This is a genomic window from Lentisphaera marina (genome assembly GCF_028745505.1).
In the GTDB taxonomy this organism is placed as follows: domain Bacteria; phylum Verrucomicrobiota; class Lentisphaeria; order Lentisphaerales; family Lentisphaeraceae; genus Lentisphaera; species Lentisphaera marina.
Map to the genome: position 1 here is coordinate 1,730,146 of NZ_JAQZZL010000001.1, position 115,343 is coordinate 1,845,488.

Sequence of the window (115,343 nt, forward strand, 5' to 3'; positions counted from 1 at the left end):
TGGTTCCATTTAGTTCATTTCTTTTTGGTGAACAAAAAAGGGAACTGATAGAATCATACAAGATCCCCGAATGGCTAGACGGTTGTGATCAAAGGTATGCCCAAGAGATTACACATTATCTCTATTCGGGGGGGCTCCGCAAGAGACTTAATGCCTTATACAAATGCTCGTGCATCCTCAGTCAAATTCATGGTCGTGGAATTGTCTATGGAGATATAAATCCAAATAATGAATTTGTTTTAAAAGATATTGATATGTCTGAGGTCTGGCTAATCGATGCTGATAATCTTCGCTTTGAAACATCCAATGGTGGCTTGAGGATATATTTTCCTCGATTTGGAGCTCCTGAAATCGCTCAAGGAAAAGCAGGTGCATCGACACAGGGGGATTGCCATGCGTTTGCAGTTCTTGCATATATCATTTTAACAAACCTCCACCCATTTATTGGCGATATAGTTCTCAATGGTGATGATTGGGCTGTAAGCGTAGATGAAAATGAAAACCTTGAAAGCCAGGCATATTTAGGGAGATTACCATGGATTGAAGATCAAAAAGATGATTCAAATCATAGAGAAAATGGTGGTCTCCGAGGCGCTCTAACTCTCACATCGCAATTAGATAAACTTTTTCAAGCTACATTTGGTCCGGGAAGAACATCACCATGGTTACGGCCGACTATCTATCATTGGCCTGAAGCTCTCGCCCAGGCAGCAGATATGACCGTCAAGTGCCCAGGTTGTGAGATGAGCTATTACTTTGATTTCATTCACCCGGAAACAGAGGATCACAATTGCCCTTACTGTAAAACGCAGAGACCGCAGGTGCTCATCCTTGAGTCTTACCGATGGAATGGGGCTGACAAGCCCTTACAATCGTCATCCTGGCGGTATGTACGCGAGATAACTCAGGACTCCGAACTCACTATACCCAGGCGAGTTTTTGATGAGTTTGCAATACTTGATTCGGATACAGCAGAAGTGCTTATCTCTTCGAGTAAGGATGATATTCTGATTAAAAAATCAGAACATGGCAAAGCTGATTTGTCAATTGGGGCTGACTGTCAGCTGCAAAGTGGTTTTCAGAAGCTTTATTCACAAATGAAAATAGACCGGGCAACTACAGATGTTCAGTTCTGGGTATTTGCAGATTTGAATAGTCCGCGCTTGGTTAAATGCATGATCAGCGGAGGTGACAAATGAGACTGAAAGATATAAATGCTGAAATCACCTTTGAACTATGGATGAAACCGGAGCTATCCGAGGAGAGTTTAAACATAGGTATAGGGTATATCACACCCCACAGTATTGGACAAGCATATAGGTTAAGAATCGATGGCCAGCAATGGAATATACTACTTCGTAGCCCCTCGGCCGGTAAGGATCTAAATTTTCATCTTAAAAGAGGTTGTGCTCATCTTGCCGAGGTAATTCAGGTTGCCAAGGACGGCAGTGCGCTTGTAAAGGTCACCTTTTTCAATGGTGGAATCGTCGAGATTGGCGAGGTGGAAGTTGGTATTGATGAGCGCATAGAATCAACGGCTAAAAGAAATGGCATTCGATTCAATGGAACTGAAGAGCTAGGGAGCGTATTAAACGATAAATGTAAAATCAGCGTTGGCGGTGAAGATTTCTTTCTTCTTATGAGTGGCCCATCCGCCAAGGCTGACTTTGAAGCGGATAGTTCCGAGGGTGAAGACTCGCCTGAGTCGGGGGCCGTTGTGCAGGAGAAATACCAGGAATTCTCTATCTATGGTGAGAGGGTTCGTATTCCTGTTGAAAGGCGTAATGTCGATAAATTTAAGGACATCTATTTTGCGACCAAAGCGGTTTTTAAGGATAGCCAGAAGAGTGAAGGATCATTGCGTCTGGCAAGGGGTGCTGTCCAGTTTTCTGACTATACCAAGACAGGTCGCATTCGTGCTTTAGCTGCAGGAGCGATGAGTCAGCTTACAAAGGAGGCCGGGAGTTACCTGAAACAGTGGGACGAGTACGGTGCAATTGAAGGTGAAATGCTACTGGCAAGGGCCAAAGCTGTTGGTCGAATAGATTTTCATGGCACAGAGCAGACATCAAAAGGAGTGAAGTTCTTTGTGCCGTCAATCCCGGATCAGCTTACCGAAGGTGATGAGATAGAGATCACCTCCGAGGAGCCTTTATATCTCCAGAACCCTGATCTTACATGGGAAACCTACAGCAAAGCTCTGGAAGAAGAGTTTACATCCAAAAAGGATCAGAAGAAGAACGAAGCTGAAATGCCAGCTTCTGTTTATGCCCCGATCCTTAAACTTTCAAAAACCAGCATCGAATTGGATCTGCCGTCAATCCCATCTGGTCCAATGTTTTTGATTCTGTCCATAAATGGAGACAAAATTCAGATTGAAAGACGAATGCGGGCACGGTCAGCCATTCTGGAAGGACGCTGCGCTAACCCGCTTCTCGGCCTGCTGATTGAGGAAGGCGGAACGCTTCCGGACATACAGCGCGTCACCAAACTAAAGCCTTTGACGTCTTTTGTGAGAAAGAAAATTTTCAATCATGATCCAACTCCTAAACAGATAGAGGCTATCGATGTCGCCTTAAACACTCCGGATATAGCTCTTATTCAAGGGCCACCGGGAACAGGGAAAACAACTGTTGTTACAGCTATTCTTGAAAGGTTAAATAAGGAATATGACAAAACCAAGTCGGTAAAAGGTCAGATACTTGTTTCCGGTTTTCAGCATGATGCCGTTGAGAATATTGTTGCGAGGTTGAGTGTTAATGCACTTCCAGCAATTAAGTTCGGTAGAAGGTCTGCTGATTCGGAATTTACGGAAGATGCCGTCACTGAAAAAATAAAAAAATGGTGTTCCAGTGTCGCTGAGAATATTAGAAACAAAAATCCTCAAATTGCTCAGACTGAAGATCAGGTAAGACTGGCAGAGATGTTTATCACATATTCATTGTGTCCCTCGCAAAATAACACAGTCAGTTTAATGAAGCGTATTTTGGATTTACCAAGAGACGTGATTTCTGAGGATATTATTAGTGAGTCTGAAGAAATTATTAATTCTCTGCAAACGGAACTGAAGTCGACTGATCCTTCAACCTTACGCCTTGTTAGAGCTCTGCGTGTCAGTGAAGTCGCCTTTGCTGATGATGGTACTGCAAGAGCTAGAGATTTACTGGATAAAATTGAAGACGAATCTGCAACTCTTGATTTAAGTTTTCTTGAAAAGGCGGCCCGTTGGCGCAGTGGTAAGCCACTGAATTTTCTTTCAGAACTCAGAAAGCTGAAAGAATTGCTACTCTATAAATATCTGCCGGCACCTGATTTCAGGACAGAAAAACCAAGAGAGGATGTTTTGAGATTAGTTGCAACGGTATCTCAGCTTCTGGAGGAAAAACTCAATTTAACTAATAAACGGGATGCAACTTTGGCTGAGTTTTTACATGAGCTTGATGACAACCGTGATGGTGTTCGTGAAGCCATAGAGGACTACAACTTTGTTTATGCTGCAACCACTCAACAGGCAGTTGGGAAAGACATCATCCGCTCAAAGAATAAAAATGTTCGATATGATCAGCGAACGGAATTGATTAAGTACGATACGGTGATCATAGATGAGGCTGCTAGAACCAGCCCGAGAGATCTGCTTATCCCAATGTCTCAGGCAGAAAAAAGAATAATTCTTGTCGGAGATCACCGGCAGTTACCTCATATAGTCAATGAAGATATAGTGAGAACTGTTGAAGAGAAACTTGGAGATAAGGGCAAAATAGAGTCAGACTATGTTCGGGAGAGCATGTTTTCCTATTTGAAATCTCGTCTTTTGAAACTTGACCAGGAACAAGGATATACGCGTGGTAGGGTTGTAACTCTGGATGCTCAATACCGAACACACCAGCTGTTGGGAGATTTTGCCAGTGATAATTTCTATGACAAGTATGGCGAAAGCTACATCTCTCCCCTTGATGAGGAATACTTCAATCAGAAATTAACAGGGATTGAAAATAAAGCTGCAGTTTGGATAGATATTCAGAATAACAAGGGTAGAGAGCACCGTCTCGAAAGTGGAAGTCGAAAACGAGATGTAGAGGCTCAGGTTATAGCAGAGCACGTGAACAAATGGATTGGCTCTGAAGAAGGTAAAGTCCTTAGCTTTGGTGTAATAAGTTTTTATAAGGCCCAGGTGTATGCTGTTTATGAAGCTCTACAAACGTTTGGTGTCACGGAACGGGCTCAGGATGGGACATGGCAGATATGTCAAGAATACCGCTTCCTTGAAAATGGCGAAGAGAGACTTCGTATTGGTACGGTTGATGCCTTCCAGGGCATGGAATTCGATATTGTCTTTCTGTCCATGGTGAGGTCTCAAGATAATGAACGACTAGAGAATTGGATTAAGCAAGAGGAAGATTATGAGAAAGTAAAGCGTGGCGTTTTTGGTCACCTCATGTCAGAAAACCGTCTATGTGTGAGTATGAGTCGCCAGAAGAAGGTCTTAGCCATTGTGGGAGATGGCGCCCTTGCAAATAGTCAGATCGCTGTGGATTCAGTTCCGGCTCTAAAAAAATTCTATGAGTTGTGCGATGAACAGGGGGTGATTTTATGAAAGAGAAACCAAGAGATCATCGTCCTAAAGTAATCAGTTTCCGCACAGCATTAGATGGATTGAACATCGCCGCCAAACAAAGTGTCCTTTGGCCATGTCACGCCTTCAATATCTCTATTCCGCAAAAGAAAAAAAGCGGTCTCAATGTGTTTGAAGAAACTATCTTAAAGATAACGGAGATTGAATCCGGTGATACTTACAAAATTGCCGATATTGCTTGCCTCTTTGATCGGGACAAAGAAGGTAAAGTTATTACTGATGAAGATGGAAAGAAGCAGACTGCTTTAGTGGCCTTCATTCAAAATCGTCTCAAGCAACTCGCTCTTTTGAATGACCGCTATGAGTTATCTGAGTACGGTCAAGAGCTCTTGAACGAGTGGCAGAATAAATCAGACGGAAATCTGGAATACACCGTGGCCACAGTGTTTGTAGATCTGCTGTCCGGCAAGCTTCTACCCTATGTCAGCACGGAGCAGCTGAGCTATAAAAAAATCTCAAGGATTGGTGACAACGGATTTATTGATTTTCTAATTAACCCAACCAATGAGAAGTCGAGAGTCAGTGCAAGACAGATACGCCCTTCAAAAGACTCTTTCTGGAAAGCAGTCCCTGACTCCAACGATATCATCAGAGCTATCAGAGAGTTTAAGAAAAAATATAAACGGTATGCCCTGTTAAACCAAGTGGCCGATAAGTACTCTCCTCCAGTGCCAATGGCTGAAGCCATATCTTTACATGATAATTCGGAGCTGGTTTACTTGCATTGCAATGTCCTTATCCAGGTAGGGAATTCTGATCTATTGGTGTCGGATGGTTTTGGTTTTGGTTTTTCTGAAAGCTTTGCCCATTATCTTACGTCTCAGGACTGGAAGTGGGTCATAGACATCAAGAAGAAAGGAGTTGTGAACAGAATTTCCACTGAGAAAAAAGACGCTACTTATTCGAAGGATTATTCGTGGAGGTACCCCACTATCACTAAGTTGTTTATGGATCCTGAATATGGTATCAATTCCGCATTGAAAAAAATAAATAAATCTCCAGAAACCGAGCATGAAGAAAGAGAATACATCTATAACAGACATCAGATCGGTTCGAAACTCTACTCTTCAGTTGAGTACGCATTAGCTATTATGGTTGCTGAATTTCCTGTTTCGGAATGGGAACAAATATTCTCCGGTCAGAATTATGAAAACAATGAAAGGTTGCTTCATGGTTTTGCTACAAAGATCGGCCTCTCTTTGTCCCCCAAAAACAAACAACTGCTCCAAGTAAAGGCAGGGGCAATACGGCACATCCAATATGGAAAAGTTAAGCTTCAACCTTTATTGGCTATTGCTATTGCCGGAGCTGCAACAAAATATCCAATTCATCCGGTCCATGATTTAGTGAAGAATTATAGTGACTTTTTGGGTTTTGCTCAGTCCCTTAAAAAACTGCGCGACCCCGTTTCCCACGGTGACATTTCTGACTACAAGAAGGATACAGAGGAACTCAAGGACGACGTTAACCGTACCCTAGGGATTATCATGACGCTTTTGCCCGCCATCTCTTCGGAGCTGTCAGACAGTAATCAAAGTTATGATGTTGAAAGAGATATTAACCAGGAGCGCCTTAAAGCAGAAACCCAACTGGATGATTTTTTTGGGCTCACTTTTGTTTGCGAAATGGAAAAGGTGCTTAAGGAACAACTCATTCGCATAGAATGTATGTTTGCTCAGCCTTCAGATGATCAGATGACTATTGAAATCCTCAAGGCTCTTGCAGCAGCGGTGCAAACCAGTATTCAACAAAAATTACGGGATCGAAGGACTATAGGAATCAATAATAGTGAAGACGTGAAAGAAATAGCTCTAAGTAAAATCATTGAGACCGGTTTCTACGAAAGTCGCAACGAAATTCCTGCATCCCTTTCAACGGTAAGAAGTGGCTTTATCAAAAAATCTATAGGTGGATATGGGGCTTCACTTGGAGCTGATTTACTAGGTCTAATATTTGTTGCTTCAGATTATGAGGTTCAATGTCTTTATCAGACAGACCCACACATTATTAGATTTACAGCAGATTTATTGATCAAGCGTGGTGATGGAAACACGCTTTCCGCAGTTCTTTCACGGAACGACATGGAGTCCTTGAAAAACAATGTATTCAAAACAATCAAGATAATAAAGGAGGTCTTCTAATGGGAAGAAATAGACGAAATAATAATCGAGAGCATAAGCTCACGACAGAAGTCCAAGAGGCTACAGACCATCAACAAGTACAAAAGACTGGTGAAACAGTTATCAACGCAGAGGAAGGCCTCTTGAATAATCAGCAGGAACTGAAAGAGTTGGAAGACTCTCTGACTCAAAACGAAATGGTTATTGCCCAAAAGGAACAGGCATTAAAGGCCGCTAAAGACGCGATAGCCAAAAAAGAAGCGGAACTGAATGACAAACGTGTTGAGCTTGAAGAGATGGAGCTTCAGGCAAAAAATGGCTTTCCGCAACTCTTTGAGGAAAAGTTCGCAACATTCAAAAAACAATTAAAACAGCGAGAAGCTCAGTGCGTAAGTGAGCTGGAATCTCTAGAAGGCGAAAAGGAAAAATTGCGACAGAGAGAGCTGGCGATTCAAAAGGCTGAAATCCAAAGGGACAAGGGCTATGCAGATGAACGGGCAAAATTTAATGACGAGCTCACAAACCTTCGGAAAGAGCAGGAAAAGGAATTGGAGTCAAAACGAGCCCAGGCTTTAACCTTTATTGAAAAAGAACTTTCGGAAGAGAGGAAGTCTAGAATATCAAGTTTGGAAAAAGATATAGCTGATAGACGGGAAGCTCATGATGCAGTAATTAAACAGCAAAAGGATGAGCTTGAACAAAAAAGAAAGACTTTTCTGAAGGATCAGGCAGAGCTTGATGAACTCAAGGAGGAAATTGAGTATCAAAAGCAGCGGCTCCAATCCCGTAAAAAATCTCTTGAAGAAAGAGAGGTCGATTTAAGTCTTGAGGTGGATCGTTTACTTGAGTCAGAGCGTGTTCAGCTCCACAAGAGTATTGAACAAAAAGATCAAGAAATTAAAAGACACATTGAAGATTCAATCACACTACAAAACTTACTTAACACATATAAAAAACTTGCACACGACCTTGGAGAAGATCCACAAAGAGTGAAAAGTGAATTAACAAAGCAAGTCGAGACCATCAAAAGCCTTCAGGACGACCTTGCGAACCGACCTTTGGTGAAACAAGAAGAGTTCGATCGCATCAAATCTGAAAGAGATGCCATTGAACAAGAACGTGACCGTTATAGGGAGGATTGGGAAAATCTATATAAAACTCGTATTAAAAGAGGTGAACTGGAATCAGAAAATGACACTTTAAAACGGAAAAAACAGGATTCTTACTGATGAACGAGACAATTTTGAAGCCCACTGCAATCAACTACAGGTAGACAATAAGCGCTTGCAGACTGATTACGAAAAAGCGGCCGATCGTGAGAAACGCCTTGCAAAGATTGAAGTTCCATACATACAAAAGGAACTGCCACGTGCTAAGGATATAGTAGGTGAGCTTCAATGGCTAAATGGAATCAGTAAATCTTGTTTTGATCATGGGATGAAATTTCCACGAAGAATATTACACGCCTTTCATACTGCGCTAAAAACCTCTGAACTATCTCCTATAACTGTTCTAGCTGGTGTGAGCGGAACAGGTAAGTCAGCATTACCCAATCTATATTCTCATTTTGGTGGTATCAATTTTTTGAACCTGTCAGTTCAACCGAACTGGGATAGCCAGGAGTCAATGCTAGGATTCTTCAATTCCATTGTTAATGAGTTTGATGCCCAACCAGTTCTGCGCTTATTGGCACAAAGTCAAAAGAACCAAACTGAAGACTGCCCTCATGGTCTTAAAGATGCCATGAGTTTAATCTTAATGGATGAGATGAACCTCGCACACGTCGAACTCTATTTCGCAGAATTTTTGAGTAAACTTGAGCAGCGTCGAGAAATGAAAGATGAACTGCCTTTCCTCGACATTAAATTAGGTGCGGGAATCGATGATTATCAATTACCAATCGACCGTAATGTTCTTTGGGTAGGTACTATGAACCAGGATGAAACGACAAAATCTCTTTCTGATAAAGTACTAGACCGTGGAATTATGATTAATTTTCCTCGCCCACGCACTTTGGAAAGACGCCAGAAGTTGAAAAAATTAGGTGCGGCCGTACCACTTTTATCTCGTCAATTATGGGAGAGTTGGTGTTGCCAGGAAAGTAAATTCACTGATGATCAAATTTTCCCCTATAAATCATTTGTAGAAGAATTGAACAAATCGTTATCCAAAGTCGGCAGAGCTTTGGGGCACAGGGTATGGCAATCCATCGAATACTATATGGCAAATTATCCGGATGTATTGGAAGCTCAAAGATTAATGGAGGAAGAAAAAAGCAACGATGATAAACGTCTTAAAAAAGCAATGAAAGTTGCCTTTGAAGATCAGCTTGTTCAGAAGGTTATGCCTAAACTACGTGGAATTGAAACTAGAGGTAAATCAAAATCTGATTGCCTTGATAAGATTCGCACCCAGTTGGTAAATAATGACTATACAATAATCGATGATTTTGATTTAGCTTGTGAGTTTGGTTACGGCCAGTTCATTTGGAATAGTGCTAATTACTTAAAAGATGATGCAGTAAACGGTCAGGAAAATGCGGAGAACTGATAGATGGCGGAACCGCAGAAATATAAGCTAACCGCCAAACAGAAACGCATGTTGTCTGATTACCATCAATGTCAGCAAGCTACTGTCCAGACTGTTGTGCCATCCATCGGAGCTATTGATTCTATCGAGTCTATTTACAAGGCGTTAAACGGTCAGGGTGAAATAAAGGATCAAGCTCTTTTGGTGCTGATAATGCGCAACTGGTTAACGAATGTCTCAAATTTTGATCCTGTATCAGCACATGCATTGCATACGGGGATCATTGATTTTTTGGGTACAGTAGGGAAGTTAGTGCAGAATGAATCACCTGAGGATGAGGTAAAGGATCGTGTCTATAGAATTGTGACGCACACGAAGGATGCTATTCTAGCGATTATGAAACAGACTCGGAATAAGATATTACGAGAATATGCCATGCTACCAATACATGCGGCAAGAGAAATTGATATTAAGAGTATTCAATGGATCAGCCGTCAACCAGGAAGAACACTTCGAGAGAAACTTTCCAGTAAACCTTATATTAAGGCTGTTAGGAGGAGATCTAGTGTTGATACATCAGAAAATCAACTTTTAAGAGCTTTTCTCTTCCGCTTGGAACAAATTCTGATTGAAAGACAGAATGTTTTATCCGTAGAGACAGAAAAAACATGCGAGGAATTGCTTATTTCCCTTCAGCGTTGGTTTAGAACTGAGGAAGCTACCGAAATTGGCGTTTGGGAAAATCTACCTCCTAACAACACACTTCTTCAGGATAAGCGTTATCGAAAAGTTTGGGATGCTTGGCTCTGGCTCCAAACCATAGACGAGCATATCAAAGGGGATTGTGAAAGGGTCGATAGAGATATTCTCAGCGTTCTTTATTGGAGTACTCTTTCTTTGCTTAACGCTAGTGATCGCTTTAGAGTGGTTCAGCAACCACTCAAACTCGATTATGATAACTTTGCTATCTCTCCTGAATTACCCATTCGGTGCTATTTGTTTTCTCCAGTAGACTCGAAAACTAAAGGCAGGATTAAAAATATAAATTATGAGAAAAAATTCGGCTTCTTGACTTCCGAAAAAGGTGCCGATCTGTTTTTTCATAAAAGTAATTTGTCCCGAGAATTAGACATCAATGCACTATCCGCTGGAGATGAAGTTTCTTTTCTTATCGGCAGCAACCGACAGGGCGAATGCGCAGACAATATAAGCCTTCCAGCAGGTATTATCCCAGTAAACTTTAGTTTGTCGGGCGATACATGGGAGATACAAATTGAAGCGGATAAGTATGTACTACAGATGGTTTCCGGGAATCTTGTTATTGAGCAAAAACAGGGAGCAAAAAAGAAATTAAAAATAGAGGCAGCAACTCTCAAAGAGATACCGAAGTCGATACTGTCATTAGTAATGGAAGCTCGGTTTGAATACTTTGCGCCGACAAATAATAAAAGTGGTCCTATACGGATGGATAGTTCTGTAGTGGACCTGTGTTCTATCCGTCCTGCTTTCACTAATAATACAGGCTCTCAGGCGCTTCTACCGTTCAGGTTGCTTCAGCAAATATGGACTTCAAAAGATGGTTCAAAGCAACTGGTTGATTGTGGAGAAACAAGAGCCATGGTTTTAAGTAATGATATTGAAACGGTCAGCATGAAGAGTCTGTTTTTACATAGCTCAACACTGACCGATGCCACAAAAAGCAGTGCATCGATGTTCTTTATTAAAAAGTTGAGTGACTATATCAAGGCAGACAAGCTGACCTATCTTGTCCCTGATTGGGGCAATGACTTCGATCTGGAGGGAATAAGAAAAAGTGTCAATTTTTATTTTGATGAGTCGACACCGCTTCCCAAAAGCATCGCCGCTATCTTTGCATGGCAGTCATCGAAAAAATTTGTACAGGAAAGAGTCCGAGAAAATGATTTTGTACTGGTGGTTGATTCATTTGACGGAGGTATTTCAATAACTCCAGTTCAGGCAATATACCAAAAAGAGCTCGACGAAATACTACCTGAGACACAAGGCATGAGCTGGGAAAGACATCCGACGGTTATTGTGCCAAACAGAGGCATTCATACTGCCATGTCCCTAAATCTTGAGTGTAATGGCTGCAAGACTTCTGAAGAACTGCTCCATTTGTTCGGCTTCGATGGTCTGGTCAGTGATTCTGGGGAAGTATCTTTTGTTAAAGATAGTCACTGGTATCACTTACCGGGTTCTATTCGGGAGACTATGACTCAGAATTTAGATCTTAATATATTATCAAAGAAAATTATCGATAATTACCTGGGATCAATCAGCTGGCCGCGTCAGAATTTCAATATATTTATGCTGCCACTCAAGGATACAATTAGGAAGGGTGATTTGCACAAAGAATATAAATGGCTGGGCTCGTCATGGACAGCGATAAAAGGTTCCCAGACTTTAAATAGGTGGCAGGAGGAAGCTGATGAAATTCCCCTTTGGCGTGATCATCTTCCTAAACTTTCGATGAAAGTACAGAGTGACAAAGGATATAATAAAGATATATATCTTGTAAAAGATGCTAGAGTAACACCGCAACGTGGCAGAACTGTGAATATACCAGTTGAAGAGTCTTTTACTCTTCCCGCTGGACAAACATATTACAGTTTTCCTCTACAGCAGGGAGAAGGAAATAAAGAGTTGCAATTTGTTGCATATCTGGAGTCCCCAGCACTCCCTTTAAAGAAGGCCACGCCCTGCAAGCTGAAGATGACCTATACATACGGAGCAAACAATCCATACGAACTTCAATTCATTCCTTTAGATTCTGCTGAAGCAAGTTTTAACTCTATTCTAGTTGAGTGGCGTTCCGCATCAAAGAGTACAAGTCCACACCTTGAAAGCTTGCCGGTCCCAGATTTTCCAGCCCGTAAAAGCTGGGCTGATTTTCAGGACTTTCTTAAAGAAGATGGTAAGGGTTCCTCTAATCTTCTAGACTGGGTTGAAAGCAAGTTGATCCTTCTTGATTCAACTAGACTAAGAGATGAGGTTATCAGTAATATTGTAAATAAACGGCTTAATAGATTAAAGAAGGAGCGAGTTGCTGGTACCTTTAAGTGGGGCACAAGTAATGATAGAGGAGGTTACTATTGCTTCGTTGATGTTGATGGTGAGGATATTTACTGTTCTGCTTCTGCTTTTAAGGAAAATATTCATTGCGACTCATTGCAGGAGGGCCAAGTAGTTTATTTGAATATTATAAAAAAACAGGACAGAACTTTTGGGAGTAATATCTCATTTTATGATGAATTTCCCAATGAGATAGCCGCAGAGCTCCATGATTATGAAATGGGCAAAAAAAATATTAATCATGATGAAATTATTCAGAGGAATGCGGGATACTTGGAAAAATCTTTGAATAGTTTGCGGTTTCCGGTGTTAACAATCTGGAATCATGACAACTCACTTTCAGAATCTGATGTCCCTAATCGTTTTAGAAATGCGATTTTCGAAGCTACACAAAAGATTAGTTCAATAATAGAGTCAGAAAATATACCTAAAAGCCTCAAAGATGAGCTTTTCTTTTTTCTGTGCTGTCTACATAAAGATGCACCGAAGTATGTTTCAAGTCGCCTTCTGGGAATAGCGGATAATCTGAGTAGTAAGGTTGGCTGTCATAGAAATATAGCCTTTTCTATTGGGAGAGCAGAATTAGCTTGGCAGGAAAAGCTTTTGGCTAAATTACTTGACTATTCAAATTTAAACAATTTGGCTGGTTCATTAGCTGTTGAAGCATTAGCAATCGCTTTGTGGAGATCGGAAAAACTGGTTCATAAAATTTCAAAACAGCAACTAGTTAAATTGACTAAGAATTTGTCAATACGACTTGAATTAGATTTGAAAAAACTCTCATCCCCGGTTTCCCCAAAACGTATCCATCGACTTGTGGATAAAGGGCTATCGGAAGAAGATGCAGTTGCGCGTGAGCGGGAGTATCAAGTATCAACTCTTTGTAAGCATTTGGAACTTCTTCTTGCATTGCTAAGAAGTCGAGGAAGTGAGGATGGGGAGATTAAAATTATTTTCAATCCAGTGACTGAATTGGCAAAAAGATATGCGACCTTAGTAGATAATGTTTCAAGGGTAGTAATTGATAGTAACATTGAATTAAAGTCGCGGATCAGCCTTAAAATTGAGAAACCAGAAATATTCCGTAACACACCAGATCTGCTATACGCAGTAAGGATGTACCTGACGGGGGATTCAGGAGCAAACACAATTCTTATCACAGAAGTTATAGAAGTGTAAATTATATTATTTTATTCGGTAATATTAATGGTTTTCAATTTAGAGGTTATTGATGTATTACTTCAAACTTTTTAGGTCCAAAAAAACCTTTATATAAGGTGTCTATATTCCAATGCTTGGTATATGATTTTTGGTTGAAGTATATGAATGTTTTCAATTTTAATCCATCAACTGAAATAAAAAGATGTATGCCAGCATTTTTTCCAGAAGACTGTGACCAAGCAATAAAATCAATTTTGAATGAGTACTCGCCCTGTAAAAGACTCGTATTATGATTCCAAGACTCATACTCAGAATATGAGGGATGCTTTTCTTTCATTTTATCCCATGAAATTGCTGTTATCTCTATAAAATCACCCATTGGACGGAAGTATTCAATACCAATGCAAAAGCCTATGTCATCAAAAAAATCATCATATTCTTCTGAAGATTTCAGATATTCAAATTTTGAATCAATTTCAATACAACTCTCTTCATCTAGTAAGGAAAATAATTTAGAGAAAATAATATTTACATCCGAAATACTTTTTGTTCGACGGTTAAGTTTTTGAATCAACAATAATTCTGTTTCAGAGTAGCTTTCTCCGGCATAATCAAAATTTTGGTTAAGAGTGTCTAAATATGGTTCAAGTGGTTTATTATATTCGATCTCGACAATAAAAAGTAACATATTTATTTACATCCTTCTCGATAGAGGTTCTTGGTTTTCTAATTTAGGAGTTAACTGCATGTTCCGAATCGTTTCTTTAGTTTTCAGGGGTGAGGTTGTTCGTTTGATAGGTGTCACATCTATTTCCTCTGCATCTTCGTAAGTGTGAACGTTGAGTTTTAAAGGTTCTATTTCGACTGTTTGTACTGGTGCTAAGTTCTTTTTGATATAAGAAACAATAGTCCCTTCAATCTCTCTAAATGATTGAATGAACTGTTGAAATATCACTGTGTTTTTACTTGAAATTAAGTTTGTCCAGTTATTTGGTCGATTCTTTTTGTGTTGAATTCGACTGTTTCTTGTAACTCCAAGAAAGAAAGATTTAATTCCGTTAGAAAATTGGGTAATTTTTCTAAAATATGTATTTGTGATGAGACTTCTTCGACGCATGTGCTCTGCGGTTCTAAGGTTTCTTGAATCTTTAGTAAAATTTCTTCGTGATTGCTCAAACTTTTCCAGGTCTCTCTGAAACTCCTCCTGAAGTCTTCGTGACTCCCTTCTATCAATTGAATTCTCTGCTGAAGTGATTTTTGATCCTGAATTTTCCTCTTCAATTCGTTGAGGAACTTCTCTGTAAGGATTGGTTGTATGATGTTTATATACGCACTGTGTTCTGTTAACAGCTCCACTAAGTTGTATAATTGGAACTCCTGCGCTGAGTTTTCTCTTTTGAGCTTGTTTATCGTTTTCTCTTGCTGATCCAGTTGATCCTTGACCTCGTTGAATTTCCTGTTGATTAGTGTGCTTAGTTTTGATTCCAGGTTTTTTAGTTCTTGATTCCATTCTTTTTCTTTCTTCCCGAACATTATTAGTCTCCTGATTAATTCTATTTTGTATTCTTTTTATTTCTTGATTTAAATCAAAAATGATTAATTCCTGATGTTTAATTTCCTGTTCGTTATGAGAGTCGATCTTGTAATTATCCAAATCTCCATTGCTCCTTAGGGCCACATACTTTCGGTATCCCAACCTTGCATATTGAGGAACTATATTTTGGTCTTTACAGCTTTTTGAACTCACCGATATGTCTAGGTCTGCGTGTTTATAGGCTGTATTAACAAGTTGTTCCCAAAATAACCTCCAACCTTTTACCTCAGTATGACCCTTGTTGAGATCTCTGTATTTCTTCTTTTGAAAATTCTTTCCATCCTCTTCCCATGCTCTGGAAGTGAAAAGTATATGAACATGGTGATTACGCTCATCTCCAGAAAAATCAGGAGCGTGGACGGCGAGATCAACAGCGCAGTTATATTTTTCTGCAATTGCTTTCCCTAATTTGTAAGCCAAATCGTTTCGGTCATTTTGACTTAATTCGTATGGTAGTCCTGCTTCAATTTCACGAGCAACAATAGCATTTTTTCTTGACTCAGAAGCTTCACTAGCGTTCCATAATTGTTCACGGTTATAGCCATTGTTATTAATTAGAGCTATGTATAAAACATCTGACTTATTACCACGGCGGCAATTTCTGGTTTTGCCATCAGTATAATATTTCAGTTTCTGTCCGGAGCGGTAGGATGCCAAAGCAATAGCATTGGCATTTTCTGAACGTGAATGGGCTTTGATACTGAGATGATATACGGCCATTTTTTTCTCCATTTATGTTGAAGGTTTTGGCGAAATAACGGTTTCAAAAGGCAGAGCCTTTGACCACTCAATCGTTAGATTGGTTAAGTGGGCTTCTTGGACTTACCTGCCTGTATGTAATCTCTGCTTATGGAAAGAAACCAAAGTGGTCGCGAAGTACCACAGCTAGGGCGTCGCTTATGTATATCGGAAGGTTCTCACCAATGAATACTTTGATCTCTCCCGGAGATCCGTAGAGTTGTCGCCTGACAGCAATATCCCCATCCCTGTAAAAGTTTTTGATTTTTTCAAGAGATTGTAAATCTCTTTCAGATAATTGAGTTGAGATATCGAGCTGCTTAGCGAGTTCTTTACATTCAGCCTTATTTAATCGCCTTAAGAAGCTTATATCATCCTCGACTAGCCCTAAGCTAACGAATTTCATCTTATCGCTCGTATCAGCCATGTAATATAGATCCATAATGAGTTCGGGATATTTATCGACTATTTCAGTTGTTTGTATTAGCCCACCCAAAATGTATCGCAGGTTACTTCGAAGATCGCTTTCAAGCTTATTGGTTGTTTTCTTTTTAGATTCCACCTCAGAAAGTAAGCCTTCTAATTTATTTTCCTTTGCTTGTAGTTCAGAACGTAGAGATTCAAGTGATTTAGATTTCATTTTTTACCCACTTCATTTGATAATGCAGCTCTTGATTCAGCTATCATTTGCTGTATTTCTTCAGGAGTAGCTTTTGTCTTTTCTTTTTTAGATTTTTTCCGAGGAGGCGACACAATTTGCTTGTATACTTTTGTAAAAATAGTGGTGGTTACTCTTGTGCCATTGAGTTTATTTGTTACTTGCTGAATTATTTGGGGGTCGCTAAAATTATTTCTTTTCAAAAAATCTGACCAGATAAAAATATCGTCTTTGGAGTTGATTGGTTTAGGATCCAGAGATAGTTCAATCTCTCGAGCTAACAGCTCAAAATTTATGCTGTCACCTGTGTGTGTGTCTATACTCTCACACTCAGTATTGGTAGGATTTTCAGTATTATTATGGTCTGTGGTTTTTTGAACCTTGGATTTTTCAGGCTCGATTTTTTCAGGTTTGGGAATTTCGATTTCGACTCTTTTTTTTCTAGGGTTTTTGATCTTAGTTCTTTTTATATTTTCATACCTCTGTTCAATAGATTTGTCATCATATTCGTAGATGATATAATTGAATTGAGTGTTATTAACTGGCTTCCTAGCAATAAGACCTAGGCTTTTTAGTCCATCAAAACTACTTGTTATAGCTCCCACAGACTCATGAGTTTGTTGAGCGATTTTTTTTAAGTTAAACTTCCAATTTCTTGGTTTACTTTTTACATAGAAGTATAAGAATTTTTCTCCGAAAGTTAAATATCTCGAGTATAAAACAGCATTGTCTGCTTTAGTGAAGGGTCTAGTTTTTTGTGAGTTGTTTTCGCTCATGAAGCCCACCCTGAATTTATCATTTGGGGTGAGTTGATTAGAACACAGTATTGCAGGGAGATTTTAATATTATCAATACAACAGTATTGATTATGCACTATATTCATGGTACATTCCTCTAACATTATATTTAGTAGTGTGATGTTTTAAGCTATTGGCTTAGCTTGATCGGCCGTAGGTGTTACAGCATCTACGGCTTTTTTTTCTCATAAGATTTTCTGAAGTTCAGATTCCATAATCCTATATTTACCAAGGGCATTCTTATGTGCCTTGATTATGCCATTAGCAACCCAGCGATGAACTGTTGCGGGTGAAGCCTCTGCGAGTTTTGCAAATGCTTTTACACTACATGATCTTTCTTTTTTACTTTCGATTTTAGATTCAAGTTCATCAGCAGTCATGCCATTGAAGTGTTCAGCTAATACAGCTGAAGCAGTTTCTAATGCAGCTAAACGTTGCATATAAATCTCCTTTTTAATTAATGAATATTGTGATTTGAACACTTGATAAGGCAATAAAAATTTCATACTTACCAGGTGCTATGCTAATCATATTAAGATATGAATTTTGAGAAATCAACCCATTAAAATAAAAAAAGTAGCATTAAACTTGACAAAGTTAACAAATGAGATAAAGTGAGAAAGAATGAGAAAGCAATAAATCACTCTTCGGTTTAATTGATGATGAATTAATATTAAACTCGAGTTATATCATGATAGATTATAGCTATACATTAAAATGCGTATATAAGACTTTATTTTTAACAAGTAAACTATGAAGTAAATGAAAATCACAGAAGTACATGCAAGAGCCATCGAAGATTGGCTCAAATCAAGTGGTTATTCACAAAGAGCTGCCGCTAAAGTTCTTGGAGTAAGCAACACAGCCATTCACAAGTGGCTAACTCCTGGAGCTGGTTTACATAGAACCCAATGGAACAAACTTCTTACCCATATTGAACCTTTTTTACCTCAAAGTGATGGTTGGGAATCAACTCATAGACTTATTGATAAAATCTCTCAATCACAAAATAGTGGATTAAAAAAGGTTTATATTGATAATTTCCTAAAATCCTTTACAGAGATAAATCAGCGTAGGGAGTTATTAGGAAAAGTAGAGTTAAGTGATTTTTCAGATTTAGTCAATAGTTCCGAGGATGTTACTCATATAGTACTTCCTTACAGGAGTCTGGATAAACCAGAAGCATTTCTTTGGACAGGAAAACAGTGTGCTTATACAACTTTTGTGACTAATGAAAAGGGGGAAGATCATCTAAATCCATATGATATAAAAGCTTTGAAAGAAATAATCTATAAAATGATAAAAATAGGAAGCAACCCTTATCGGACTATATTTTGGCGAGTTCAAGATGATGAAGAATCAATCAGGATTTTTAGATGCGACAAAGCACTACCAACTCAAATAATTCCTCATGTCTATGGGATAGCTCCAGATAGTCGTGATATTAAAGTTTTTGAATTTTGGGAGTCTCTTATAGAGGAGGTCTTTAAAGAGCATAGAGAAGAATTTTTGACTTTTAGAGAAAAAATGATGAGTTATTTTCAAAAACCAAAGGAATATATAAAACTACATCGTGACTTTTTAAAAGATGCAGGTGCTACTGCAGGAAAAATAAAACCGTTTCTATAGTTGATCATCTACAAATTTTTGTATTTCTTTTAAACTCTCATCCTGTTTTAACATTTTGATCAGCTTCATGATTTGAAAAACAGTTTTTGTTTCCGTTTCCTTAGAGTTTCCCTCAAAATCAATTGGGACATAAGAACGTAGTAGGGCACTCTTTTCTTCATCATTATTTAGCATGATATAGTACTGCTCAGTAACTTCGTTTGAATCGGTGAGGTGTCGAGCAATAGAATCAATACTTTTACCAGCTACTGAGAGTTGTGTAGCATATGATTTACGTAGGCTGTGAAAACTTTTTACTGTCTTCCCATCAGAATTACTTATTTCTATGCCACTTGTTTTTAAAAACTTAGTGATTGAGCTTGCCCAATAAGCAGAATTATCTCGTTTAATTAGCTTTGGAGCAAAATTAAAGAGGTAAGTTTCATCGAGAGCTTTTTGTTCTAAACACTCCTGCCTCCATTCTTCAATATGTGGGATTAATTCAGGCGTATAGAAAAGAGCATCTTTAGAATTTTTTCTAGTACGATTTTCTTTACCCCTCATATCGACAAAACAGCCCTCAAAATCAATTTGCGACCATTTGAGTGTCAATACATCAGAAAGTCGAAGCGACGTGTAGAAACCAATATAAAAGGCTATACGCATCCAACCTTTGGCATTATCGCGTATCAATATTAATTCATTTTTAGTGAAAGGTTCTTTGTGAACAGTTTCATCTAAAATTTCGCGCTTAGAAAATAGGGGAACAGATTTAAATGGGTTAGTTTTTAAACCACCTTCAATTTTCAATCGATTGAAAATAGTCGTAAGATCACTGAGGTGTCTATTATAAGTTGACATTGCTCCTTTGAAATCTTTAAAATATTCTCTGACAAGGTAGGGAGAAATTTCATTCATTTTTGAAACGTTTGGGTATTTCTCTTGAAGGAAGTTTAGGAACTTATTCAACCTGCGCTTAACGTCTTTAATTGTCCTAGGAGATAAAGCTGAGGTCGCATTTTTATGACGACGTCCTCCTTTAGATGTGATTTTTAAAACTCTTTCATATTCATCAAAGATCTTGTCTAAGGATAATGATTGATGTCCTGATAGTGCATAGTTAAGTTTTAGTTCTTCTTCTTGGGATTTTTCTAATTTCTCAATCCCTTGGGCAATAGCTTTAGTTTTGTCTTTTTGCCATAGATGTCCATAGAGGTCAAAAGCGAGTTGTTCAGCTTCCTGTTTATTGGTAGTGCCCATCGACTTTCTAATGCGTTTACCTGTGGTCGGCTGATACTCGTAGTACCAGAAATTATTTCTTAAATACAAACTACCTTTCATTAAAAATACCCCTTGTGAGTCAAAATAAAAACTTATGAGAAATTATGTGAGACAATAAAAAAGAACAATACATACCCCTCAAAATACCCCCAAAAAAGGATTTTTGTAGGTTATTTCAGTTTAAAAAATATGTTTTATGCGCTACCAGACTGCGCTACGTTCCGTTAGGTGCATAGAGAATAACGTCGTTTTGGCTTGCGTCAATCGAAGAATTTGAGTTTTTGAAGGATTTTGCTACAGGGGGTACTTTTTCGTCTAATTACAAAGATTTTCAATTTCAGAAGAATTAAATTTTTACTTAGCAATATCAATAAAAGTAATGATCGGAATTAGCAGTTTGTTGTTTGCCGATTGTAGTTTAATTCAAAAGGATGTTATTCGATGAGTTGACTAGCTTGGTCTTAGCAAGTATTTGTTTTGCCAAACAATAAAATGAGTATCCTAATAAATCAGAGTGAGTCTGAGTCATGACTTGCCTATGGCGTTATTTTCACGATTGAATCGTATGGACTCTCGTAAAATATAATTTAGTCGATGGGCTAATTAGTTAAGAAAGGTAGAATAAATTTATGTCAAATTCTAAACGAATTTCATCAATTGATTGGATGCGCGGTTTTGTTATGATCCTAATGTTGGTGGATCATGTGTCGATGGTTTACAATAAGGACCATTTAGCTACAGATTCTGCCATTTCTTATATTCCGGGTTCAGATTTGCCAGGTTTGGAATTTTTTACTCGCTGGCTAGCCCATTTATGTGCTCCTGTATTTGTATTCTTGGCAGGAACTGCCATGGCTCTCAGTATCGAGCGTAAGGTAGCTAAAGGCATAGAGTTATCTCAGATTGACAAAGATATACTGATTCGAGGGGCTTTTATAGCTATCTTGGACCCCACCTTGATTTCCTTATTTGCAGGCAAGTTTTTATTTCAGGTACTCTATGCCATTGGGTTGGCAATGATGTGTATGGCCTTTTTAAGGCGCCTCTCAAGTAAACTTTTGCTAATCTTAGCTTTATCTTGGTTTGCTTTTGGTGAGTTGCTCAATGGAGTTTATTTCCCTCCAGGAGAAGGAGCCCAGTCGATTTTTAATGCTTTTTTATTCTCTAGCTATACGTCGACTAATTTAGTTATTAAATATCCCTTGTTGCCTTGGTTGGCCATTATGATTTTGGGTTGGGTCTTTGGTCGTTATCTATTGGATCATAAAGAGGGGAAGAACTCAGTGGGACCAGTTAAACTATTGCTTTCCTTAGGTGTAGTTTCCTTGTTGGCTTTCGGAGCTCTGCGTTACTTAAACGGCTACGGCAATATGTTTTTATTGAGAGAAGACAATAGCTGGCAGCATTGGTTACATGTCAGTAAATATCCACCGTCAGCGACTTACACATTGTTGGAACTCGGTTTAATGATGGTGCTAATGGCCTTAATGATATGTGTAGAACGACTTATAGGAACGCGGCAAAATGGTCTTTTATTGGTCTTAGGTCAGACGGCAATGTTCTTCTATTTAGTTCATCGTTTAGTCTTGGTTGGTGTGGCAAATTTATTTGATCTTTATCAAGTTTCTGGCTTATACACTACATATATCATAAGTGCAGTCTTTTTAGCCATTCTTTACCCTCTGTGTATTTGGTATCGATCTTATAAAGCCAAGAATGTCAAAAAATCTGTTTATTTGAAGTACCTCTAAATAGCGAAGCCGATGATTGTTTCAATAGTTTACAACTTTGAGAAGGGAACGCAATAGGGGCTATAAGAACGGGTCTAACAACCTTTAATAAAAACAATGGTGAGGCCAATCATAAAGATGCCACCGATGACAGACTTAGTCCCGTCGTGTTTCTGAAAAGCTTTAGGGTCGTGTTTCTCCGAAGGTTTCTTTAACGTGAAGAGGTGCAAGACAATTGCAATGATAATTAGTATCCAACCCACAATTCAATTCCTTAGTTATTTTTCTTTTTTCTGGCTTCTTCTTTTTTTGCTAAACTCAAACAACGGCCACAGATGTTTTGATTTGGAAGGGCTAAATGATTACATTCTTTTTCAACACCCGATTTGGATACTTTTATGTTTTGGCAATACTTAGACATTTATCTTCCTTTGGTTTAAGTGCTTAGCGGCATTGATGAACGGTGGTTCGGGACTTTAGCGCTATTAATTAGCAGAGATTAGTTGTGATTATATACACAGAATAAAATTGAGCAAGTTAGGTGCCTGATAAAGATTTTAGTTCAAGGCTTAGTATAAGGGATGTGGATGGAATAAAGTGGGAGACAAAAGTCATCTGTGATGAGTCATGCTTGTATTCAAATCATCAGCTCTTATTGTGGGCGAAAGATAAAAAGAGAAAAGTTTGTTTACGCTTAAATCCCCTTGCGAATTTCATTTAGAAGTCAAAAAGAGTCGTTTCATTGCCTTGGCATCACCAGTTGTAGATGTTCAGCAGGCCTTGGATTTTTTCGAGAACAATAATGTTGCTAGTGCGCGGCATAATTGTTGGGCGTATAAGGTGGGGAATGATTATCGCTTTAATGATGATGGTGAGCCTTCAGGTACAGCTGGGAAGCCAATTCTTGCAGCTATTGAATATGCGGACTTGACTAATGTGGCGATCTTAGTTATTCGTTGGTTCGGGGGGATTAAGTTGGGTACAGGAGGATTATGTCGAGCCTATGGAGGAAGTGCTTCTGAATGCTTGAAGCTTGGTGAGTTCGTTGAGCTGCGTTCATTTAAATCGTTTGAGTTTAAAATTAGTTTTGATTTTTCTGCTCAGATCCATCATGTTTTTAAAACTTATCCTCCGGAATGCGCTGAGGAAACTTATCTAGCTGATGGAATTCAATGGCTAGTGAAATTAGATGAGGCTTTGGTGAAGGACTTTAAAAATGAACTTAATCAATTGAGTCGTGGAAAAATCAATATATTGGAAGTTTTATAGTGAAGGCTTTGTTGCGCGAAGTTAAGCATGCTTTGAAGCTTAATCTGAAACCGGGGCTGGCTCTACAGGTCGTGGCAGTGAGCTTGGTTTTAGCTTATTATAACTCTGCATATGTTCAAGAGAAATTAGTGGCATTGACGGATCTGAAAGTTCTGAATCCGTATTTATTTTCTGGCTTATCAACGGCACTCTTTGCAGGCGGATTACCCTATGTTATTTTGAGTTTGAGTAAGCGTGTGACTTTCAATATTAATGTGCTGATTTTTATGTTACTGTTTTGGTTTTGGAAAGGGACTGAGATTGAATTCTTTTACTCATTTCAAGCGAAGCTTTTTGGTGCTTCAGGTGAGGTAAGTGTCATTATTAAAAAAGTACTTTTTGATCAATTTGTTTTTAGCACTTTTTACGCGGTGCCCTGTATTGTTATAGTTTATATTTGGAAAGATGCGAACTTTTCATTTCGTCATTGGAAAGTAGGAATAAATTCACGGCTGTTTAAAGTGCGAATTCCCACAGTCTTGGTATCAAATTGGTTTGTTTGGATCCCCGCTTGTGCGGTTATCTACTCTATGCCTACGGCATTGCAGGTTCCTCTTTCCAATATTATTGGCTGTTTTTATGTATTGATGATTGAAGTCCTTTGTAAACCCAAAGATTCAGCTTGAATGATGGCGCGATTGTAAAGCTTATATAAGCCTTTATGTGAGCTGAGTTAGTAAGGGGAGCTTAGATCCAAGTGTGTCGAGTGATTTGCAGGGGCTCTGTATTGCTTTAATAAAAGAATATGGCTGTATAATAAAAGAGTCCCTGATATGTATCGGGGACTCTTTAGATCTTGATTGTTTGATGAGAAATTAATCTTAGAAAAGATGAGTGAAGATTTCTTTGTGGACGGTCTTAGGAAGTCCTTTACTTCACTGTGTGGCTATGTGGCACTAAGTCGATTTTTAAATTCTTGGACATTCCGGATAATTTGCCGCTGGGAGATAGGAAGAGAGTGAAATACTCTCTTTGGATGTAGGGACGGATTTTTTGGAAAAAGGGATCTATAGGAGAGCTATAGAGTTCAATGGCATCAACCTTGTAGTTGATATTGCTTCTATTAGCAGGTCTTATTTCAGTTAAATATGTGCCTTTGAGCATTATTTTTAAATCGGTATTTTCATCAAAAACAATAAGAGCTTCAGACGATCTTAAGAGTTTATGTTGCTTGCCCATTGTGACGGTGATCTCTTTTTTGAGTTCAGGAGTAAGGGTGAGGGTTCCTTTGTAAACTTTTCCTGTTCTCACGGTGTTTAAAACATTGTCGTTGTGTTTTTTAGCAACTGCAAAATCTTTCATGAAAGTGTCGATAGCATTGTCAGCTTCTGTTGATCCAACGAGCAAGTAAGCTTCGCCAAATTTACTTTGTGCGTAACCTTGATTTATGTGGCCACGATCAATTTTATGATCTTTGAATACCATTTTTTCGCCGCTCTTTCTATATATAAGAGAGCCTTGAATAGCCGTTTTATCACCTTTGACGGCGACTTTTTTATAGAAGGTGTAGGGAGTCTTTTTCAATTGAGCAAATTCGTTAGTCCAACCTTTTTCTTTTAGTACTTGCATGAATAATACTGATTTATCAACATTGTAATAGTCTTCTTTGTAGGCCAGCTCATTTAAATATTGAATTTTTACGTAATCACCAAACTTTTCATTGTTGGCTTCTTCGGCGGTAAATTCGTATTCACCTGGAACGACAAGTTTTGGGAGTTGAGCGTTGATGTATTTAATAGCTTCTTCTTTGTCGAAAAGAATTTTCTCTGGAGTTGTCTTTTCACCTTCAGGAGATTCGCTTGATCCAGTGGTTTGTTGAACTTTGCTTTTAAGTTTTTGAACTTGTTCTGAGTCACAACTAAAAAGTAAGAATAATATGGAGAGGATGAGTGATAATTGACGTTTCACGGTGAGTACCTAAAGTTTCATGTTTTATTATGCCTCAATTTAGTCTGTTAAAATTGAAATCACAACAAAAGCTCAAGTGTGAATAGGTCTAAATTCTTTAAAAATTCTTTAAAAAGCGTGAGATCTTCATATACATGCCTGTATGTAATTCTTATGCTCTTAATTTATGTGGGGCTAATTTTATGTTTTTGACTATGTTGAGCTGAGGATTGTGCTTTTTTTTTGTTAAAATCCAAGCTTTTCATACTTTAGATTCTTGAGTTTGAATCATGGAGTATAGAAATATAGATATATGCATTTAAATTAGTGCTCCCTTAATTCGTTAACTAGAAAGAAGCTTTTTTATGGAAGGTTACAGAACTACTGCTCTGTCAGACGATGAGCTCAAGCGTTTTGAAGATGGCTTAGCAAAATGTATGTCATGTCATGAGTGGTGTGACATGGAAGGTTATGAACCTTTAAAAGAATATGAATGTCAAAATTGTGGCGAAAATGTCTTCATGCCTATGAGGATAACAGAATTTTGGCTTTACGATGTGACCGGAGAAGGGGGCATGGGGCGTGTGTACATGGCACAGAAGTATGATGATCCCAAGTTATATGCGATAAAACTTTCTGATTATACTGATGAATGCGAATTTCGTTTCCAAAGCCTTTTGTATGAAGGTGACGTAGTAATGAGCTTTGATCACCCGCACATTGCGACTGCCTACAGGTTTGGTTATAAGAGTGGTAAAGCCTTCTTATTAATGGATTACGTTCCAGGTTATACTTTAGAGCAAATAGCGAAAGGTTTTGAGTTTACCGAGTTAGAGCTTTATTCATGGATGATGCAACTCGTGGATGCACTTCGTTACATGGCACAGTCTGGTTTTATCTACCGAGATTTAAAACCGCAAAATGTCATTGTCAGAGGTGAGAACTTAACTTTAGTAGACTTTGGTTTAGCAATACACAAAGGTGAACAAGAAATTGATGATGACAATTTAATTGGCTCACCATCTTATATACCACCAGAGCGAATTAAGGGGATAGTTGAGGACGAGCGTTCAGATATGTATGCCTTGGGAATGGTTTTCTACTATGTTGTCAATGGGCAGAACTATTTTGATGGACCTAACGAAGAAATTGTCGAAGGTCACATGCATCCTTATCGCTACCCAATTCAAGAATTAAATGATTACCTTCCTGAGGGGCTTTGTATTTTGATTGACAATCTAATTGCCCACGAAATGGAAGATCGTTATCAAACTTATGATGAATTGTATAACGATATCAACTTTTTGTATGAAGAGGCAGTCAAAGCCGAGGAAGAAGAAGCCGAGGCTTAATTAAGGTATTGCACAATAAATTATGTCTTAGTGACGTTTCTGGTCATAGAATTAATAATTGTGGTGCTTATGGATATAGATCGAAGAACTTTCTTAAATGGCGGAAGCCTAGCTTTATCTAGTTTATTATTTGCGAACTCCGCAGAAGCTAGAGCTAAACGCGGACCCTCATTACGTCATTTTATTTATGTTAATTTACGAGGTGGCCCCTCGCAAATGGATACTTTTGATGCCAAGCCAAATCATGTTAATGGTGGTGGGCTTAAGTGCGTAAAGACGGCAATGAACAATGTTTATTTTAGCGAGCATTTTGAAGGTCTTGCCGATTTTTCAAAAAACATGGCCCTAGTGCACACTAGTTCCAGAATTGGGGCTCATGAATTGGGGAGATATTACGTTGGGACAGGGGGCTTCTTGCCTAATCCCGCACAAGTACAGCCGGGCTTATGTTCAGTGGCAGCTTGGGCATTATCTCAAGAAGAACAATCCGATTTACCCAAAGTTGTATCCTTGGGTGGTTCCTTATCGGCAGGTTTTTTAGGGAATGAATTCAGCCCTTATAGTATGAGACCGGGACAGAATAAGTTGAAAGTAGATGAAGATTGGCGACAGCGTTTATTGCGATCTGAATCATTAAGAGATGAGTACATGAAGCACTCAGCTAGTTCTCATATTGATCAGGTTAAAGAAGAACTTCGTCATGGACGAAAGGCGACTCAATTAACTTTAGGTATATCAAATAGGGTGTTTGAATTGGATGGGGAGAGTCCAAAAACAATGGCATCTTATGGGAAAGGTATAGGTCAAAGTTTTTTACAAGCTCGCCGATTGATTCAAGCAGGAGTACCCTCGATCGAAATCCCCTATGGTGGCTGGGATACTCACCAGAATAATCAGGAACGCTGTAAAAATCTATCAGAACCTCTTAATCAAGGCCTATGTCAATTACTGAAAGAATTAAAGGTGATGGGGCTATTAGAAAGAACAATGATAATGATTGCAGGGGATTTCGGAAGAACCCCTAGAATTAATGAAAATTCCGGTCGTGATCATTACCCAATGAACACTCCAGTTTTACTAATTGGTGGGTCTTTGTCAGGGCAGCATATCGGTCAAAGTTCTGATGATGGTATGAGTCTAGAGAAAGCTGTTACGATGGGTGAATTTAGTTACTCGCTGTTTAGACACTTAGGATTTAATCCCAATGAACCGTATATGCATAAAAGCGGGCGTCCATTAGATTTATGCCCATCAAAAAGTGGTATTGATGAGCTTTTAGCATGAGGTACTTTTGTTTAATATTAATCGTATTGAATTTTATACTCAATGCAAAAGAAGAGAGTGCAGATCGTTTAGTTAGACGTTTGTATTTGGATACGCAAAATCGTTTGCCAAATGTAGCGGAATACTATTCAGCTAAAGACAAAATACAAAAAGGTCAGTACGAAAATTTAGTAAATGACTTAATTAAAACAGATGATTTTAAAGAGAATTTAGCAGCAAAAATTGTTAATCACTATGCGCCAAGTAGAAAGGATCGGGACCAACACCCTTTAATTTACAGGCAATTACAGGCATATATTAAAGATAATTATGCGAGTTCCAAAGATGATTTTCGGAAGTTTATTAAAGATATGATGAGTGCTGATGGTATATCCGCTAGAAATCCTATGGTCCTTTTTTACACAGGTGAGGAAGATTCGAAAATGATGGCAGGGCGATTTACTGAAAATGTCTGGGGGATTACAATTGCCTGTGCAGAGTGCCATGATCATAAGTACTACCCTGAGTTGAAGCATAAGAATTTTTGGTCGATGGCGACACTTTTCGAAGGGATGGATAAGCGCTATGTCAAAACGGATAAAGAGTTACGAGCACTCAAGAAGCAAATTGCCAAAAGCTATAAGAATCAATCTGCATTGGGAGAGGAGTACAAAGATGTGTTAGATTGGATTTCCTTGGAAGAGAAAGGTGAAAATATATATGATGAAATGTCTTATGAGCAGAGTCGAGGACAGCAATTAAATATGAAGTTTGAAATGGACCAGATGAGTTCAGATAAAGCTTTGCTAGCACCGCAATTATATATTTTTGAAAAAGAAAGAAGATTGACACACCTAAAACTAGAATATGTGGCTGAGGAAAAAAAATACACAGCTCGACCACGCTTGTTATTTGGCCCAGATAGAGCTTTGCATATAACTAAGAGTGCACGGACCTACTTAGCGGAATGGATGGCCTATAAAAAACCTTTATACTTTTCTAGGGCGACGAGTAATTGGGTGGCTCATTGGTTGATAGGTAGAGGCATAGTTATGCCGGCAAATGATGTTTACGGAGCCAATCACGATAATGGGAAGAGATTGGATGCTTATGCGAAGAAGTTCGTTGAGAGTAAATTTGATTTACATACTTTAGTGAAAAGCTTTCTCATATCAGATATCTATAAGATGTCTTCATCAGAAAAGTCAGATGAAGAGGGTTTTATTTACTTTACTAGTCGAAAAATAAGACATTTGAATGGTGAGCAGGTTTTGAATGTATTAATGAATGACCAAATGAGTCAATTAAAGGAAAAAGAAAATTGGCCATCATTATATTCACTAGAGAGAAAAAAAGAGCAGTACATAGATCAGTTATTCCCAAGTTCATTATCTGATTCAGAAGCTTTTTATCGTGGGACTTTATCTCAAGCACTATTTTTGACGAGTAATGATGCGGCTCTCGATTTTATCGACTCTAAGGCAAGATATTGGTATGAAGAAGCTCAGAAAAAGGATTTTGAACTTTTTATCAATGATTTCTTTATCCATTATTATACGCGTCTACCCACAGAGCGAGAAAAACTGTTTTTTGAAAACAAAATTGATCCTAAACTTAGTTATATGGACTCTGGGATTTTTGAGATGACTTGGACAATTGTAAATTCACCTGAATTCAGAGTCTATTAAATGAAAATTCACTTTAAGGAAGGGAGCTTAAAAGGGAAGACTCTCAGTTTTGATCAAGCTTCCATCGTAATTGGGCGCAGTAGTTCTTGTACACTAGTCATTAATGACCCAAAGTTAAGTGCATGTCATTTGGAATTAAGTCAGCATGACGATGATGTATGGTTGGAGGACTTAGAGAGTCATAATGGTGTTTTTCTAAATGGACAGAGAATTCGACAATCTAGTCGTGTTGAGTTGGGGGATGAAATTACGCTTGCTAGTGAAGTTTTTTCTTTGGTTGAAATTCCTTTAAAAAAGGAAGTCCAAGAAAAAAGCTTACTTTCATTAGAGGATATGGGCTCAGGTAATAAATCTATAGAAGAAGATTGTAAGGATGGGGTAGAATCGATAGGAGCTGAGGATATAAAGATTCCGAAAGCATTAAGTGTGGTGCTTATATGTATCTTTTTCTTAGGGTCTTTAAGTCTTTTTTTTTATGAATCTCCGAGTGATGACTCAGTGAAAGTTGAAAAAGTTCACGATTCTCCCGCTGTGATTAATGATGAAGTGCTTCCAGATGAGCCAGAGAATTTAGAAGAAATAGTCGAGGTAGACTTACTAGAGTTAAATATCAATTCTGATATTCCTGGAGTGAAGCTCGAAATTAATGGGGTGCATCGAGGAGAGTTGCCCCTAAAACTAAAAGATTTAGAAAGTGCTTTTTATTATGTGACCGTTTATAAACGAGCTTACCATAAACAGGAGTTTTTAATAGATCTGCGATCTTCGCAAAGTCTAAATATAGATTTACAGAGGGACGAGAACTATGTAGATTTTCAAACGACTCCCCCAGGGGCAAGCCTAAGTTATAAGGGGGAAGTTTTAGCGAAGAGCCCATCTTTTATTAGAAGAGATCTTTTAAAAGCTAAGCAATTGATCATGAGCTTAGATAATTATTCATCATTCACCGTCGGACTAGATGATCTAGCCTCACATTATGAATTTAATCCAGAGCATTGTTCCTTATCAATAGATTTGCCAGAAGTTGATTGTGAGGTGAACCTAAATGGTAAAGTTATTGATTCGAAGAACTCTTTTATTAAGTTAGAAAAATTAATTGCGGGAGAATACTTCCTGTCTATAAACGTTAAGGGAAGCAAGGTTAAAGAGGAGCATGATCTCATTATCAAAGCAGGTGAAGATAGGCTTATTAAAAGTGGATTTTATGTCATTAGTCATCGCTTGAAATTAAGTTCAGGAGAAGAATACTTTGGTATGTTAGTAGATGAGGGTTTTAAAGGTTTAAACTTCACCTTGGAAACTGGGGAGACTAAATTCTTTGATTCGGCCCAAATTTTATCATGTGAACCATCTTCTGAAGCAGAAAGCCTTGGGATATCTAAAGGTATAAAAGTGGTCAAGAAAAAAATATTGCCTTTAAATGAAAATATCTGGAAACCTAAAAGATATAAGGGGCCAGAAAGGAAGCCAGATATTAAGAAATTTACTCTTAATGAAATTCTATCAGATAAAGAGCAGATGGATTTGTTGAGTTTTTTTGAAAAATATGGGAACACATACTTAGAAGTGAGCGGTGAAGTGACGGCTATTAGTAGTAATGAAGATTGGCATACACTTCGTTTAGCTAATGAGCTTGAGTGTTTCTTTGAAGGTCAGAGTAATGATTTATCTAGATATGGTAAAAACATAGTTGTTCGTGGGTGGTCGCTTGGTGTGAGGGGCCTGGATATGTTGGTGTTGAGTGAATGTGAGTTTGTAGAATGAGAGTGTTAAGTGTTTTATTTTTGTTTGTCGGTATTTACCTGCATGCCGATATAAGGTTTTCGGGTATGGATTTTTCTGCGAAAAATCACTTACATATTCTGCGTTTAGATAACCCTGCTAATTTACCAAAATTCATGCCTCCCTCTAAGATTCGAGAAAATCATTCTAAGGCTTTTAATTTTGATTATGAATTATGCAAAAAACTGTATGTGTTGAAAAAGCAGAAATTAGAAAATCGCCTTGCCTATATTTCGAGACTTGATGAAACCACAGCGAATCAATATGCAGAGTCTTTAACAGGGGAGAACAATAGCTCTACGCTTAAAAAGCTTATCTTAGATATAAAAGTCGAAATAGTGGAAATAGATAAGCAGTTGAAGCAACTAGAACTCTATAAGAAGAAGTATATCATTTCTCCCAAAGCTCATTTAAAGATTATTTATCGCAGGGATTAAAAATTCTGTTTAATATTCTCAGTAAGCATTTTTAGGGCGGCATTACATTCAGAAACACGCTCTTGGAAAACAGCAGAATCAGAACTCGTACCACCTGCAATGTGTTCAGAAGTATCTGCTAAATAATCGCGGATTTTTTGCATCTCCTCTTTGAGGTTAGCAAAATAATTTTTAAAACCATCTACATCAGATTTAGCTTCATCATTCATCATGGTTCTAACAAGGTGATGAGAAGAGATTTTTCTCATGGATTGTAAGGAAGATGAAATACCAGATGGAAGGGGGGTCGTACTGAGGGTTTTATCGGCATAAATTATGCCTATGAGTTCTCTTTCTCCGGCTTCGTTTTTAACTGTGAGAGGTAGGCAAATGACTGTTTTGATATTAAAATTGGCCATTGAGACGGTAGAATTGACTTCTTTGTCAGCGTCTTGGATAAAAACAGAGCCTTGGTTCTCTAATACCTTAGTCATTATTGAGCGAGAAATACTGAAGTCTTCTTCTTCAATAATTGAGAAATCAGAGTTCTTGGCAATGACTTCTTTTACTTTGAGTTGGTCATCTTCACTATTAACTTGGAAAGCATAGGCTCTGTCGAGCTCGGTGATCCTAAGCACAGTATCTATGGCAAATGAAAAGATATCTGCAGATGAGGTTAAGTTGATAACTTCTCTTTTAAAAGCAATAATATGGAGGAGTCGGGAAACCGTAGGATTGATGGCCTTTTCAGCCAATTGTTTCAGAGCAAAATTTTGGCCTTCGGAAAATGATTCATGACCATTGAAATAGGTAATCGTAAGTTCTTCGTCACCAATTTTTAAAGTTGATCCATCATTTAGAGCCTGTTTCATATTGGGACGAACTTGTTGACCACCAATAAAGATTGGAGTAGCTGCCTTTGGTAGCGTAAGGTAAAATAAGCCTTTCACAAAGTCCAGTTTACAGTGATGGTCTTGGATCTTGTTAGTTGGTATTAATACATCATCAGCAGGAGCAGCACCAAGGTAAAGGCTTTTAGGAAATAAGGCCCACAAAAAATCTTTAGGAAAAGACCCTTGGCCATTAGAAATTAATGCAGCCGCAGCTCCCACTTTTTTGCATTTAGCGCAGTGGGTTTGAGCAATTGGATTGCTGAATCCACACGAAAAACAGTTGTACGATTCCATTGTTATAGTATTCTCCCTTAGTGATCTCTGTGACCTATAGAACTGCTGATCATTTTATCTTAAAATTTTAGAAGTACAATTGGCAAGTGAGTAGATGAAGTTTTTTTTAAGAATAATTTATTATATTTTCTCATTATTACCTGATTTTTTATTATACAGTTTAGCAAAAGTGCTGGGCTTACTACTTTTGCATGTATTTCGTTTTCGTAGAAAAATTGTCATTTTCAATTTAAACTTAGTTTATGGTCAAGGTGTTTGGGATAAATCTTTGTTAAAACAGATATATTTTCATTTTGGACTGACAGCAGTTGAGCTCTTGCAACAGCCTGTGCGAAGCTCAGCTAAATTGTTAGAGAAAGTTAGTTCAAAAAATGACGAGATTTATCGAGATGCAATAAATGCAGGAAAGGGAGTTCTGATTTTGACGGGTCATTATGCTAACTGGGAAAAGTGTATTTTGAAGGTAGTTGAATTTGGTAATCCTGTTAGCGTTGTTATTAAAGATGTAAAAGGTTTAGAAAAAGGGTACTTTTCAGAGACCTTCAGAGCTCCACATAAAGTCATATGTCTTGAAAAAGATGGTCGTGCCATGATGTCTTTATTTAAAGCTCTGAGGCGTGGTGAAACGGTTGCTATGGTGATGGATCAAAACTCTAAACGCTCGGAAGCCTGTTTTGTTAACTTTATGGGCGAATTGTGTTCAACTTATGCATCTCCTTTGCTTGTGGCTGCTAGGACAGGAGCCACAGTTGTTCCTACTACAGCCTATAGAAATGAAAAAATGTTGTCGCAGACAGTTCAGTTTCACGAAGCGATGAGTTTTTCTAAGGATGAAGCTGGGGAAGAATCCATACAAAAAAATACCCAAAAAGTTATGGATGTTTTAGGTCAGGCCTTGTATGATCACCCAGCTTACTGGATATGGATGCATAAGCGTTGGAAAACTCGTCCCTTAGAGGAGAAAAGCAATGGCTTAAAGGTCGACTATTCAGCGACGGCTCCACCTACTCCTAAATAGATGTTTGTATTTGGTGTGGGTTGCCAGTTGAGCCAAGAATCAAGATTGTAGTATGAATTGTTGTCCCAGTTATATCTTTTATCACTTTTGACTTCGGCTCTTTCGACTCCCATGCCCCAGGTTAGGTTGGGTTGAAGTTTTTCGGAATAGGTAAAGCCTTGAGCGTAGCCTGAGCTATCTCCACCCCAAAATCGAGTATGTAAAGTCAGTCTATAAGAATCTCTTCCGACTAAAGAATGAAGAAATTGTATATCATCTTCAGTGTAGTAATCGGTTAAATATGAGTTGTAGATGTTTTGATCTTCAACCGAGCGTTCTGAGTAGCTTTTACTCTTACTTAAAGATGCTGTGTATAGGTTACTTAACCATTCTTTTTGTGAGGAAGTTTGAGTGTAAAAAGAAGAGGGGATCTCGAGTCGAAGCTGTTTAGCAGATAAGTAGTCTAGGCTAGGGTCTGGACTAATGGCTAATAGACTGAGATATAAGAGTGGCATACAAGCAAAGTAATTCCCTTTTTTTAAAAGGTAAAAGCAAACTGATAAAAAGTACAGCCTTAATCAATTTGGAAAAATTTTTGCGCCGACTTAAAAAGTTCTTTAGATGGGAGATAGAAAAAGTGACTATGATAACAAATCTCCTTATTATACAGCAAGGGTTGTCCATTAATATCACGTAAGCCTTCGCCGAGTGATTGTAATAGGCAGTCTGGTGCAGCGGTGTCCCATTCTGCGATCTTGTTGATGTGAATGTAATAGTCTGCTTTACCTTGGAGGATTCTACAAGCTTTTACCCCCGCAGAACCACAACGAAAACTTGTGAGTCCTTCTTGTTCGGCAAATTTGAATATTTGTGATGTGGCACGAGACTTTGAGACAATGAGTCGATTGCCCATGGCGTTTACGTTATTGAGTTTTTTCTGATGCCCTGTGATTAAATCTAATTCTTGCAAGGGGAGGCCGGGTCCACCAAGATAGGATTTATGTTCCTGTGGAATGCTTACACACGCGTAGAAAGGTTTATTATTGCGGAGTATGCAGATCATGACGCAAAACTCGGGGCTCAGGGCAATGAACTCGCTAGTACCATCTATGGGGTCAATAACCCATGTATATTCACAATCTAGACGTTTGTGGTCATCTGGGCTTTCTTCGCTTAGGAGAGCGTCTTCTGGGAAGTGTGTACTGATTTGGGAAATAATGTAATCATTGACTTTGATATCTGCTTCAGATACGAAAGATTGATCAAGTTTTTGCCAAGTTTTAGTATTTTCACTAAAGTGATCATTACAAATTTTAGAAGATCTCTGGGAGAGACTCTGTAATAATTGAATTCTGGGATCCATAAACTACCGAAGAAAAATGGTTGCGGGGGCAGGATTCGAACCTACGACCTTCAGGTTATGAGCCTGACAAGCTACCTGACTGCTCCACCCCGCGACCTTAAAAGAAAATATATAAAATGGTTGCGGGGGCAGGATTCGAACCTACGACCTTCAGGTTATGAGCCTGACAAGCTACCTGACTGCTCCACCCCGCGACCTTAAAATATAAAAATGGTTGCGGGGGCAGGATTCGAACCTACGACCTTCAGGTTATGAGCCTGACAAGCTACCTGACTGCTCCACCCCGCGACCTTAAAAAGTGGGTGTTTGCTGTGGTGGTGACCACTCGCAAATAATTGAGGCTTTTAGTTATACCCCGAGATCAAAAGACTTCAAGAGTATCTTAGAAGGAAAGTTAAGATTTTCCTGCTAAAACTTTATTGTACAGGGTGTCTCGCTGTACTGGAGTGAAGCCAGCTTCGCGAATCATACTACGTAGACCTTCGGCACTTGTTTTGTTGATAAAGCCAGTTTCAGCGTGAACGTTTTCTTCGAAGAGAGTTCCACCAAAGTCATCAGCACCATATGATAATGACTTTACGCCAGTGTCTTTACCTTCACTAAACCAAGATGCTTGTATATGGTCAAAGTTGTCTAAGTAGAGACGCGAAAAGGCAAGGATTCTATAGTAATCATCGGGAGTGCTTTCACGTGTAACTTTTTTTCCTAAAAGAGTGTTATCTTTCTTATATGTCCACGGAACGAAGGCAGTAAAACCTCCTGTGCGGTCTTGGATGTCGCGAATGGCCTGTAAGTGAATCAAGATATCTTCGGCTTCTTCTCGGTGGCCGTACATCATTGTTGCTGTCGATTTCATGCCGACTTCATGAGCCACTTCATGAATATGTAACCAACGGTCAACCTTGTGTTTCTTCGGAGAAATACGATTACGAACTTTTTGCGAAAGAATTTCTGCACCTCCACCAGGAAGTGAGAGTTGACCAACATCATACATTTTTTGCAAAACTTCACGGACATCAATATTTTCTACTTCAGCGATGTTATCAATTTCTGGTGCCGACCAAAAATGAGGGATAATTCCAGGGAATTCTGCTACAGTCATTTTGATAATATCTAAATAATAGTCGAGTTTCAAGTCGGGGTGGAGACCACCTTGGAGTAAAACAGTGGTCGCATCAAGAGCTGCTGCGTCCTTCATCATATTGCGAACATCTTCTAAGCTACGTACGTAAACTTCTTCATCTTCTGGCTTACGATAAAAAGCGCAAAACAGACAATCAGCCGTACAAGCATTTGTGTAGTTGGGGTTTGAGTCAATAACGTAAGTGACTTCACTTGCAGGATTGATTTTATTACGTTGTTCCACTGCCATTTTTTGAAGGTCAAAAAGGTCAGCGTTTTTGAAGAGCTCTAAGCCTTCTTCAAAACTCAATCTTTGAAAACTCATTTGCTAAGTCCTAGGTTTAATTTTTTAATAAGCCAAAAATAGTCCCATTTTCTTTAAATTCATCACATTCATTTAAGATTAAAAGCGATAAAAAAAAATATAAAACTAGCATAGCGCTTTTTGAGGTTTAAAGTGGCCACAATTAAATACCATATGAGTCTTCATTTTGTCAATTTTTCCAGAGCATTTTAGTTTTTTAGATGGGCGCGATTTTGAACGGCGCCCGCAGCAAGAGACGATGGCTAGTAAGGTTTATTACTCCCTGTCAGAAGGTTTAAATTTATGCGTGGAAGCTCCTACTGGAGTAGGGAAAAGTATTGCTTATCTTTTACCTGCGGTAAAATGGCATCGACAAACTGAGCAAACTAAACCAATAATCATTACGACTCACACCAAGCATCTACAAGAACAGCTTCTCAAAAAGGATGTGCCGGCGGTACAGTTAATGCTCGGGGATGATTTTAATGCGGTTATTGGTATGGGAAGAGGGAATTATATTTGCACTCGTAGAATGAATGCTGCCGCAGCGGGGAGTCCAGATTTTTTACCTGACGAGAGTATGATTCCAGAAGTTTTTCGCATTAAATCATGGGCTAGCACAAGTGAGAATGGCGCTAAAACTGAATTGCCTTTTGCAGTCGATAATGGCGCGTGGGGGACAGTTAATGCAGAAGAAGGCAATTGTTTGAATCAACGTTGTCCTCATTTTAAACCCTGTTTTTTTCAGAAGTCGCGACGAGCGCTCTATAATGCCGATGTGATTATCGTTAATCATGCCCTATTTTTTGCGGACCTCGCAATCAAAGCGGAGACTGGCGACGAGCAAGCCGGGATTTTACCTTCCGCTTCCGCCATTATTGTTGATGAATGTCATACAGTTGAGGACGTGGCGGCAGTTCATTTAGGTATTCGCTTGTCAGCAGGAACCTTTTTGTACCAACTAAGACGTATTTATAATAAACGTAGTAAACGAGGAGCGATAAGCACTGTTAGTGATGATAGAGGCCGTCATTTAGCGGCTCGTATGCATGATGAGGTCCGTGATTTTTTTCAGAGTCTTCATTCTTGGTTACCGGATGAAAGTAAAACGCATAGAATTCATGAGCCTGTAGTTAAAGAAAACCCTTTAGCCGAAGGCTTGACTCAGCTTTGTGGTTTATTGGAAGTTTATGCCGATGAAGAAGAGGGCAATGTAGAAAAAGAGACTGAATTGCGTTCATTGTCGAGACGCTTACTAAAGCTCACTGATAGTCTCTCTTTTTTCTTACGAGCGAGTTCTGAAGAACATGTATTCTGGTTTGAGAAAAGCACTAAACATTTATCGATGCATGCAGCGGCCATTGATGTGGCCCCCATTTTAAACGACTTACTTTTTCGTTCAAAAATACCTGTGGTGACGACGAGCGCGACCCTCGCAGTAAGTGAAAAACTTAATTATTATCGTAGTCGTGTCGGCATGAATGAAGCTTTAGATATGATTCTAGATAGTCCTTTTGACTTTAAAAACCAAATGAAAGTCTTTGCGGCCCAAACTTTGCCTTCGCCTAAAGACAATGATTATGAAAAAGAAGCAATCACTTGGTTGCGCTACTTTATTCACATGTCGACGGGTGGGGCATTTGTCTTATTTACTTCCTTTTCGCAAATGAAACGTATAGCGGATGCCGTTCGTCCCTTTATGAATGAGATGGGACTCAAGCTTTTTGTTCAAGGCGAGGCGGCGTCCTCAGCTATTTTACTTCAAGCTTTTAAAGAAGATAATAATTCGGTTCTATTTGGAACAGATACTTTTTGGACGGGTGTCGATGTGCCGGGGGAGTCTTTACGCAATGTCATTATTATGCGCATCCCTTTTGCCGTTCCTGATCACCCGCTCATTGCGGCGCGTTGTGAACATTTGGAGAAAACTGGAGGGAAAGCCTTTTTTGATTTCTCAGTTCCTGAAGCTCAACTCAAATTACGTCAAGGGATAGGACGCCTTATTCGTTCGGCAAAAGATCGCGGTATCGTCGTTTTGATGGATAGCCGCGTCAGCAATACGAATTATGGGGCAAAATTCCTTCGAGCAATGCCCGAAGGATGTGAAATCGAACACTTCTAATTCTATTCGACTGTAACTGATTTTGCTAAGTTTTTAGGTTGGTCAATGGGACAGCCTCTCAAGTCCGCAATATGGAAAGAGAAGAGTTGTAGTGCCACAGCAGCTAATACTGGAGCCGTCGTTGGGTGAGCCTGGGGGATAACTATTGAATCATCTGCAGGAGTCTCAATGCCCTCACTCACAACTGCAATTACGGGAGATTTGCGAGAAGAGCATTCTCTAATATTTGACACAATCTTTTGCGAAGAATCTTTATTTGTACAGATGGCTACCACAGGAACTTTTTCATCGAGAAGAGCCAAAGGGCCGTGTTTAAGTTCAGCTGCGTGATAACCTTCGGCGTGGATGTATGAGATTTCTTTAACTTTCAAGGCTCCCTCAAGTGCTACGGGGTATTGATAGCCACGCCCAATGAAGAACATACTGTGAACATCGGTGTATTTTTCAGTAATAGTTCTAATAGAATCAGAGAGTTTTAAAACTTCTTCAATCTGCTCAGGAAGTTTATCAATAGCTTCGAGTATGTCTGCAGCATGGCTACGATCTAAGCGCTTGGTACGACCAAGTAAAACAGCCAGTTGTAAGAGGACGGAAACTTGAGTCGTAAATGCCTTCGTCGACGCAACTGAAATTTCAGGTCCTGCATGCAGGTAAACACCTCGTCCTGCTTCACGAGCAATGGTTGAACCTACGGCATTACAGATGGCAATGAGGTCAGCGCCTTTTCGTTTAGCTTCATGAACAGCAGCTAAAGTATCGGCTGTTTCACCAGATTGACTCAGGGCAATTGCCAAGGTGTTTTTTTCAATGATTGGATTGCGATATCTGAAGTCAGCGGCTTGTGTTACTTGGCAGGGGATTCCAACTAAGTCTTCAAAGAAATACTGACCTAAAAGTGCCGCATTGAGAGATGTGCCACAAGCAAAAAGTTGTATGCGATCAATGGAGGCGAGTTCCTTGGGGTTCATGTGCAAGCCACCAAGAGAAGTGGTGGCATTTTCGAAATCTAAGTGACCACGTACTGAATTTCTTACCGCTCTAGGTTGATCGTGAATTTCTTTCATCATGAAAGTGGAGTAACCGCCTTTTTGAGCTTCTTCAGCAGTGTGCGTGATTTTTTCTTCGTTGCGTTGGACTGATTTTAAGCTAAGGTCATGAAAGCTGATGCCAGATTTATTGACTATCGCTAAGTCACCGTCATTCAGATAGACAACTCTATCTGTGTGTTGAACAATTGCATTGATGTCAGAAGCGATGATAACTTCATCTTTGCACAAACCAATAACAATGGGGCTACCGAAGCGTGCCGTTATAATTGTGTCTGGTTCATCTTTGGAAATCACGGCGATGCCATAGGCACCTTCGACTTTTGCTAAAGCTTCCGAAACAGCTTTTTTGAGGTCTTTTTCATAATGAGCTTCGATAAGATGCGCAAGGATTTCTGTGTCGGTCTCAGATTTGAATACATGGCCCTGCGCAAGTAAATCATTTTTTAATTCTTGGTAGTTTTCGATAATTCCGTTATGTACTAGAGCGATGCGAGAATTTTGACCTAAATGAGGATGAGCGTTATTTTCGGTAGGTCCACCATGTGTAGCCCAGCGCGTATGAGCAATACCACAATGTAACTGACTAGTATCCGCGAGTTGCGAATCATCATCAATGCGTTGCGCTAAACTCGATACTTTACCTGCAGCTTTAACAGTATAGATATCGTCTTCTTTTAAGACACTAATGCCAGCGGAGTCATAACCGCGATATTCTAATCGTTCTAAGCCATTAATTAGTACTTCTAAGGGGTTCTTTTCACCTGCATATGCGATGATTCCACACATAAAATATTCCTATAAAAAATTTGATTTGTCCATATTACAACGGCTTTCGTATTTTTCATTATAGAGTTTATCTAAAAACAGTGAGAACAATGATTTTAATTAGTCATTCTTTTCAGTGTAAAGTGCTTCGAAAGTAATTGGATTTCATCTGGCTTTAAATATGAATCTTGATAGACGATAGTTTGAACCCCAGTGCTTTTAAGTATCTCAATTCTATTCATTTGAATTTCATTGAGCCGGCATGCAGAAATGTTGAGCGTTTTTAAAGGGATGTCTTTGATTTGGATGAACTCAAAAAATGCAGTATTGGATATGTCCAAATAATCAAAATCAAGTTCACTAAGGATATTGACTTTGTAGGGCTCAACTATGAAGCGGCTAATAGGAAGATTTGCTAAGTTGACTTTCCCACCAATAAGAAAGTCATATTTATTGTTTAGTTTTGTCTTATCCCAAATTTTATTATTATAAAAAACCATAATTTTTGCTAATAAGATGGAGCCTTCGATATCCTGTTTTCGATGAGCATTGAACTTAACATGTTTGTGATACATGGCTTTAACTAGTTCATATTGACTATTGCTAAATTGCAGGAAAATCTCAGCTAGCTGACTGTCGCTTAATGCTTGAGAATCCTGCTTTAATTCTTTTGCCCAAAGACTGAGTTCTATAAATTTAGATAAATTGTTTTGCGATTCGATTTCGGCGAAAGTTTTTGAGGCCTCATGAAATTCTTGCAAAACAAAATGTAAGAGTGCTTTTTTTTGTAAAATCTTTTTTCTTTTTTTAGGGCTGTGCTGCTTTTTTAGAGCGTCGTTTAAAAGGTATATCTTTCTTTTAGCACTACTTAGGTCATCACTATCGGCGATTTCGTGGGTAAGCTCAAGGATATCTTCAGTTAGTAAGGCATTTTGTTTATGAGCAACTTTGAGTTCTAATAAATTTTGTTCCGCCTTTTGCCTTTCTTGTAAAGCAGTTTGCTTAGCTTTTATGGCAAGATTGCGTTCTTCGCGGATGCGTTGTAAAGACTGGCTCGCAATGAAAGCAATGATTAAGAGTATAAAAAGAATAAGACTTAGTGTTTTATACTGCCGACGTATAAGCAACTGTAAGTGAACCCAGAAACTCGCGTCTTCTGCGAGCGTCGCAAAACCTTTTTGATATTTGTGGATGTCTAATTTTAAACTATTGACGGAGGTGTAGCGCTGGTCGGGTTTAGGGTGTAAACATTTTTTCAAAATAGCTTTGAGCGCGCGAGGGGTATTATTTTTAGGGTCAATTTCTTGAACTGTTGCAGATTTTGTTTTTTCTATGAGGGTGGTGATCTCATGACCTTGAATAGGTGCTTCTTGGGTAAGTAGAAAATACAGGATGCCTCCAAGCGCATAGATGTCAGTTCTTTCATCTTTTGTTTCATAAGCATGAGCTTGTTCAGGGGCCATGTAGCCAGGAGTGCCTTTGATTTGTCCTTGTAAAGTCATGTGATTGATAATGTTGGGGTCAAGCTGTGTTTGAGCTTCTGCTTGAACTTCGGCTTCTTCATCTTGTTGGAGCAAGCGTGCGATACCCCAGTCACAAACCGTTACTTGACCAAAAGAGCCAATGTAGATGTTTTCTGGTTTTAAGTCTAGGTGTAAAATCGAATGGCTGTGAGCATAGGAGATGGCATCGCATATTTTTAAAAAGATATCAAAGTCTAAATCTTTTTGTTTGTTTTGCTTGAGGTATTTTTTGAGAGTTTGCCCTTCTAATAGTTCCATCGTGAAATACGGAGACTTATGCTCATCAATTCCAACATCATAAATGGTGATGATGTTGGGGTGCTGCAGGGAAGCAGTGAGCCGGGCTTCGCGTAAGAACTGTTCAATAGTTTCGGCATTTGAATCGCGTTTGAGTCTCGCTAAAGCAATGATGCGTTCGGCTTTTAAATCTTTTGCCCGATAAATTTTCTTCATGCCTCCTTGATCTAAGGGGCCTAGGATTTCATAAAACTCATCTAGCTGTTTGATTTCGTTTTGGATGGGGTAGGCCGATTCTAATTCATGTTCATTTAATTCAGCATCAAAAAACTCACTCAGACTATCGTCAATATGAGTAAAAAAGTCTTCGTCTCGATTGTCTTTAGAAGAATCCACGGGGCACCATTAATGAGATTTAAGTGAGATATAATTAAGAAATCCTTTTCAAATTAGGCTACTTACTTTATTTTGTAAAATGAAAGATGATTATTCCACGAGTTATACCTTATTAAATCGAGCCTGTGCCGAAAACGATGCTATGGCTTGGGAAGAACTTATTGGTTTTTATAAGCAATACATCTATGTGATTATTCGCTCAATGAACATCGCAAAAAGTGACGCAGAAGACGTCCAGCAACAAGTTCTAGTTCAACTTTGGAAGTACTTGCCCACCTTTGATAAAAATCGTCAAGGAACAAAGTTTAGGTATTGGCTCTCTCGAGTTACAAGAAACCAAACGATAAATTTCATTAGAAAACAAAAATCTTACGAAAAGAGAATCGATCAAGCAAAAAACTTTAATGAAGTTGATATGCTTGAAGAGGCGACGGAGTCAGAGCGAGAAGAGGAGGATAAAAAAGAGTGGGAACTTTTTATCTCAAATAAAGCTATGGATAATATCCGCTCTCACTTTAGTGACAAAGCTTTAAAAGCTTTTTCTTTAGCTCGCAAGGGTGTGCCCACCAATGAAATAGCCACAGAGATTAAGGTTAGTCATGATTCGGTATATAAATACATCAGCCGTGTAAAGCTCAAGCTCATAGAAGAAATCAAACACTTACGTAAAGAATTAGACTTCTAGTATTTGTGTTTTTTAGTTTCATATACTACTATTTAATTATTAATTAATTGTGTAAAATAGGTTTTTATATGAAACTTCTCATTTTGTTACTTGTTCCTTTTTGTGTATTGGCTGAAACTAGCGATTTATCATTCAAAGAACTGTTTAATGGTAAAGACCTTTCTGGTTGGGTAAATGTGAATACCGCTGAAGACACTTGGTCAGTTAAAGATGGCTTGTTGATATGTAGTGGAAAACCCATTGGAGTCATGCGAAGTGATAAGCAGTACGAAAATTTCATTCTCGAAATTGAATGGCGCCATATGAAAGCAGGGGGGAATTCCGGGGTATTTATTTGGAGCGAAGGTAAAGGCTATAAAAATAAACCCTTACCCAAAGGAGTAGAAGTTCAAATGTTGGAACTTCAATGGTCTAAAATTCATAAAAGAACTGATGCCTATGTTAGTGGAGAGCTCTTTGGTAGCATGGGTTTAAAAACGGTGCCAGATAATCCACGTGGAACGCGAAGTATGGGCTTAGAGATGCGTTGTAAAGGAGTTGGTGAATGGAACCGCTACACAGTTGTGGCTGTTGACGGTGTGGTGAAATTAGCTATCAACGGGAAGTTTGTAAATGGCTTGAGTCATTGTGAGATCAAGAAAGGCTACTTGTGTTTGGAAGCAGAAGGCAGTGAGATTCACTTTCGTAAAATACGGATAATGGAACTAGAGCCTGGAATAACACAAGAAGAGCAAAAAGCCCCCAAAGTGAATTAAGTATGCTTGGTTAAAATTCCCTAAGTACATTTTAAGTGCTAAAGTAATAAGCTTTAGATATAAAAAATATATAGGCGGGAATAATGAAAGCAGTTGGATACAAGAAGGCAGGTGGGATTGATCAAAAAGAAGCTTTATTGGATATTGAAATAGAGCTTCCTGTGGCCGAAGGCTATGATCTCTTAGTAGAAGTTAAAGCGATTTCGGTAAATCCAGTAGACTATAAGATCCGGCAAAATCGCTCATCTGAGAATGGAGAATGGCAAATAATTGGCTGGGATGCTTCAGGAATCGTCAAAGCAGTCGGCGATAAAGTTAGTCATTTTCGTCCCGGTGATAAAGTTTGGTATGCGGGGGATTTAACTCGATCTGGAAGTAATTCACAATATCAATTAGTGGATGAGAGAATTGTTGGAAAAATGCCCGAGACCTTGAGTTTTTCCGAAGCGGCAGCAATGCCATTGACAACTTTGACTGCTTGGGAAATGCTTTTTGATCGACTACAGGTCGAGAAAGAAAATTCAAATAAAAGTATTCTGATCATTGGTGCGGCTGGTGGCGTTGGCTCGATAATGGTACAGCTGATTCAAAAATTGACTAAGTTGAATTTAGTGGCAACGGCTTCTCGACCAGAAACAAGGGCGTGGTTAGAGGACTTAGGTGTAAAAAATATTATTAATCATCGCAATAAATTGAGTGATGAATTTCTTAATAAACAAATTTTAGAAGTCGATTATGTAGTGAGTTTGAACCGTACGGATCTTCATTTTTCAGAAATAGTCAAGGTCATTAAGCCACAAGGTAAATTTGGTTTAATAGATGACCCCAGTGAATTAGATGTGAAGCTTCTTAAGCAAAAGTCAGTGTCACTGCATTGGGAATTTATGTACACACGCTCAATGTTTAATACCGATGATATTCTCGAACAACATAATATCTTGTCAGAGGTCTCTCGATTAATTGATCAGGGTGTAATCCAAAGTACTTTGGGTGAGCATTTTGGTAAGATCAATGCAGAAAATTTGCGTAGAGCGCACAAGTTATTAGAGTCAGGTAAGTCGAAAGGGAAAATTGCTTTAGAATCCTTTGAGTAGCCTAATCAGTAGAGACGCTTTTACTAAGTGAGAACGTCCAAGTTTATTGTAGAGGAAATTGTTCCGTAATAACGGTTTCCGGCTTTTTATCTGCTTGATCACTACTCAGTGAAGCAATAAGGATAATGATAAAAACAAAAAAAGCGGTGCACAAACAAGTGAATAGTCCCACTGCCATAAGAAAGTATTGGACGATTTTCTTTAAGTCAAAAGAGCTTTCAGGGCTCTTGAATTTCACTAGCGGTTTTGGCTCTTGATGATTCATGGTTAATTCAATCTTATGTGCAATTAGTTATGATTTTAATGATAATAGATCTTTTCTCTAATCTCTGCAAGTTTACTTGATAAGCGATTTTAAAGTTTAGAAGTGCTCTGGGGCAGATTCGAACTGCCGACCTTGAACTTAGGAGGTTCCTGCTCTATCCAGCTGAGCTACCAGAGCAAAAATTAGAGAGTCTTGTTTTTAAGGCGCTGTAGTGCGCGGTCATTATCGCGTTTCTTAATAGTATCGCGTTTATCAACGGTGTTTTTACCTCGACAAAGACCTAGGGCAATCTTGATTTTTCCGCGCTTTAGATGTACGCCCAAAGGAATGACCGAGAGTCCTTTTTGTTCAACCTCACGCATGAGTTTGCGGATTTCGCGTTTGTGGAGCAATAAACGACGTTTGCGTTTGGGTTCGTGATTGTTGCGATTTCCTTGTTCATAGGTAGAGATATGAGACTCGCGCATATAAGCTTCGCCTTGTTCAAAAGCAACAAAGGCTTCTCCAATAGAAATCGCTTTATTACGACAGGATTTGACTTCAGTACCTTGAAGTTCAATTCCAGCTTCGTATTTCTCTATAACTTCGTAATTGAAACGAGCTTTTCTGTTAGTGGCGATTTCCATTTTGATCCTTTAAAAAATTTGCGCTAATATAGGTAAGCTTGTGAATGGGTCAAGTTCTGCTTGATTCACCGAGAGTAAGAAAGGAGTGAGTTCAAGCTCAATGCAATGATTAAATTAGTCCTGTAAAACGAGTGCCGGGCTTTTCCACAATGATATACTAGTCTTTTTATTATTTATACAGCCCTTGCCATAGGTGATGTAGAGTTCTTTGTCGGCATACTTATAGATATACTGACGTTTTACTTTGGAATCTTCTTTTTGGCCACAAATAAATTCAGCGCCATCAGGGATTTGTGCTGGATTGATCTTTGCGGGGAAGAGGCCGCGCTCTGGAGAGAAACCAGCAAGGAACCAGGCTTGGGCTAAATCAAATAGCGCATCTGTTTCATCTATTTTCTTGAGATAGTCATAAAGTAGACGGAAACGTTTTTCTGGGTTCAAAGGTTGAGCAAAGGCATCCTGGGAGCGCATGTGGTCATGGAACTCTTCAAAAAAACTTAGCTTGCGTTTTATCGCATTGATAAGCACAATCTGTAAAGGTTGATAGTTATAATACCAATCGATTAGTCGCGACCATTCAGCAACTTGTGTGAGTTCATCATAATTCATTGTCGCGGTACGCAGAACTTCATAGGGCGGCGTGGGTGCTGCAACAATTTCCTTGTATTCACACATTGGGGTGCCAGGTAAGAGTTTTAAATTTTCTAATTGAATTTCAGCGGGTTCAAGAGCGATAAGTGCCAAAAGGTCATTAAGCTGACTTTCTCGTGTCGCACCCGGGAGGCCACCAATTAGGTCTCCGTGGATTTCGACATTCTCCAAATCACAAAGGATTTGTAAACCTTTTACCGTGCGATCCATAGGACTGCGGCGTTGTACAGTATCATAAGTGTCTTGAGAAAAAGTTTGCAGCCCAGTTTCAATATGCATTTGTCCTTTGGGCATTTGTTTAAGCTCGTGCAAGAACTCATCGGTAACTAATGCGGGATCAACTTCACAGTGAAAACGCAGTTGGGGGAATTCTTCCCGAAACATCTGCATGAGTTTGAGTGTTCGGCTACTCTTAATATTGAAAGTTCGATCTAAAATTCGAACCTCGGTAGTGCCAATCTTGGCGATTTTCTGTAAGTGTTTACGAACATCGTCTAATGGGATGAAACGTAAAACAGTATCTAAGCTAGAAGTACAAAAGGAGCATCGATTAGGGCAACCACGTGAAGTCTCGTATTGTACAAAAGGACGACGCTCGTCAAACAGGTCACTGTAATGTGGGACAATGTCTTCCATCTTAGCGAGAGTAGCTTTGGCATTATCACGGTAGCGACCCTCATCATCGATCCAGCAGAGACCATTGATGTAACCATAGCCTTTACCTTCAAATACTTCTTTTAAGGGGATTTCGCCTTCGCCACGAACAATGACATCGATCCAGGGATATTTGCGCAGTATGGCTTCGTTATCGCCAAGGAATTCTGGCCCACCTAAAATCACTTTAACTTGAGGATTGATGAGAACGTAGCGTGAAAGGATTTCGTAGAGTTCTTTACAGGAGAAAATATAGGCTGAGGCCAAAATCATTTCAGGATTACTATGATTAAGACGGTGTAAGACGCGTTCAGTTTTTTCTTTGATGGCACACTCCACTAAAGTCCATTCATGAGCTTTTTCGGGATCGGCGTAGCCTCTCAAAATGGGGTAGGCCATTGAGGTGTGAGAAAAAGAGCTGTTAACTGACAAAAAAGTAATGCGCATAAGTAATAATTATTTTTTAGATCATAATGGGAAAGAATTAAATTATGTCAAGCTGAAAGTAAAAAATGTCGAGCTCGAGAGCTTCAATTTTTCTTTTTTAGTGCAAGCTGAAAATAAACGAAAGGAATGATTAGGGGATATAGGTAAGAGAGCTTGGGACTGAGTAAAATTTTTCTCATAACTTCAACACTAGGTCTTAAGAAAATATAGCAATTGCAGCTGATTTTTTTTCTAACTGAGTCGTGATTCGAAGCCGAGTACAGCATGAAGTTAAGAGATTTCTTAAACCATGAGACGTCTTTTTCACGGAAGGGTTTTAGGGGATGGCTATCTTCATTTAATATATGATCGTTTTGCCAATTTGGAGGCAGGATCTTGCTGATAGCGTTAGGTGTCTTTATTTCGGGATCGATCGCGAGAATAGATGTAAAGGTTTTACTTAGTACTCTTTGTAAATCAAATTCTTTGCTGAGTTGAGCAATTAAATTCCAGTCTAGCGTATTTTTTTGGCTTAAAGTGAGCAAGTCGAGTAAATGACAGAGACGACGTTGAGGAGATTTAATTCGGTGGCAGGCTAATAGTAAAAAAGTAAATTCTGCTTGCATGACTGTAAAGTCATGATTTTGAAACTCGTAAACTTGAGCGTGTTTGATGCAATCAACAAAAGAAAAGTTGAGCCCGGTCCGTGGATGGTTTGGACGCCAATGAAGATCAATAGTAATCTGTTTTTCTTCATTAAACCATTCGATTTCAGAATCTGCTTTTACAAAAACCTCTTTGCCCCAGAGTTCTGGATCCCGACTTATCTTGTAGCCAAGTTCAGTGAGTAATTCACCTACTTGTAGAAGTTTATTGGGAGGGACAATAATATCCAGATCACAGGATTCGCGAATGGAAAAATCACCATAGATTTTTTGAGAGAGGAGTCCACCTTTGTAAAAAAGAATATCAATACCCGCATTATCGAAAGCGTGATTAATAGTTTGAGCTTCACGTAGAAAAGCAAGGTTGCGAAAAGTCCATTGTTTACGATGCTCTTTGAGATAGGATTTGAAGCCTTCGGGGAGGTGAGGGTTTGCTTTAAGAAGTTCGTAAAGCTGAGGACGAATGCGGTGGTATGTACATAAACTTTTGAGTTTATCTAAGTCAAAAGGGTGGTTAAAGTCGTAAGTTTGCGGACTTCGCAAACAATTTAAAAGCACACTTTCTTCATTTGATTCACTTTCAATCATGCATCCACTCAATTTGTTTCTATAGTTTAATCAGTTTAAGAAGTGAATTCAATGGCGAGAAGAATTCTAAGCAGCTTAAGGAGAGAAATCAGCAATGATTTCAAGTTCACCTTTTAGGTAATGAGCAGTATGAGCACTGCTAATAGGGATCTCATCTAACTTGAGGCGGGCCATCAACAGGGCGCGACTTTCGTAAATTTCCTCACGAGTTTCGCCACTCTTGATCAAATAAAAGGCTTGGCGATGAGGAAGGGCAGGAACTTTAGCTTTACTACTTTTGGCAGAAGCCTTTTTCTTACTACTAGCTTTTTGTGAAGAAGGTAAATCAACAGGAACAGGAGGGATCTTAAATTTACCTTCACTTAAACTAGCGATCTCACTTTCAGCACGATATATAGACGCAAAGAGTTCCTGCCTCTGGAGAAGCAGTTCTTGTAATCGTATGTGATCAGTGGGATTCATGGAATTAATGAGCTGTGTTTATTCAGCACTGTCCTCGTTTTTTGGAGTTTCTTCAGGTTCTTCTTCATCTGTTTCTGCAGGAGCATCATCCTGAGCTGTTTCAGAAGGATCAATTTTTGCGCTTTTAGCAGGTGCTTTTTTCTTGGGGGACTTGCCTCCAAAAGCGACGTCGAATTCAGGTGCATCAAATTCAAAGGTGCCTTCGTCACCAACAACATTGTTGACTTGTTCTTCGAGTTCGGCAATTTTACGGTAAGCTTCGTGACGTAAAACGAGTAATTCATCAATTTTACTACGGGCTTCTAGGGCGGCGCGTAGGGTGTCGGTATCGGCGCCAGTGACTAGGTCAATGAAACTGAGGGCTTTTTTAGCCATGGTTAATCTCCTGTGTTGTTGTTGATTGGGGGCTGAGTTCCTTTGAACTCAAGGCAAATTCACGGATGCTTGGAATGGGGTCTTCAAGGAGTTCTTGAGCAAGAAGACCGGGAAGTTCGGGGCATTTAAAACCGCGCTTTGCTAAAATATAAATGAGTAGGCGATCGCTATCCGAAAAAAGTTGAGCCACTTGTTGGGGCTGAAGATCGGCATAGAGCGCTAATGTATATAAAATTTCTTTATTTGCACGTGATAGAGTGCGTATAATATCGGGGTGATTGTCGGAAACGAAAATCAACTTTTTGGCTACGTCGGCTTGAGCATTTTCTGCGAGTTTAATGAGCTCATCAAGCTCTAAATCTTGCGTTTCGAGTAAGAGCAGTAATGCATCGCTTTCTGCACCATGAATGAATTCTTTTAAAACTTGTGGACAGAGCCTTTGCGTCTTAAGCATTTGCTCAATGAGCCGAGGGTGAAAACTAAGTATGCCAGCCTGATCACAAGGATCGAGTTCAAAAAGCTCTAAACAAGAAGTCGCTACATCTAAGTAAGGACTAAACATCAGTGGACGTAATATCTTCGGGCTTAGATTTTTTCGTTCAAGTAGGGTGCTTTGAATAATATGATCATTGGAATGAGCTAAAACGGCTAGAAACTCATCGTCGTATCGTCCCGTGAAAATGGCCTTGATTTTAACTTGAACATCCAAATCAAAACAAGCACGTTTAAAAGCTTCTTCATCAGCAAAGCGTTGCAAGCCGGCTAAGCGTACGACGGGCGAGGTATCGAAATGTAAGTATTCACGAATACGTAAAGGGACTTCTTTGTTGGCAGCAAGACTTGCTCGAACACTGATACAGGGGTCTTGAGCTAAAGTATTGGCAGCTTGAGGGGATATAGCGGGGTTTGCGGAGAGAGCAATTTTTTGACTATTGTGTTGACTCTCGCGGGCAATCATCGTCATGGCTGATACAGGTAGTCGTGAATGAGATGCCAAGGCAATGGCAGCGTTTTCTTCAAGTTCTTTTTTACAGAGTTCTTCAATGAGTGCCGAAGGTGTGTCGCTAAATGAAGCTAAAAAGAATTCAAACTCGGGGCAATTATGTTCATAAAAAGCATCTTGAAGAACGCGGGTTGGAATATAGTCATCTTGAAGTGAATCAAGTGTATCTTGAAGATCGCGTTTGATTTCTTTAATAAGTTTTTCGGCTGTGATATCAATGGGCATAAGTCATTTAATCCAAAAATATTTCACGTTTTCCGCCCGGCTTTTGAGGTCCGAGGATGCCGCGGTTTTCAAGTTCTTCGACAATACTCGCAGCGCGATTGTAGCCGATTCGTAAGCGACGTTGAATATATGAAATAGATGACTTTCTATCTTGGCGAATGATCTCAATGGCTTCGTGAAGTAGCGAGTCTTCATTATCAATTTCTAGTGTATCGACTGCCTCTTCATTTTCTTTTGGAGCTTGGCGCATAAGTAATTGGGCAAGTTCATTATCAAAGTCGGCCTGAATCAAGGAGGAACATTCTTTAACTAAGTCTTCAATTTCTTCATCGCGCACAAGCGCTCCTTGTAAACGTTCGCTAGTGGCTCCACCAGGAGCTCGGAATAGCATGTCACCTTGGCCGAGTAGTGACTCTGCTCCCTTGGTGTCGAGAATGACGCGTGAATCAATTTGGGAAGAGACTTTAAATGCAATTCTTGTAGGGTAATTGGCTTTGATGATTCCCGTCAGAACATCAACACTCGGACGCTGAGTTGCAATAATCGTATGGATACCCACCGCACGAGAGAGTTGAGCAATTTGAGCTAAGTAGGTCTCTACCTCATTTCCCGCATTCATCATGATATCAGCTAGTTCGTCAATCACTATGACCATATAGGGATAGCGTTTAGGGGTAGATGGATCTTCATCTTCTTTAATTTTTCTTGAATTGAAAGCGGCTATATTTCGTGCGCCGACACTCGCCAAAACACCATAGCGTCTTTTCATTTCATCGATCACCCATTGTAAGATAGCAGGAACTTTTTTAGGGTCGTTAACTACTGGCATGAGCAAATGAGGAACGGTTCCATAAACACTGAGTTCAACAACTTTTGGGTCGACTAAAATGAGCTCAAGTTCAGCGGGAGAAAATTTACTTAGCAAAGAGGCGAGAATTGTATTAATACAAACTGATTTACCACTGCCAGTTGAACCCGCAATCAGTAAATGAGGGGCGCGAGCAAGATCGAGTATAATGGCTTCTCCAGAAGTATTCCGACCTAAAACAAGAGGTAGGGGATCTTTGGATTTCGTCCAAGTTGATGTAGTGAAGAGGTCACGAATAGCAACCGGATTGGGATTTGGAGATGGGATTTCTACGCCTACATAGGGTTGTCCTGGTACAGGTGCTAAAATACGAATGGAAGAGGAATGCAATTCCATGGCAAAGTTATTATTCAGACGGGCAATATCGGAGACCTTCACGCCCGGCGCAGGGCGTATGTCCACACGTGCAATGCGGGGTCCGCAAGTTAATTGCTGAACGACCGCATCAATGCGAAAGCTATCAAGAGTGTCTTGAATAGTTTCCATTGTTCCTTGTTTCCAATCTTCGGAAGTATGGACATATTCATCTGAATTGATGAAACATGAGAGGTCGGGAACTTTGTAGTTTAAACTATCAGCTTCTCGTTTATTCAGGTGCTCACTAACGAGTGCATCTTCATCAACACTTTCTTCAGCGATAACCTCTACTTCTAAAACAGCTTCTTCACTGACTTCTGCTTGATTAGATTCAGGAGTGAGTAAATGATCTACTGGATCGAGAGAGGGTTTATCAAGCATGATTTGGCGATAGTGAGAAATGACTACCTGAGCTTGGTCACTATGTTGAGTATAGTTTTCTTGTCGGTTTTTATAATCAACAATGAGTTCTTGGTACGAGCGCATTGTGGGCTTAGTTTCTTGTTCTACAGCATCGGCTTCAAAAGAAACCTTGTCATTAGTGCTTAAATCTGTTGGTTCTGCCGCAAGGTCATTTTTGCTTGTTGTGCCTTTACTTGTAGCAGGAGATACTTGCGTACGGGGATCATTAGAAAAGAAGTTTTTGACTAAACCTTTCACAGTGCGAAAAACTTTTTTCGCTGCTTCTTTATCTTCTTTATTGACCATTGAGTTCTAACTTATTCCGGAGCTGATTTTCTTAGTAGAGGCTTATTTTAGATTGAGCTTGCCTAAATTCAATTCAAGCAGGGGAGAAATTGATTTCAACTTAGAGTTTTTTTTCGAGCTTGAAAAGCAGATGAAAAGGCAGATTTTATCAAAAAGAATTTTTTAGCCTCAGAATCAAGGAACTAAGCATGCGAGTAAAAGTTAGCAAAATAATAGAACATTGCCCCACCATAAAAACCTTTTGTTTGGAGCCAATGGATACTTACAAAAAATATTTTGCAGGTCAGTATTTAACGATTCATACGGGCGCGGATGGTGATGTCCTACGTCCTTATTCACTCAGTAGTTCACCGACCAATCCTGGTTCATATGAAATTTCGGTCAAACTCATTGAGGGTGGCTTAGGTTCCACTTGGATGCATTCCGAAGTCAAAATAGGAGATGAATTAACTTGTGAGGAGCCAGAAGGGAAATTTACACTTCAGCAAGCGGCTTTAACAAGTGTTTTTGTTGCAGGTGGGATTGGTGTGACGCCAGTTTTATCCATGGTCAAATATGCCTTAGCAATAAAAGATACTCGCAAGCTATTTTTCTTTTACGCCTCACGCTATTTAAAAGATTTGGTTTTTCATCAAGAATTACTTGATTTGGCTTCTGAAAATCCCAACTTGATTTACGTACCAATTATAAGTGGTGATCAAGATCCTGAGTGGACTGGTAAGCGCGGGCGAGTTAATCAAGAACTTTTGGAAGAAGCGGGAGTTATTTTTAAAAGAGCCGAATTCTACACTTGTGGGCCAGACGCCATGATGAGCGACTTGCAAGAATTAGCCCTTTCTCAAAAAGTTTCGAAATCCAACTTTCACAAGGAGCTCTTCCAAGTTGCAGCGCCGGTAAATTCAGGCTTCTCTGGTACCCTTAATGTGAATTATAAGGGTGTGGATTATGAGTACAGTAAGGAACAAAGCTTACTAGATTTTCTCCATAGCAAAAAAGTACGCGTACGTCATTCCTGTAAATCGGGGATTTGCGGTTCATGTGAAGTGCAGTTGAAGGAAGGCGAAGTACGTCATGTAAATGAAGAGTTTTTCAGCGATGAAGAATTAGCAGAGGGACGCCGTTTGGCTTGTTGTTCATTCCCGGTGACTGATGTGGTTGTTGACAAGCACAATTAAAATAAATCGGGCTGTGCTAAATCATTCTTTGTGAATTTTACTCCACAGCCCAACAGGCGAACGCGAAGTTGATTGCGTTCTAATGCTTTGACGAGCAAAGCTTCCATGACTTCCCAGTTGAAATTCAAATCTGCACACTCGACTGTGGTAGAAGTAAAATCGGCAAACTTCACTTTGAGTACTGAAGTCTTGATCTTGTATTGCGGTTTTTCTTTTAGGTAGCTGTGGAGTTTTTTCTTGCATTCATCAAACACCGTTCTTAAAGCTTCTAGGCATTCACTATGACTTAGGTCGCTATCGAAGGTTCGCTCTCTAGTGTAAGATTTGCGCTCGCGGTTGGATTGGACCTCTCTATTATCAATTCCATGAGCAAGGGCAATGAGTTCTTCGGCACGATTAGTGCCAATGACTTTAGCTAAATTATCGGGAGAGATTTTTTGTAAGTCAGCACATGTTTCTAAAGCAAATTTGCGTAGTTCGCGAAGGGTTTCTTTACCAACACCCCAGATCTTTTTTACAGGTAATTGCTGAACAAATTTCGCCACGTTTTCGGGGGGGATAGTGTAGATTCCATCGGGTTTCATCCAATCAGAAGCAATTTTGGCTAAAAATTTATTAGGAGCAATGCCAGCGGAGGCGTTAAGACCAGTATGCTCAAAAATATCTTTTTTTATGGATTGAGCAATGAGTGTGCCACTCCCGTGATGAAGTGGTGAATCACTAACATCTAAGAAGGCCTCATCAAGAGAAATCGCTTCGATGATCTGGGTGTATTTTCGAAAGATTTTGAAAACTTCTGCACTGACTTCTTTGTATTTATTCATGTTGGGACGAACTAAGATGAGCTCTGGGCAACGCCTTAAAGCCACTGCAGTGGAGAGGGCGGAATGTACCCCAAAAGCACGCGCCTCGTAATTTGCTGCGGCAATGACACCACGTCTCTTGGCAGCTCCACCTACAGCCACGGGTTTGCCCTGGAGTTCACTTTGATCGCGAACTTCCACCGCCGCAAAAAAGCAATCCATATCTACGTGGATAATTTTTCTCAATTTATCTTTCATGTTCATAGCCAGTCATAAATATTAACTTGCCATTTTTGATGAAAAAAGAAAATGATTGAGTCAGAATTTTCAGAAAATATTATTATTTTACATTTAAGTTTAAGAACAATACTAAAACACCTAGATGAATCCTGTTAGATAGATTTATTTAGCTTAAATAAGCGGGGAATAATGTTCATTAAAAGTTTACAAGTCAGTGAAATCAAAACGATTTCAGATACGGGTAGCGGAGAATGGTGGGACAAAGAATGGACCACGGGTTTTTATAAAAAACCTGTAGGAGGTGCAATTCATTTGGGCTATGAAGGTTTTGCAAAGGACGATCAAGCCGACCGTCGCCATCACGGTGGTAGTGATAAAGCTATTTGCGTCTATTCAGATGATCATAGTGAGTTTTGGCGAGATCAACTTGGTGATTTTGAACACGGGGCCTTTGGAGAAAACTTTACACTTGCAAATGCCTGTGAAGAAAGTGTTCACGTTGGAGACATATATAAAATCGGAGAAGAAGTCTTAGTTCAAGTTTCTCAGCCACGTCAACCATGTTGGAAGCTGGCACGTCGTTGGAAAATAAAAGATTTAACTAAGCAAGTCGAGTCGAGTGGGAAAACGGGTTTTTATTTCCGAGTTTTAAATCCAGGCTGTGTTGAAGCGGGGCAAGAACTGCAATTAATTGAACGTGGGAAATACTCCTTAGCGCATTGTAATGAGATTCGTTACCGTGATAAAAAGAATCGTGAAGCTTTGTTAAAGTTGGCATATTACCCAGCGCTTTCAGCGAGTTGGAAAGATAGCTTTTTGAATTCCTTAGCAAAACTCTAAATTTTTTCTTTGAGTGATGTGGGAAAGAGTCAAAACTTATGGCTATTGAAGCGGGAGCTTTACTTAAGTCCTTTAACGAGATCGGTGATAATGAACGTAAATGTAAGTATTTGAATTGTGAGTAGTGTAGCAAACATCTTTTTCCCTTTTAATTTATTGACTCCCTGTTTAATGATTACGGAGCCAAAATAGACAAACTGTCATGGTTTATGACGAAAATGTAATGTTTTTTATTAAATAGCTTTCATAAATGAATCCATTCTACTGAGATATGAGGATGTTTACATGATGATCTTTGTCATGGCTATTCTTAATGAAAATGGATTATCATTATTGCTTTTTACTTAAGCAGCTCTAGTTTTAATGATAATTAATTATCAGTAAGGTTTTCAATGAAGTATTTCGTATGCTTGTTTTTTCTTGTGACGACTCAAGTTTTTGCCAAAGGTGAAGTGAAAGTTGAGGTCTCCATCCCTCCTTTAAAAGGTTTAGTGAATACAATTGGTGGTAAGTGGGTCACAGTAAAGAGCCTAATGAGCGATTCTGTAGATCCTCATATTTTTAGTGTTAGCCCCGGTCAGATAAGCCAAATTAAGAAGGCTGATTTAATGATGGTGGTCGGGACAATGGATTTTGAGAAGAAGTTGATCAAATTAAGGACTGATACTATCAATTTGGGATCCGATTTTGTAGAAGAAAATGAACATTTATGGCTGGACTTAAGCTTTTTGAGAAGTGCAGCAAAATCAATTTCCAAAGCCATAATTTCAAAGAATAAATCAGCTAAAAGTGATGTTGAAAAAAACTTGGATAGCTATCTAAAAAAACTTTCTGAATGCGAAGCATTTATTATAGAAAAGAGAGCAAAGATTACGCAACCTATGTTTTATTCTTATCACGGAGTCTTTTATTACCTCGCCAAAGAATATGATTTACAGGAAGTTTATATACAAGTAAATCAAAAAACGCCTACACCACGAGAACTCTTAACGATTATCAATAAAGCTAAAAAAGATAAAGTGAAAGTCATTTTCATGCAGGCGCAATTTAATGATCGTCCAGCCAAAATGATTGCCTCTCGTACAGGCGCAAAAATCATTAAAATTAATCCCTTACAAGAAGACACGCTAGCGCTACTTAGACTGGCAATAGAGTCCCTGTAAAACATGCATTCCTGCCACGATCATAATCACGAAAATCATCACCATCATTGTCACGACCTCAATGGTCCAGTGATTGAGATCAAAGATATGTTTTTTGCTTATGGCGATAAACATATTTTGCAAAACCTAAATCTTCAGGTTAAGCATGGTGAAAACATTTGTGTCATTGGCCCCAATGGTGGAGGTAAAACTACTTTATTAAAGCTACTTCTAGGATTTTTACGTCCCGCTTCGGGAACGGTCAAAATTTTTGGGACTGCCGCACATCATACTTGTGACCAAATTGGTTATGTACCTCAGCACGTTAAACTCAACAAGAACTTTCCTATCACAGTGAAGGAAGTCGTCTTGATGGGCTGTCACCTTCATTCCATTTTTAGTCGCCATAAAAAGGCTTGTCACGATCAAGCTCAAGAAGCGATGGAATTTATGCGCATTGGAGATTTAGGGCAGCAGCAATTTAATAGTCTTTCCGGTGGTCAGCGTCAACGAGTACTCATTGCAAGAGCAATTGCATCTCACCCCGCTTTACTGCTTTTGGATGAGCCCACAGCCAATGTCGATCCGAGCTCGGCAGAGGATTTTCGTGAACTTATCAATAAGTTGAAGGGGCAAGCGACAGTACTTACTGTTTCACATGATATTTCATTCATAACAGGTGATATTGATAGGGCCTTTGTGGTTAATCGTAGTCTTCAAGATTTATCTGCGGCAGATATACAAGAAGATAAATTAATGACTTACTATCGGGGTGGCCCCCAATGATGGATCTTTTTAAAGAACTTCTTCCAAACGGCTTTCTCTTTTGGCCTTTTTTAGCTGGACTCGTCGGAAGCTTCTCCTTCGGAGTGGTTGGATCTTATGTCTACGTGCGTAAACTCTCATACGTAGCTACCGCCATTGGTCACAGTTCAATTGCTGGTATAGGCATAACTTATTTCATCCAAGAAAAAACGGGCCTTCTTATGCACCCTTTTGTTGGAGGGGCATTCTTCACGATTCTCATGGCCTTATTTATTGGCTTTTGCACTCTTCGCAATGAAGAGAAAGGCGACTCCGTTATTTCGTCTACCATGGTGGTTAGTATGGCTCTTGGCCTCATACTTTTACATATGGCGCAAAACGTAAAAACCCTTTCCACAACGGCAATCTTTTTTGGTGACATAATGTTTGTCAGCAAAGAAGATGTAATAGTCATACTTTGGGTAAATGCCCTGGTACTCTTTTGTGGCGTGCTTTTCTATAATAAACTCAAGATGGTTTGTTTTGATGAAGAATATGCTCGTCTAAGAGGCGTGAACTCGGCATTTTATTATTACCTCTTACTAAGTATTATTTCTCTGTCCGTGATTGCAATGACTATAATTGTTGGCATCGTCTTAGTTATAGCCCTCATGACTTTGCCAGCCGTGACAGCTGCCTTGCTCAGTAAACGTCTTTGGCATTGTATGGTGTGGGCCTCGCTAATTTGCTTGCTTTCAGTAACCCTAGGCTTTGTCTGCAGTATCAGTTGGGATATCCCCACAGGTCCCTGCATTGTCTTGATCTCATCAGCACTCTACATTTTCGTGCATTTTATAACTAACCTTCTCCGCAAAAAAGAATCATACTAAATTAGGAATTATTTAAAGATGATATTTAATTCGTCTTTGAATTTAAGTGATTCTGAAAAGGCTTGTCTGCTTAAGTTTAAGGTTCTAGTTAATTAAGAAATTGAAGATTTTTTTTATCTCTTGTGAACAATAGAACTTCAATTTTCTCCGCAAATAAATTTGCGGAGAAAGCAAAAGTAATGGATGAAAGCAAGGTCCTTATATAAAGCTTTACTGAGCTACTTCAAAAGTGAAGGGGCTTGCTGGTAGGCCTTCTTTGTTATAAAGGTTGGCTCCCTCTGGGTTCATGTAGTATGCGTAGCGAACACCTTTAGGTGAACTTACTTTAGCATTGCTAAACACAACTTTGTCACCTTGGATAATAGCCTCAGCTTTATACCATTGATTATCAGAGTCTTTAATTGAAGCCCAATTGAGCTTATTACTTGTTAGTTCTTTTGGAAAAGCTTCTCCTACTTTATAGGCAGACATCAGGCCACTGCCAAGATGTTCAAAAGAAACAATGGCTTTGTTTCCTTCAACTTTCATGTCTTTAAATAATGGTCCGCTATATACAATGTCTTTATGACCATAGTCTTTGGCAAGCGCCCATTGAGCTAAACGTTTCCCTACATCTTGTTTGTTGCGTGGGTGAATATCATTGGCTTCACCAACATCAATAATCACGGCCATTCCGGTGTTTTCTATTTGTAAAGAGTCAAGCTGTGCTTGTCTATGGCGAGCCCAGCCATCACCTCCAGCTGCATTGTTTGGATCAGATTTTTGGAAGTTTGCGAGCTGAACATAGTAAAAGGGCAGATCTGCTTGTTGAAAGGTTTTTCTCCAGCCCTTAATAAGTGCTTGCATCTTGTGATAATAAGTGACGCCCTCATGACCATTGGATTCTCCTTGATACCAAAGAATACCTTTGAGTGCAGCAGGAACTATGGGGTGAATCATTCCATTGTAAAGGTAAGTAGGAGATTGATGTGAACTACCAAGGGAAGGCAGTTTTGGGGCATCGCTAAGTACTTCCATATTGTTCAAGGATGTTTCTGATTCAGCGATCCAGACTTTCATTTCTGCGATATATTTTTTAAAGGCTGCATTACCGCTTTTTGTTTGAGGATTGACGGCATCAACTTGATTCGCTAAGTTTTTAAGTTCAGGAACCATGTGAAAACCAGCGGGTGTTATCCATGGTTCGATGCGCGTTCCACCCCAGTTGATGGATAAAATACCTAGAGGGATCTTTTCGTTTTTATAAATTTCACGGGCAAAAAAGTAGCCAGTAGCAGAGAAGTTACGAACATTTTGTGGAGTGCAAATTTGCCAGTCGCCATAATTGTCATCTAGGGGGCGTGGACTCGGTGTGTTTCTTGCTTTAAAATGGCGGATTTCCGGGTAGTTGGCCGATTCGATATCTTTTTGTGAACCCTTTAAGGCTTGTACACGCCATTCCATATTTGATTGACCCGAGCAGAGCCAAACATCACCACTTAGGACGTCATTAAGAGTGATTTTGTTTTTGCCTTCCAAGCTAATGCTATGCGGTCCACCTGCATTAGGGGTGGCTAGTTTTACCATCCATTTCCCATTCTTATCAGCCGTGGTTTCGGCTTGGGCACCCCAGCTAGCTTTTACTAAAACTTTCTCCCCTGCATCAGCTTTGCCCCAGATGGGAGCTTGAGTGTCACGCTGAATGACCATCTTGCTATTAAACAAGGTGGCAGGTTTAATATCAGCTTGTACAGCGATTGAGTTTAAAAGCATGGACGCGAGAATCATTTTCTTTATTTTCATATGCATTCCTAAAGTTTGTTTTAATACAATTAATATCACCGAATATCGTAAGTTCGTAAATGTTATAAAGCGACAAATCAGCTACCCAAAGCGACATGTCATTTATAGTTACGCTGATTGAACCTACAAATAAAACACTTGTTACAATTAAATGAGTAAAAAACTTATTTTCATCTGAATCCGTGAACTGAATTATTTCTTTTCGAAATTTTCCATGATGAAAGGCAATTGACGAACGATGGCCTTTTGCCAATAGGACCAATTGTGAGCGCCGGGGTGTTCCTGATAAGAGAATTTTATTTTTTTATCATTGAGAAGTTTTTTGAAGTTGCGATTAAGGCCCACAAAAAAATCTTCTGAACCACAATCAACTGAGATAGCGAGTTCCCCATCTTTTAAATTTTTAGCGAGTTCAAGGACTGTGTTTTTCTCCCAGTTTTCTGGGTGATTATTGATGTCTCCCAAATATTTTTTGAGTTTCCAATTATTAGGGAAGGGACGTATATCTAAACCTCCACTTAGGGGGACGGCAATACTAAAGAGATCCTTGTGACGTAGCGCTAGGTACATAGAGCCATGTCCACCCATGCTGAGTCCGCAGAGAGCCCGGTTACCACGATCTGCCTTGGTGCGAAAGTTTTTGTCGAGGTAAGGAATTAGGTCTTGAGTGATGTAGGATTCATATTGCGATTTGGGGTCAATGGGACTATCAAAGTACCAGCTACGACCAGCATCTGGGCAAACAACGATGAGCTGATGTTGATCCGCAAGTTGCTCTATGGTAGTTGCATCTACCCATTTTTTGTAAGTATCACCAAAGCCGTGGAGTAAATAGAGTACTGGATAGCTTTTGTCATTCGTCTGATAGCCTTCAGGAAGAATGATGTAGTTTTTAACTTGTGAGTTCATTTTTTTGGCGTGAACTTCAATAGTTTTAACTTCACTTGCCCAAGAATTAAGGCTCATGAATAGGAAAAGGAAGATTTCTAAAAGTGTTTTCATAATGAGTTCAATTAGTTTTGTTGGCTTGCTGTGGTTTTCGAGGAAAATTTAGACAGCAACTTATAGGCTTTTAGATAAAAGTGGAAGCGTAAGTTTATTTTTTCTGAGTTTTCTTAGCTTGTTTCTCGCGCCACTTAGAGATTTGTCCTTTGTATTCGCGGCGTTTTTCAAACTCGTCGAAATGAGGCTCGTACTCAGGATGGCCTATCCAATCAGGAGGTTTACGAACGGTTTTAATTTGAGGAGTTTATGAGTTATTACGGAAAATGTTTTGTCTATTTACTGGCAGTGTCATAGAGATTCTATACAGGGGTAATAGCCTTATATAATGAGCAAGACTAATGGGTTTAAGGTTCTTTGTTAGTTCAAAAAAATGCGCCAATTAGGCTAAGCTAATTGGCGCGTGAGTAGTTAATGGATGGTGATTTTATTCGAAGTTTAGTTCGACGCGATCCATGATGGGGTGAATGAGTTCATTTTTGAGTTTGTTATGAATGCCAGTAGTTTTGAACTCAAATTGAAATGCTTTACTAGCAGGAAGTTCACTACAATCGAGAGTTGCAGCTTGGACATCGACAATTCGAGCAAAGCCCGGTTTTTGACTATAGCTTTCCTTAATCCTTTGCCAGTCAGTCCACTGATCGATATTTCCATCGCCATTACTATCTACTCCCGCTCTAGCCTCGACGCCATCGAGCCAAGGCCCTGTGCTCATGAAGTCAGTTTCTTTTTGCATGACGGCATAAAATTTACCTTCAGCAAAACCAATGCTTGGGTCGGGATGGAAACCGTCGCCCATAGAACCTGACCAAGTGAATTCCTTATTCAAATCATTGCCAGTGAAGCGTCCCATACGCATGTTTTGTGAGTGATCAGCAGGATCATAATCGCAGAAGATGTGGTAATCTTCACCAATTTTAATCATGGAGTAATCTCCGTAGGCATTTTGTTTGGGTTCGTGGATTTCGTATTCTAGGATTCCCGTGCCATTAATAGCTTTTGTAGCGCCATGTCTGAAGGTTCCCTTTTTGCCTGTTGGGGTGGTTCTGTGATCGATGATATTGGGATGTTGCCCAAAAGTAAAACCATTGATACCATCGGGGCTACTTACACGTCCTGCTAAAGGTGAATCCCAGGCATTTTCTTGAGCATTGATGGGGCTCCAATCTTCATAGATTAAATGAAAGGTTCCATCGTCATCACGAAAAGCGGCAATGTCGGATCCATGAGTGGGATCGTCAAAAACTTTGCCCATTTCTTTACCGACTTTACCATCCTTTAAATTTTCATCAATAATGAGGTGGGGGTCCTGGTCATTTGGCTCGTCGTAATAGATGTAGAACTTCCCATCAGCGTATTCGGCTGTGGTAACCCATTTACTATTGGAGACTGGGCCGCAAGCTGTCCAATTTTTTAGGTCAGTACTATGCCATGCATGATAGCCACCACTAGGTTTTTTTGAGGGGTTCTCTTTATAATAATTATTGAGAAATTTCTTTTTATCTTGTTTAGAAAGTCCTTTAGGATATTCGACTTTGGGTCTAGGTGCTTGTGCTAAAATGTAGTAATCACCAGGTGCGACGGGCAGAAAAACATAGGCGTTGCCCAAACCCTTTGGAGTGATGTCGTCAATTTGCTCCCAGTTATCCCATATAGCCGATTGCTTAAAGGTGATGTTTTTTAGTTTTTGTTTATCGTCAAATGTTTTTATAATACTCGAAAAAGTTGCCTTGTTTTCTTGAGGATGAACAAAGCCTTTTTCAATTTTCATTTTTAAACTTTCCGACTTGGCTTCACTCCATTCTTGCTCGCTATCAATACGCCATTGATTTTCTGCAAAGACTGAGCTGGTTAGCATTGCCATAAAGTAAAAAGAGCTCGTGAATTTATTCATTAGTGAACCTATAATTTAGTTGTCGTATATAGAATATACGCAAGCTATTTTTACTTTTGGATGTCTAAGACAAAAAAAAACTTGGCATAGCTGAGAGCAATGGCAAGTTTAGATTTTTCTTACTAAAGATATATAAGAAATAGTTGAGTTTATCTCTTTTTTTTGTTAGTCTTTTTCTGAGTGGACGCTTTTCCCTTATTTAATTCTTTGTCACGTTTTATCCATTGGCTTAGCATGTATTGAAATTGTTCGGGCTTACTTTGACTAAGGTCATTGCTTTCGATGCGGTCCGTTTCGAGATCATAGAGTTCTTGGGCGTCGACCAATTTCCATTTGCCAATAATGAGTGCCGTTTTTCTATTCGCGAAGTTTTGGTAGAGAAATTCATGTTCAGGACGAGCTTCACCTTTAAAGCTAGGGACTAAGCTAATGCCACGTACTTTTGCGCTTTTTTTGCCTTTGTACTCAGAGGGGTAATTAATTTTGGCTAAGTCACGAAAAGTAGCGTGGAAATCGATGAGGTGGCCGCGTTGACGGTTAAAAGTTCCTGGAACGGTGATGCCTTTTGGCCAGTGAGCAATCATACTTGTGGCAATGCCACCTTCGTGTTGGTTTTGTTTGTACATGCGGAAGGGAGTGTTACAGGCGTTAGCCCACGAAGCTGGGTAGCATATATAGGAGCGAGCATCCCAAGGCATGTAATTATTTTCTTTTGTGGGTTCGCGCGTACGATCGAAGGGGCAGGCACCATTATCGCTGAGGAAAATAATAAGCGTATTATCGAGAATTTTTTCGTCTTCTAGTTTTTTGACCACACGACCGATATTTTGGTCGACTATATCAATCATAGCGGCATAAGTGGCCATGCGAAGGTCCATATCGTCTTTAGCTTCTGAGGAAAGTTTGTCCCAATTTTTAATATTAGCTTCAGGTTTTGAAAGTTTCATATCTTGGGGGATTATTTGTAATTCTTTCATGCGTTTGAAGCGTTTTTCACGTAGTGCCTGCCATCCATCCATATACTTTCCACGGTATTTCATAACTTCTTCTTTTGGAGCCTGTAGGGGGTAGTGAGGGGCATTATAGGCCATGTACATAAAGAAGGGTTTTCCCTTTTTGCGCTCATCAATATATTTTAATGCGTAATCTGTAAATGCATTTGTGCTGTAAAAATCGGCAGGCATTTCGTAAGGTTTTTCATCATCGAAATAAGAATAGCCACCACCCGTGCCTTCTCCATTGAAAAAGTTGGTGGCACCTTCATGAAAACCGAAATAACGCTCAAAGCCACGTTTCATGGGTTTATCAAATATGTGCCATTTACCCACCATCCAGTTTTGATATCCCGCTAAGCCAAGATTTTCCGGAATGGTGACAGTGCTATGATTATCGTTATATGTTTCTGTATGGTAGCGACCTGACATGAGGCTTGTGCGAGTTGTTTCACATTTGGAGTTGTTGGTGAAATGCGTAAATTTAATGCCTTTATCGGCGAGTTTATCGAGATTGGGTGTGTTGATTTCACTACCGAAACAGCCAAGATCTGAGTAGCCCATATCATCCACGAGAATTAAAATGATATTAGGTCTCTCGTCGGCAACGCTCGTTAGAACAAGGATGGAAATGAGGAAGAAGATGATTCGATGCATGATTTGTCCCGCTTTAAATGATTTTTAGTTATAAAGTTAATTGCTAGTGAATTTGATTTTCTATACAGTGAAAGAGAAAAAGTACGGAAGCAATTATTTCTTTTTGTTGTTTTTAACTTTTTTTGAATTAGCCACGTAAGTCTTGCTATAGTTCTGAACTTCTTGGCTCAGTCGAGTCATGATTTGTGTATATTCAGGGGAGGAGGCGAGATTAACTCTTTCTTCTGGGTCATTTTCGTGGTCGTACAATTCCTTGCCATCACGACCTTCATTCCACTCTGTATATCGCCATTTTTTCGTGCGAATTGAGTATCCTTGTTTGTCGGAAGCGTGGTGGATTTGGGTTATGGCTGCTTTAGACCATTGAGTTTGAGCATTTTTGAGTAGGGGGCTTAAGCTCAAACCTTCTAGTTCCTTGGGGATTTGGAAACCCGTTTCTTCAACTAGAGTGGGGTAAATGTCGAGCATTTCTACAGGGCTTTTACAGATCTGTCCCTGTTTTGAACTTGGAGAAGCAATAATTAAGGGAGCACGAGCTGAACGTTCAAAAGCTTTGCGTTTGAACCATAGACCTTTCTCTCCGAGAAAATAACCATGGTCAGACCAAAAGACGATGATCGTTTTATCCATCAAGTTATGTTCTTCTAGAGAATCGAGGATACGACCGATTTGAGCATCTATAAAAGAAACTGTTGCGTAATACGCAAGTTTACATTGCTTGGCCTCATCTCGGCTTAAACCCTTGTAGAAATAAGGCCAGCGTTGGCCACCATCACGACTTATAGCTAAAGCAGGGACATCTTCGAGTTCTTTTTTAGCTTCATCGAGGTCTTGAAGTTTGATGTCCTTTATATCGTACATATCGAAATATTTTTTTGGTGCGACGTAAGGGCAATGAGGATTAAAGAAGCCTGCGGCAATAAAAAAGGCTTTGTTTTTATTAGCCTCAATCATTTTGATCGCTCGGTCGGCTACTAAGCCATCAGTATGTTCATTATCTTCACTGACAGGATCCCACCATGCCATAGAAATGCCAAGGCGGCCTTTCTTGCCTGTTATTCCTCCAGGGTAACGAATGATGTTTTCTTCTTGTGTACGATCAATCCCTATGGGGTTGAAACGTTCAGTCCAAGTCTGCTCATCATCATGGCCATTAGTACCGATGTAAGTGGGGTTTCCGTAATGATAAATTTTACCGACGCGACCTGAGTAGTAATCTTGGCTTTGGAAAAATTCCCCCATGGTAACTAAGTTCGGTATCCGCCCTCGAAGTTTATCGTTTAGGGTGAAGACGCCTAGGTTATTGGGACGTAAACCCGACATGATACTAGCTCGACTGGGGCCGCAAAGAGGTTGTTGGCAATAGGCACGATCAAAAACTGTGCCCATTTTAGCGAGTCTATCGAGGTTTGGGGTTTTGACTTGCTTGTTGCCGTAAGGGCCGATGTCGCAATTTAAGTCATCGGCAGAGATAAAGAGAACATTCATTTTTTCTTTAGCAAAAGTAGTGATGGATATTAATAGGCCAAGGCAGAGTAAGTATTTCATAAATTTCCTGTCGTAATTTTTTGATTCCAATTAACTACACCGTTAATAAAGATAAGTTGACTTTTTATTTGGATTTTATAGGCGATTATTTTCTCAGCGATAATCTCTTTCCGTAGCTCTATGATTTTTTGCCTAAAGTCTAGAGATATTTTTTTGATAAACTGTAACATTTATAAAAAGTCTCCGCTATTATATTATTAGTTGTCTAAAAATAATTATTTCATACGTCTATACTTTTACAGCTCAATCACTCTTGGTATATAAAGGTGTTAAATTGTGAATGAGCTTGTAAGAAAATACAATTTTTCAACGTAAAAGAGTTAAAAGCGGAGAACGCTATGTATGTGAAAAAATTTATGCCTCTGGATCGCCGGACTTTTCTTAGAGGAGCCGGTGGTGCATTAATGAGCTTGCCGATGATGGAAGCTATGGGAGATACGGCCAAAGACTCCATGAAATCTCCCAAAAGAATGGTCTGTGGAGCAATTTTTTATGGCTTCATGCCAAAGTATTTTAATCCAGTCGATTCGGGTTCAAACTATACACTCCCAGCTCTTTTAAAGCCTTTGGCTAAGCACAAGAATGATTTTACTGTTTTTGGAGGGCTTGATCATAATATGGGGGGCGGCCATCAAAGTACGCGTTATTTCCTCAATGGCATACAGATTAGTGAGGCCGCTGCTTACAAGGAAGGAAATATTTCTCTAGACCAAAAGGCGGCTCAGTTTGTAGGCGCTCAAACGAGATATCCATCTCTAGTCTTGGGTGCGACGAGTAATGCATTTAACATGATTTCATGGTCTTCTAATAGCATTGCAAAAGTCCAAGTTTCTAAAGTATCTCATCTATACTCACTTTTATTTCAGGACATGGGAGCTCGTCAAAAAACAAAATTTGAAAAACGATTAAAAGACAAATCCTCCATTTTGGATTTGGTTTGTCATGATGCGAAAAAACATGAATCGAAGTTTAGTAAAAAAGATAAAGAGAAACTTGATCAGTACTTTACGTCTATTCGCGAGCTTGAAAAAAGAGCAGAGCAATCGCGTCAATGGATGCATAAAAGTAAACCCAAAACAGACTATGTTCTAGATCGCGATATTGATCAATTAGATCTCGCACAAAGGATGAACTTTTACTACGATTTGATGGTTTTAGCTCTACAGACTGATTCTACGAGAGTCATTAGTTTAAGTTTTTCAGCACTCGGTTCAAATTACGGTGGTTTTGAAGGCGTCGCACACGATTATCATACCTTGTCGCATCATGGGAATGTACAGGAGACAATGGATGAATTGTTGATTATTGAAAAAGCCTACATGCAGGGTTTTGCTTATTTTCTGGATAAGCTTAAAGAAGTTAAAGAACCCTCGGGGCAAACTCTTTTTGATTCTACAATGTCACTATTTGGTAGTGGCATGAGTAGTGGTAATTCCCATAGCAATCGCAATCTCCCCGTCGTTTTAGCTGGGGGAGGTTTCAAGCATGGTGAACATAAGCATTATGCTCGTCAATCTGGGGGCGCTTCGGTAGAATTGTGTAATCTCTACTTGTCGATGTTGCAGAACTTTGGCTTAGATATTGATAGCTTTAATCGTTCAACAGGCCCACTTCAAGGTTTGGAGACGGTGTAATGAAGTATGTTCTTTGTGTTTTATTAAGTCTTCTTTCACTAAAAGCAGCAAATGACAATAATTTAAAAATTGATGCATCAGTATTGCGTCCCTTTGTGGAAAGCTATTGCATTAAATGCCATGGAGAAGATAAGCAAAAGGGTGATGTTCGTCTCGATCAACTTTTTATAGAGGGTAGCAATGATGTCGACCTAAGTTCAGAACATCGCGTTTTTGATTTAAATGATATCCTTGATCAGCTTCACTTAGGTGAAATGCCTCCCAAAAAGGAAGAAAAACAGCCCAAATTTGAAGAGATTAAAGAAATAACTGATTTCTTGAGTAAAACTCTTTTGGATCTAGAAAAAAATAGTAAGGCTTCAGGAGCCGTACTGCGTCGTTTAACTATTCAGGAATACAAAAATACAGTACGAGACCTACTTGGCTTAGACACGAATATGCTGGATTATACAAAGAGTTTTCCCGCAGATGATGAGGATCATGGTTTTTTAAATATTGGTGAAAGCCAAATCATGTCAGAGAGTCATTTAGATTCTTATTTAGATGCCGCTAAAAAGTATTTAGATATAGCTTTTCAGTTTGGCCCCAAAAGGCAGAAAACTCTCGTATCTCTGGAACCCAATGATTGGGGCTTGGAAATGAAGACTAATGGAGATTGGGTTTTTAAGTTTAACAATCAGCATAAATATATTGATATCGGATCAGGTCAGCGTGATTTAGACGATAAAAATTCCATGGCTACTGCACCTGAAAAATTAATGTATCAGAGACATAAATTAAAATCCGGATATTATAAAATTCGTATCAAAGCAGAAGCGGCCAATCGTTTAAGTCATCCTTATGATGTTAGTATGATTCCTTGTGACCTCACAGTTCCGATGCAACTGGGCCTTTATTCAGCTGATTCTCAAATGGGAATTACTCCTTCTGGGACGAACCATCGCAAACTTTTGAAAGTGTATGATCTTAAAGATAATGAGACAGGGGATTACGAATTAACGGTCTGGCTAAACTCAGGTCAATTCCCCTTTGTGAATTGGCAGAATGGCCCTGGTGTATCGGATTCTTGGATGCGCTACGTGGTAGCTAAGTATCATGATGATATTACTTATTCTGCTAAGCAGGGAGCTCATCGTTATACGATCAGCGGAAAAAACACCGTTCCTGGTCGCATGGTTTCAGAATCTTGGCAGGGACCAGTTATTCGAATTCATGGCTTTGAAATGGAGGGGCCTCTAGATCATTTACCCACAGCGAATGACCTTTACCTAGGTGGCAAGAGAACTCAGATTAGGCTAGATGAGGCGATAAATTCATTTGCGGAGAAAGCCTATCGCAGACCTTTAGAAGAAGGTGAAATGCAAGCCTATATAAAAATGGCTCGAGATATGGTTCAGTTTGAAGGTAAAACTCAACGCCAAGCACTTCTTTTGGCACTTCAGGCCGTGATGGTTTCACGTGATTTTCTCTATATTTCTGAGAAATCAGAACCAGGTAAAGAACTTAATTCCTATGAGATTGCTAGTCGACTTTCATACGCAATTTGGGGATCCCTTCCCGATGAAAAGCTTTTAAACTTGGCGCAAGCTGACTTATTGAAGGACAAGGAAGTTCGTCGTGAAGCAAGTGAATGGATGCTAAAAGATCCCAAAGCAGAATTTTTCACCAATAGTTTTACCAACAGTTGGCTGCATTTATCCAAGTTAGGAGAAATGCCTCCTGATAAACGCAAGTTTTATAATTATTATCGCGACAATTTGAAAGAATATATGAGGGATGAGAGTCGCATGTTTTTCGATTACATCCTAAAAAATAATAAAGCTATATCAGACTTTATAGATGCGGATTATTCATTTATCAATAAGCAGCTAGCGGATCTTTATGGCATTGAAGGAGTTCAACAAGAAGAGCTTAAAAAAATGGCACTTCCAGCCAATATAGGTCGTGGAGGTTTGTTGGGTCAGGCATCGATTTTAACACTTACAGCTAATGGTGTAGATACTTCTCCAATCATTCGTGGCGTATGGGTTCTTGAAAATATTTTAGGAACGCCACCAGCGCCACCTCCACCAGATGTTGAGCCACTAGAGCCCGATGTACGAGGAGCAAAAACCCTTAAAGAGCGCTTGGCAAAGCACCGTGATGTGGAAGCTTGTGCTGACTGTCACTCCAAAATAGATCCCTATGGTTTTCCACTAGAACTCTACGACCCAATAGGTGAGTTTAGGCCTCGCTATAATCGCAATGTTTGGGATACAAGAAAAAATAAAAAGTGGATTCGCAATGGCCATAAAGTTGATGGCTCATCAGAGCTGCCCGGCGGTGAACAGCTAAGTGATTTAGCCTCGCTCAAAAAGGTACTCATGTCGCGTAAGGATTTATTTGCTCGAAACCTAACTAATAAACTTTTGAAACACGCAGTAGGGCGCCATTTAACGCGAAGTGACAAAGATGAAGTGAGTAAGATTTTGGAGCAAGAAAAAGCATCAAATTATCCCTTTAAGGATTTGTTGATTGATGTGATTTCTTCAGATGCCTTTATACGGAAATAGCTTTACTAAAACTATTCAAGTTGCTCTCTAAGGCGAGCAACTTCTTCAATCAACTTTGCTTTAACCCGGCCTCTAAGGCGGTAAACTGATTGACTTTGAATATCTAAAATATTGGCGATTTCCTCTAGGCTATATCCTTGGACAGTAAGCTTAAAGGCTTCGATAGCTTTGCCGGAAAAGGATGAGGAAATATTTGTTAAAGCCTGATTAGTTAAATAGTTCTCCCATTCACGAATGGCAATTTCATCTATTTCGGGGAGCTCGGAACTTCTTAAGTTTACATCTTTTTCGGCAACGTGACTAAGCTTGTCTTTGTGGCGCATTTTTTTTCTTATAAAATCTGCGATACAATTTTTTGTGATGGTCGCTAAATAACTCCTAAAACGTCGAATTTCTCCTTCATCCATTTTTGGTAGGCGATTCCATAGGCGCAATAAAATATCTTGCATGATATCACCCGCATCATCTTTATTCATTCCCGCAGAACGGATGATGGCATAAATGTATTTGTGATAGACTTGAAGAAATTCTTCCCAAGCGTGATTATCATGCTGATTTTTGACTTTTTGAATAAGTGTATGACGAGTTTTATAGACGTCTTCCATGTGTGTTTCCAAGCTTTAAATAAGTGCATTAATATAAGTTAGATATAAATCATATGTCAAGCTTGAGTAGATCCGAATTCATAGAAAGCAATAAAAAATCAAAGTACTGTCTATAAGTCAAAAAACGTTGCGTCTCTTTAAGTGAAGTAACATTCTTAACAAACGGAGACACCAATGAAAATTAGAAGTTTTTTATTTAAACTTAGTTTTGCTGCAGCTAGTTTGGCAGCAGTAGCGGCCGAGAAGCCGAATATATTATTTGTCATGTCAGATGACCATACAACTCAGGGAATAGGAGCATACGGCGGGCGATTGGCGCAATTTAACCCAACGCCGACGATAGACAGCTTGGCCAAGGAGGGCGCTTTACTAAGTAATACTTTTTGTACTAATGGAATTTGTACACCAAGTCGAGCCTCCATTATGACGGGGCAGTATAGTGCGGTGAATGGAGCGCCTATTTTAGCCGATCCATTACCAGTAGAAAAGCAATATTTAGCTTACGAAATGAAAAAAGCTGGCTACAGCACAGCAGTGATCGGCAAGTGGCATTTACACGACCGCCCAGAAGCGTTCGATTATTATAAAGTACTGAAAGGACAGGGTAAGTATTTTGATCCTAGTTTTTTTGAAACGGGTAAAAAAGGTATGGTACAGATGAAAGGCCATAGCTCAGATTGCATTACCGATTCCGTTTTAAGTTATCTAGATAATCGCGATAAAACAAAACCTTTTTTCCTTAAGTATCATTTCAAAGCACCTCATGATATGTTTGAGAATGCTCCGCGTTACGATTCCTATCTAAAGGATGCCGTTATTCCAGAGCCCGCCAATATGTGGGATAAGGGCAATCACGGATCAATTGCCACACGTGGTCACAATGATGAATTAATCAATAAAATTGGGACTTCAGTCGGTAAGAGAAACCCTCGTCGCAATATGGGACTTGACCTATCGAAGGCATTCCCCAAGGAAGCCATAAGTCAGGATTTATCTGATAAGGAATACAAAAAGCAAGCCTACCAAACGTATATCAAAAAATACCTTCGTTGCGTTAAGGGTGTCGATGACAATTTAAAGCGTGTGGTTGATTACCTTAAAGCTAAAGGACTTTACGATAATACAGTGATTATCTATACGGGAGACCAAGGTTTCATGCTTGGGGAACATGACTACATTGATAAACGTTGGGCCTATGAAGAGACCATGCGCATGCCAATGATTATTCGTTACCCAAAAAGTGTGAAAGCGGGTTCGAAGCATAGCTTTATCAACGAGAACGTTGACTTTGCGCCAACCATGTTGGATTTTGCGGGAGCCGCAACACCAGAATATATGCAGGGTACAAGCTTTAAAGATGAACTCGAATCAGGTCAAGAAAATGAATCAACTAAGCAAGCAGCTTATTATCATTATTGGATGAATATGTTTCATCACGACAACCCTGCGCATATTGCCATTCGTACTAAGACACACAAACTTATTATGTTCTATGGGTCTTCTTGGTCAAATGAAGCTACAACACCTCCAGCTTGGGAACTCTATGATTTGGTGAATGACCCTAGAGAGATGAATAATGTGTATGATAAAGCAGAAAACCTAGCTTTAATTAAAGAACTCAAAGCACAACTCAAACAATTACGTGCAGACTACAAAGAAGATGATAAAAAATTCCCCTTTAACGAGATTATTGAAGAATACTGGGATTATGATGCTGAAGACCGTCAGAAAGCGATAGAGATTTCTAAGAAAATGGCCGCAAAACCAATGAAAACGCGTTATACCGCCGATTGGAAATCACTTGATTCACGTCCAGTGCCCGAATGGTATAACAAAGCGAAGTTTGGTATTTTTATTCACTGGGGACTCTATTCAGTACCTGCATTTGCCCCTCATGGTACTTATGCTGAATGGTACTGGAATGCTCTGAAAGTTAAACCAGTTGGTCAAAAAGAAATCAAGATGTCACGCCACCTTAAAGTGAACGAGTTTCACAATCGTGTTTATGGTAAAGATTTTGGCTATGAGGATTTTCGCGAGAAATTTAATTGCGAAATGTTTGATCCTAATCAGTGGGCCGATATTTTCAAAAAATCCGGTGCTAAATATGTCGTCTTGACAGCTAAGCATCACGATGGTTACACACTTTGGCCCAATAAGGAAGCAAGTAAATCATTTGGCATGCCATGGAACACAGTAGATTCAGGCCCGGGTCGCGATCTTTGTCAAGAACTGGGAGATGCAGTTCGTGCCAAAGGCGACATGAAAATGGGCTATTACTACTCGATTTGGGATTGGTTTAATCCCTATGACGACCGTATCGATATAAAACGAAAAGCTAACAATATTGATATGAAAAAACATAATAAATACATTCGTGAAGTTATGTATCCACAATTTCGTGAACTCGTTAACAAATATAAACCAGCACTCATTTTTTCAGATGGCGACTGGTGGGCAGATGATAATTTCTGGCAGACTAAACCGCTTTTGGCACAACTATTCAATGGTGCAATGAACCGTGATGAAGTGGTGATAAACGATCGTTGGGGCAAAGGTCGTGGTAAGCATGGTGGTTATTTCACAACTGAATATGGTTCTGGTTTTGAAGGTATTGATAAACCCTGGGAAGAAAATCGTGGTATGGGGCACTCATTTGGCTTTAACCGCAATGAAGATTACACGCAGTACAATAGCACTCGCAAGCTTGTCTTTATGCTCGTTGACTTGGTGAGCCGTGGCGGTAATCTATTGCTTAATATTGGTCCGACGGCTGATGGTCGTATACCAGTAGTGATGCAGAATCGACTTATCGATATGGGTAAATGGCTGGAAGTAAATGGTGAGGCAATCTACGATACCGTAGTATGGAAAAAAGCCTGTCAGTGGAGTGAGGGCAATGTGCCTAAGTTCACAGCTTCTGATTTTAAATCTGGCTTTCCGATTTTTGAAATGACTCTGGAGCCAAAACCAGGCAATGCCCATAAAGAACTCTATTTCACTAAAAAGGCTGATACAATTTACGGTATGCTTCCAGTTTGGCCTGATAGCGGTAAAATTGAGATCCGCGATATCGAAGTAAGCCCCGACACCAAAGTAACTATGCTGGGTGTTGATGGTGAACTTAAATTTGCGAAGACCGCAAAGGGTATTGAGGTTATTCTCCCTCAATTGAACCCGACAAAATTACCCTGTAAAGATATTTTTACTGTGAAGATAAGCCATGCAAAATAACGCGTAGCATAAGATATATTACTAAAAAGAGCTCTGAAAAATCAGAGCTCTTTTTTTATTAAAGGATTGTTCTTTTTATGGTAGTAAATTTTTAACGAACGGCCGTTTCTTCTTCGTCAATTATTTCCTTATCAAGCTCACTATCGAAGTAAGCCCTGACACAAAAATAACTATGCTGGGTGTTGATGGTGAACTTAAATTTGCGAAGACCGCAAAGGGTATTGAAGTCATTCTCCCCCAACTGACCCCGACAAAATCACCCTGTAAGGATATTTTTACTTTGAAGATAAGCCATGCAAAATAAAGTGTATTACTAAAAAGAGCTCTGAAAAATCAGAGCTCTTTTTTTATGAAAAGATTGTTTGTTTTATGGTACGAAGTTCTTAACGGACGGCCGTTTCCTCTTCCTCAATAATCTCTTTATCAAGCTCACTTAAAAGCGCGCTTACATCTAAAACAGATTGTTTGATATTGAGCCATGAATTTGCGTCGATGGCTAAGGCGCCGATTTCTTTAGGGTAATAAAAATTGAGTTCAGCAGTGTTTTTGTTGGCCTCAAAAGGAATGTAGAGTTGAGTATCTTCATCTCTTTCAAGCGTACGAGAAGGAATGAAGTTTTCCTCAGCCAAATAAAGTGCCATAGAAGTCAATCTGAACTCATCAAAGGCAAGAGCGAGCTTATCGTTTCCGATCACAATAGAATCAAAACTTTTATCAAGTTGAGCTTTACTGATATAGCGACCATTAATGTGTAAGGCGAGTTCTTTATCTTCGCAAGTTAGGGCAATGTGATACTGAGTTTTTCCCGTACGGAAAGCCTTTTTAGCTTTATGGTTTTCTTCTCCTACTTTAAGAGTACAGAAATTGCCATCGTTGATCTTGAGCATTAAGGCAATTTCATCTTGGAGTTTTAAATTGAGGAGGCGCACACTTTCTGCATTGTTTTGTTCAGGTAAGTTGAGCCAAAACTCTAGAGTCCAAGCATCTTTACTAGCTTCTTTTAAATCAAATTTTAGAGGCGACGCAGTACGATAAGCCCATTCCCGAGATTGTGGGATATCAAAAGCTTTAAACTTCTCTTCAACTTTGGGAGCTTTCTTTGGTGGAGCTTTGGCAATAGGTTTTTCTGCAGCAGCTACTTCCTTTTCAGCTTCGTCATCGGAACCACCTAGCAGATTGGTGACAAGGAATGCAATGCCCCCAAGTAAGAGTATGCCAATTACAGCCATAATGACGAGAGGCTTTTTACCTGATTTTGAAGACTTGCTCTTTTTAAGTTTGTTGAGGCTGGTTGTGACAGTTTCACTCACGTCCTCATGAGGAGGTTCATTAGAATCTTCAGCAGGTGAGTTAAGTGAGAGTTTTTTATCATGGCCTTCAGCTAGGTCTCCAGGTTTATGAACTTCTGAGCCAGGATTGAGAGATAAACCTCCACTTGGTGGGGGTGGGGGTGGGAGGTCACCTGATGGTGGCGGTGGAGGTGTTAAGCCACCAGGTGTTTTTAGTCCACCACTTGGAGCTTGTAAGCCACTAGGTGCTTTGAGCCCACCAGAAGGAGGCTGTAAGCCACCTGGAGATGAGAGGCCAGATCCGGGAGTAGTGATTCCAGGTGCTTTACTAGAACTACCGGGTTTGGGTAATTCTAATCCAGAACCAGGAGGAGTGATCATGCCCTTGTTACCCTTGAGGGCTAACTTAGGTTTTACTTTTGGTGGAACTACTTCAGGAGGAGTGTCGGATGGCTTTTCGTCACTTTTAGGAGTAGCTTCATTATCAGCACTAGGCACACTCAGGCTACTACCTGGTTTTTTAGCATGTGAATCAGATGCGATATCAATGGCATTACCAAGAATGGCACTTTTTGACATGGTCATCGTGTTGAGGTCCATACCCTCTAATGCATCGTCTGAATTGGCCTTGTTTTCACTAGGCTTTTTAAGTGATGCACCTTTTAGTTGAAATTCAGGTTTAGCACCTGGAGCCGCAGCCGGGCTAGTACCAGCACCAGAGTTAAGGGCGCTCAAGCCACTACCAGGTGTTTTTGTTGCTGCTTTTGATTCTGTGATATCTTTAGCAGCACCTGGAAGTGAATCGCGCTTAAAACTCATAGTGGGGATTCCCATGTCTGCGTCGATTTCAGGAGGTAGAGCACTTTCACTACCCGGTTTCTTTAAGTTGGATCCGGGTTTATTTAAGCTTGGAGCAGGTTTAGCTGGTGCAATATTTGAATCGAGTAAAGTTCCACCAGGTTTCTGTAGATTGATGGAGGAGCCCGCTTTTTGTAATTTTGAGGAGGAACTGACGACGCCAGTGGCATTCATGTCGAGAGTCGGTTTATTACTAGATGTGGCAGATTGAGTATCTACTGCAGCATCGGGAAGTGATGAACGTTTGAAGACCATCGTGGTGGTGTCTTCTTCTTCGGGTGCACCAGGGATGGTGAGTTTCTTCTTGAGTACGGTAGATTTTTTGAGGTATTGATTCTTGAAGTTACCAGCTTTTAAGGCCAGTTCAGGCATGGAGAAACTAGCGTAGTTTTGCTGATCGTCAGCAGGCATTTTTTCTAGTATTGTATCGGCTTCATCGGCCTTAAATCCGATTTTAATTAAATTCTCTTTTAAGGTACTCATGAATTCCTCTTAATGTTATACGCCTTTAGTATCTTCACTCCAGATTAGTTTGTGAAGTTGAATTTGCATACGAATGTTCAGGCCAGATTGCAAAATCAAATTCGCCAATTCTTCACGACACATAAGTCCAAAAACTGTCGACATTATTACAGTACATTTTTTTTCAAGTTTGTATTCTCGAATTGTTTTCTCAGCCCACAAAAAGTCTTCTTTATTTTGTATTACGAACTTCACTTCGTCCCTCGGAGTCAGTTTAGCTATGTTCTTAAGTTCATTCTTATGAGACATTTTGCTAGCAGGACATTTGATGTCCATGATTCTAATAGACTTGTTTGAGACAAGATCTATATCCATGTGACCACCAGTTTCCACTAAAACAGTTTTACCTAAGTCGAGAAGTTTTTGAACCAATTCACCCACATTTTCTTGGGCAAGGGGCTCGCCTCCCGTGACTTCAACTAAGTCACAGTTGAGTTCTTCAACTTGAGCAATGATTTGATCGATGGATAGGGCGTCTCCACTCGTGAAGCTATATTCCGTATCACACCAAGAGCAACGCAAGTTACAGCCAGAAAGGCGAATAAAAGTACAGGGTAAGCCAGACCATGTGGATTCTCCCTGTAAGCTTTTGTAAATCTCGGTGATATAGAGCAATTTATACGCCAGGTTTAATTTCTAAAGAAATATCAATTGAACCAGCTGAATGCGTTAGGGCACCAACTGAAATATAATCCACACCTGTTTTTGCGATTTCCGCAACTCTTTCTACAGTAATTCCACCACTCGCTTCTAATAAGCATTTACTTCCAGTCATACGGACGGCTTCTGACATTTCTTCATTAGACATGTTGTCCAAAAGGATGTAATCAGCCTTTGCATCTAGAGCTTCTTGAACTTCTTCTAAAGTATCTGCTTCGACTTCGACTTCAATTTCGGGAAAAGCTAAGCGACAAGAACGTACCGAGCGTAAAATGCCGCCAACACCTTCGGCTGCAGCGAGTTCACGGTGATTATCTTTGATCATGACGCGATCATATAGACCAAAGCGATGATTGCTTCCACCACCACAAAGAACAGCATATTTTTCAAGGGCACGCAAGCCAGGAGTCGTTTTTCTTGTATCGAGAATTTTGGCTTCAGTACCTTCAGTTTCTTTAACGAAAGTCTGTGTAGTAGTAGCTATGGCGCAGAGGTGTTGCAAAAAGTTTAAAGCAACTCGTTCACCTGTAATGATAGCGCGAGCATTGCCTTTGGCAATGGCCATGATTTGTCCTTTTTTACATGCTGAACCATCTTCAATTAAAACTTCAAATTTCACTGCAGGATCAAGCTCTTTTAAAACAGTTTCAGCAAGGGCAAGGCCAGCTACAGTACAATCTTGCTTAGCAAGAAAATTGGCGGTGCATTGAAGGTCAGTAGGAATACAACCTAAAGTCGTCGCATCACCACTTCCAACATCTTCCACAAGAGCAGTTTTTACTGCTGTTTGGATTTCGATTTTTAACTTATCAGTTATCATGTTTATTTCCTGAATTTTTGTCTGCTGTGCAAAATAGTCATAAAAATGAGAAGCGCAATCACTTGAGTTAAAATGAGAATCATCACGGCAATATTAGCTTTAATTAGAGCAATACCTGAGAGGCAAATAATGAGGCATAAAGAATGGACTAGGAAAACGGAGGCTCTACGAGAAAAGCCCATTTTAACAAAGCGGTGGGAGATATGATTGTGGTCGCCAATATATACGGGTTTTCCCTGTCGAGTTCTGATCACAATAACTGAGGCTAGATCAAAGAAAGGGATGGCAAGAATCAAGATAGGTATGATAAAGGGATAGCCCGTTTGATGTGCTTCTCCAGAGGTATAAGTGACTAAGATACCGCAGACCCCTAAGAGGTAGCCGACGAAATGACTGCCGGAGTCACCTAAGAAGATGCTCGCGGGATTGCAATTAAAGATATAAAAGCCAAAACAAGAACCACACGTCACCGTAGCTAGGATAGAGACCAAGTATTGCCCTTGTAAACCTGCGGAAATCGCAAAGGCTCCAGCACAAATGGCTCCAACGCCACAACAAAGACCATCCATGTTATCTAAAAAGTTAACGGCATTTAGAATTGTTAATAAAATCATGCCCGTAGCGAGGCTCGCAATTATTGGGTCACTGATAAAGGAAACTCGTATTCCTGCAAAAGCAGTCCCAAAACATAGCGATGCTTGGAGGAATAATTTGAATTTTGCTGACATGGGTGAGCGGTCATCTACAAGTCCAAGAATGATGAAACTTATGGCACAAAAGACAATGACAAATAATTGATTTAGGGCAGGGTTTCCACTTGAAAAGATATTTGAGTACGAAGCAGGTAGAAGTTCAATTTTATTTCTGGCGACAAAAAGTCCAATAAGCAATGTACTAAGCCAGCTGAGGCAAACGGCCGTGCCACCTAGCAAAGGCGTGGCGTCACTATGCATCTTGTGCCCTTCGGAAAGAGGCTTGTCAAGAATATTAAATTTCCAAGCCAACTTTCGACAAATGGGAGTGAAAATTAATGCCAAGACAAAAGATAGCACCATGGCAGCTAAATAGATGGTCCACCAATCTTGCAAATTATTTCTCTTGGCTAGTTTTTTGTAGCATTAGGTGTGCTTGGGCAGCAATACCCTCAGCACGACCAAGAGAACCCATTTTCTCAAAGGTGGTTGCTTTGATGGAAACTTCATTGATAGTCACTTTAAAAAGCTTGGCAATGACTTGTCTCATGGAAGGGAGGTAAGCGGCCATTTTTGGTTCTTGAGCAATAATCGTGCAATCTAAATTAACTAGACTCCAATCTGAAAGGTATTTTGATTCAAGCACATGTTCTAAGAGTTTTACGCTATTGGCACCCTTGAATTCCTCTTTGGTATCTGGAAACCATTGACCAATATCACCAAGGGCTAGCGCACCTAAGACGGCATCTGTAATTGCGTGAAGTAAAACATCGGCATCCGAATGTCCAAGAAGTCCTTTGCCATGAGGGATTTTTACCCCACCAATGATTAGATCTCGCCCACTGACGAGTTGGTGGACGTCAAAGCCAGTTCCAACTCTATACATTACCAACCTTCTGCGAGTTGCGTCACAACTTTAGTGGCCATGCTATAAGCGGCTCTTTCGAGTCCTTCTCTTCTATTTTGTTCAATACTGACACCGTCAGAAAAATCACCATTACCAGTCATTGAGAACTTTTGAATAACAAGCTTTTTAGGAGTCACAACTTCGTAGTCAAATTTTACTGTGGCACGATAATTATTTACTCGGTATTTCTTTTTTTCCTCATCATCTCTTGAGAAACCAACTTTTCTATAGCTGAATTGAGGAATCGTCCCCTGGATAATGGCATCTGCTCGGCCTTCACCTGCGTTGACGAGTTCATAAGTACCATCTTGACGGATAGCCTCTTTGAGTTTGTCCATAACGATGAGCGCTAAGCGTGGCTCATCACTTAAATTTTTAAGCTGGCCAACACTGACGCGTTTGATTTGTGGATGTCCCATATTGCCGATTTGATAACCAGAGCAAGAAACGAGGGCTAGAGCTAAAGCGAAACTTGTTAAGAGTTTTTTGATCATTACTTTCTTCCTTCCTCTTTGTTGACGGTGTCGGTGTTTTCTAGGGGGACTAAATCAAGTCCTAGGTCTTCGACGGGGACTAAGTATTTGCCTTTACTATCCTCAGGACGAACAATAATACGGCGAATTGAACGATCTTTAGCTTGCGGCGCTAAAGGAGTAAAGATTTGCTGTTCGAGTTTTGTCTGAAGTTCATCATTGCGTTTTTTAGTGATTTGTCTAGTCTTGAGCTCGCCTTTGTAGTTCGAGTCAAGTTTCTCAAGTTTAGCCTCAGCTGCTAAAGCCGCTTCAGTATCAGGGTAGTTTACTACAACTTTGTAGAGGTAGCGCTTAGCGGCATCAGGTCGAGAATGAACTGGATCCAAATAAAATAAGGCCAAGTTGTAAATTCGTTCAGCTTCAATTTCACGAAGGCTTTGAAGTTGGTCTTTAGCTTCAGCTAAAAGGGGGTGCTTATTGTATTGATTAATGAATAATCTAAGCTGAGTTTTAGCTTCGCGCATGAGCTCGAGGTTGCCGTGAATACCTCTCATACTATGGGTATTAAACTGGGCAATATAAATTCGTGCGTAACCCGCTTCGTCGGATTTTGGATAGGTGGCAATCAGTTTATGATAAGTGCTCATGGCAGCAATATCATCTTTGTCATCTTGTTGGAGCATACCAATTCTCAGCATTGAAGTTGCCGCACCCTTTGAGTATGGAGCTTGTGCAATGAGTTCCTCGTAAAATTCGATGGCTTCTTCTGATGAACCGAAGAAGTTTGAACTACCACTCTTTTCATAACGAGTATTAGAGATCTCGAACTGCAGATTCAAAACTTTTTCATAATCAATTTCAAAATTGTAGTCATCAACTAATTCTTTTAAAATATCGAAGGCGTCTTCGAGTTCGCCTTGGTGATAAAGTGCTTTAGCTTTAAAATATTTGAGAGTTGCAATCTGCTTGCGGTTGGTTTCAGTAAGTAAAGCCTCATTAACGTCAATAATCACTTGATCATATTTTTCGAAGGCTAAGTTCTCTTCAATTTTTTTATTGACTGTTTGAGCAAAAATTAATTGGCTCATCAAAATCAATAATATAAAGTATTTCACGGCTGCGAGGCTCCTTTTTGCAGTATGTCTAAAGATGACTCGAACTGAAAGCCCCTCGCTTGGAGGTCTTGAAGTCGGCCAACTATAAATTTTAAATTCTTTTTATCAGCTTTATGTAAATCGTTTTTATGCATTTGCAACTTCAATCTAACCGCATTTAAAGCCTCTTCTGAAGGCTGTGTACGATTTAACATCATGCAACACATTTGTACATCCTTATTCACTACCTCAGATTTGTAATTATTAAGGTAAAGGAAAATAGTCACGGATGAGCAAAGCGCAAATAGACATATTAGCAGTAAAGCTTTTATCAGCGCATTCTTTTTAACTTTTTTGTGGAACGAATCAAGTTCTTCGCTTAAATGAATCGCATCTTGGTAGCGCTTGTCGGGGATTTTATCGAGGCAACGGCGACATATCTTTTCTAAAGTGGGATGTATGAGTCTGCCACCACGACCGCGCTTTGGGAATGCAGGGGTGGTGTTTTTTATTTCATTAAAGATCTGTCGAAAATTGGTGGAAGTCTCGTTGGTGAAAGGATGAGTGCCGTAAAGAATTTCGTAGAGGATAATTCCCATGGCAAATACATCAGTTCCTCGGTTCGTGCTTCGTCCCAAACCTAGAGTTTGTTCTGGCGCCATGTAAGCGGGGGTTCCACTGATTTCGCCATTCATTGTTAGGCGAATATCCCCTTTGTCTTCAAAGCGGCTGACAGCTTTCTCTTCAGGCATCGGATCGTGTTGTGGCTCTTGTTCATTTAAGTTGCGAGCTAAACCCCAGTCTAATAAGAGAACGCGTTGGTATTCGTCCACCATGATGTTCTCTGGTTTGATGTCACGATGAATGATGTTGTTTTCGTGGGCGTAGGCTAGGGTATGACAAGTTGTTTTGAAGATTTCTAATAAGTCAGTGAGGGTACTGTCATCGTAGATCTCGCGCAATGTTTTTCCCGTGACAATGGGCATCGAATAAAAAACATCGTTGTTACCAATTTTTCCTAGGTTATAAACGGGGATGATTCCAGGGTGCTGCATGTACGCCATGATCAAGGCTTCGTTGATGAAGCGCTGTGAAACTTTGACCTTCTTTTTGTACTGATCTTTAAGGATCTTTAGTGCAACGCTACGACCGAGCATGAGGTCACGGGCTTTTACAATAGTGGAGTTACCACCACGGCCAATAATTTTTCTAACTCGGTAGCGGTCGTTGAGGTCAGGGAGGCTGTCAAATATATCTAAATAATCATGTTCCTGGGAACTGCTATGAAAGTCGTCTTCAGCAAGTTCCTTATTATAGATTGTTTGAGCAACGTCCATTTAATCCTACTGAATGAGAGGTAAGAGCTCGTTTGCAACTTTATTACTCAAAGAATCATTTGGCTTTTTATGGCGGCTAGAATAGATGCGGATTTCGCAAACATTTTCGAGTTTCTGTTCGAGCTCAATCGAAACTTCGTAGCCCTTATCGAGTTTGCCTTTCATTGAGAGACGAGTCTTTGAACTATGTGTAATTTGTGAGCCCAAGTCATCGGCTAAGTATTTTAAAGAAGGGTAAAATAAATCTTTAGCTTGTTTATCTAAATGAATAATGACTTTACCATTGCGTGCCATGTATTGGCCGCTCTCATCTTTTAAGTTTGTGGGAGTGTTGACACAACTAAAACTTACGGCACTCAAAAGAGCGAAAATTAAAATATTTCTGATCATGGATGATTCCTAAATTTACTTTTATAAAAATTAATCTTTTAATTCTTCTTCGTCCAACTCATCTTGATCATTGTCATCATCAAAGTTGTGGATAGTTTTTTTAACTTCTTCTACGGGATCGTCAGGAATGTGTGTTAGACCACAGATAGTCGCCACTTTATTTCCAATTTTTCTCGCTTCAGATCTTTTTAGACCTTCGCGAATAATTAGGTCATCTGAATCCGTGATGGACAGAAATAGAGTGTAAGAGGGGCGCAGTTGAGGCGTTTGCTGAAAGAATACACTAGAGCAAATACCAGTACGGACTTTTTTGACAAAGCCAAAGTGATAAACTTCTTGGCGAAAATTATTATGGCCTGCCACAAAAGTCGTTTTTGACCAAGAGAAGAGGCAATAGATGGAAGTTATAAAGAAAAAGCATATAACTAGAAATAGAATGAAGTCTGAACCCACTAACTCCATATTTCGATCGCGCCAAAATTGTACTAAAATAAGGCCAAGGACAGAAAGGCCGAGCCCGGATAAAATTCTATTAGATGGGTTAACAAGCACCATCTGTGATTTTTCGTCTTTTTTCATCTTTTCTTTTTGTTTTAATGATTTAAGCTTGCTCAAATAGCAACAAGTATATCTTAAGCAGGAATTCCGGAACTTAAAGATGATCCATCTTCTTTACGCAATATTTTATCTATTATTAGTTTTTTCTCCAATGAGAAAGATGAGTCGCCGCTATTCCCGCTTACTTATTTCACTCACTATTTTGGCTCAGCTCTTCATACCTAATCAGGCATTAGCGTATTTAGTCTTTGGCTCTTTGCTCCCAGTTTTTTTACATTTTTTCATTTTAATTAGTGTAAAAGGGCAGTTTTTTTGCCTAGCTTTTAGCTTTTGTCGGCTAATGAATTTCTTGGGATTTGATAGAAAAAGATTGCAACATTTATTAGCACTCAACTTAGATCAATCCTACCAAGAAATTCCTAATTTAAGTTTTAAGTCAGCTACTGAATTCTCATTGATATTACGACTTTGCCAAGAGCGCAAATCTTGGCAACAAGTCATTGAGGATTATGATTTGTTGAGTATTGAAGAGCAAGCGGCGTACGAAGATCTATACACAGAGGCTAAGAAAGAAAAAGATCTACAAGCCGCAAAGTGTGAAAATGAACTTTAAAGCGAGCGTCTTGGTATTAGTGTTGAGCTAATTGATTAGAGAGTATATTATGCCCAAATTTGAACATATTCGTCACAAACCACCGACAGAATTAAAACAAGAACGTCCCTTTATTATTGCTTGCTCACCTTTGCGCAGCCATGTCAACCTTTCCACAATTATGCGCATGGCAGGTTGCTCGGGAGTGACGCAAGTTATTGCGACGGGAAATGCTAAAGTGAATGCCAAGATTGCTCGTGATGGAGCCGATCAAGTGAAATTGACAACTAAGAATAGCTTGCCACCAGTCTTGAAAAAACTTAAACAAGAAGGCTACACCCTTGTGGGTTTGGAGCAGACCACAAACTCGAATAATCTACATAGCTTCGACTTCCCTCATAAATGCGTCTTAGTCGTAGGAGCTGAACGTGAGGGACTTTCACAAGATTGCCTAGATTGCCTTGACTATACGGTAGAAATCCCCGTTTGGGGTTTACCGTTTTCTTATAACGTAGCTTCGGCCACGTCATTAGCGGTTTATGAATACTGTCGCCAATATCCTGAAGGCTAATTCCGTTTCATTTAATTAGCCAATGCCACCTCAATTCTTTGGATAAAGAAAGATGCTGTGCCAAAGGCACTGAGCATAAATCAGCTAATGTAGCTTCGGCCACATTATTAGCGGTTTGTGAGTACTGTCGCCAATACCCTGAAGGCTAATTCCATTTCATAAAATTAGCCAATGCCATCTCCATTCTGTGGATCAGGAAAGATGCTGTGCCAAAGGCACTGCGCATAATTCAGTTAACTTAGCTTCGGCCACGTCATTAGCGGTTGATGAGTACTGTCGCCAATAGCCAGAAGGCTAATTTCGCTTCATTAACTTAGCCAATGTCATCTCCATTTTGTGAATAAGGAAAAATGCTGTGCCAAAGGCACTGCGCATAACTCAGCCTGTGGTTTCAACCACAGGATTGTGTTCGTGACCCACATCCCGTTCTAAAGGAACGGCGCATAATCCTCAATTTTTCTTAAATGACTATCAGATTAGATAGCGTAATCTTGAATGCCTTGGGCGGCTAGAGCAGAGAAAGTTGCGCAGTAGAGCATGATTTGCTTGTGGAGACTACTAAGTCCATTGCGGCGATTCATTGATAGATGTTCACTTAAGCCCGCTGTTTCTAAAAAACTTGCATCCAGTGCCATGGCTTCGGCAGGCGTCAGTCCCGAGTAAACTTTTGCGAAGACCGTACCAAGTCCCTTTGGAATAGCGGCATCACTATCAGCAGAAAAATGAACTTGGCCAGCTTTGAGTTCCGGAACTAACCAAAGTTGAGAGGTGCAGCCCGATATTTTGAACTTATCAATGCGCTTATCTTCACTTAAATCACCTGCTTGGCGACCAAATTTAATTAACCAAGTAAAGCGATCATCTATATCTTCAATTTTTCCTAAATCTGCAATGAGTTTATCTTTATCTTCTATAGCCATTTTTATCTCAAAATTTTTCTTATTAATTGGCGCTAAGATAGCAGAGCTTCATATCTGAGCAATCGCAAAAAGCAAGAATATTAATGCCCCATTTAGCACAAGACAAAAAAAACTTGAATTAAAGTCAAAAAAGCCCTTTTTACGAGTTGCTTTTTTTACAGGTCACTGCAAATTCAAGGCCACATGCGCTCGTAGCTCAGCTGGATAGAGCAACGGACTTCTAATCCGTAGGTCATAGGTTCGAATCCTATCGGGCGTACTAAAAAGCCTCAGTAAGTAATCTTGCTGAGGCTTTTTTATTGCTATGAGGCACACTTAGTGTACTTTTTGAAAAGGGCTGTTCAATAGAGTACAGAATTTTGTTAGATTTCGGTTTTACTTTAGCCTATTAGACCAGTATTCGGGGAATCTTTTATGGTGGGCAATTGCGACAATCCAAAGAGCATCATTTTCGATTAGATATACAACTTTAAAGGGGAATCTAGATGTACTAATTCTTCTAGTTCCATCTTCGTATAATTTCCATATAGTAGGATTTAGTGCAATGATTTTGATTGTCTTTTTGACTTCTTTGTGAAAATCTAGTCCTAAGCTTTTATAAAGCTCTTCATAGTACTGGATAGAATTATCAAGTTCCTCAATAGCTTGAGGAAGGAACTTTATGGATATCATGAATATTTCTTTTCTAGTTGAGCAAATACTTCATCAGCATCTACTCCAACAGCAGTTCCTTCATTGATTGATTGAACTCTTTTTTGTATTTCTAATTCATAATTAATTGAATCAGATTCTTGATATTCAAGACTTTCAATTAAATCATGTATTAAATGCGCTCGATCTTCTTGTGAAAGACTTAAAGCTTCATTTTCTATTTTTTGTAAAAGAGTCATAGTTCCGTTATCCGTTGTTAAATAAAGATATATTCTTCTTTTCGTAAATCAATCTATTCATTTAATTTATTAATCTAACGACCTAAATTACCTGAATTCGAGGAACGAGAATTTCAGGTTCATTTTTTGGTTAGTGTTTTTATATACCTGAATCCGTGAGCTGATCTTAAAAAACAGCTTAAAAACAAGAAAACCTGTTGGTTTATAGTAATTTAAGTTACGACACCAAAATCACCCAACAGGTTTTCTCATGAATAAAGCATTTAAACTCGACACAGGCAATGATTCCCTTCACAGTATTGGCGGAATATTTTTAGGTGGCCAAGTCCTTCAACAAAGTGAAATTGACGATGAGTTCAATACAGATCACAAGGCCAATCATATCTTTCAAGATCTAGATATTTTCAAATCACAGGTGGGGTTACTGATTCAGGGGCGTGAACGCTTCACAGATATTAGTCAGTTTCGTGAAAACGAAGTCTTTATGAAATCACTTGGATTAAACAAAGTTCCATCCGAGGAACGTTTGCGTCAACGACTAGAAATCATGTCTTCTGAGCATGAAGTGCATTTAAAATCAGCGAATACAAACCTGCTCAAAAAACAGTGTATAGGTAATATATCAAAAGGGGGGATGAATTTTATTCCACTCGATATGGATGTATCACCCATGGATAACTCCGGTAGCCATAAAGAAAATGTGAGTTGGACATATAAAAATCATGACGGATTTTCTCCCATGTTTGCCTACCTTGGAACTGAGGGCTTTATGCTAAATAATGAGCTGCGTCCAGGTTCACAGCATGCACAAAAAGGGATGCCAGAGTTCTTAGATGACAGCTTTACTATGATCAAAAAATTAAAGCTTAAGCACCCCGTACTACTTCGTTTAGATTCCGCTCACGATGCTGAGGTTAATTTCGGACACCTTCCTGATGATCAATATTTTCTGATTAAACGGAACCTTAGAAAGGAATCTAAAGAACAGTGGCTATCCAACGCACGGCGTTTAGGGCGACAGCTTAAATCTCGAGATGGTAAGAGTGTCTTTGTCGGTGAACTCCATCACAAACATCCTGGAAACAATGAAGAACATAAAGTGGTTCCTGTTATTTTTAAAGTTACGGAACGACTCGAAGATCAAGATGGCAATCGACTTTTGATGCCAGAAATCGAAGTGGAGACCTATTGGACGAATTTACCTTTAGAAGCCGAGGATGTGATCGAACTTTATCACGATCATGGAACCAGTGAGCAGTTCCATAGCGAATTGAAGAGCGATATGAATGTAGAGCGTTTACCCTCAGGGAAATTTAAAGCGAATCAATTCTTTTTGCACTGCGCTATGCTCGCTTTTAATGTGCTCAGAGTCATTGGTAATCACCTTATCCATAATAAATCTTTGGCTCCAATTAAAATCAAAGCCCAACGACGCCGCCTACGGTGCGTGATACGTGACTTGATTTTAACCGCTTGTAAACACGTAAAGCACGCAGGAGATGAAACTCTCAAGTTTGGTCGACATAGCCCTTGGTTTAAGCTGTATCAAAAAATATCATTTAGCCTTTAATCCACTAATAAGAAGTTTATTGCAAAGCTCTTTTATTGAGTTTTGTGCTTTACTCTGTCCAAGTTGGGTGAATTGCCTTAGAAATTGCTATATTTACTATCCTTAGACACCTGATCACGAGCGATAGGCTTAAGAAATAAGGACATCTCACAATCTGGGATAAAAACGATCTAAGAATTACTCGACCAAACCATTATCTCATGAATCTCAAAACCTGATCACGGATTCAGGTACTATACTCATATTTACATTTTCCTTGTTTGCAGAAGAAAAAACTAATATTTTATTCATCTTTGCCGACGATCAATCTTATGAAACAATTGGCAATCAAACAGAGTGTAAAACTCCCCATTTAAATCGTTTAAAAGACTCCGGTATAAATTTTACTCACGCATACAATATGGGGGCGTGGAATGGCGCAGTCTGTGCGGCCAGTAGAGCTATGCTAAATTCGGGGCTTTTTGTTAATAGTGCACAACAGGGAATTAAAAAATATCCTCATTGGTCCGAGCTTATGAGTCAAGCGGGATATAAAACCTACATGACGGGGAAGTGGCATGTCCCAGGTAAACCGCGCTTTGATGTGGTTAGGGATCCACGTCCCGGTATGCCCAAGCAGACTGAAGAAGGATATAACCGCCCACTCAGTCCTGAAAATTATGAGCAGGGATGGAAGCCATGGGATAAAAGTAAGGGAGGTTTTTGGGAAGGAGGCGTTCATTGGACCGAAATAGTGACAAATCATGGCATCGATTTTATTAAGGAAGCAAAGAATGATAAAAAACCTTTCTTTATGTATATTGCCTATAACGCTCCACACGATCCGCGTCAGGCCCCTAAAGAGTATGTGGATATGTACCCACTAAACTCAATCTCAGTGCCTGAAAATTTTCTCAGTGAATACCCCAAGAAAGAATTAATTGGCTGCGGCCCCTTGCAACGAGATGCACGCTTAGCTCCATTTCCAAGAACGGAATATGCCGTAAAAGTTAATCGTCAAGAGTACTTTGCTTGTATTAGCTACATGGATGCCGAAATAGGGCGTTTGCTAAAAGCTTTAGAGGATTCTGAACTAGCGGAAAATACGCTGGTGATTTTCACTGCTGATCATGGACTGGCAGTTGGTCGCCATGGTTTTCTAGGAAAACAAAATATGTATGACCATAGTGTTCGCGTCCCGTTTCTTATGGCGGGACCAAATTTACCATCGGGGAAGACCATCAGTAGCCCCATTTATCTGCAGGATGCCATGGCAACATCACTCGAAGTAGCAGGAGTAGAGAATGCGCCGCATCTTCAGTTCAAAAGTGTCTTGCCACTCATTAATGGTGAACGAAAAGTTCAATACGAGAAAATCTATGGTGAATATATTGATCACCAACGCATGATCACAAAAGGGGATTGGAAATACATCACTTACCCACATGCCCAACAAGAACGACTTTTTAACCTCAAAAAAGATCCTCTTGAAAAAGATAACTTATCGAAAAATCCAGAATATGCTTTATTGAAATCAAAACTTAAAAGTGCATTAAAAGATCTACAGAAAGAAATGAAAGACGATTTTGATATCGATGCACCACCAGCCTTTTGGGACCCGACAATCAAAAAAAATAAAAAACGCGCAGCTAACACTAAGGTTTATTGAAAGGGATTAGGTAAGGCAGGTGATACGCCTGGGATCCCAATGAGAGGCGTGAGGTTTTGTTTGGGAAGCATGGGGTGCTTAACAGCAGCTTGCGGCTGCCACCGCGGATGATGTTGTAGAGAGACTTATTGAAGAAAATGAGCTTGAATTGGAAGTTTGGAAAACAATAGGGCGACAAATAAAATTTGCCGCCCTACCATTTTTCATGTGGATAAAAGTTAAAGACTCGTGGACATGGGGTTGGCTTGAGTACTGCGAGAGTCAAAACAAGCTGCAATGAGTCGGGAAAATAGCTTGAATTCGGAATGGATTTCTAGCACTCGTGACTTGGGATTTGCCCCTGCGTAGAGGTAGTGAGGAATATCGCTTTGCAATATCTTGTAGGAGTCCGCAAATTTGATACGTGGATCACAAGAAAACTGTTCTTCAAATTCTTTAGTATCGAGTTGTAAGTTGCACATGAGGGATTGAATGATCCAGGCACGCTCTTGGTCTTCGGCACTCTTGTGATGCCCGCCACTTAGAGGGAGTCGATCTTCGAGTGTAGCTTTGAGGTAGCTATTGAGTTCACGTGAATTTTGCCAAAAGTAATCTTGGCTCTCGCTAATGGAGCTAGAACCTATGCCAATGATATTGAGACTCTGATTGACGGTAAAACCCATGAAGTTGCGGTGGAGCTGTTTTTTCTTTGCGGCAACCGCAAGTTCATCGTTGGGGAGGGCAAAGTGATCGAGACCAATTTCTACGTAGCCAGCTTCGAGAAATTTTTGTCTAGCTAGCTGAGTGCAGGCCATCTTGGTTTCTGAATCGGGGAGATCTTCTTTTTTAATCAAGCTCATATGCTTACGTTGCTCAGGCATATAAGCAAAGTTGAAGAGAGCAAAGCGTTCTGGTTTGAGGCTGAGTGCGAGATCAATTGTTTCGGAAAAACTATCGACGCTTTGTTTCGGGAGACCAACAATGAGATCGAAATTAATGGAAGTAAAGCCAAGTTGACGAGCATACTCAGTATGAGTTTTAATCATCTCATAAGGTTGAATACGATTGATAGCTTTTTGGACATCGAGATTGAAGTCCTGAACTCCAAAACTAAGGCGTTTAATATTATTGATGGCATATGTTTCTAAATGTAATTGAGTTAGTGTGCGGGGGTCAGCTTCGATGGAGATTTTTGCTTCTCTTGAAACACCGAAATATTTTTCGATGGCACAGAACAAAGTATGGAATTGCTGAGCAGATAAAAAATTAGGTGTTCCACCACCAAAGTGAATTTCGTTTATTTTGATGCGACCATTTTTCGCGATGAGTGCCATTTCTTTGATGAGAGCACTCAAGTAGGGGTCGGCGGCACTTGTACTCTTTTTGACTTGCGTATTGCATCCACAGTACCAACATAGCTTTTGGCAGAAGGGAATATGGATATAAAGAGCGGAGAAATCTCCGCTCTGAGATAGAGAAGAAAGAGAAGTAGCTATGGCTTCTTGAGAGACTTCTTTATTCCAAACAGGCACGGGGGGGTAGGAGGTGTACCTAGGTACGGGCTTACTTAGAAGTTGAAGTTCTTGCGAGTTGAACTCGCTGTGGCTAGCTACGGTCTCTTGCTGAATCATTTAACTTTCCTCAGAATGAGTAGATGAAGTCGAAGGTATAACGATCGTCAAACATGCTGTCATCGCTTTTACCAATTCTCGTTTCATAGGCAGCACCCATGGTGAGTGCTTCGGTGAATTTGTAACGGAAACCAAAGGCCATATTGGTATAGTTATTGCCTTGGGTATCGGAAGTCCCTAGGTTGAGAAGATCGACACCACTCATATTATCGTTAATAACATTCACAGGGGCTTCGGCGCCACCTTCGAGTTCTGCGTTGAATTCACCGCCATCGCCATCGGCAATAACGTGGCGCCAATGGGCTTCAATGAGCGGGTAGAAATTACCGATTTTATAATCGACGTGGAGACTCATATCATTAAAAGTTGAGTTGGCATCAGTGTCGAAAGGGAGGCGCAAGCCTTCGTAGGCCATGAAGTGGAAGTTGTTCCATTGTTTACCGATTGAGATAAATGGGTTAGCAATGCCATCGCCTTCACCTTGATAGATGTCGTCATCACCAGTAGGGATTTCGATGCGGAAACCAGTAGTGACGATAAAATCTGAATCTTTGTCATGATAAACAGTGTATTTCACACCGAGTGCGATGTTGGCAAAACCTTCTTGATCTTCAAGAGTATTATCGAAATTGTATTTTGCATAACCATCCTTGGTGGCAATGACTGAGAGGCGATCATTAATGGCGTAGCGTGCTTGGATTGCAAATAATTGGGCTTCACCACCGAGTTTGAGTTTTCCTAAGTTAGTGTCGATTTTATCGTGGAAATTTTGATGAAGATAAATCATTCTAATTTCAGTGGTGTGATAGGGTGACTCAAAATTGACAGGGTCAGTTACGGGCGAAATTGGTGCGGACATAGAGTCGGCTTTCGTTTCCGCCGCTACCGCGCTTCCTGCAAAAAGACTTGTTAGAAATGCTAAACTTAGTGTGCCTGCAAGTTTATTCATAAGATGGATCTCCTTAGTGTGTTTGTATTTATCGTGTGTTTACTTGGAAGAGATTAGAGAAAAGCTTGTGCACAAAAAACAAACAAAAACTTTAAGTTGTTTATTTTCATTAATTTATGGATAGAGGGGTTTCTTTTTGTGGTTTCTTTTTTTCCGATAACGGAATCATAATCGGATGGTGTCCGATTTCGGATATATCCAATAGTGGCAACTATTTGTTAAATAGTTGTAAATCACTAATAATGATGGTTTTGTTTTCCATTTTCGGACTTTTGGCATCCCATATTCTCTCAATGGGCATGTTTTAATAATAATAAAAGAAAATCATTAAGTGCAAACAAGAGCCGAAAGTTGGATTCCAAGTATTTCTGAAGACTTATTTTGTCGCCATTGTGGTGAAAAAGTTTGCGAGGATACCTGGTCACATGAAAGTGACTTATTTTGTTGCAATGGTTGCTTAAATGTCTACCTTATCCTCTCTAATAATGGACTCAATCAGTTCTATGAAATGAGTGAAGGTGTGGTGGGCGTACGCCCTTCTGAAGATGGCGAATTCGACTATCTAAATGATATCGTGAGTAGTTTGGCTTTGTTTGAATCGGAGGACTGTGTGCGTATCCGTTTTCGTATACCGAGCATTCATTGTATTTCCTGCGTTTGGCTTTTGGAAAAATTAGCGCATCTACAAGAGGGAATTCGTTCAAGTCGAGTCAACTTTGCTAAACAAGAAATTTTGATTAACTATGATCCGCGCGAGGTCAGGTTGAGTGAAGTGGCGAGTTTATTGCAGCGCCTTGGATATGAGCCCAAACTTAATTTGGAGGACGAGGGCAAGGAAGAAAAAAGCGAAGTCCGCAAAGATTTGGGAAAAATTGCGATGGCGGGCTTTTGCTGTGGCAACATAATGATGATGAGCTTTCCGGCTTATTTTGGCTTGCAGTTAGACGATTCTTTTGCGCGCTTATTTGCTTACCTCAATTTATTTTTATGCTTACCTTTAGTGACTTATTGTTCGGTAGATTTTTGGAAAGCCATTCCTCGTTTTCTCAATTCACGCAAAATTTCTTTAGATCTGCCCATAGCTGTTGGTATAGGCGTTTTATTTTCTCAGACAGCTTTTGATGTGCTCTCGCAAAGTGGAGAGGGTTATGCGGATTCACTTGGAGGTTTTGTCTTCTTTTTATTACTGGGGCGTTTCTTCCAAAAAGTCTCCTATAAACGACTTTCCTTTGAAAGGGATTTTAAATCCTTTTTTCCCTTGTCAGTTCGCGTTCTTCAAGGTAGCGAGGCGAAACTACGTCCTGTGCAAGAAGTGAAAGCGGGTGACACACTGCTGATTCGTTCAGGTGAATTGTTGCCAGTGGACGGAGAAGTGATCAAAGGGGAGGCTGGAATGGATTACTCATTTGTCACAGGAGAGAGTGAACCCGTGAGACTTGTGGCAGGGGAGAAAGCCTTTGCGGGAGGAAGGCAGAAATATGGCCTCTTGGAAATCAAGGCTCAATCAGCAGTCGATAGTTCTTATTTGGCCTCACTTTGGAATGATGAAACTTTTCGTGACGAAAAAATATTGGGTGAAGCAGAGATCTCTCAAAAAGCAGGTGTGGCTTTTACTTTTGTCGTTCCAGTTTTAGCGATAGCAGCTGCATTATATTGGGGGATGACGACGGATTTACATCGTGGCTTAGAAGTTTTTGTAGCTGTACTCATTGTCGCTTGTCCTTGTGCCTTAGCACTATCAATCCCCTTGGCCTTTGGTTTTAGTTTGCGCTTCTTAGGCAAGCGCGGCTTTTTTATTAAGAATGCGAACGTCATCGAAAAAATGGCTCAGGCCGATAGCTTTGTTTTTGATAAGACGGGAACATTGAGCCGCAGTGATTTACTCAGTGTAAAAGTGATTAAAGATGAAATGAGTGAAGTGGATAAGCAAGCACTCTTTTTGCTTAGCTCTCAATCCGGACACCCAAAATCCTTAGCGCTCCAAGAAGAATATGAGACTTATAAATCTGATCATGAACTTTGCGATTTTAGCGAAATAGTGGGGCAGGGAATCGAAGCACAGATTTGCAGAAATCACTACCAAATCAAGGCACATGGAGCTTACACCTGCCTCATGAAAAATGAGCGAGTGATAGCCGACTTTGATATTCGCAGTGCCTGGCGCAAAAATTGGCAGAGTGCCCTGCGGTCTCTCAAAGAAAAATGCTGTGTGCTATCGGGCGACCAAGATCGCGATCGTGATTATCTGCAAAGGGAAATGCCGGAAGGAAGCGAAATATTTTTCCAACAAAAACCACATGACAAACTCGAGAAAATTCGCGAGATGAAAAAATACCATAAATCAGTGGTGATGTTTGGCGATGGCCTGAATGATTCGGGTGCTTTAAAAGAGGCCGATGTTGGAGTGGCCATTGCCGAGAATAGTCAAAGTTTCACGCCGGCTTCTGACGTTATTATGCACGGTGATCAGATGCAGAATTTGGGGCGTATTCAGAATTACATGCAGTGGGTGATGAAATTGATCCGTTTGAGTTTCGTCTTCTCATTACTCTACAATTTTACGGGTTTGGCCTTCGCGGTCACAGGGCATTTGAGTCCCCTGACTTCCGCTATTTTGATGCCTTTATCTTCTCTGACAATTTTATTTATTAGTGCCCTAGGAACGAGTCTTGGGGCCAAGATTTATTTGAAAAAAGGAAATGAAAAATGAGCGTTATTTACTTAATGGTGCCACTGGCAATCCTCTTGGCCTTTGTGGGCTTAGTGGCTTTTTATTGGGCTTTGCGAAGTGGGCAATTTGATGATGTGGAAACCCCCGCACAAAGAATTTTGTTTGAAGAAATAAAAGAAAAAAAGGAGACTCTTAAATGAGTGAAATCAGCAAGACAGAAAGTTATGACGATAAAATCGTTCGTAACTTTGCATGGGCTACAATTCTCTGGGGAATTGTCGGTATGTTGGTTGGAGTGATTATTGCGGCGGAATTATTTCATCCGCAAATCAGTGATCCAGCCAAGGAATTATCATTTGGACGTATTCGTCCCTTACACACCAACGCGGTTATCTTTGCTTTTGTGGGCAATGGTATTTTTATGGGCGTTTATTATTCCTTGCAACGACTTTGTCGCCGCCGGATGTTTTGTGATAAGTTGAGTAAGATCCACTTTTGGGGTTGGCAGGCGATTATTGTTGCCGCCGCTGTTACCTTGCCTTTGGGCTTATCCTCTGCAAAAGAGTATGCTGAACTCGAGTGGCCGATAGATATTGCCATCACTTTGATCTGGGTCGTTTTTGGCGTGAATATGATCATGACAATTATTAAGCGTCGCGAGAGTCACATGTACGTGGCCATTTGGTTCTATTTAGCCACTTTTATTACGGTAGCACTCTTACATGTCGTTAACTCCATGGCTTTACCGGCAGACTTTTTTAAATCCTACTCCATGTATGCAGGGGTGCAAGACGCCTTGATTCAGTGGTGGTACGGACATAATGCGGTAGCTTTCTTTTTGACGACGCCTTACTTGGGCTTGATGTATTACTTTATTCCCAAGGCTTCGAATCGTCCTGTTTTCTCTTACCGTTTATCAATTATTCACTTCTGGTCCTTAATCTTTATTTACATTTGGGCGGGCCCTCACCACTTACTCCATACTTCGCTTCCTGACTGGTGTCAGACTTTAGGGGTAGTTTTCTCTCTCATGCTAATTGCTCCATCTTGGGGTGGTATGCTCAATGGTTTACTTACTCTGCGCGGAGCTTGGGATAAAGTCAGAACAGAACCCGTACTCAAGTTTATGGTGGTAGCGATCACTGCTTATGGTATGGCCACCTTTGAAGGTCCATTACTCTCCTTACGTTCATTAAATTCACTCACACACTATACTGACTGGACTGTGGCTCACGTACACGTTGGTGGCCTAGGCTGGAATGGTTATTTAACTTTTGGTATCCTTTATTGGATTATCCCCAAACTTTACAAGCGTGAACTCTATTCACTCAAATTAGCAAACTTGCATTTCTGGATTGGTCTTATTGGTATCGTTCTTTATGCCATCCCACTTTACTGGGCAGGTGTGACACAGGGAATCATGTGGCAGCAATTCAATGATAATGGCACGCTCACTTATGGTAACTTTGTTGAAACCGTGGATAAAATTATCCCCATGTACAAATTGCGTGCGCTTGGTGGTTTACTCTACTTAGTTGGGGCAATTATCATGGCTTGGAACCTCTTTAAAACTGCGGCTGGCGCCAAAGTGGAAGACGAGTCTTTCCAAGTGGTCGAAAAAGAACACAAAGAAGAAAAGAAACTCAAAGGGCTCATTTATTCTCACCGTTGGTTAGAAGGAAAAACAGTTCTCTTCTCTGCGCTCACACTTGTGGCGGTACTCATTGGTGGCCTTTTTGAAATTGTTCCCATGTACATGGTTTCGAGCAATGTGAAAAAGATTGATAGTGTTAAACCCTACACGGCACTAGAGCAGTATGGTCGCGACATTTACGTTCGCGAGGGTTGTTATACTTGTCACTCACAAATGATTCGCCCCTTCCGTGCTGAAACAGAGCGTTATGGTGATTTCTCACGCTCTGGTGAGTTCATCTACGATCGTCCTTTCCAGTGGGGCTCCAAACGAATCGGTCCAGATTTGGCTCGTGTGGGTAAACGCAATTTATCTAATGCGTGGCATTATGAGCACTTGATGAATCCGCGTAGTACTTCGCCAACCTCTATTATGCCGGCTTATGCCTTCATGAAAGATGATAAAGTTGATCAAGGCTTTATGGAGCGTGGGATTAAGACTTTGACTAAGCTCGGTGTTCCCTATGGCAAAGATTATGATAAGCAGGCTTATGCCGATGCGATGATACAGGCCGAAGGTATTCAAAAAGACCTACGTGATAACGGGGTGGAAATTGATAAAGATGCCGAAGTAATTGCCCTAATTGCCTATCTCCAACGACTAGGTATGGATTACAATCCTGAGCAAGAAGGTAAAGAACTTGCCGAACAGAAAAACGAAGGAGAAGCGAAATGATTAAAGAATTTTTAGCGACTCAAAGTGGTATGGCAATCTTTGGAATTGTCTCGATAATAACTTTTATGTTTGCCTTCACGGTCTCAACCATTAGAGCATTTTTTCTAACGGAGGATTTCGCAAGTGAAATGGCGGCAAAAGCTTTAGACGAGGAGAATAAAAAATGAGTAATATCCCCGAAGATGATAAACATGTCGACGACGACAAACTCATGGATCATGACTACGACGGGATTCGCGAGTTAGATAATGATTTACCGACTTGGTGGATTGCGACCATGGTCTTCACCATGATTTTGGGTGCTGTTTACGTTTTGCATTACCACATTTTTACAGTTGGTAATCTAATGGAGCAGGCCTATCAGCGTGAGCTCAAAAATGCCGATAAAGCACAGCTGGAGCGTTTGGCAAATTTTGATGCTTTATCGCCCGAAGAGCAGGCGACGCAACTCTTGAGTCAGGGTGAAGCTTTGTTTACGACAAATTGTGCCATATGCCACGGTCCGCAGGGACAGGGCATGGTTGGGCCGAATTTGACTGATGATTACTCGATTCACGGTAGTAGTCTTGAAGCGATTACCAAAATCATTGAAGTCGGTGTCGCGGATAAAGGTATGCCACAATGGGCGGATAAATTGAGCCCAAATCAGATCAAAGGCGTCTCTTTATATGTCGAAGCAATGAAAGGCAAAAACCTCCCTGGTAAAGAGCCACAAGGAGAGAAAGGCAAATAAAATGAACAATGACTCAGATAACTTTCGCGAAAGTCTTTCCACTGCTGATAAGCGGGGGAAACGCATATGGCTGTATCCTAGGAAACCCAAGGGTAAGCTGTATAATTGGCGTAGCTACCTGAGTCTTATTCAAATCATTATCATGGTGGCGGTGCCCTTTATCAAAATTAATGGTCGCCCTTTATTCATGTTCAATATTTTTGATAGTGAATTTGTGATTTTTGGTTCGGGTTTTGTAACTCGTGACTTTCCCATTTTCGCCTTAATGATGATTGCACTTTTTATTGCGATTGCTTTAGTGACCGCCATTTATGGTCGCGTGTTTTGTGGTTGGGCTTGTCCTCAGACCGTATTTCTAGAAATGGTGTTTCGCAAAGTTGAATACTTCATAGAGGGCAGTGCGAAAGTGCAACGCAAGGCGGCTCAAATGCCGATGAAGGGCAAGCGTTTACTTAAACGCATTGCGAAGCTCGCAATCTTTTATGCCATTTCAATTTTCATAGCCAATTTATTTTTGGCTTACATAGTTGGTAGTGATCAGTTGATTGATTTGATTCGCTCTGGGCCGAGTTCAAATTTGAGCTTGTTTTGGGGTGTTATTGGCTTCAGTTTAATTTTCTTTTTTCATTTTACTTGGTTCCGCGAACAGTTCTGTATTTACTTATGCCCGTATGCACGTTTGCAGTCAGTTCTTTTGGATGATCATTCTCAAGCGGTAGCCTATGATTACAAGCGAGGAGAGGGACGTGCGTCGAATCGTACTCGCAAAGAAAAGCCTGAAGAGAAATTTGGTGATTGTGTTGATTGCAACTTATGTGTGCAAGTCTGCCCAACGGGGATAGATATACGCAATGGTTTTCCGCAACTCGAATGCGTCAATTGTACGGCCTGTATAGATGCTTGTGACAATGTGATGGAAGCCAACAACAAGCCCAAAGGATTGATTCATCATAGTTCAATCAACAAGATCGAGAAGGGCGGAAAATTTGAATTGACCAGTCGAGTAAAATCCTATAGCTTTTTATTATTGGGTTTAACTGTGGTCATTATTGTGATGTTATTTGGTAAAAGTCCAGTGGATGCGACCTTTGTGCGACCTCATGGCTCTATTCCTATTGTGGAGGGAGATAAATCGCGAAACCTCTTTTTAATCAAGCTCGTTAATCGTACCAATGAAGAACTCCAATTGGAGTTACGCGTTCTTGAAAACGATGCGATGAACTTTATTCCCAATGGAAAAATTACTTTGGGCCCCAAAGAAATTAAGGATGTGAATCGCATCATGGAAAGCGCGGAAAAAGGTCAGGGAATAGGCAAGATGATTCGCGTTAAAATCGGTATTTTCCAAGGAAATGAATTATTAGAAAGCAAAGAAAGTAATTACCTCTACCCCAGGTTTTTAAAGGAGAAATAAAATGACAGAGAAAAAGAAAAGTTCTATGTGGAAGTATTTTCCTATTGTCGCCTTATTGAGTTTTATGAGCTATATCCTTAGTTTAGTTGCCATGACTTCGGGGAAAACTCCTGAGCATGTGGAAGCCAACTATTACCAGAAGGATATTCAATCCAATGCCATTTTAGCGGAGTACGCAAATGCCAATCAATTGTCAAAACCCGCTGAATTCAAAGTCGATTATAAGAATAAGAAAGTTCAGTTCACGGCAGCAAAAATCACAAGTGGGAAAATGATTTTTTCACGTCCTTCGGATAGTGCATCTGATAAAGAAATTGAGATTAGCGGAGAACACAGTTTATCCTTACAGGATTTCGCAGCGGGCAAATGGAAAGTTGAAGTTTTGTGGTCTGATGGAGATAAGAACTATCGCATGCGCAAAGATTTTTTTGTGGAGTAAATGATGTCAACTATTCTCACTTCATTCATTCTCGGTTTGGCGGTAAGCCTGCATTGTGCGGGTATGTGCGGTCCCTTGATGTGTGCTAAGTTTTCTAATGGTAATAAGTTTGTCCTTAGCCACTTTACGGCATTACAATTGGGACGTTTGACGACTTACGCTATTCTTGGATTGTTGGTGGCGCTGAGCTCACAAATGATTAGTTTTGGTACTTACCAAGGAAAAATTTCTTTAATCACGGGGATCGTTATTTTAATGATTTATTTTGCACCCGTAAAAATCAAACGCCGAGTCAGTGCGAAACTTCCGCAGAGCCCGTGGTCGGCCAAATTACGTCAAAGTTTTTCTAAGCTCATGAGCAGTCAGACTTTGGGCGGAAACTATGCTTTGGGCATACTGAATGGACTTTTACCTTGTGGAGTGGTTTATGTTGCTTTAGGCGCCAGTTTAGCGGCTGATTCTGTTTGGCATGGAGCCTTAATGATGATCGCCTTTGGTTTAGGTAACATTCCAGTTTTGATGATGAGTGCAGGGGCGGGAAGATTGATTGCAAACCGACGAGTGAGAGCGATGACTATCCCTTTAGCAGTGTTAATGACGGGAAGTTTATTGATTTTACGTGGAATGGATTTGGGGATTCCCTATGTGAGTCCACATTTAGAACAAGAAACTGGTAAAGTTGCCAGCTGTTGCGAACACTAAACTGAAGATGAAATTGGAAGATAAAACAAAATTACTGGAGAATCTATCTCAGGCACTGAATGCCAGTACGATAGTTGCCTACACTGATCCAGAGGGGGTTATTGTCGATGTGAACCGTCGCTTTTGCGAGGTCTCCGGATATAGTCGTGAAGAACTCATCGGAAAAACTCATCACCTCATTCGTTCAGGGTATCATAGTAAAGAGTTTTTTGCCTCTCTATGGCGCACTATCAAAGAAGGTGGAGTATGGAAAGGTGAAGTGTGTAATCGCAAGAAAAATGGCGACACCTATTGGGTGGACACGACGATTGTACCTTTTAAGGATGAGTCTGGAAAAATTTATCGTTTCATGGCGATTCGCCACGAAATTACCAATCTTAAGCAAGCTCTTAATGACTTGCACCAAAGTGAAACGCAGCTCAGTGCCATTTTTAATAGCTCGGTAGATGGCCTTGTCCTCTTAGATGAAAATCAAAAAATTGAAAAAATTAATTCCGCAGCGTCACGAATTTTAGATATTTGTCCCATGGCTTCAAAAGGCATAGATTTTAATTCATTTGTGAGTTTAAGTAGCAATACCAATCACTCGAATTCTTATTCCGAAGTCAAAGCTTATGATTCCAAGGGTAGTGAACTCGATTTATTCTTGCAGTACGCACCTTTAAAGCTCGGACACCGTGAACTCGCAGTAGTTTTTATTCGTAATATTTCCGAGCAAAAGCTCCTAGAAGAACATATGCAAAAGTTAGGTAACGAACTCGATGTTCAGACACTTTTTAATCAAAGACTTTCAGCTTTGGCAAGTATGGCAGGGGGCATTGCCCACGAATTAAATCAACCGCTCTCAGGCATCCGGGTTTATGCCGATATGATTAATGATCACTTGGATAGTGAGCAGGAGTTGACCAAGGAATTTATGCAACAAACCATGAATAAAGTGGTGGGTCTCGTAGACCGTGCGGCAGACATTATTCAGCATATGCGTGAATTTTCAGCGGAGAAAAAAGAGAGTTTTGATGAGCTTTGCGATCTCCGCAAAACTTTAGATCGAGCTCTTAGCCTCATTGGACAGCAACTGCAGAGCAGTGGGGTGGAAGTTGATATAAAAGTTGACGATAAGCAACTTGTTTGTGGTGATGCACATCGATTGGAACAAGTCTTTATCAATCTGATTATCAATGCACGAGATAGTATTGCTGAAACGGGTCGAAAATATGGCGCAATCTCAGTAGGGAGTAAAATCCATGGTGAAGTCATAGAAGTTCTTATTGAAGATAATGGCGCAGGCATACCGCAAGAGATTCAAACAAAAATATTTGAGCCCTTTTTTACCTCTAAAGAGCCAGGGCAAGGCACGGGCTTAGGATTGCCTATTTGTCATGGCATTTTGAAGGATTTTGGAGCTAAGTTGACGTTGATGCGCTCAAATGATAAGGGAACAGTTTTTAAGATTTTATTTAAACGAGGTAAGCATGAGTAAGCATGAATTAAAGGATTTAGAAGTCTTTATTGTCGACGATGATGAAGCGATTCGCGATAGTTTGACGATGTACTTAAGCTCGCTAGGAGTGATCGTGCGTTGTGCCTGTAATCCCATTGACGCCTTGGTAGAACTTAAGAAAAAGCCAGCAGGTGTGGTGATTAGTGATGTGCGCATGCCGCAAATGGATGGCATGACTTTTTTAAAGGAATTAAAGAAAGCGTATGGCGATGATACTGAAGTTTTGATTATTACGGGGCACTCAAATGAAACTCTAGCTATCGAGGCTTTGAAAAACGGTGCCTTTGATTATTTCCGCAAACCGCTCCATGCTCGTGAAGTGGTGGAATCACTTAAACGCACTAAACGCTTTAATGATCTTAAAAAAGAAAATGCTCAACTCAAGCAACGTTTAAAACTGAATCAACATGAAGATTTTGGTTTTTTTGGTGATTCACCAGCCTCACAAAATATGTTGGAAATGATGCGCCGCGTTAGCAAAATCCCCCAAACCTCAGTGTGGTTACACGGCGAAACGGGAGCGGGGAAAGAAGTGGCAGCACGTCATATTCACAAACTCAGTTGTGAGGATGAAAAAACATTCGTCGCGATCAACTGTGGTGCAATACCAGAGAAATTGATTGAATCGGAACTCTTTGGCCACGAAAAAGGTGCTTTTACTGGAGCTGACAGTCGCCGTTTGGGAGTCTTTGAACTAGGTAAGGGTGGTACAGTATTTCTCGACGAGATTTCAGAGATGCCTCTCAATGCGCAAGTTAAGCTACTACGTGTATTAGAAGATCGTGTTTTTCGCCGTGTGGGTGGAGATCAAGAAATTAAACTGGGTGAAACTAGAATTTTGGTTGCATCCAACCGTGATCTTGGAGCTTTAGTTGAGGCAGGGGAATTCCGCGAAGACCTCTACTTCCGTGTCAATATTGCTAAAATCCCCATTCCGGCACTGCGCGAGCGTCGCGACGATATAATTCCGTTAGCGGAACGTTTTTTACAAGAGTTCTCTCAGCGCAGTCATAGGAGCTTAAGTTTGAGTCAAGCAGCTGCCAAAGCCTTAGAAACCTACTCTTTTAAAGGGAATATTCGCGAACTTCGCAATATCCTGGAGCGCGCGACAATTTTTGCCATGGAAGATGAGATTCAGCTTAATGATTTGAATTTAACTTCAGGCTTAAAGAATTCATCTAGCTCAATTCAAGAAAGCAGTTTTGATTCATTGAATTTAAAAGAAATGGAAGAGACCTTTGTTAAGCGAGCCATTGCCCAAGGTAATCATTCTCACGCGGCGCGTTTGCTCGGTATTACTCCCCAAGCACTCTATCGCAAACTCGATAAATTTAGCCTGAGGTAATTTACTTGGGTTTCCAAGTTTAGTTCCCCATGGTGAGGGTGGTTTATTCTAAAAGTAGCAGGCGTGCATTAAAGAACATATCGGAACTCTTTTTCTCGAATTGATAGACCGAAGCAGAAAGAATGTTCTCTCCTGGTTTAAGGCTATCTATGGGAAGAGAGAAAGTGACAAATTTTGCTTCGGATTTAGTTCTGAAGTTAGCGCGGCTTCTTTGATCGAGGGGGCCATCGTGAAGGTAGATGCGCTGAAGTTCAACACCATTGAGATGAAAGATAGCTCCATCATCAACACGTGCAGAGATAATTAACTTAGCCATTTTATTTGGTAGCTGTTTTAATTGAAACTTATGTCTCAGGTGAAGTGGATGATCATCCACATTGAGTTCAGTTATGGCTTTGTCAGAGTAGCCGAAACTAGCGCGAGATTTCTGCCAATTGATAGGTGCTTGGCTTGCAGTTTTCCAATCTTCTTGAGGTGCAGCTTCTCCTTTATAAAAATGCCACTGAGCTTTATCAGAGATTAAGACTTGGTTAGCTTTTAAAGGTTGCAGTATATCGTTTTGTAGAAAGTTGACTTGAGCATAGAGGGTCGGTATATCGTTATTGCTACCATTAATGTGAAATCGGAGCATGCGAGCCTTATCTAAATCACTTAATTTAACTTGAATTTCTTTCTGTTTATTCGTGAACTGAACCCCTTGGATAAATTCATCATCAGCATAGATCTGGAGGACGAGTTTTTGGTTTTGTGGATTGTAGTTAAGGATATTGATAGTGCCCTGCAGGCTAGAAGTATTTTCATTGAGTTTGAGGAAGTAGTCCTCGCCAGCCAATACTTTAAATTGTAGGAGTGGGTTGATGATTTTGTCGCTAGTGAATATTTGCTCACTGAGGTGGGGGATAGAACTAAAACCTTGCTTGTCTGAATAGCTGTATGATTCGTTTTCCTTAACAAGGATTTTGTTTTTTGTGCCGAACTCAACGAGACCATCAAAGACGTGAAGTTCGAGGTTTTGATCTTTTAAATGAGCGCCAAAAGCAGTGCCAATATCACGAATACCTTTTATGGGATTTTGGAGGATAAAACCCTTGTCTTTATTATTTAGGTGAATGCTTATACGGCCACTATTGAGTTGGATTTTTTTATCGTTAATAAATTTGGCTTGCATAGGGCCGATGAGTTGTAGTCGACTACCTGAATCATTAATTAAACGAAGTGATTCATTTGTGTTTAATGAGATAGTTTCCAAACTATCTACTGATCCAAGACTAAAGCTCTCTGCTTGTGCTTCTGTTATGCGGTAAGTGAGTTGAGGCGATTTGAGGTCTTGCGTATTTAAAATCAAAAAGGCACAAATAATTACTGCGGCGATGGAGCTAATCAGCTTGAAATTAAAAGGGATAATCGTTTTAGTTTGCTCTTCCTGTGAGGGGGCAGTTGTTTCTGACTTCGAGACCTCAGGAAGGTGGTGTTCAGTTTGCATGTCATGTGCACATTGAATCATTGAGGAAGTTTCTTCAACATATAGAAAAAAAGCTTTTTTGATTTCGGGATCACTCTCAAGTGACTTGAGGAGTTCTCTCATTTGTGATTCGCTTAATTCTTGTCGAAGGTAAGCATCAAATAACTCTTCTTGTTTCATGATTGAGCCTCAAGTTTATTTTTGATACAATTCCTCAAAGTTTGTCGTGTACGTGATAAGAGAAGACGCAAAGCATTTTCAGTTCTTGAAAGTTCTTTGGCGAGTTCGATGCAGGATTTCTTCTCTTGATAGAAAGCAAGAATGACTTGACGTGTTTCACCACGTAAATTTTGCATGCAGCCATAGAGAGCTTTATGTTCAGCTTGTGTATCAGCTTTTGATTCACCTCCAAGTTTGGTATCATAGTGTTCATCAATGAGTTCAGCCATTTTTTCTTGAATTTTACTTTGGCGACTCTGTTTTCGAATGATATCAACCGCTTTGTTGCGAATGACACGTTTCATCCATGGCAAAAGACTTTCGGGATCTAATTCATCGACTTTATGATGCAGGGCAATTAGCGTCTCTTGAAAAGCATCTTGGGCAAAATTCCAATCGCAACTTAGAGTATAAGCATAAGAAACCAAAATTTGCCTGTAGGAAAAGGCTTGTCTTAAGATGTCGTCTTGTTGTTTATTGTTCATCAGTACCCGATTCATTTTTAATTAGCTTAATGGTTTTTCGTTGGATAAAAATGATCCTGTCAGTTAAAATTGAAAAAAAATGATAAAAAGTTAAAAAAAGGGTGACATGATTGCGAATTCTATGCGATTAGCCTGTAAACATTAAGTAAATATAGGAAGTCTTTATGAAGAAGTTATTGTTATTATTCGCACTATGCCAAAGTGTAAGTTTTGCCGCCGTTGATAAAATTCGAGTTGTTTGGGAAGAAAAGCCCGATTCGCAAGCCATCATCGTTTGGCACCAACTCTCAGGTGAAAATGCAACTTTGCATTATGACTTTTTTGATCATAAAGATGATGCGAGTTCCTATGCGAATTCCTTAAAAGCTCAAAAAGTAGAAGAATATGCAGGTATGAATACGCATTACCTGAATTTAACAAATTTGAAGAGCGATACAAATTATTACTTTTTGATTAAAGATAGTGAAGGACAAACAGAGCGTTATTATTTTCGTACCGCACCAAATAAACCGAAATCTTTTCGTTTTATTCAAGGTGGAGATTCCAGAAGTAATCGCAAAGGTCGTCAAGACGGTAACCGTTTAGTGGCTAAATTACGCCCTCTATTTGTTTCTTTTGGAGGTGACATGACCAACCGCGGGAAAGATGAAGAGTGGCAAAACTGGCTCAAGGACTGGGAACTTACCTATGCGGAAGATGGGCGTATGTTCCCCATTGTACCAACCCATGGTAACCATGAAAGACAGGGCTATATCCAAGGGATTTATGGAACTAAAAATCGTTTGACATATTATCATTTTCAATTGGGTGGTGACCTCTTCTCTCTCTTTGTGTTAAACTCAGAGATTGATGCTAAAGGTGGTCAGAGAGAATATTTATTAAAGGAATTGCAAAAGCCTAAGCCTACCTACCGTTTAGCTTCTTACCACAAGCCCATGCGCCCTCATACAAAAAAGAAAAAAGAAGGTAAACACCTGTATGACGCTTGGGCAAATATTTTTTATGTGAACAAATTCGATATACTTTGTGAAAATGATACACACTGTGTGAAAAGAACAGTTGCAGTTAAACCAAGTCAAGAAGAGGGTAATGATGAAGGTTTTGTTGCAGCAGAAGATGGTTATGTAAAAATTGGCGAAGGCTGTTGGGGAGCGCCAGTCAGGAAAGCTGATGATGGAAAATCATGGACAATTGATATGGGTAGCTTCAATAGCTTCGACCTTCTAGATGTGAGTAAAAAAGAGATTGTGATCCGCACAATTAAATTTGAAGGTCAAGATAAAGTGACTGCTTTGAAAGAAAGTGACGAGGTGTTTGCAATGCCAAAACATCTGAATATTTGGCAGGCTAAGGGAGGAGCAGAACAAGTTGTAAAAGCTAGGAAGTAACTTATGGCGAAAGATGAAAATAAATTAATCCTACTCTTAAAGTTAGGTATGGCATCTTACCTGTTTAGTCGAGGTATGCTCTACTTAACTTTTGATAGCCCCATTAGAGCTTTGCTTTGGAGTGAAGCGATTGTGAGCCCATTCGTTCAGCTCTGGGGTTTGACGTGGCAAGATTACGCCAATGTTTCAGATGCTCTGGCGCGTATCTTAGAGAAGTGTGTAGGACTTTATTTCATTTTTGCAGCAGGACTTTGTTTTTACATCAAAGCCGGAGCGGTGAGCTTTTGGCAGAAAAGAGTTTTTCATGCTTTAGCTTATTTCACAACTTTGCATATTTTCTTGAAGTACTTAGCACTGGATCACGAACTGCCGATTGTACTTGAGTATGTCTTGCAAGGCTTTAGCCCATTGATCTTTTTAGCTTTTTTAAATAAGTCCTCACCAACTGAAGATCAGGGTAAGTTCAACTTATCTCAGTACAAAGTTTCAGCGACGCGAGTCTTAATTTCAGCATGCTTCATTGGTCATGGTTTATATGCCGCTGGTTGGCCTTATCAATCTGTGAAATTTGTACGTATGTTGAGTGGAACCTTTTTTATTGATTTTGAAATCGCTGCGGCAATTGTGCAAGGGATTGGCATCATCGATATCATGTTGGGTATTATTATTTTCATTAAAGCTTTTGAACAAGTGAGTTTAATCCACATGGCTTTTTGGGGTTTTGTAACGGCAGGGTCACGCATTGTTAGTCAAGTCATTGTACCATGGGAATGGTCTCATTGGCATTTGTGGTCATTGGAGACGAGTGTTCGACTTATCCATGGAGTTTTGCCCTTGTTTTTATTTCTTTATTTGCGAAGTCAGCAAGAAGAACAAAAAGAAACTAGGTCTTTCATTCATTGTATTAAGCAAAGCTTTAAAGTACTTCCAAGCTTTATTGCGAAGACCGCAATTTTACTTTTAACGTTCTCTTTGGGAGTCAAAGTTTTTTACTCACCTCAAGTAAAAGAGCCTCTAGTTGAGTATATTGAACAAGAGTCGGGAGATGATCAATTCCAAAAGTGTGCTTCGGGCAAATATTATTGTGATAAACTTTTTTCTGAGCAAGATTTTCAGGTGCGTTTAAAATTGAACACCGAAGAGAGTTTGAGACCCGTGTACATAAAGTTCTTGAAGGATTCAAAAGAGGAAGTTATGACTCAGCTCAAGCGTAAGATTTTACTTGATTTCCGTGATTCACCCTTTGCGGATCAGCCTTTTGAGGATCAGAAGATTTTGGGTTTTGCAAAAAATATCCAAGTAATTTACGGAGGCTTTGGTCAGGTCGATTTCCACGCAGAAGTTCCCTGGCGTGAAGAGGGTAAAATGAGTGGTGAGCTTTCTGAAGCACTTGGCTCCTTGTAGGGATAAATAAGCTCGATAAACTCACACAAATTTTGTAAAATACTCAGTTTAGTTTAACTTGTGCAAATAATAAATTTACTGAGGTCAAAAATGAGAGATCCACAAGCTGAAAAATTGCTGACATTTATCGATGCATGCCCAAGTCCTTTTCATGCCGTTGCACAAGCTAAAGAGCAGTTAACATCATCTGGCTTCATTGCGCTCAATGAAGATCAAGAATGGGATTTGAAAGCAGGCGGCGCTTATTTCGTTGAACGCTCGGGTGGTAGCATTATCGCTTTTCGCATTCCAGAAATTCACAAAGAAGTTAAGTTTCATATAGTTGGAGCCCACACCGATAGCCCATGCTTTAAAATGAAGCCTAACCCCAGCAATGGTATTGCTAATTATTATCAATGGGGAGCCGAAACCTACGGCGGTCTTTTGAAAAATTCTTGGCTCGATCGAGATTTGCATTTATCGGGTCGCCTGACTTTGATTATCAATGGTGAAATGACCACAAAGTTGGTCTCTTTAGATTCATATCAATTTCGTATACCGCAGCTAGCCATTCACTTAGATGATAATCGCGAAGCCCTGAAGCTTAATCCTCAGCAACATTTGACGCCCATTTTTGGTTTAGAGAAAGATAAAGACCTTCTCCAAATTATTTTGGATGACAATAATATTGAAGCGACTTCAATGGAAGTAGCCGCATTTGATTTGTTTTTGCACGATTCGCAAAAATCGGCTTTCGGTGGCTTAAACGATGAGTTTATTTATGCGCCACGTCTCGATAATTTGGCGATGTGCCACGCCTCTTTGGAGGCTTTAATTGCTTCTAAGCCGAGGTCAGCTGTGACTATGGGAGCTTTATTTGATCACGAAGAAGTGGGTTCAGTTTCAGATCGTGGAGCCTGCTCAAGTTTTCTTCCAGCCATTCTCGAACGCATTAGTTTAAGCTTAAAAGGTGAGCGCGAAGCTTATTTAGCCGCCTTAAGTCGTTCTTACATGCTTTCAGCCGACATGGCCCATGCGGTGCATCCAAATTATTCAGAACGCCACGATAGGGATCACTACCCACTGATTAATCACGGACCGGTTATTAAACACAATGCCAATCAACGTTACGCTACCAACTCTGAAACTGCGGCGTACTTCAGTCTGCTTTGTCAGGAGAGTGGCATTACAGTTCAAGAATTTGTGTCCCGTAATGACTGTCCATGTGGTTCAACTATAGGTCCAAGTGTTGCAAGTAAGTTGGGGATCAAAACTGTGGACGTGGGCAACCCAATGTTATCGATGCATTCAATTCGAGAAATGGCCGGTTCAAAAGATCATGCCAAAATGATTTGTGTGTTTGAGGAGTTTTTCAGCAAATGATTGGTCTAGCAAAAATAGAGCATAAACTTAGGCCGACTTTAGCCAAGTTATTGCCACCCAGTTTTTTTATGAAAGTCTACTCCAGTGGGCGAAGTCAATTTATTAAAGATTTAGCGCAATTACAGATAGAGCCCGTGAAAGGTGACTTTAATCCTACAGAGCTTTGTGGACTTAAATTTCGTAATGACCTAGGCAATGCAGCAGGCTTGGATAAAGATGGCTCACTTCTAGATTTTAATTATAATTTAGGTGCGGGTTTTGCCGTCGTGGGCACCGTGCTCGATAAACCACATACAGGTAATTTATTCAATGCCTTCGGCAAAGAGAAGAACCCTTGGACTCCTTTACCCAATAGTCATTCAGCATTGAATTCACTTGGACTGCCAAGTTTGGGTGTTGATGTGGCTGTAGATAATATGAAAGCTTTTCAGGATCGAGTACAGCCGAAAGGTTTTCCCATTGGCGTCAGCATTATGGGCCATCCAGCACAAGAAGGCCAAGAAAAACTTCAGGGCGTCTTAGACTGCGTTAAAAAATCATTGCCAGTAGCTGATTTTATCGAAATCAATGAGTCCTGCCCGAACGTGAAAGGGCATGATTCTAGTGCTATGTACGATCGTATTGCCGCCGTTATGGATATCGCGAGTGGTGAGGTTCCTATATTTATTAAATTGGGGAGTTTAGATCACGCTGATGAAGTACTTGCGAAATTCGCAGAAATGAAAGTTGCTGGAGTCGTTTTATTAAACACGCAAAGAGATTATGATTTTTATCGTCCCAAACTCGATAAAGCCGATCATAAAGTTTTTGATTTCTATACTAAGGAATTTAGTGGAGGACTTTCGGGTAGCATTATCCGTCAAACTGCACTCGATGCCGTGAAACAAGCTAAGGCAATTATTGACCAACAGCAGCTCGATTTAAAACTCATACATGTGGGTGGAATCGGAACGAATCAAGATGTTTGCGAAAGTCGCAATTACGCAGAACTTCGCGAGTGGTACTCACTCTTTATGGAGCGACTATTTGATTTACCTGTGGATCAAATTTATAAGAAACTTACTTCAGTTTAGCTTATAAGTATGAGGTTATTGTTCTTATTAATCTTTTATTCATACTCACTCTTTGTTTTTGGAGAAGAGTATGTTCATGGTCAAGATTCTCATGAACAAGCCAATGTCCCTAAGGGTAAAATCATTGATTTTACTTTAGAGGATAGCAAAATATATCCTGATACAATTAGACGTTATTCTATTTATATTCCTGCGCAGTATAAAGGTGAAGCAGCGGCTTTAATGGTCTTTCAAGATGGTCATGCTTTTTTAAAGAAAGGCGGACATTTTCGTGCTACTACCGTGATGGATAATTTGATTCATCAAAAGAGGATACCGATTACCATAGGTGTTTTTGTTGATCCTGCTTATACAGGTGATGTACTCCTATAGTAGTCCAAGTAATTAAATAGATAAATATAATGAGGGGGTCTGGGGGAGAAATTTTAGAATTAAAAAAGGAACATATAAATTTAATTATTCTCGGTACGAATTGGCGCTCCTGTCTTTGAAAGACTTTCTGGGCACTTCGACCGGGAATGATTATCAGCAAGACGAATACTCAGAAAGCTTCCACCACGAATGCTATAGGAATTTCGCACGCTGACTTTTAAATCTATATATTCCTAAGGAGTAAAAATGTATTATACAAGAACTAAAAAGCCATCTGAATACTCAGTTATTATTGCGATTGACTGGGCTGATCAAAAGCATGATCTACGAATCCTTCGGGATTGTGAAGAAGAATGTAAAGTTATCAGTAGTGATTTACTTACGCTCAAAAAATTCTTTAATGAACTCATACTTGAATCTGTTAATGATCCCATCGCGGTTGTCATCGAAAGCTGCCAATCTGCACTGATGAATTTATTGATATCCATTAGTGAATTTGATGTCTATACAGTTCACCCGACCACTTCTTCGAAGTTTGCTAAAACATTCCATCTTAGTGGCGCGAAAAGTGACCGAGCAGATACCAAATCATTACTTGAACTATACTTAAAACACCCTGATAAAGTTAAAAGAGTAGACGAATCTTTTTCAAAAGGAAAACTGAAGCGACTGAATACAAAAAGGCGTGATTTAGTAAATGATAGAACTCGTTTAACTAATCAACTCACTGCATTGTTGAAGATCTATTATCCAAATGCACTCAAAGTCGTGGGGAATCATTTATATGCAGACATGTTTCTAGATTTTTTGGATAAATATCCAAGCCCGCAGGATATCATTAATGCTCATCAAATCGGCATTACTAAATTCTTTAACAAACGCAGTACAAGCCATACAAAAACAAAAGTGAGGGTTCAAATATTACGCGCTTCTGTTATTGTTGTTAATGATGAAGATGAGGTGGATTACTACATATTTGAGATACAACAATTCTGCCACAGAATCCGGAGTTTAAATAAGGTTATTAAAGCTTATGACGAAAAAATTGAGCAAGCTTATAGGGAAAATGAAGATCATGAAATATTCCAATCATTTCCAGGAGCAGGTCCTAGTATCGGACCACGTCTTATGGCCTTCTTTGGAAACGATCGAGAAAAATTTCAGTCTGTAAATGAGGCTCTTAAAATCAGTGAAATAGCTCCTGTGACAATTCAGAGTGGGAAAATGAATATTGTCCGAAGACGTTTTTTATGCGACAGGTTCACTCAACTTAGTTTTGTTGAGTTTGCCAATAATTCCATAAGGTCATCAATATGGGCACATGAATTTTATTATCATAAGAAAGCTCTAAACATACCTCACTTCACAATACTTAGAGCTTTGGCGTACAAATGGATTCGTATCATGTACAGTTGTTGGAAAACGAGAACTCCATATAATGAAAAGACCTATCTAGAAGTATTGGAGCAGAGGCGACCAGCATGGTTTCAGAAATTCGTTAATTAATCTCGAATTCTAGTTGTAAGTGCACTCAGAAAAGCCCAGAGAACCGAGGATGGAGACCTAAACCAGATAATCGTAGTTTGGAGTACGATAGTTTGGGGGATGAGTATGCACGTTTTCTAATTGAAGAGCTGATCCCAAGAGTCGCGAAACAATATAAATTAACTGATGACCCTAATCAAAGAGCTATTGCAGGTCTAAGTTCTGGTGCCATTTGTGCTTGGACGGTAGCATGGGAAAGACCAGATTATTTCCGTAAAGTTCTTAGTTTTATAGGGAGTTATACGAATATTCGTGGGGGTCATGTCTATCCCGCAATGGTTCGTCAAGAAAAAACTAAACCAATTCGCATTTTCCTCCAAGGCGGTGCCAAGGATCTTGATAATCAGTATGGCAATTGGCCTCTTGCCAATCAACAGATGGCCAAGTCATTAGCCTATGCAAAATACGATTATAAATTTGTATTTGGCACGGGGGGCCACAGTGGATTACATGGTGGGTGTATTTTACCTGAAGCGATGGAGTGGCTTTGGCGTTCAGCCGAGCTTATTAAAGATTAATAGGCCCCTCATTTTTCAGTGGTAAGCTCATCACTATACTTGAATTTAGTCAAATCGAGTTTGTTGTATTGCTCACGACTTAGAGAGCTGATTTTGCCGTTTGCGAGAATCGCAATGTGAATTTCATCCTTGCTTCTAGGATCTACCTGAAAGCGACTTTGAGTGATTAGTATTATGTCTTGATCATTACTTTGGTCGACGTCAGTATTGATGAGGAACTTGAGGGCTTTGTCGTCATAAGTCCTGCTCAGATTTTCTTCAATATTTTTAATAATGTCTTTGCCGAATTTATTAAAGTTTTCACTCTTAGACATGATAGTGAAATGTTCTTTAGAAATATCTTTAGCCAAACTCAAAAGGGCATTGCCTTCTTTAATATTTTGAGCAGAGAAGAAGATGTAAGCGAGTAGGGCAATGGGTAGGGCGCCGAGTAAAATTTGGAAATATGTTTTCATGGATATGTTTATGGGCTTTCAGATAAAGTTTTTTTAATGAAAAGACCATAATCTTTGGCACTGTAATTTAAAATGCGTGGCTCATCATTTTTCGTAGAATTTATGTGTATTATCCAAAGGGGGTAATGTCTTAATCTTTTTACTCATTGAATCCATTTTCTGATTGAAGATGCTTGATGAGGCCAAAGAAGCGCTTTACTGTTTGGCGACAGGTATTAATGGTAGCTATAGAGGCAGTGGCTTTATCAAGGTGTTTGACTGTGGGCCAAATAATCACTATTTATGAATAACTGTAAAATAATCCTCAAGTAATTAGTTTAGGATTTAGTTCCAAGTTGAGGACACTCTAGAGTTAAATGTTTACTCTAAATTTAAAGAATTTTTGATTCTATTGATTGTATGCAAAGACGAGTTTTTTTGAATACAGTTTTTTGAGTGTTAAAAATCTTTCTTGAAAGGTGCTCATTATTATCTCCATTGTCTTAGTGTTTATATATATAAACGTCGCCAAAACATGATTTTTAACACATATTCACAAAAAATATTGAAATAAAACACAATTTTTATAAGTGTTTCTTCAAGAGCTGCTTAAAATATAATATTTAATTTTTTTATTTGTGGATTATTTGATTTTAGTCTAGGATTTCTTTAACCCTACCGACGAGGCCAGCTTCTGTGCGTACTTTTATTCCA

General features: G+C 39.8%; 96 protein-coding genes, 5 tRNA genes and 2 pseudogenes (2 of these 103 only partly in view). 50 read left to right on the plus strand and 53 right to left on the minus strand.

The window, feature by feature from the left end:
• The 5 genes and pseudogenes from PQO01_RS07085 to PQO01_RS07110 all read left to right on the plus strand — a co-directional run.
• A protein-coding gene (locus PQO01_RS07085; protein ID WP_274313330.1) for a protein kinase family protein crosses the window boundary here: on the plus strand, positions 1-1,199 show its 3' portion. Its footprint begins 292 nt before the window's first position; the window shows 1,199 of its 1,491 coding nt (coding positions 293-1,491); the start codon falls outside the window, past its left edge; it ends in the stop codon at positions 1,197-1,199.
• A complete protein-coding gene (locus tag PQO01_RS07090) occupies positions 1,196-4,594 on the plus strand; it encodes a DEAD/DEAH box helicase (RefSeq protein ID WP_274313331.1) in 3,399 nt (1,132 codons plus the stop codon). The genes PQO01_RS07085 and PQO01_RS07090 overlap by 4 nt, the downstream gene beginning before the upstream one ends.
• Entirely contained in the window at positions 4,591-6,774 is a 2,184-nt protein-coding gene (locus tag PQO01_RS07095; protein WP_274313332.1) for a hypothetical protein, read from the plus strand. The genes PQO01_RS07090 and PQO01_RS07095 overlap by 4 nt, the downstream gene beginning before the upstream one ends.
• Positions 6,774-9,303 (plus strand): annotated as a pseudogene (locus PQO01_RS21705) (McrB family protein). The gene PQO01_RS07095 and the pseudogene PQO01_RS21705 overlap by 1 nt, the downstream one beginning before the upstream one ends.
• A 3-nt stretch (positions 9,304-9,306) precedes the next feature.
• Positions 9,307-13,554 (plus strand): DUF2357 domain-containing protein, encoded by a 4,248-nt coding sequence (locus PQO01_RS07110; protein WP_274313335.1) that lies wholly within the window; start codon positions 9,307-9,309, stop codon positions 13,552-13,554.
• A 46-nt stretch (positions 13,555-13,600) separates the two neighbouring features.
• Here PQO01_RS07110 and PQO01_RS07115 read toward each other — a convergent pair whose 3' ends face one another.
• The 5 genes from PQO01_RS07115 to PQO01_RS07135 form a co-directional block, all read right to left on the minus strand.
• Complete coding sequence (locus PQO01_RS07115) at positions 13,601-14,224, minus strand: hypothetical protein (protein WP_274313336.1); 624 nt, start codon at positions 14,222-14,224, stop codon at positions 13,601-13,603.
• Between the two features lie 6 nt (positions 14,225-14,230).
• Positions 14,231-15,850 (minus strand): MobA/MobL family protein, encoded by a 1,620-nt coding sequence (locus PQO01_RS07120; protein WP_274313337.1) that lies wholly within the window; start codon positions 15,848-15,850, stop codon positions 14,231-14,233.
• Positions 15,851-15,977: 127 nt separating this feature from the next.
• The gene (locus PQO01_RS07125) at positions 15,978-16,508 is read right to left on the minus strand and encodes a hypothetical protein (RefSeq protein ID WP_274313338.1); all 531 of its coding nucleotides are present in this window, start codon (positions 16,506-16,508) and stop codon (positions 15,978-15,980) included.
• Complete coding sequence (locus tag PQO01_RS07130; protein ID WP_274313339.1) at positions 16,505-17,302, minus strand: hypothetical protein; 798 nt, start codon at positions 17,300-17,302, stop codon at positions 16,505-16,507. Before PQO01_RS07130 ends, PQO01_RS07125 begins: the two co-directional genes overlap by 4 nt.
• A gap of 206 nt (positions 17,303-17,508) precedes the next feature.
• The gene (locus PQO01_RS07135) at positions 17,509-17,763 is read right to left on the minus strand and encodes a helix-turn-helix domain-containing protein (RefSeq protein WP_274313340.1); all 255 of its coding nucleotides are present in this window, start codon (positions 17,761-17,763) and stop codon (positions 17,509-17,511) included.
• A gap of 322 nt (positions 17,764-18,085) precedes the next feature.
• Between PQO01_RS07135 and PQO01_RS07140 the strand changes: the two genes are divergently transcribed.
• Positions 18,086-18,952: a hypothetical protein gene (locus PQO01_RS07140; RefSeq protein ID WP_274313341.1), complete on the plus strand. Its 867-nt coding sequence runs from the start codon at positions 18,086-18,088 to the stop codon at positions 18,950-18,952.
• Here the strand turns inward: PQO01_RS07140 and PQO01_RS07145 are convergent.
• The gene (locus PQO01_RS07145; RefSeq protein WP_274313342.1) at positions 18,947-20,272 is read right to left on the minus strand and encodes a tyrosine-type recombinase/integrase; all 1,326 of its coding nucleotides are present in this window, start codon (positions 20,270-20,272) and stop codon (positions 18,947-18,949) included. The genes PQO01_RS07140 and PQO01_RS07145 overlap by 6 nt on opposite strands.
• Before the next feature lie 569 nt (positions 20,273-20,841).
• Here PQO01_RS07145 and PQO01_RS07150 point away from each other — a divergent pair.
• Complete coding sequence (locus PQO01_RS07150; RefSeq protein WP_274313343.1) at positions 20,842-21,963, plus strand: acetyltransferase domain-containing protein; 1,122 nt, start codon at positions 20,842-20,844, stop codon at positions 21,961-21,963.
• Between the two features lie 74 nt (positions 21,964-22,037).
• Here PQO01_RS07150 and PQO01_RS07155 read toward each other — a convergent pair whose 3' ends face one another.
• Together PQO01_RS07155 and PQO01_RS07160 are read right to left on the minus strand one after the other, a co-directional pair.
• The gene (locus PQO01_RS07155; protein WP_274313344.1) at positions 22,038-22,205 is read right to left on the minus strand and encodes a hypothetical protein; all 168 of its coding nucleotides are present in this window, start codon (positions 22,203-22,205) and stop codon (positions 22,038-22,040) included.
• A gap of 11 nt (positions 22,206-22,216) precedes the next feature.
• Positions 22,217-22,363 carry a hypothetical protein gene (locus PQO01_RS07160; protein ID WP_274313345.1) on the minus strand — a complete coding sequence of 49 codons (147 nt, stop codon included), beginning with the start codon at positions 22,361-22,363 and terminating at the stop codon, positions 22,217-22,219.
• A 263-nt stretch (positions 22,364-22,626) separates the two neighbouring features.
• Between PQO01_RS07160 and PQO01_RS07165 the strand changes: the two genes are divergently transcribed.
• Positions 22,627-23,211 carry an IMPACT family protein gene (locus PQO01_RS07165; RefSeq protein WP_274313346.1) on the plus strand — a complete coding sequence of 195 codons (585 nt, stop codon included), beginning with the start codon at positions 22,627-22,629 and terminating at the stop codon, positions 23,209-23,211.
• The gene (locus PQO01_RS07170) at positions 23,211-23,876 is read left to right on the plus strand and encodes a hypothetical protein (RefSeq protein ID WP_274313347.1); all 666 of its coding nucleotides are present in this window, start codon (positions 23,211-23,213) and stop codon (positions 23,874-23,876) included. The genes PQO01_RS07165 and PQO01_RS07170 overlap by 1 nt, the downstream gene beginning before the upstream one ends.
• Positions 23,877-24,120: 244 nt before the next feature.
• Here PQO01_RS07170 and PQO01_RS07175 read toward each other — a convergent pair whose 3' ends face one another.
• Positions 24,121-25,158 (minus strand): hypothetical protein, encoded by a 1,038-nt coding sequence (locus PQO01_RS07175; protein WP_274313348.1) that lies wholly within the window; start codon positions 25,156-25,158, stop codon positions 24,121-24,123.
• A gap of 344 nt (positions 25,159-25,502) precedes the next feature.
• Between PQO01_RS07175 and PQO01_RS07180 the strand changes: the two genes are divergently transcribed.
• The 5 genes from PQO01_RS07180 to PQO01_RS07200 all read left to right on the plus strand — a co-directional run bounded on the left by PQO01_RS07180 (position 25,503) and on the right by PQO01_RS07200 (position 31,659).
• The gene (locus PQO01_RS07180; RefSeq protein ID WP_274313349.1) at positions 25,503-26,489 is read left to right on the plus strand and encodes a serine/threonine protein kinase; all 987 of its coding nucleotides are present in this window, start codon (positions 25,503-25,505) and stop codon (positions 26,487-26,489) included.
• Between the two features lie 69 nt (positions 26,490-26,558).
• On the plus strand, positions 26,559-27,773 hold the full coding sequence (locus tag PQO01_RS07185; protein WP_274313350.1) for a DUF1501 domain-containing protein: 1,215 nt from the start codon (positions 26,559-26,561) through the stop codon (positions 27,771-27,773).
• Entirely contained in the window at positions 27,770-29,440 is a 1,671-nt protein-coding gene (locus PQO01_RS07190) for a DUF1549 domain-containing protein (RefSeq protein WP_274313351.1), read from the plus strand. Before PQO01_RS07185 ends, PQO01_RS07190 begins: the two co-directional genes overlap by 4 nt.
• A complete protein-coding gene (locus PQO01_RS07195) occupies positions 29,441-31,204 on the plus strand; it encodes an FHA domain-containing protein (protein WP_274313352.1) in 1,764 nt (587 codons plus the stop codon).
• Positions 31,201-31,659: a hypothetical protein gene (locus tag PQO01_RS07200; RefSeq protein ID WP_274313353.1), complete on the plus strand. Its 459-nt coding sequence runs from the start codon at positions 31,201-31,203 to the stop codon at positions 31,657-31,659. Before PQO01_RS07195 ends, PQO01_RS07200 begins: the two co-directional genes overlap by 4 nt.
• Here the strand turns inward: PQO01_RS07200 and PQO01_RS07205 are convergent.
• On the minus strand, positions 31,656-32,825 hold the full coding sequence (locus PQO01_RS07205; protein WP_274313354.1) for an FHA domain-containing protein: 1,170 nt from the start codon (positions 32,823-32,825) through the stop codon (positions 31,656-31,658). The genes PQO01_RS07200 and PQO01_RS07205 overlap by 4 nt on opposite strands.
• A gap of 94 nt (positions 32,826-32,919) precedes the next feature.
• Between PQO01_RS07205 and PQO01_RS07210 the strand changes: the two genes are divergently transcribed.
• Entirely contained in the window at positions 32,920-33,843 is a 924-nt protein-coding gene (locus PQO01_RS07210) for a lysophospholipid acyltransferase family protein (RefSeq protein WP_274313355.1), read from the plus strand.
• On the opposite strand, the gene PQO01_RS07215 is transcribed toward PQO01_RS07210, so the two are convergent.
• The 6 genes from PQO01_RS07215 to mqnC form a co-directional block, all read right to left on the minus strand.
• The gene (locus PQO01_RS07215; protein ID WP_274313356.1) at positions 33,810-34,337 is read right to left on the minus strand and encodes a hypothetical protein; all 528 of its coding nucleotides are present in this window, start codon (positions 34,335-34,337) and stop codon (positions 33,810-33,812) included. The genes PQO01_RS07210 and PQO01_RS07215 overlap by 34 nt on opposite strands.
• 59 nt (positions 34,338-34,396) lie before the next feature.
• Positions 34,397-35,185: a 3'(2'),5'-bisphosphate nucleotidase CysQ gene (locus PQO01_RS07220; protein WP_274313357.1), complete on the minus strand. Its 789-nt coding sequence runs from the start codon at positions 35,183-35,185 to the stop codon at positions 34,397-34,399.
• Positions 35,186-35,202: 17 nt separating this feature from the next.
• A tRNA-Met gene (locus tag PQO01_RS07225) sits at positions 35,203-35,279 on the minus strand.
• Positions 35,280-35,302: 23 nt separating this feature from the next.
• Positions 35,303-35,379 (minus strand) — tRNA-Met (locus tag PQO01_RS07230).
• 17 nt (positions 35,380-35,396) lie between these two features.
• A tRNA-Met gene (locus PQO01_RS07235) sits at positions 35,397-35,473 on the minus strand.
• Positions 35,474-35,579: 106 nt separating this feature from the next.
• On the minus strand, positions 35,580-36,632 hold the full coding sequence (gene mqnC / locus PQO01_RS07240) for a cyclic dehypoxanthinyl futalosine synthase (protein ID WP_274313358.1): 1,053 nt from the start codon (positions 36,630-36,632) through the stop codon (positions 35,580-35,582).
• A gap of 166 nt (positions 36,633-36,798) precedes the next feature.
• Between mqnC and PQO01_RS07245 the strand changes: the two genes are divergently transcribed.
• The gene (locus PQO01_RS07245; RefSeq protein WP_274313359.1) at positions 36,799-38,733 is read left to right on the plus strand and encodes an ATP-dependent DNA helicase; all 1,935 of its coding nucleotides are present in this window, start codon (positions 36,799-36,801) and stop codon (positions 38,731-38,733) included.
• A 2-nt stretch (positions 38,734-38,735) separates the two neighbouring features.
• On the opposite strand, the gene glmS is transcribed toward PQO01_RS07245, so the two are convergent.
• Positions 38,736-40,568 (minus strand): glutamine--fructose-6-phosphate transaminase (isomerizing), encoded by a 1,833-nt coding sequence (glmS, locus tag PQO01_RS07250; protein WP_274313360.1) that lies wholly within the window; start codon positions 40,566-40,568, stop codon positions 38,736-38,738.
• A 95-nt stretch (positions 40,569-40,663) separates the two neighbouring features.
• Entirely contained in the window at positions 40,664-42,703 is a 2,040-nt protein-coding gene (locus tag PQO01_RS07255) for a serine/threonine-protein kinase (protein ID WP_274313361.1), read from the minus strand.
• Between the two features lie 79 nt (positions 42,704-42,782).
• On the opposite strand from PQO01_RS07255, the gene PQO01_RS07260 reads away from it, so the two are divergent.
• From PQO01_RS07260 to PQO01_RS07270, 3 genes are all read left to right on the plus strand, one after another.
• Positions 42,783-43,388, plus strand: coding sequence for an RNA polymerase sigma factor (locus PQO01_RS07260; protein WP_274313362.1), 606 nt, complete (start codon positions 42,783-42,785; stop codon positions 43,386-43,388).
• A 68-nt stretch (positions 43,389-43,456) separates the two neighbouring features.
• The gene (locus PQO01_RS07265) at positions 43,457-44,143 is read left to right on the plus strand and encodes a 3-keto-disaccharide hydrolase (RefSeq protein WP_274313363.1); all 687 of its coding nucleotides are present in this window, start codon (positions 43,457-43,459) and stop codon (positions 44,141-44,143) included.
• Between the two features lie 83 nt (positions 44,144-44,226).
• The gene (locus PQO01_RS07270) at positions 44,227-45,237 is read left to right on the plus strand and encodes a zinc-binding alcohol dehydrogenase family protein (RefSeq protein WP_274313364.1); all 1,011 of its coding nucleotides are present in this window, start codon (positions 44,227-44,229) and stop codon (positions 45,235-45,237) included.
• Between the two features lie 43 nt (positions 45,238-45,280).
• Here PQO01_RS07270 and PQO01_RS07275 read toward each other — a convergent pair whose 3' ends face one another.
• The 9 genes from PQO01_RS07275 to PQO01_RS07315 all read right to left on the minus strand — a co-directional run bounded on the left by PQO01_RS07275 (position 45,281) and on the right by PQO01_RS07315 (position 53,110).
• On the minus strand, positions 45,281-45,502 hold the full coding sequence (locus PQO01_RS07275; RefSeq protein WP_274313365.1) for a hypothetical protein: 222 nt from the start codon (positions 45,500-45,502) through the stop codon (positions 45,281-45,283).
• 103 nt (positions 45,503-45,605) lie between these two features.
• Positions 45,606-45,679: transfer RNA gene (locus PQO01_RS07280), tRNA-Arg, on the minus strand.
• A 5-nt stretch (positions 45,680-45,684) separates the two neighbouring features.
• Positions 45,685-46,128 (minus strand): SsrA-binding protein SmpB, encoded by a 444-nt coding sequence (smpB, locus tag PQO01_RS07285; RefSeq protein ID WP_274313366.1) that lies wholly within the window; start codon positions 46,126-46,128, stop codon positions 45,685-45,687.
• A 114-nt stretch (positions 46,129-46,242) separates the two neighbouring features.
• Positions 46,243-47,865 carry a B12-binding domain-containing radical SAM protein gene (locus PQO01_RS07290; RefSeq protein WP_274313367.1) on the minus strand — a complete coding sequence of 541 codons (1,623 nt, stop codon included), beginning with the start codon at positions 47,863-47,865 and terminating at the stop codon, positions 46,243-46,245.
• 98 nt (positions 47,866-47,963) lie between these two features.
• Positions 47,964-49,112 carry a nucleotidyltransferase domain-containing protein gene (locus PQO01_RS07295; protein WP_274313368.1) on the minus strand — a complete coding sequence of 383 codons (1,149 nt, stop codon included), beginning with the start codon at positions 49,110-49,112 and terminating at the stop codon, positions 47,964-47,966.
• A 75-nt stretch (positions 49,113-49,187) separates the two neighbouring features.
• Entirely contained in the window at positions 49,188-49,574 is a 387-nt protein-coding gene (locus PQO01_RS07300; protein ID WP_274313369.1) for a hypothetical protein, read from the minus strand.
• A gap of 18 nt (positions 49,575-49,592) precedes the next feature.
• Positions 49,593-49,949, minus strand: a complete 357-nt coding sequence (locus tag PQO01_RS07305) for a hypothetical protein (RefSeq protein ID WP_274313370.1) — start codon at positions 49,947-49,949, stop codon at positions 49,593-49,595.
• Positions 49,942-51,177, minus strand: a complete 1,236-nt coding sequence (locus PQO01_RS07310) for a hypothetical protein (protein ID WP_274313371.1) — start codon at positions 51,175-51,177, stop codon at positions 49,942-49,944. Before PQO01_RS07310 ends, PQO01_RS07305 begins: the two co-directional genes overlap by 8 nt.
• A 7-nt stretch (positions 51,178-51,184) precedes the next feature.
• Positions 51,185-53,110 carry a DNA translocase FtsK gene (locus PQO01_RS07315; RefSeq protein ID WP_274313372.1) on the minus strand — a complete coding sequence of 642 codons (1,926 nt, stop codon included), beginning with the start codon at positions 53,108-53,110 and terminating at the stop codon, positions 51,185-51,187.
• A gap of 188 nt (positions 53,111-53,298) precedes the next feature.
• Here PQO01_RS07315 and PQO01_RS07320 point away from each other — a divergent pair, with 188 nt between their 5' ends.
• Positions 53,299-54,285 carry a flavin reductase family protein gene (locus tag PQO01_RS07320; RefSeq protein ID WP_274313373.1) on the plus strand — a complete coding sequence of 329 codons (987 nt, stop codon included), beginning with the start codon at positions 53,299-53,301 and terminating at the stop codon, positions 54,283-54,285.
• On the opposite strand, the gene dinB is transcribed toward PQO01_RS07320, so the two are convergent.
• Complete coding sequence (gene dinB, locus PQO01_RS07325; RefSeq protein ID WP_274313374.1) at positions 54,282-55,346, minus strand: DNA polymerase IV; 1,065 nt, start codon at positions 55,344-55,346, stop codon at positions 54,282-54,284. The two genes, PQO01_RS07320 and dinB, sit on opposite strands and share 4 nt — an antisense overlap.
• A 171-nt stretch (positions 55,347-55,517) precedes the next feature.
• On the opposite strand from dinB, the gene PQO01_RS07330 reads away from it, so the two are divergent.
• From PQO01_RS07330 to PQO01_RS07345, 4 genes are all read left to right on the plus strand, one after another.
• A complete protein-coding gene (locus PQO01_RS07330; protein ID WP_274313375.1) occupies positions 55,518-56,168 on the plus strand; it encodes an MOSC domain-containing protein in 651 nt (216 codons plus the stop codon).
• Between the two features lie 392 nt (positions 56,169-56,560).
• Positions 56,561-57,331, plus strand: coding sequence for a metal ABC transporter substrate-binding protein (locus PQO01_RS07335; protein ID WP_274313376.1), 771 nt, complete (start codon positions 56,561-56,563; stop codon positions 57,329-57,331).
• 3 nt (positions 57,332-57,334) lie between these two features.
• Positions 57,335-58,096 carry a metal ABC transporter ATP-binding protein gene (locus PQO01_RS07340; RefSeq protein ID WP_274313377.1) on the plus strand — a complete coding sequence of 254 codons (762 nt, stop codon included), beginning with the start codon at positions 57,335-57,337 and terminating at the stop codon, positions 58,094-58,096.
• Positions 58,093-58,944 (plus strand): metal ABC transporter permease, encoded by an 852-nt coding sequence (locus PQO01_RS07345; protein WP_274313378.1) that lies wholly within the window; start codon positions 58,093-58,095, stop codon positions 58,942-58,944. The genes PQO01_RS07340 and PQO01_RS07345 overlap by 4 nt, the downstream gene beginning before the upstream one ends.
• A 210-nt stretch (positions 58,945-59,154) precedes the next feature.
• Here the strand turns inward: PQO01_RS07345 and PQO01_RS07350 are convergent, their stop codons facing one another.
• The 5 genes from PQO01_RS07350 to PQO01_RS07370 all read right to left on the minus strand — a co-directional run bounded on the left by PQO01_RS07350 (position 59,155) and on the right by PQO01_RS07370 (position 66,819).
• On the minus strand, positions 59,155-60,726 hold the full coding sequence (locus PQO01_RS07350; RefSeq protein ID WP_274313379.1) for a sialate O-acetylesterase: 1,572 nt from the start codon (positions 60,724-60,726) through the stop codon (positions 59,155-59,157).
• Between the two features lie 192 nt (positions 60,727-60,918).
• Positions 60,919-61,728, minus strand: coding sequence for an alpha/beta hydrolase (locus PQO01_RS07355; RefSeq protein ID WP_274313380.1), 810 nt, complete (start codon positions 61,726-61,728; stop codon positions 60,919-60,921).
• Positions 61,729-62,155: 427 nt separating this feature from the next.
• Entirely contained in the window at positions 62,156-63,622 is a 1,467-nt protein-coding gene (locus PQO01_RS07360; RefSeq protein ID WP_274313381.1) for a glycoside hydrolase family protein, read from the minus strand.
• A gap of 149 nt (positions 63,623-63,771) precedes the next feature.
• Positions 63,772-65,271 (minus strand): arylsulfatase, encoded by a 1,500-nt coding sequence (locus tag PQO01_RS07365; RefSeq protein ID WP_274313382.1) that lies wholly within the window; start codon positions 65,269-65,271, stop codon positions 63,772-63,774.
• A 93-nt stretch (positions 65,272-65,364) separates the two neighbouring features.
• A complete protein-coding gene (locus PQO01_RS07370; protein ID WP_274313383.1) occupies positions 65,365-66,819 on the minus strand; it encodes a sulfatase in 1,455 nt (484 codons plus the stop codon).
• A 338-nt stretch (positions 66,820-67,157) separates the two neighbouring features.
• On the opposite strand from PQO01_RS07370, the gene PQO01_RS07375 reads away from it, so the two are divergent.
• Entirely contained in the window at positions 67,158-68,453 is a 1,296-nt protein-coding gene (locus PQO01_RS07375; protein ID WP_274313384.1) for a DUF1552 domain-containing protein, read from the plus strand.
• Positions 68,453-71,005, plus strand: a complete 2,553-nt coding sequence (locus PQO01_RS07380; RefSeq protein WP_274313385.1) for a DUF1592 domain-containing protein — start codon at positions 68,453-68,455, stop codon at positions 71,003-71,005. The genes PQO01_RS07375 and PQO01_RS07380 overlap by 1 nt, the downstream gene beginning before the upstream one ends.
• An 11-nt stretch (positions 71,006-71,016) precedes the next feature.
• Here the strand turns inward: PQO01_RS07380 and PQO01_RS07385 are convergent, their stop codons facing one another.
• The gene (locus PQO01_RS07385; protein ID WP_274313386.1) at positions 71,017-71,610 is read right to left on the minus strand and encodes an RNA polymerase sigma factor; all 594 of its coding nucleotides are present in this window, start codon (positions 71,608-71,610) and stop codon (positions 71,017-71,019) included.
• A gap of 174 nt (positions 71,611-71,784) precedes the next feature.
• Here PQO01_RS07385 and PQO01_RS07390 point away from each other — a divergent pair, with 174 nt between their 5' ends.
• Together PQO01_RS07390 and PQO01_RS21630 are read left to right on the plus strand one after the other, a co-directional pair.
• Positions 71,785-74,844 (plus strand): alpha-L-fucosidase, encoded by a 3,060-nt coding sequence (locus PQO01_RS07390; RefSeq protein WP_274313387.1) that lies wholly within the window; start codon positions 71,785-71,787, stop codon positions 74,842-74,844.
• Positions 74,845-74,986: 142 nt separating this feature from the next.
• Entirely contained in the window at positions 74,987-75,148 is a 162-nt protein-coding gene (locus PQO01_RS21630) for an alpha-L-fucosidase C-terminal domain-containing protein (RefSeq protein WP_420792913.1), read from the plus strand.
• 79 nt (positions 75,149-75,227) lie between these two features.
• Here the strand turns inward: PQO01_RS21630 and PQO01_RS07395 are convergent, their stop codons facing one another.
• Genes PQO01_RS07395 through PQO01_RS07440 form a run of 10 tightly spaced genes read right to left on the minus strand, consistent with a single transcriptional unit; the run spans position 75,228 to position 84,465 of the window.
• Positions 75,228-77,474, minus strand: a complete 2,247-nt coding sequence (locus tag PQO01_RS07395) for a hypothetical protein (protein ID WP_274313388.1) — start codon at positions 77,472-77,474, stop codon at positions 75,228-75,230.
• Positions 77,475-77,489: 15 nt separating this feature from the next.
• On the minus strand, positions 77,490-78,128 hold the full coding sequence (locus tag PQO01_RS07400) for a radical SAM protein (protein WP_274313389.1): 639 nt from the start codon (positions 78,126-78,128) through the stop codon (positions 77,490-77,492).
• Between the two features lies 1 nt (position 78,129).
• On the minus strand, positions 78,130-78,993 hold the full coding sequence (gene nadC / locus PQO01_RS07405; protein ID WP_274313390.1) for a carboxylating nicotinate-nucleotide diphosphorylase: 864 nt from the start codon (positions 78,991-78,993) through the stop codon (positions 78,130-78,132).
• A gap of 2 nt (positions 78,994-78,995) precedes the next feature.
• Positions 78,996-80,081, minus strand: a complete 1,086-nt coding sequence (locus tag PQO01_RS07410) for an MraY family glycosyltransferase (RefSeq protein ID WP_274313391.1) — start codon at positions 80,079-80,081, stop codon at positions 78,996-78,998.
• A 1-nt stretch (position 80,082) separates the two neighbouring features.
• Positions 80,083-80,571, minus strand: coding sequence for a 2-C-methyl-D-erythritol 2,4-cyclodiphosphate synthase (gene ispF, locus PQO01_RS07415; RefSeq protein ID WP_274313392.1), 489 nt, complete (start codon positions 80,569-80,571; stop codon positions 80,083-80,085).
• On the minus strand, positions 80,571-81,086 hold the full coding sequence (gene lptE / locus PQO01_RS07420) for an LPS assembly lipoprotein LptE (protein WP_274313393.1): 516 nt from the start codon (positions 81,084-81,086) through the stop codon (positions 80,571-80,573). Before lptE ends, ispF begins: the two co-directional genes overlap by 1 nt.
• The gene (locus tag PQO01_RS07425; protein WP_274313394.1) at positions 81,086-82,180 is read right to left on the minus strand and encodes a tetratricopeptide repeat protein; all 1,095 of its coding nucleotides are present in this window, start codon (positions 82,178-82,180) and stop codon (positions 81,086-81,088) included. Before PQO01_RS07425 ends, lptE begins: the two co-directional genes overlap by 1 nt.
• Positions 82,177-83,496, minus strand: coding sequence for a serine/threonine protein kinase (locus PQO01_RS07430; RefSeq protein WP_274313395.1), 1,320 nt, complete (start codon positions 83,494-83,496; stop codon positions 82,177-82,179). Before PQO01_RS07430 ends, PQO01_RS07425 begins: the two co-directional genes overlap by 4 nt.
• Before the next feature lie 6 nt (positions 83,497-83,502).
• A complete protein-coding gene (locus tag PQO01_RS07435) occupies positions 83,503-83,886 on the minus strand; it encodes a hypothetical protein (protein ID WP_274313396.1) in 384 nt (127 codons plus the stop codon).
• A gap of 30 nt (positions 83,887-83,916) precedes the next feature.
• Positions 83,917-84,465: a hypothetical protein gene (locus PQO01_RS07440; protein WP_274313397.1), complete on the minus strand. Its 549-nt coding sequence runs from the start codon at positions 84,463-84,465 to the stop codon at positions 83,917-83,919.
• A 349-nt stretch (positions 84,466-84,814) separates the two neighbouring features.
• On the opposite strand from PQO01_RS07440, the gene PQO01_RS07445 reads away from it, so the two are divergent.
• Together PQO01_RS07445 and PQO01_RS07450 are read left to right on the plus strand one after the other, a co-directional pair.
• On the plus strand, positions 84,815-85,057 hold the full coding sequence (locus PQO01_RS07445; RefSeq protein ID WP_274313398.1) for a hypothetical protein: 243 nt from the start codon (positions 84,815-84,817) through the stop codon (positions 85,055-85,057).
• Between the two features lie 49 nt (positions 85,058-85,106).
• The gene (locus PQO01_RS07450) at positions 85,107-85,607 is read left to right on the plus strand and encodes a TrmH family RNA methyltransferase (protein WP_274313399.1); all 501 of its coding nucleotides are present in this window, start codon (positions 85,107-85,109) and stop codon (positions 85,605-85,607) included.
• A 476-nt stretch (positions 85,608-86,083) separates the two neighbouring features.
• Here PQO01_RS07450 and PQO01_RS07455 read toward each other — a convergent pair whose 3' ends face one another.
• A complete protein-coding gene (locus PQO01_RS07455; RefSeq protein WP_274313400.1) occupies positions 86,084-86,527 on the minus strand; it encodes a SufE family protein in 444 nt (147 codons plus the stop codon).
• A 185-nt stretch (positions 86,528-86,712) separates the two neighbouring features.
• On the opposite strand from PQO01_RS07455, the gene PQO01_RS07460 reads away from it, so the two are divergent.
• A tRNA-Arg gene (locus PQO01_RS07460) sits at positions 86,713-86,786 on the plus strand.
• A gap of 116 nt (positions 86,787-86,902) precedes the next feature.
• On the opposite strand, the gene PQO01_RS07465 is transcribed toward PQO01_RS07460, so the two are convergent.
• A complete protein-coding gene (locus PQO01_RS07465; protein WP_274312893.1) occupies positions 86,903-87,199 on the minus strand; it encodes a type II toxin-antitoxin system RelE/ParE family toxin in 297 nt (98 codons plus the stop codon).
• A complete protein-coding gene (locus PQO01_RS07470; RefSeq protein WP_274312894.1) occupies positions 87,196-87,417 on the minus strand; it encodes an addiction module protein in 222 nt (73 codons plus the stop codon). The genes PQO01_RS07465 and PQO01_RS07470 overlap by 4 nt, the downstream gene beginning before the upstream one ends.
• A 250-nt stretch (positions 87,418-87,667) precedes the next feature.
• Here PQO01_RS07470 and PQO01_RS07475 point away from each other — a divergent pair, with 250 nt between their 5' ends.
• Both PQO01_RS07475 and PQO01_RS07480 read left to right on the plus strand, forming a co-directional pair.
• Entirely contained in the window at positions 87,668-88,987 is a 1,320-nt protein-coding gene (locus PQO01_RS07475; protein WP_274311999.1) for an IS1380 family transposase, read from the plus strand.
• Positions 88,988-89,243: 256 nt separating this feature from the next.
• Positions 89,244-90,635: a sulfatase family protein gene (locus PQO01_RS07480; protein ID WP_274313401.1), complete on the plus strand. Its 1,392-nt coding sequence runs from the start codon at positions 89,244-89,246 to the stop codon at positions 90,633-90,635.
• A 218-nt stretch (positions 90,636-90,853) separates the two neighbouring features.
• On the opposite strand, the gene hemN is transcribed toward PQO01_RS07480, so the two are convergent.
• The gene (hemN, locus tag PQO01_RS07485) at positions 90,854-92,245 is read right to left on the minus strand and encodes an oxygen-independent coproporphyrinogen III oxidase (RefSeq protein ID WP_274313402.1); all 1,392 of its coding nucleotides are present in this window, start codon (positions 92,243-92,245) and stop codon (positions 90,854-90,856) included.
• Positions 92,246-92,255: 10 nt separating this feature from the next.
• Entirely contained in the window at positions 92,256-93,194 is a 939-nt protein-coding gene (locus PQO01_RS07490; RefSeq protein WP_274313403.1) for a hypothetical protein, read from the minus strand.
• A gap of 331 nt (positions 93,195-93,525) precedes the next feature.
• On the opposite strand from PQO01_RS07490, the gene PQO01_RS07495 reads away from it, so the two are divergent.
• The 10 genes from PQO01_RS07495 to PQO01_RS07540 are packed head-to-tail and all read left to right on the plus strand — an operon-like array spanning position 93,526 to position 104,367.
• Positions 93,526-95,904, plus strand: coding sequence for a heavy metal translocating P-type ATPase (locus PQO01_RS07495; RefSeq protein WP_274313404.1), 2,379 nt, complete (start codon positions 93,526-93,528; stop codon positions 95,902-95,904).
• Complete coding sequence (gene ccoS, locus PQO01_RS07500) at positions 95,901-96,065, plus strand: cbb3-type cytochrome oxidase assembly protein CcoS (RefSeq protein ID WP_274313405.1); 165 nt, start codon at positions 95,901-95,903, stop codon at positions 96,063-96,065. Before PQO01_RS07495 ends, ccoS begins: the two co-directional genes overlap by 4 nt.
• A complete protein-coding gene (ccoN, locus tag PQO01_RS07505; RefSeq protein WP_274313406.1) occupies positions 96,062-98,233 on the plus strand; it encodes a cytochrome-c oxidase, cbb3-type subunit I in 2,172 nt (723 codons plus the stop codon). The genes ccoS and ccoN overlap by 4 nt, the downstream gene beginning before the upstream one ends.
• Positions 98,230-98,400, plus strand: a complete 171-nt coding sequence (locus PQO01_RS07510; RefSeq protein ID WP_274313407.1) for a hypothetical protein — start codon at positions 98,230-98,232, stop codon at positions 98,398-98,400. The genes ccoN and PQO01_RS07510 overlap by 4 nt, the downstream gene beginning before the upstream one ends.
• Positions 98,397-98,966 (plus strand): cbb3-type cytochrome c oxidase N-terminal domain-containing protein, encoded by a 570-nt coding sequence (locus tag PQO01_RS07515; RefSeq protein ID WP_274313408.1) that lies wholly within the window; start codon positions 98,397-98,399, stop codon positions 98,964-98,966. Before PQO01_RS07510 ends, PQO01_RS07515 begins: the two co-directional genes overlap by 4 nt.
• Before the next feature lies 1 nt (position 98,967).
• Positions 98,968-100,380: a cytochrome c oxidase accessory protein CcoG gene (gene ccoG, locus PQO01_RS07520; protein WP_274313409.1), complete on the plus strand. Its 1,413-nt coding sequence runs from the start codon at positions 98,968-98,970 to the stop codon at positions 100,378-100,380.
• A 1-nt stretch (position 100,381) separates the two neighbouring features.
• Complete coding sequence (locus tag PQO01_RS07525; RefSeq protein ID WP_274313410.1) at positions 100,382-100,819, plus strand: FixH family protein; 438 nt, start codon at positions 100,382-100,384, stop codon at positions 100,817-100,819.
• 3 nt (positions 100,820-100,822) lie between these two features.
• Positions 100,823-101,521, plus strand: a complete 699-nt coding sequence (locus tag PQO01_RS07530) for a sulfite exporter TauE/SafE family protein (RefSeq protein ID WP_274313411.1) — start codon at positions 100,823-100,825, stop codon at positions 101,519-101,521.
• Positions 101,522-101,534: 13 nt separating this feature from the next.
• A complete protein-coding gene (locus PQO01_RS07535) occupies positions 101,535-103,001 on the plus strand; it encodes a PAS domain-containing sensor histidine kinase (RefSeq protein WP_274313412.1) in 1,467 nt (488 codons plus the stop codon).
• Positions 102,994-104,367 carry a sigma-54-dependent transcriptional regulator gene (locus PQO01_RS07540; RefSeq protein ID WP_274313413.1) on the plus strand — a complete coding sequence of 458 codons (1,374 nt, stop codon included), beginning with the start codon at positions 102,994-102,996 and terminating at the stop codon, positions 104,365-104,367. The genes PQO01_RS07535 and PQO01_RS07540 overlap by 8 nt, the downstream gene beginning before the upstream one ends.
• Before the next feature lie 43 nt (positions 104,368-104,410).
• On the opposite strand, the gene PQO01_RS07545 is transcribed toward PQO01_RS07540, so the two are convergent.
• Entirely contained in the window at positions 104,411-106,009 is a 1,599-nt protein-coding gene (locus PQO01_RS07545; protein WP_274313414.1) for a FecR family protein, read from the minus strand.
• Positions 106,006-106,533 (minus strand): RNA polymerase sigma factor, encoded by a 528-nt coding sequence (locus tag PQO01_RS07550; protein ID WP_274313415.1) that lies wholly within the window; start codon positions 106,531-106,533, stop codon positions 106,006-106,008. Before PQO01_RS07550 ends, PQO01_RS07545 begins: the two co-directional genes overlap by 4 nt.
• 164 nt (positions 106,534-106,697) lie before the next feature.
• Here PQO01_RS07550 and PQO01_RS07555 point away from each other — a divergent pair, with 164 nt between their 5' ends.
• The 7 genes and pseudogenes from PQO01_RS07555 to PQO01_RS07585 form a co-directional block, all read left to right on the plus strand.
• The gene (locus tag PQO01_RS07555) at positions 106,698-107,921 is read left to right on the plus strand and encodes a purple acid phosphatase family protein (protein ID WP_274313416.1); all 1,224 of its coding nucleotides are present in this window, start codon (positions 106,698-106,700) and stop codon (positions 107,919-107,921) included.
• A gap of 3 nt (positions 107,922-107,924) precedes the next feature.
• Positions 107,925-109,325 (plus strand): hypothetical protein, encoded by a 1,401-nt coding sequence (locus PQO01_RS07560; protein ID WP_274313417.1) that lies wholly within the window; start codon positions 107,925-107,927, stop codon positions 109,323-109,325.
• Between the two features lie 90 nt (positions 109,326-109,415).
• Positions 109,416-110,687 (plus strand): M18 family aminopeptidase, encoded by a 1,272-nt coding sequence (locus tag PQO01_RS07565; protein ID WP_274313418.1) that lies wholly within the window; start codon positions 109,416-109,418, stop codon positions 110,685-110,687.
• Positions 110,684-111,760, plus strand: coding sequence for a beta/alpha barrel domain-containing protein (locus PQO01_RS07570; RefSeq protein ID WP_274313419.1), 1,077 nt, complete (start codon positions 110,684-110,686; stop codon positions 111,758-111,760). Before PQO01_RS07565 ends, PQO01_RS07570 begins: the two co-directional genes overlap by 4 nt.
• Before the next feature lie 18 nt (positions 111,761-111,778).
• Positions 111,779-112,132, plus strand: coding sequence for an alpha/beta hydrolase (locus tag PQO01_RS07575; RefSeq protein ID WP_274313420.1), 354 nt, complete (start codon positions 111,779-111,781; stop codon positions 112,130-112,132).
• Between the two features lie 246 nt (positions 112,133-112,378).
• Entirely contained in the window at positions 112,379-113,638 is a 1,260-nt protein-coding gene (locus PQO01_RS07580; RefSeq protein WP_274313421.1) for an IS110 family transposase, read from the plus strand.
• Between the two features lie 35 nt (positions 113,639-113,673).
• A pseudogene (locus PQO01_RS07585) lies at positions 113,674-114,195 on the plus strand (alpha/beta hydrolase); the annotation flags it as partial.
• Positions 114,196-114,203: 8 nt separating this feature from the next.
• Here the strand turns inward: PQO01_RS07585 and PQO01_RS07590 are convergent.
• On the minus strand, positions 114,204-114,650 hold the full coding sequence (locus PQO01_RS07590; protein ID WP_274313423.1) for a globin family protein: 447 nt from the start codon (positions 114,648-114,650) through the stop codon (positions 114,204-114,206).
• Between the two features lie 632 nt (positions 114,651-115,282).
• Positions 115,283-115,343, minus strand: partial view of a YwbE family protein gene (locus PQO01_RS07595; protein ID WP_274313424.1) — the 3' end only. It continues 134 nt past the right edge of the window; only the last 61 of its 195 coding nucleotides appear in the window; its start codon lies beyond the right edge, outside the window — the gene reads right to left on this strand; its stop codon occupies positions 115,283-115,285.

What these genes read in the sequence shown, in the direction of transcription:
- PQO01_RS07220 (WP_274313357.1), bottom strand. Translation starts at nt 35,185, where the DNA reads ATGGATCCCAGAATTCAATTATTACAGAGTCTCTCCCAGAGATCTTCT.
- PQO01_RS07125 (WP_274313338.1), bottom strand. Translation starts at nt 16,508, where the DNA reads ATGAAATCTAAATCACTTGAATCTCTACGTTCTGAACTACAAGCAAAG.
- nadC (WP_274313390.1), bottom strand. Translation starts at nt 78,993, where the DNA reads ATGATAACTGATAAGTTAAAAATCGAAATCCAAACAGCAGTAAAAACT.
- PQO01_RS07440 (WP_274313397.1), bottom strand. Translation starts at nt 84,465, where the DNA reads ATGAAAAAAGACGAAAAATCACAGATGGTGCTTGTTAACCCATCTAAT.
- PQO01_RS07565 (WP_274313418.1), top strand. Translation starts at nt 109,416, where the DNA reads ATGAGAGATCCACAAGCTGAAAAATTGCTGACATTTATCGATGCATGC.
- PQO01_RS07385 (WP_274313386.1), bottom strand. Translation starts at nt 71,610, where the DNA reads ATGGAAGACGTCTATAAAACTCGTCATACACTTATTCAAAAAGTCAAA.
- PQO01_RS07490 (WP_274313403.1), bottom strand. Translation starts at nt 93,194, where the DNA reads ATGAATAAACTTGCAGGCACACTAAGTTTAGCATTTCTAACAAGTCTT.
- glmS (WP_274313360.1), bottom strand. Translation starts at nt 40,568, where the DNA reads ATGTGTGGAATCATCGCATATGCAGGTGAAAAGAACCCCTTAGAAGTA.
- mqnC (WP_274313358.1), bottom strand. Translation starts at nt 36,632, where the DNA reads ATGAGTTTTCAAAGATTGAGTTTTGAAGAAGGCTTAGAGCTCTTCAAA.
- PQO01_RS07190 (WP_274313351.1), top strand. Translation starts at nt 27,770, where the DNA reads ATGAGGTACTTTTGTTTAATATTAATCGTATTGAATTTTATACTCAAT.
- PQO01_RS07355 (WP_274313380.1), bottom strand. Translation starts at nt 61,728, where the DNA reads ATGAAAACACTTTTAGAAATCTTCCTTTTCCTATTCATGAGCCTTAAT.
- PQO01_RS07545 (WP_274313414.1), bottom strand. Translation starts at nt 106,009, where the DNA reads ATGAAACAAGAAGAGTTATTTGATGCTTACCTTCGACAAGAATTAAGC.
- PQO01_RS07275 (WP_274313365.1), bottom strand. Translation starts at nt 45,502, where the DNA reads ATGAATCATCAAGAGCCAAAACCGCTAGTGAAATTCAAGAGCCCTGAA.
- PQO01_RS07560 (WP_274313417.1), top strand. Translation starts at nt 107,925, where the DNA reads ATGGCGAAAGATGAAAATAAATTAATCCTACTCTTAAAGTTAGGTATG.
- PQO01_RS07570 (WP_274313419.1), top strand. Translation starts at nt 110,684, where the DNA reads ATGATTGGTCTAGCAAAAATAGAGCATAAACTTAGGCCGACTTTAGCC.
- dinB (WP_274313374.1), bottom strand. Translation starts at nt 55,346, where the DNA reads ATGAAAGATAAATTGAGAAAAATTATCCACGTAGATATGGATTGCTTT.
- PQO01_RS07210 (WP_274313355.1), top strand. Translation starts at nt 32,920, where the DNA reads ATGAAGTTTTTTTTAAGAATAATTTATTATATTTTCTCATTATTACCT.
- PQO01_RS07200 (WP_274313353.1), top strand. Translation starts at nt 31,201, where the DNA reads ATGAGAGTGTTAAGTGTTTTATTTTTGTTTGTCGGTATTTACCTGCAT.
- PQO01_RS07300 (WP_274313369.1), bottom strand. Translation starts at nt 49,574, where the DNA reads ATGAATCCCACTGATCACATACGATTACAAGAACTGCTTCTCCAGAGG.
- PQO01_RS07195 (WP_274313352.1), top strand. Translation starts at nt 29,441, where the DNA reads ATGAAAATTCACTTTAAGGAAGGGAGCTTAAAAGGGAAGACTCTCAGT.
- PQO01_RS07265 (WP_274313363.1), top strand. Translation starts at nt 43,457, where the DNA reads ATGAAACTTCTCATTTTGTTACTTGTTCCTTTTTGTGTATTGGCTGAA.
- PQO01_RS07550 (WP_274313415.1), bottom strand. Translation starts at nt 106,533, where the DNA reads ATGAACAATAAACAACAAGACGACATCTTAAGACAAGCCTTTTCCTAC.
- PQO01_RS07090 (WP_274313331.1), top strand. Translation starts at nt 1,196, where the DNA reads ATGAGACTGAAAGATATAAATGCTGAAATCACCTTTGAACTATGGATG.
- PQO01_RS07510 (WP_274313407.1), top strand. Translation starts at nt 98,230, where the DNA reads ATGATTAAAGAATTTTTAGCGACTCAAAGTGGTATGGCAATCTTTGGA.
- PQO01_RS07335 (WP_274313376.1), top strand. Translation starts at nt 56,561, where the DNA reads ATGAAGTATTTCGTATGCTTGTTTTTTCTTGTGACGACTCAAGTTTTT.
- PQO01_RS07590 (WP_274313423.1), bottom strand. Translation starts at nt 114,650, where the DNA reads ATGAAAACATATTTCCAAATTTTACTCGGCGCCCTACCCATTGCCCTA.
- hemN (WP_274313402.1), bottom strand. Translation starts at nt 92,245, where the DNA reads ATGATTCAGCAAGAGACCGTAGCTAGCCACAGCGAGTTCAACTCGCAA.
- ccoG (WP_274313409.1), top strand. Translation starts at nt 98,968, where the DNA reads ATGAACAATGACTCAGATAACTTTCGCGAAAGTCTTTCCACTGCTGAT.
- PQO01_RS07465 (WP_274312893.1), bottom strand. Translation starts at nt 87,199, where the DNA reads ATGATATCCATAAAGTTCCTTCCTCAAGCTATTGAGGAACTTGATAAT.
- PQO01_RS07370 (WP_274313383.1), bottom strand. Translation starts at nt 66,819, where the DNA reads ATGAAATACTTACTCTGCCTTGGCCTATTAATATCCATCACTACTTTT.
- PQO01_RS07470 (WP_274312894.1), bottom strand. Translation starts at nt 87,417, where the DNA reads ATGACTCTTTTACAAAAAATAGAAAATGAAGCTTTAAGTCTTTCACAA.
- PQO01_RS07340 (WP_274313377.1), top strand. Translation starts at nt 57,335, where the DNA reads ATGCATTCCTGCCACGATCATAATCACGAAAATCATCACCATCATTGT.
- PQO01_RS07515 (WP_274313408.1), top strand. Translation starts at nt 98,397, where the DNA reads ATGAGTAATATCCCCGAAGATGATAAACATGTCGACGACGACAAACTC.
- PQO01_RS07305 (WP_274313370.1), bottom strand. Translation starts at nt 49,949, where the DNA reads ATGGCTAAAAAAGCCCTCAGTTTCATTGACCTAGTCACTGGCGCCGAT.
- PQO01_RS07390 (WP_274313387.1), top strand. Translation starts at nt 71,785, where the DNA reads ATGAAAATTAGAAGTTTTTTATTTAAACTTAGTTTTGCTGCAGCTAGT.
- PQO01_RS07540 (WP_274313413.1), top strand. Translation starts at nt 102,994, where the DNA reads ATGAGTAAGCATGAATTAAAGGATTTAGAAGTCTTTATTGTCGACGAT.
- PQO01_RS07450 (WP_274313399.1), top strand. Translation starts at nt 85,107, where the DNA reads ATGCCCAAATTTGAACATATTCGTCACAAACCACCGACAGAATTAAAA.
- PQO01_RS07160 (WP_274313345.1), bottom strand. Translation starts at nt 22,363, where the DNA reads ATGTCTAAGTATTGCCAAAACATAAAAGTATCCAAATCGGGTGTTGAA.
- PQO01_RS07295 (WP_274313368.1), bottom strand. Translation starts at nt 49,112, where the DNA reads ATGATTGAAAGTGAATCAAATGAAGAAAGTGTGCTTTTAAATTGTTTG.
- PQO01_RS07310 (WP_274313371.1), bottom strand. Translation starts at nt 51,177, where the DNA reads ATGCCCATTGATATCACAGCCGAAAAACTTATTAAAGAAATCAAACGC.
- PQO01_RS07130 (WP_274313339.1), bottom strand. Translation starts at nt 17,302, where the DNA reads ATGAGCGAAAACAACTCACAAAAAACTAGACCCTTCACTAAAGCAGAC.
- PQO01_RS07260 (WP_274313362.1), top strand. Translation starts at nt 42,783, where the DNA reads ATGAAAGATGATTATTCCACGAGTTATACCTTATTAAATCGAGCCTGT.
- PQO01_RS07150 (WP_274313343.1), top strand. Translation starts at nt 20,842, where the DNA reads ATGTCAAATTCTAAACGAATTTCATCAATTGATTGGATGCGCGGTTTT.
- PQO01_RS07135 (WP_274313340.1), bottom strand. Translation starts at nt 17,763, where the DNA reads ATGCAACGTTTAGCTGCATTAGAAACTGCTTCAGCTGTATTAGCTGAA.
- PQO01_RS07380 (WP_274313385.1), top strand. Translation starts at nt 68,453, where the DNA reads ATGAAGTATGTTCTTTGTGTTTTATTAAGTCTTCTTTCACTAAAAGCA.
- PQO01_RS07095 (WP_274313332.1), top strand. Translation starts at nt 4,591, where the DNA reads ATGAAAGAGAAACCAAGAGATCATCGTCCTAAAGTAATCAGTTTCCGC.
- PQO01_RS07145 (WP_274313342.1), bottom strand. Translation starts at nt 20,272, where the DNA reads ATGAAAGGTAGTTTGTATTTAAGAAATAATTTCTGGTACTACGAGTAT.
- PQO01_RS07555 (WP_274313416.1), top strand. Translation starts at nt 106,698, where the DNA reads ATGAAGAAGTTATTGTTATTATTCGCACTATGCCAAAGTGTAAGTTTT.
- lptE (WP_274313393.1), bottom strand. Translation starts at nt 81,086, where the DNA reads ATGATCAAAAAACTCTTAACAAGTTTCGCTTTAGCTCTAGCCCTCGTT.
- PQO01_RS07350 (WP_274313379.1), bottom strand. Translation starts at nt 60,726, where the DNA reads ATGAAAATAAAGAAAATGATTCTCGCGTCCATGCTTTTAAACTCAATC.
- PQO01_RS07530 (WP_274313411.1), top strand. Translation starts at nt 100,823, where the DNA reads ATGTCAACTATTCTCACTTCATTCATTCTCGGTTTGGCGGTAAGCCTG.
- PQO01_RS07140 (WP_274313341.1), top strand. Translation starts at nt 18,086, where the DNA reads ATGAAAATCACAGAAGTACATGCAAGAGCCATCGAAGATTGGCTCAAA.
- PQO01_RS07115 (WP_274313336.1), bottom strand. Translation starts at nt 14,224, where the DNA reads ATGTTACTTTTTATTGTCGAGATCGAATATAATAAACCACTTGAACCA.
- PQO01_RS07330 (WP_274313375.1), top strand. Translation starts at nt 55,518, where the DNA reads ATGTTCATTAAAAGTTTACAAGTCAGTGAAATCAAAACGATTTCAGAT.
- ccoN (WP_274313406.1), top strand. Translation starts at nt 96,062, where the DNA reads ATGAGTGAAATCAGCAAGACAGAAAGTTATGACGATAAAATCGTTCGT.
- PQO01_RS07580 (WP_274313421.1), top strand. Translation starts at nt 112,379, where the DNA reads ATGTATTATACAAGAACTAAAAAGCCATCTGAATACTCAGTTATTATT.
- ccoS (WP_274313405.1), top strand. Translation starts at nt 95,901, where the DNA reads ATGAGCGTTATTTACTTAATGGTGCCACTGGCAATCCTCTTGGCCTTT.
- PQO01_RS07455 (WP_274313400.1), bottom strand. Translation starts at nt 86,527, where the DNA reads ATGGCTATAGAAGATAAAGATAAACTCATTGCAGATTTAGGAAAAATT.
- PQO01_RS07315 (WP_274313372.1), bottom strand. Translation starts at nt 53,110, where the DNA reads ATGGTCAATAAAGAAGATAAAGAAGCAGCGAAAAAAGTTTTTCGCACT.
- PQO01_RS07205 (WP_274313354.1), bottom strand. Translation starts at nt 32,825, where the DNA reads ATGGAATCGTACAACTGTTTTTCGTGTGGATTCAGCAATCCAATTGCT.
- PQO01_RS07185 (WP_274313350.1), top strand. Translation starts at nt 26,559, where the DNA reads ATGGATATAGATCGAAGAACTTTCTTAAATGGCGGAAGCCTAGCTTTA.
- PQO01_RS07120 (WP_274313337.1), bottom strand. Translation starts at nt 15,850, where the DNA reads ATGGCCGTATATCATCTCAGTATCAAAGCCCATTCACGTTCAGAAAAT.
- PQO01_RS07395 (WP_274313388.1), bottom strand. Translation starts at nt 77,474, where the DNA reads ATGAGTACCTTAAAAGAGAATTTAATTAAAATCGGATTTAAGGCCGAT.
- PQO01_RS07375 (WP_274313384.1), top strand. Translation starts at nt 67,158, where the DNA reads ATGTATGTGAAAAAATTTATGCCTCTGGATCGCCGGACTTTTCTTAGA.
- smpB (WP_274313366.1), bottom strand. Translation starts at nt 46,128, where the DNA reads ATGGAAATCGCCACTAACAGAAAAGCTCGTTTCAATTACGAAGTTATA.
- PQO01_RS07215 (WP_274313356.1), bottom strand. Translation starts at nt 34,337, where the DNA reads ATGCCACTCTTATATCTCAGTCTATTAGCCATTAGTCCAGACCCTAGC.
- PQO01_RS07365 (WP_274313382.1), bottom strand. Translation starts at nt 65,271, where the DNA reads ATGCATCGAATCATCTTCTTCCTCATTTCCATCCTTGTTCTAACGAGC.
- PQO01_RS07270 (WP_274313364.1), top strand. Translation starts at nt 44,227, where the DNA reads ATGAAAGCAGTTGGATACAAGAAGGCAGGTGGGATTGATCAAAAAGAA.
- PQO01_RS07360 (WP_274313381.1), bottom strand. Translation starts at nt 63,622, where the DNA reads ATGAATAAATTCACGAGCTCTTTTTACTTTATGGCAATGCTAACCAGC.
- PQO01_RS07430 (WP_274313395.1), bottom strand. Translation starts at nt 83,496, where the DNA reads ATGGACGTTGCTCAAACAATCTATAATAAGGAACTTGCTGAAGACGAC.
- PQO01_RS07320 (WP_274313373.1), top strand. Translation starts at nt 53,299, where the DNA reads ATGCGAGTAAAAGTTAGCAAAATAATAGAACATTGCCCCACCATAAAA.
- PQO01_RS07345 (WP_274313378.1), top strand. Translation starts at nt 58,093, where the DNA reads ATGATGGATCTTTTTAAAGAACTTCTTCCAAACGGCTTTCTCTTTTGG.
- PQO01_RS07110 (WP_274313335.1), top strand. Translation starts at nt 9,307, where the DNA reads ATGGCGGAACCGCAGAAATATAAGCTAACCGCCAAACAGAAACGCATG.
- PQO01_RS07180 (WP_274313349.1), top strand. Translation starts at nt 25,503, where the DNA reads ATGGAAGGTTACAGAACTACTGCTCTGTCAGACGATGAGCTCAAGCGT.
- ispF (WP_274313392.1), bottom strand. Translation starts at nt 80,571, where the DNA reads ATGTATAGAGTTGGAACTGGCTTTGACGTCCACCAACTCGTCAGTGGG.
- PQO01_RS07525 (WP_274313410.1), top strand. Translation starts at nt 100,382, where the DNA reads ATGACAGAGAAAAAGAAAAGTTCTATGTGGAAGTATTTTCCTATTGTC.
- PQO01_RS07475 (WP_274311999.1), top strand. Translation starts at nt 87,668, where the DNA reads ATGAATAAAGCATTTAAACTCGACACAGGCAATGATTCCCTTCACAGT.
- PQO01_RS07435 (WP_274313396.1), bottom strand. Translation starts at nt 83,886, where the DNA reads ATGATCAGAAATATTTTAATTTTCGCTCTTTTGAGTGCCGTAAGTTTT.